Origin of the sequence: Pseudomonas sp. Root71 (genome assembly GCF_001429045.1) — a bacterium.
In the GTDB taxonomy this organism is placed as follows: domain Bacteria; phylum Pseudomonadota; class Gammaproteobacteria; order Pseudomonadales; family Pseudomonadaceae; genus Aquipseudomonas; species Aquipseudomonas monachiensis.
This window is the reverse complement of record NZ_LMHY01000022.1, coordinates 1-113,379: the sequence shown is the minus strand read 5'-3', so window position 1 is coordinate 113,379 and position 113,379 is coordinate 1. Positions and strand designations below refer to the sequence as shown.

Annotated in this window: 110 protein-coding genes, 1 tRNA gene and 3 pseudogenes (1 of these 114 only partly in view); 39 read left to right on the top strand and 75 right to left on the bottom strand. The window is 58.8% G+C overall.

Annotation, left to right across the window (positions count from 1 at the left end; all coding sequences use genetic code 11):
• Both ASD95_RS14355 and ASD95_RS14350 read left to right on the top strand, forming a co-directional pair.
• A protein-coding gene (locus ASD95_RS14355; protein ID WP_056724427.1) for a PAS domain-containing hybrid sensor histidine kinase/response regulator crosses the window boundary here: on the top strand, positions 1-1,386 show its 3' portion. It extends 1,152 nt beyond the left edge of the window; the window shows 1,386 of its 2,538 coding nt (coding positions 1,153-2,538); its start codon lies beyond the left edge, outside the window; its stop codon occupies positions 1,384-1,386.
• A 65-nt stretch (positions 1,387-1,451) separates the two neighbouring features.
• The gene (locus tag ASD95_RS14350; RefSeq protein WP_007898282.1) at positions 1,452-1,727 is read left to right on the top strand and encodes a peptidylprolyl isomerase; all 276 of its coding nucleotides are present in this window, start codon (positions 1,452-1,454) and stop codon (positions 1,725-1,727) included.
• A 142-nt stretch (positions 1,728-1,869) separates the two neighbouring features.
• Here the strand turns inward: ASD95_RS14350 and ASD95_RS14345 are convergent, their stop codons facing one another.
• The 4 genes from ASD95_RS14345 to ASD95_RS14330 all read right to left on the bottom strand — a co-directional run bounded on the left by ASD95_RS14345 (position 1,870) and on the right by ASD95_RS14330 (position 5,476).
• Positions 1,870-2,802: a sugar kinase gene (locus ASD95_RS14345; protein ID WP_056724425.1), complete on the bottom strand. Its 933-nt coding sequence runs from the start codon at positions 2,800-2,802 to the stop codon at positions 1,870-1,872.
• A gap of 127 nt (positions 2,803-2,929) precedes the next feature.
• Positions 2,930-4,147, bottom strand: coding sequence for an amino acid deaminase (locus tag ASD95_RS14340; RefSeq protein WP_056724423.1), 1,218 nt, complete (start codon positions 4,145-4,147; stop codon positions 2,930-2,932).
• Positions 4,148-4,186: 39 nt separating this feature from the next.
• Positions 4,187-4,951, bottom strand: a complete 765-nt coding sequence (locus tag ASD95_RS14335; RefSeq protein ID WP_056724421.1) for an IclR family transcriptional regulator — start codon at positions 4,949-4,951, stop codon at positions 4,187-4,189.
• 135 nt (positions 4,952-5,086) lie between these two features.
• Positions 5,087-5,476: a RidA family protein gene (locus tag ASD95_RS14330; protein ID WP_056724419.1), complete on the bottom strand. Its 390-nt coding sequence runs from the start codon at positions 5,474-5,476 to the stop codon at positions 5,087-5,089.
• Between the two features lie 307 nt (positions 5,477-5,783).
• On the opposite strand from ASD95_RS14330, the gene wecB reads away from it, so the two are divergent.
• The 5 genes and pseudogenes from wecB (at position 5,784) to cobM (ending at position 9,200) form a co-directional block, all read left to right on the top strand.
• Complete coding sequence (gene wecB / locus ASD95_RS14325; protein WP_056724417.1) at positions 5,784-6,935, top strand: non-hydrolyzing UDP-N-acetylglucosamine 2-epimerase; 1,152 nt, start codon at positions 5,784-5,786, stop codon at positions 6,933-6,935.
• Positions 6,932-7,360 (top strand): annotated as a pseudogene (locus ASD95_RS14320) (glycosyltransferase); the annotation flags it as partial. The gene wecB and the pseudogene ASD95_RS14320, both read left to right, overlap by 4 nt.
• Positions 7,311-7,958, top strand: coding sequence for a CbtA family protein (locus ASD95_RS14315; RefSeq protein ID WP_330219623.1), 648 nt, complete (start codon positions 7,311-7,313; stop codon positions 7,956-7,958). The pseudogene ASD95_RS14320 and the gene ASD95_RS14315, both read left to right, overlap by 50 nt.
• Positions 7,955-8,368: a cobalamin biosynthesis protein gene (locus ASD95_RS14310; protein WP_056724410.1), complete on the top strand. Its 414-nt coding sequence runs from the start codon at positions 7,955-7,957 to the stop codon at positions 8,366-8,368. Before ASD95_RS14315 ends, ASD95_RS14310 begins: the two co-directional genes overlap by 4 nt.
• An 85-nt stretch (positions 8,369-8,453) precedes the next feature.
• Positions 8,454-9,200 carry a precorrin-4 C(11)-methyltransferase gene (cobM, locus tag ASD95_RS14305; protein WP_056724408.1) on the top strand — a complete coding sequence of 249 codons (747 nt, stop codon included), beginning with the start codon at positions 8,454-8,456 and terminating at the stop codon, positions 9,198-9,200.
• A gap of 101 nt (positions 9,201-9,301) precedes the next feature.
• Here cobM and nfuA read toward each other — a convergent pair whose 3' ends face one another.
• Together nfuA and ASD95_RS14295 are read right to left on the bottom strand one after the other, a co-directional pair.
• The gene (nfuA, locus tag ASD95_RS14300; RefSeq protein WP_007912592.1) at positions 9,302-9,886 is read right to left on the bottom strand and encodes a Fe-S biogenesis protein NfuA; all 585 of its coding nucleotides are present in this window, start codon (positions 9,884-9,886) and stop codon (positions 9,302-9,304) included.
• A gap of 189 nt (positions 9,887-10,075) precedes the next feature.
• Positions 10,076-12,385 carry a fatty acid cis/trans isomerase gene (locus tag ASD95_RS14295; RefSeq protein WP_056724406.1) on the bottom strand — a complete coding sequence of 770 codons (2,310 nt, stop codon included), beginning with the start codon at positions 12,383-12,385 and terminating at the stop codon, positions 10,076-10,078.
• Positions 12,386-12,541: 156 nt separating this feature from the next.
• Between ASD95_RS14295 and metH the strand changes: the two genes are divergently transcribed.
• On the top strand, positions 12,542-16,252 hold the full coding sequence (metH, locus tag ASD95_RS14290) for a methionine synthase (RefSeq protein WP_056724404.1): 3,711 nt from the start codon (positions 12,542-12,544) through the stop codon (positions 16,250-16,252).
• A 53-nt stretch (positions 16,253-16,305) separates the two neighbouring features.
• On the opposite strand, the gene ASD95_RS14285 is transcribed toward metH, so the two are convergent.
• A complete protein-coding gene (locus ASD95_RS14285) occupies positions 16,306-22,902 on the bottom strand; it encodes an NEL-type E3 ubiquitin ligase domain-containing protein (RefSeq protein ID WP_056724403.1) in 6,597 nt (2,198 codons plus the stop codon).
• A gap of 179 nt (positions 22,903-23,081) precedes the next feature.
• Here ASD95_RS14285 and ASD95_RS14280 point away from each other — a divergent pair, with 179 nt between their 5' ends.
• Positions 23,082-23,300, top strand: coding sequence for a DUF2970 domain-containing protein (locus ASD95_RS14280; RefSeq protein ID WP_056724401.1), 219 nt, complete (start codon positions 23,082-23,084; stop codon positions 23,298-23,300).
• 6 nt (positions 23,301-23,306) lie between these two features.
• On the opposite strand, the gene ASD95_RS14275 is transcribed toward ASD95_RS14280, so the two are convergent.
• The gene (locus ASD95_RS14275) at positions 23,307-24,392 is read right to left on the bottom strand and encodes an ABC transporter substrate-binding protein (protein WP_056724399.1); all 1,086 of its coding nucleotides are present in this window, start codon (positions 24,390-24,392) and stop codon (positions 23,307-23,309) included.
• A gap of 524 nt (positions 24,393-24,916) precedes the next feature.
• Here ASD95_RS14275 and ASD95_RS14270 point away from each other — a divergent pair.
• Positions 24,917-26,575, top strand: coding sequence for a nitrite/sulfite reductase (locus ASD95_RS14270; protein WP_056724397.1), 1,659 nt, complete (start codon positions 24,917-24,919; stop codon positions 26,573-26,575).
• Positions 26,559-27,053: a DUF934 domain-containing protein gene (locus ASD95_RS14265; protein ID WP_056724395.1), complete on the top strand. Its 495-nt coding sequence runs from the start codon at positions 26,559-26,561 to the stop codon at positions 27,051-27,053. The genes ASD95_RS14270 and ASD95_RS14265 overlap by 17 nt, the downstream gene beginning before the upstream one ends.
• A gap of 51 nt (positions 27,054-27,104) precedes the next feature.
• On the opposite strand, the gene ASD95_RS14260 is transcribed toward ASD95_RS14265, so the two are convergent.
• Complete coding sequence (locus tag ASD95_RS14260) at positions 27,105-30,992, bottom strand: dermonecrotic toxin domain-containing protein (protein WP_056724393.1); 3,888 nt, start codon at positions 30,990-30,992, stop codon at positions 27,105-27,107.
• A gap of 285 nt (positions 30,993-31,277) precedes the next feature.
• On the opposite strand from ASD95_RS14260, the gene ASD95_RS14255 reads away from it, so the two are divergent.
• On the top strand, positions 31,278-31,865 hold the full coding sequence (locus ASD95_RS14255) for a hypothetical protein (protein ID WP_056724392.1): 588 nt from the start codon (positions 31,278-31,280) through the stop codon (positions 31,863-31,865).
• A 142-nt stretch (positions 31,866-32,007) separates the two neighbouring features.
• On the opposite strand, the gene sohB is transcribed toward ASD95_RS14255, so the two are convergent.
• Entirely contained in the window at positions 32,008-33,030 is a 1,023-nt protein-coding gene (sohB, locus tag ASD95_RS14250; protein ID WP_056724390.1) for a protease SohB, read from the bottom strand.
• Between the two features lie 201 nt (positions 33,031-33,231).
• Here sohB and ASD95_RS14245 point away from each other — a divergent pair, with 201 nt between their 5' ends.
• From ASD95_RS14245 to ASD95_RS14225, 5 genes are all read left to right on the top strand, one after another.
• Complete coding sequence (locus ASD95_RS14245) at positions 33,232-33,942, top strand: histidine phosphatase family protein (RefSeq protein WP_056724388.1); 711 nt, start codon at positions 33,232-33,234, stop codon at positions 33,940-33,942.
• A 64-nt stretch (positions 33,943-34,006) separates the two neighbouring features.
• On the top strand, positions 34,007-34,321 hold the full coding sequence (locus ASD95_RS14240; RefSeq protein ID WP_007946492.1) for an SCP2 sterol-binding domain-containing protein: 315 nt from the start codon (positions 34,007-34,009) through the stop codon (positions 34,319-34,321).
• Between the two features lie 144 nt (positions 34,322-34,465).
• On the top strand, positions 34,466-35,329 hold the full coding sequence (locus ASD95_RS14235; protein WP_056724386.1) for a LysR family transcriptional regulator: 864 nt from the start codon (positions 34,466-34,468) through the stop codon (positions 35,327-35,329).
• 106 nt (positions 35,330-35,435) lie between these two features.
• The gene (locus ASD95_RS14230; protein WP_056725091.1) at positions 35,436-36,581 is read left to right on the top strand and encodes a sterol desaturase/SRPBCC family protein; all 1,146 of its coding nucleotides are present in this window, start codon (positions 35,436-35,438) and stop codon (positions 36,579-36,581) included.
• Positions 36,578-37,657, top strand: coding sequence for an SMP-30/gluconolactonase/LRE family protein (locus ASD95_RS14225; RefSeq protein ID WP_056724384.1), 1,080 nt, complete (start codon positions 36,578-36,580; stop codon positions 37,655-37,657). The genes ASD95_RS14230 and ASD95_RS14225 overlap by 4 nt, the downstream gene beginning before the upstream one ends.
• Before the next feature lie 275 nt (positions 37,658-37,932).
• On the opposite strand, the gene ASD95_RS14220 is transcribed toward ASD95_RS14225, so the two are convergent.
• The 7 genes from ASD95_RS14220 to ASD95_RS29175 all read right to left on the bottom strand — a co-directional run bounded on the left by ASD95_RS14220 (position 37,933) and on the right by ASD95_RS29175 (position 46,998).
• Complete coding sequence (locus ASD95_RS14220; protein WP_008050666.1) at positions 37,933-38,166, bottom strand: DUF465 domain-containing protein; 234 nt, start codon at positions 38,164-38,166, stop codon at positions 37,933-37,935.
• 164 nt (positions 38,167-38,330) lie between these two features.
• On the bottom strand, positions 38,331-40,442 hold the full coding sequence (locus ASD95_RS14215) for a hybrid sensor histidine kinase/response regulator (RefSeq protein ID WP_082562953.1): 2,112 nt from the start codon (positions 40,440-40,442) through the stop codon (positions 38,331-38,333).
• Positions 40,443-40,601: 159 nt separating this feature from the next.
• Positions 40,602-43,700 carry an error-prone DNA polymerase gene (locus ASD95_RS14210; protein WP_162252417.1) on the bottom strand — a complete coding sequence of 1,033 codons (3,099 nt, stop codon included), beginning with the start codon at positions 43,698-43,700 and terminating at the stop codon, positions 40,602-40,604.
• Positions 43,676-45,091, bottom strand: a complete 1,416-nt coding sequence (locus tag ASD95_RS14205) for a Y-family DNA polymerase (protein WP_056724378.1) — start codon at positions 45,089-45,091, stop codon at positions 43,676-43,678. Before ASD95_RS14205 ends, ASD95_RS14210 begins: the two co-directional genes overlap by 25 nt.
• A gap of 7 nt (positions 45,092-45,098) precedes the next feature.
• Positions 45,099-45,716, bottom strand: coding sequence for a translesion DNA synthesis-associated protein ImuA (imuA, locus tag ASD95_RS14200; RefSeq protein WP_056724376.1), 618 nt, complete (start codon positions 45,714-45,716; stop codon positions 45,099-45,101).
• Positions 45,716-46,333: a transcriptional repressor LexA gene (gene lexA, locus ASD95_RS14195; RefSeq protein ID WP_007987463.1), complete on the bottom strand. Its 618-nt coding sequence runs from the start codon at positions 46,331-46,333 to the stop codon at positions 45,716-45,718. The genes imuA and lexA overlap by 1 nt, the downstream gene beginning before the upstream one ends.
• Positions 46,334-46,839: 506 nt before the next feature.
• Positions 46,840-46,998 (bottom strand): hypothetical protein, encoded by a 159-nt coding sequence (locus ASD95_RS29175; RefSeq protein ID WP_156385767.1) that lies wholly within the window; start codon positions 46,996-46,998, stop codon positions 46,840-46,842.
• A 651-nt stretch (positions 46,999-47,649) separates the two neighbouring features.
• On the opposite strand from ASD95_RS29175, the gene ASD95_RS14185 reads away from it, so the two are divergent.
• Positions 47,650-48,369 carry an AAA family ATPase gene (locus ASD95_RS14185; RefSeq protein WP_056724373.1) on the top strand — a complete coding sequence of 240 codons (720 nt, stop codon included), beginning with the start codon at positions 47,650-47,652 and terminating at the stop codon, positions 48,367-48,369.
• Between the two features lie 69 nt (positions 48,370-48,438).
• Here ASD95_RS14185 and ASD95_RS14180 read toward each other — a convergent pair whose 3' ends face one another.
• The 11 genes from ASD95_RS14180 to ASD95_RS14130 form a co-directional block, all read right to left on the bottom strand.
• The gene (locus ASD95_RS14180) at positions 48,439-48,717 is read right to left on the bottom strand and encodes a DUF971 domain-containing protein (protein WP_056724370.1); all 279 of its coding nucleotides are present in this window, start codon (positions 48,715-48,717) and stop codon (positions 48,439-48,441) included.
• Entirely contained in the window at positions 48,714-49,676 is a 963-nt protein-coding gene (locus ASD95_RS14175) for a HEAT repeat domain-containing protein (protein WP_056724368.1), read from the bottom strand. The genes ASD95_RS14180 and ASD95_RS14175 overlap by 4 nt, the downstream gene beginning before the upstream one ends.
• The gene (locus ASD95_RS14170; protein WP_056724366.1) at positions 49,673-50,521 is read right to left on the bottom strand and encodes an ABC transporter ATP-binding protein; all 849 of its coding nucleotides are present in this window, start codon (positions 50,519-50,521) and stop codon (positions 49,673-49,675) included. The genes ASD95_RS14175 and ASD95_RS14170 overlap by 4 nt, the downstream gene beginning before the upstream one ends.
• Positions 50,521-51,303 (bottom strand): ABC transporter permease, encoded by a 783-nt coding sequence (locus ASD95_RS14165; protein ID WP_056724364.1) that lies wholly within the window; start codon positions 51,301-51,303, stop codon positions 50,521-50,523. The genes ASD95_RS14170 and ASD95_RS14165 overlap by 1 nt, the downstream gene beginning before the upstream one ends.
• A gap of 141 nt (positions 51,304-51,444) precedes the next feature.
• Positions 51,445-52,851, bottom strand: coding sequence for an ABC transporter substrate-binding protein (locus ASD95_RS14160; RefSeq protein WP_162252416.1), 1,407 nt, complete (start codon positions 52,849-52,851; stop codon positions 51,445-51,447).
• 299 nt (positions 52,852-53,150) lie between these two features.
• Entirely contained in the window at positions 53,151-53,396 is a 246-nt protein-coding gene (locus tag ASD95_RS14155) for a 4Fe-4S dicluster domain-containing protein (RefSeq protein ID WP_056724362.1), read from the bottom strand.
• A gap of 26 nt (positions 53,397-53,422) precedes the next feature.
• A complete protein-coding gene (locus tag ASD95_RS14150; protein ID WP_056724360.1) occupies positions 53,423-55,153 on the bottom strand; it encodes a fumarate reductase/succinate dehydrogenase flavoprotein subunit in 1,731 nt (576 codons plus the stop codon).
• Complete coding sequence (locus ASD95_RS14145) at positions 55,150-55,902, bottom strand: GntR family transcriptional regulator (protein ID WP_056724359.1); 753 nt, start codon at positions 55,900-55,902, stop codon at positions 55,150-55,152. Before ASD95_RS14145 ends, ASD95_RS14150 begins: the two co-directional genes overlap by 4 nt.
• A gap of 215 nt (positions 55,903-56,117) precedes the next feature.
• On the bottom strand, positions 56,118-57,086 hold the full coding sequence (locus ASD95_RS14140; protein WP_056724357.1) for a Gfo/Idh/MocA family protein: 969 nt from the start codon (positions 57,084-57,086) through the stop codon (positions 56,118-56,120).
• A gap of 16 nt (positions 57,087-57,102) precedes the next feature.
• Entirely contained in the window at positions 57,103-57,990 is an 888-nt protein-coding gene (locus ASD95_RS14135) for a Dyp-type peroxidase (RefSeq protein WP_056724356.1), read from the bottom strand.
• A 90-nt stretch (positions 57,991-58,080) separates the two neighbouring features.
• Positions 58,081-59,121: an AraC family transcriptional regulator gene (locus ASD95_RS14130; RefSeq protein WP_056724354.1), complete on the bottom strand. Its 1,041-nt coding sequence runs from the start codon at positions 59,119-59,121 to the stop codon at positions 58,081-58,083.
• A 208-nt stretch (positions 59,122-59,329) separates the two neighbouring features.
• On the opposite strand from ASD95_RS14130, the gene ASD95_RS14125 reads away from it, so the two are divergent.
• The gene (locus ASD95_RS14125) at positions 59,330-60,274 is read left to right on the top strand and encodes a SphA family protein (protein ID WP_056724352.1); all 945 of its coding nucleotides are present in this window, start codon (positions 59,330-59,332) and stop codon (positions 60,272-60,274) included.
• A gap of 119 nt (positions 60,275-60,393) precedes the next feature.
• Here the strand turns inward: ASD95_RS14125 and ASD95_RS14120 are convergent, their stop codons facing one another.
• From ASD95_RS14120 to ASD95_RS14110, 3 genes are all read right to left on the bottom strand, one after another.
• Positions 60,394-61,602 carry a DSD1 family PLP-dependent enzyme gene (locus ASD95_RS14120; RefSeq protein ID WP_162252420.1) on the bottom strand — a complete coding sequence of 403 codons (1,209 nt, stop codon included), beginning with the start codon at positions 61,600-61,602 and terminating at the stop codon, positions 60,394-60,396.
• A gap of 74 nt (positions 61,603-61,676) precedes the next feature.
• A complete protein-coding gene (locus ASD95_RS14115) occupies positions 61,677-63,071 on the bottom strand; it encodes a D-arabinono-1,4-lactone oxidase (protein WP_056725086.1) in 1,395 nt (464 codons plus the stop codon).
• A gap of 22 nt (positions 63,072-63,093) precedes the next feature.
• Positions 63,094-63,480: a c-type cytochrome gene (locus tag ASD95_RS14110; RefSeq protein WP_056724348.1), complete on the bottom strand. Its 387-nt coding sequence runs from the start codon at positions 63,478-63,480 to the stop codon at positions 63,094-63,096.
• A 265-nt stretch (positions 63,481-63,745) separates the two neighbouring features.
• Here ASD95_RS14110 and ASD95_RS14105 point away from each other — a divergent pair, with 265 nt between their 5' ends.
• On the top strand, positions 63,746-65,371 hold the full coding sequence (locus tag ASD95_RS14105; RefSeq protein WP_056724346.1) for an NADP-dependent glyceraldehyde-3-phosphate dehydrogenase: 1,626 nt from the start codon (positions 63,746-63,748) through the stop codon (positions 65,369-65,371).
• Positions 65,372-65,415: 44 nt separating this feature from the next.
• The gene (locus ASD95_RS14100; protein WP_056724344.1) at positions 65,416-66,456 is read left to right on the top strand and encodes an FUSC family protein; all 1,041 of its coding nucleotides are present in this window, start codon (positions 65,416-65,418) and stop codon (positions 66,454-66,456) included.
• 15 nt (positions 66,457-66,471) lie between these two features.
• Here ASD95_RS14100 and ASD95_RS14095 read toward each other — a convergent pair whose 3' ends face one another.
• Positions 66,472-67,365, bottom strand: coding sequence for a DMT family transporter (locus ASD95_RS14095; RefSeq protein WP_056724342.1), 894 nt, complete (start codon positions 67,363-67,365; stop codon positions 66,472-66,474).
• Positions 67,366-67,501: 136 nt separating this feature from the next.
• Between ASD95_RS14095 and ASD95_RS14090 the strand changes: the two genes are divergently transcribed.
• Positions 67,502-67,939: an Lrp/AsnC family transcriptional regulator gene (locus ASD95_RS14090; protein ID WP_007987480.1), complete on the top strand. Its 438-nt coding sequence runs from the start codon at positions 67,502-67,504 to the stop codon at positions 67,937-67,939.
• A gap of 56 nt (positions 67,940-67,995) precedes the next feature.
• A complete protein-coding gene (locus tag ASD95_RS14085; protein ID WP_056724340.1) occupies positions 67,996-68,325 on the top strand; it encodes a YceK/YidQ family lipoprotein in 330 nt (109 codons plus the stop codon).
• 60 nt (positions 68,326-68,385) lie between these two features.
• Here the strand turns inward: ASD95_RS14085 and ASD95_RS14080 are convergent, their stop codons facing one another.
• Positions 68,386-69,057: a Bax inhibitor-1/YccA family protein gene (locus tag ASD95_RS14080; RefSeq protein WP_056724337.1), complete on the bottom strand. Its 672-nt coding sequence runs from the start codon at positions 69,055-69,057 to the stop codon at positions 68,386-68,388.
• 123 nt (positions 69,058-69,180) lie between these two features.
• Between ASD95_RS14080 and ASD95_RS14075 the strand changes: the two genes are divergently transcribed.
• From ASD95_RS14075 to ASD95_RS14065, 3 genes are all read left to right on the top strand, one after another.
• Positions 69,181-69,268 (top strand) — tRNA-Ser (locus ASD95_RS14075).
• A gap of 206 nt (positions 69,269-69,474) precedes the next feature.
• A complete protein-coding gene (locus tag ASD95_RS14070; protein WP_056724335.1) occupies positions 69,475-69,684 on the top strand; it encodes a hypothetical protein in 210 nt (69 codons plus the stop codon).
• 796 nt (positions 69,685-70,480) lie between these two features.
• On the top strand, positions 70,481-71,419 hold the full coding sequence (locus tag ASD95_RS14065) for a DUF6414 family protein (RefSeq protein WP_156385765.1): 939 nt from the start codon (positions 70,481-70,483) through the stop codon (positions 71,417-71,419).
• 282 nt (positions 71,420-71,701) lie between these two features.
• Here the strand turns inward: ASD95_RS14065 and ASD95_RS14060 are convergent, their stop codons facing one another.
• The 28 genes from ASD95_RS14060 to ASD95_RS13925 all read right to left on the bottom strand — a co-directional run bounded on the left by ASD95_RS14060 (position 71,702) and on the right by ASD95_RS13925 (position 96,650).
• On the bottom strand, positions 71,702-72,631 hold the full coding sequence (locus tag ASD95_RS14060; RefSeq protein ID WP_056724331.1) for a hypothetical protein: 930 nt from the start codon (positions 72,629-72,631) through the stop codon (positions 71,702-71,704).
• Positions 72,631-73,605, bottom strand: coding sequence for a DGQHR domain-containing protein (locus ASD95_RS14055; protein WP_082562952.1), 975 nt, complete (start codon positions 73,603-73,605; stop codon positions 72,631-72,633). The genes ASD95_RS14060 and ASD95_RS14055 overlap by 1 nt, the downstream gene beginning before the upstream one ends.
• 234 nt (positions 73,606-73,839) lie before the next feature.
• Complete coding sequence (locus ASD95_RS14050) at positions 73,840-74,139, bottom strand: hypothetical protein (protein WP_056724328.1); 300 nt, start codon at positions 74,137-74,139, stop codon at positions 73,840-73,842.
• Positions 74,139-74,522 (bottom strand): hypothetical protein, encoded by a 384-nt coding sequence (locus ASD95_RS14045; protein ID WP_056724327.1) that lies wholly within the window; start codon positions 74,520-74,522, stop codon positions 74,139-74,141. Before ASD95_RS14045 ends, ASD95_RS14050 begins: the two co-directional genes overlap by 1 nt.
• Before the next feature lie 318 nt (positions 74,523-74,840).
• Positions 74,841-75,635 (bottom strand): DNA adenine methylase, encoded by a 795-nt coding sequence (locus ASD95_RS14040; RefSeq protein WP_056724325.1) that lies wholly within the window; start codon positions 75,633-75,635, stop codon positions 74,841-74,843.
• A 200-nt stretch (positions 75,636-75,835) separates the two neighbouring features.
• Complete coding sequence (locus ASD95_RS14035) at positions 75,836-76,870, bottom strand: phage late control D family protein (RefSeq protein WP_056724322.1); 1,035 nt, start codon at positions 76,868-76,870, stop codon at positions 75,836-75,838.
• A gap of 52 nt (positions 76,871-76,922) precedes the next feature.
• Entirely contained in the window at positions 76,923-77,129 is a 207-nt protein-coding gene (locus ASD95_RS14030; protein ID WP_056724320.1) for a tail protein X, read from the bottom strand.
• Positions 77,104-77,961, bottom strand: a complete 858-nt coding sequence (locus ASD95_RS14025) for a phage tail protein (protein WP_056724317.1) — start codon at positions 77,959-77,961, stop codon at positions 77,104-77,106. Before ASD95_RS14025 ends, ASD95_RS14030 begins: the two co-directional genes overlap by 26 nt.
• 9 nt (positions 77,962-77,970) lie before the next feature.
• Positions 77,971-80,313 carry a phage tail tape measure protein gene (locus ASD95_RS14020; protein ID WP_056724315.1) on the bottom strand — a complete coding sequence of 781 codons (2,343 nt, stop codon included), beginning with the start codon at positions 80,311-80,313 and terminating at the stop codon, positions 77,971-77,973.
• 142 nt (positions 80,314-80,455) lie between these two features.
• Positions 80,456-80,764 carry a phage tail assembly protein gene (locus ASD95_RS14015; protein WP_056724312.1) on the bottom strand — a complete coding sequence of 103 codons (309 nt, stop codon included), beginning with the start codon at positions 80,762-80,764 and terminating at the stop codon, positions 80,456-80,458.
• Positions 80,765-80,775: 11 nt separating this feature from the next.
• The gene (locus ASD95_RS14010; protein ID WP_056724310.1) at positions 80,776-81,279 is read right to left on the bottom strand and encodes a phage major tail tube protein; all 504 of its coding nucleotides are present in this window, start codon (positions 81,277-81,279) and stop codon (positions 80,776-80,778) included.
• A 12-nt stretch (positions 81,280-81,291) separates the two neighbouring features.
• On the bottom strand, positions 81,292-82,455 hold the full coding sequence (locus tag ASD95_RS14005) for a phage tail sheath subtilisin-like domain-containing protein (RefSeq protein ID WP_056724308.1): 1,164 nt from the start codon (positions 82,453-82,455) through the stop codon (positions 81,292-81,294).
• Between the two features lie 102 nt (positions 82,456-82,557).
• A complete protein-coding gene (locus ASD95_RS14000; protein WP_056724307.1) occupies positions 82,558-83,145 on the bottom strand; it encodes a hypothetical protein in 588 nt (195 codons plus the stop codon).
• Positions 83,145-85,454, bottom strand: coding sequence for a phage tail protein (locus ASD95_RS30310; RefSeq protein ID WP_056724304.1), 2,310 nt, complete (start codon positions 85,452-85,454; stop codon positions 83,145-83,147). Before ASD95_RS30310 ends, ASD95_RS14000 begins: the two co-directional genes overlap by 1 nt.
• Positions 85,447-86,058 carry a phage tail protein I gene (locus ASD95_RS13990; RefSeq protein ID WP_056724302.1) on the bottom strand — a complete coding sequence of 204 codons (612 nt, stop codon included), beginning with the start codon at positions 86,056-86,058 and terminating at the stop codon, positions 85,447-85,449. The genes ASD95_RS30310 and ASD95_RS13990 overlap by 8 nt, the downstream gene beginning before the upstream one ends.
• Before the next feature lies 1 nt (position 86,059).
• Positions 86,060-86,938 carry a baseplate assembly protein gene (locus tag ASD95_RS13985; RefSeq protein WP_056724300.1) on the bottom strand — a complete coding sequence of 293 codons (879 nt, stop codon included), beginning with the start codon at positions 86,936-86,938 and terminating at the stop codon, positions 86,060-86,062.
• Complete coding sequence (locus tag ASD95_RS13980; protein WP_043302559.1) at positions 86,935-87,261, bottom strand: GPW/gp25 family protein; 327 nt, start codon at positions 87,259-87,261, stop codon at positions 86,935-86,937. The genes ASD95_RS13985 and ASD95_RS13980 overlap by 4 nt, the downstream gene beginning before the upstream one ends.
• Positions 87,262-87,274: 13 nt before the next feature.
• On the bottom strand, positions 87,275-87,496 hold the full coding sequence (locus ASD95_RS13975; protein WP_056724299.1) for a hypothetical protein: 222 nt from the start codon (positions 87,494-87,496) through the stop codon (positions 87,275-87,277).
• 58 nt (positions 87,497-87,554) lie between these two features.
• A complete protein-coding gene (locus tag ASD95_RS13970) occupies positions 87,555-88,115 on the bottom strand; it encodes a phage baseplate assembly protein V (RefSeq protein WP_056725084.1) in 561 nt (186 codons plus the stop codon).
• A complete protein-coding gene (locus tag ASD95_RS13965; protein WP_056724297.1) occupies positions 88,082-88,633 on the bottom strand; it encodes a hypothetical protein in 552 nt (183 codons plus the stop codon). Before ASD95_RS13965 ends, ASD95_RS13970 begins: the two co-directional genes overlap by 34 nt.
• Positions 88,626-88,991, bottom strand: a complete 366-nt coding sequence (locus tag ASD95_RS13960) for a head-tail joining protein (RefSeq protein ID WP_056724295.1) — start codon at positions 88,989-88,991, stop codon at positions 88,626-88,628. Before ASD95_RS13960 ends, ASD95_RS13965 begins: the two co-directional genes overlap by 8 nt.
• Positions 88,988-89,308, bottom strand: coding sequence for a capsid cement protein (locus ASD95_RS13955; protein ID WP_056724293.1), 321 nt, complete (start codon positions 89,306-89,308; stop codon positions 88,988-88,990). The genes ASD95_RS13960 and ASD95_RS13955 overlap by 4 nt, the downstream gene beginning before the upstream one ends.
• A 68-nt stretch (positions 89,309-89,376) precedes the next feature.
• The gene (locus ASD95_RS13950) at positions 89,377-91,467 is read right to left on the bottom strand and encodes a ClpP-like prohead protease/major capsid protein fusion protein (protein ID WP_056725083.1); all 2,091 of its coding nucleotides are present in this window, start codon (positions 91,465-91,467) and stop codon (positions 89,377-89,379) included.
• Positions 91,406-92,950, bottom strand: a complete 1,545-nt coding sequence (locus ASD95_RS13945) for a phage portal protein (RefSeq protein ID WP_056724290.1) — start codon at positions 92,948-92,950, stop codon at positions 91,406-91,408. Before ASD95_RS13945 ends, ASD95_RS13950 begins: the two co-directional genes overlap by 62 nt.
• Entirely contained in the window at positions 92,947-93,159 is a 213-nt protein-coding gene (locus ASD95_RS13940) for a hypothetical protein (protein WP_056724288.1), read from the bottom strand. The genes ASD95_RS13945 and ASD95_RS13940 overlap by 4 nt, the downstream gene beginning before the upstream one ends.
• Positions 93,150-95,231, bottom strand: coding sequence for a phage terminase large subunit family protein (locus tag ASD95_RS13935; protein ID WP_056724287.1), 2,082 nt, complete (start codon positions 95,229-95,231; stop codon positions 93,150-93,152). The genes ASD95_RS13940 and ASD95_RS13935 overlap by 10 nt, the downstream gene beginning before the upstream one ends.
• Complete coding sequence (locus ASD95_RS13930; RefSeq protein ID WP_008015854.1) at positions 95,194-95,748, bottom strand: terminase small subunit; 555 nt, start codon at positions 95,746-95,748, stop codon at positions 95,194-95,196. The genes ASD95_RS13935 and ASD95_RS13930 overlap by 38 nt, the downstream gene beginning before the upstream one ends.
• Positions 95,749-95,909: 161 nt before the next feature.
• On the bottom strand, positions 95,910-96,650 hold the full coding sequence (locus ASD95_RS13925) for a hypothetical protein (protein WP_056724285.1): 741 nt from the start codon (positions 96,648-96,650) through the stop codon (positions 95,910-95,912).
• Positions 96,651-96,744: 94 nt separating this feature from the next.
• Here ASD95_RS13925 and ASD95_RS13920 point away from each other — a divergent pair, with 94 nt between their 5' ends.
• Entirely contained in the window at positions 96,745-97,167 is a 423-nt protein-coding gene (locus ASD95_RS13920) for a hypothetical protein (protein ID WP_156385763.1), read from the top strand.
• Between the two features lie 8 nt (positions 97,168-97,175).
• On the opposite strand, the gene ASD95_RS13915 is transcribed toward ASD95_RS13920, so the two are convergent.
• The 11 genes from ASD95_RS13915 to ASD95_RS13865 all read right to left on the bottom strand — a co-directional run bounded on the left by ASD95_RS13915 (position 97,176) and on the right by ASD95_RS13865 (position 103,992).
• Positions 97,176-97,502, bottom strand: coding sequence for a phage holin family protein (locus ASD95_RS13915; protein ID WP_056724281.1), 327 nt, complete (start codon positions 97,500-97,502; stop codon positions 97,176-97,178).
• A gap of 682 nt (positions 97,503-98,184) precedes the next feature.
• Positions 98,185-98,631 (bottom strand): hypothetical protein, encoded by a 447-nt coding sequence (locus ASD95_RS13910; RefSeq protein ID WP_156385761.1) that lies wholly within the window; start codon positions 98,629-98,631, stop codon positions 98,185-98,187.
• 221 nt (positions 98,632-98,852) lie between these two features.
• On the bottom strand, positions 98,853-99,242 hold the full coding sequence (locus tag ASD95_RS13905; protein ID WP_177336469.1) for an antiterminator Q family protein: 390 nt from the start codon (positions 99,240-99,242) through the stop codon (positions 98,853-98,855).
• A gap of 4 nt (positions 99,243-99,246) precedes the next feature.
• Positions 99,247-99,567 (bottom strand): hypothetical protein, encoded by a 321-nt coding sequence (locus ASD95_RS13900; protein ID WP_056724276.1) that lies wholly within the window; start codon positions 99,565-99,567, stop codon positions 99,247-99,249.
• A gap of 39 nt (positions 99,568-99,606) precedes the next feature.
• Entirely contained in the window at positions 99,607-100,884 is a 1,278-nt protein-coding gene (locus ASD95_RS13895) for a tyrosine-type recombinase/integrase (protein WP_056724274.1), read from the bottom strand.
• On the bottom strand, positions 100,881-101,120 hold the full coding sequence (locus tag ASD95_RS13890; RefSeq protein ID WP_442965739.1) for a hypothetical protein: 240 nt from the start codon (positions 101,118-101,120) through the stop codon (positions 100,881-100,883). The genes ASD95_RS13895 and ASD95_RS13890 overlap by 4 nt, the downstream gene beginning before the upstream one ends.
• Positions 101,120-101,620: a hypothetical protein gene (locus tag ASD95_RS13885; RefSeq protein ID WP_056724272.1), complete on the bottom strand. Its 501-nt coding sequence runs from the start codon at positions 101,618-101,620 to the stop codon at positions 101,120-101,122. The genes ASD95_RS13890 and ASD95_RS13885 overlap by 1 nt, the downstream gene beginning before the upstream one ends.
• A complete protein-coding gene (locus tag ASD95_RS13880; RefSeq protein ID WP_056724270.1) occupies positions 101,620-102,402 on the bottom strand; it encodes an ATP-binding protein in 783 nt (260 codons plus the stop codon). Before ASD95_RS13880 ends, ASD95_RS13885 begins: the two co-directional genes overlap by 1 nt.
• Positions 102,383-103,234 (bottom strand): hypothetical protein, encoded by an 852-nt coding sequence (locus ASD95_RS29860; protein WP_236709743.1) that lies wholly within the window; start codon positions 103,232-103,234, stop codon positions 102,383-102,385. Before ASD95_RS29860 ends, ASD95_RS13880 begins: the two co-directional genes overlap by 20 nt.
• A gap of 1 nt (position 103,235) precedes the next feature.
• The gene (locus ASD95_RS13870; protein WP_056724268.1) at positions 103,236-103,730 is read right to left on the bottom strand and encodes a YmfL family putative regulatory protein; all 495 of its coding nucleotides are present in this window, start codon (positions 103,728-103,730) and stop codon (positions 103,236-103,238) included.
• 40 nt (positions 103,731-103,770) lie between these two features.
• Positions 103,771-103,992: a Cro/CI family transcriptional regulator gene (locus ASD95_RS13865; protein WP_056724266.1), complete on the bottom strand. Its 222-nt coding sequence runs from the start codon at positions 103,990-103,992 to the stop codon at positions 103,771-103,773.
• A gap of 106 nt (positions 103,993-104,098) precedes the next feature.
• On the opposite strand from ASD95_RS13865, the gene ASD95_RS13860 reads away from it, so the two are divergent.
• The 8 genes from ASD95_RS13860 to ASD95_RS13830 all read left to right on the top strand — a co-directional run bounded on the left by ASD95_RS13860 (position 104,099) and on the right by ASD95_RS13830 (position 107,756).
• Complete coding sequence (locus ASD95_RS13860) at positions 104,099-104,821, top strand: LexA family transcriptional regulator (RefSeq protein ID WP_056724264.1); 723 nt, start codon at positions 104,099-104,101, stop codon at positions 104,819-104,821.
• A 163-nt stretch (positions 104,822-104,984) separates the two neighbouring features.
• Positions 104,985-105,233 carry a DUF1654 domain-containing protein gene (locus tag ASD95_RS28710; RefSeq protein ID WP_082562951.1) on the top strand — a complete coding sequence of 83 codons (249 nt, stop codon included), beginning with the start codon at positions 104,985-104,987 and terminating at the stop codon, positions 105,231-105,233.
• A gap of 319 nt (positions 105,234-105,552) precedes the next feature.
• On the top strand, positions 105,553-106,002 hold the full coding sequence (locus ASD95_RS13855; RefSeq protein ID WP_056724262.1) for a tellurite resistance TerB family protein: 450 nt from the start codon (positions 105,553-105,555) through the stop codon (positions 106,000-106,002).
• Positions 105,999-106,202 (top strand): hypothetical protein, encoded by a 204-nt coding sequence (locus ASD95_RS13850; RefSeq protein ID WP_056724261.1) that lies wholly within the window; start codon positions 105,999-106,001, stop codon positions 106,200-106,202. Before ASD95_RS13855 ends, ASD95_RS13850 begins: the two co-directional genes overlap by 4 nt.
• 65 nt (positions 106,203-106,267) lie before the next feature.
• Complete coding sequence (gene csrA, locus ASD95_RS13845; protein ID WP_056724259.1) at positions 106,268-106,468, top strand: carbon storage regulator CsrA; 201 nt, start codon at positions 106,268-106,270, stop codon at positions 106,466-106,468.
• A 149-nt stretch (positions 106,469-106,617) separates the two neighbouring features.
• A complete protein-coding gene (locus ASD95_RS13840) occupies positions 106,618-106,890 on the top strand; it encodes a hypothetical protein (protein ID WP_056724257.1) in 273 nt (90 codons plus the stop codon).
• Complete coding sequence (locus tag ASD95_RS13835; protein WP_056724255.1) at positions 106,887-107,348, top strand: hypothetical protein; 462 nt, start codon at positions 106,887-106,889, stop codon at positions 107,346-107,348. Before ASD95_RS13840 ends, ASD95_RS13835 begins: the two co-directional genes overlap by 4 nt.
• An 81-nt stretch (positions 107,349-107,429) precedes the next feature.
• Positions 107,430-107,756, top strand: a complete 327-nt coding sequence (locus ASD95_RS13830) for a hypothetical protein (RefSeq protein ID WP_056724253.1) — start codon at positions 107,430-107,432, stop codon at positions 107,754-107,756.
• A gap of 20 nt (positions 107,757-107,776) precedes the next feature.
• On the opposite strand, the gene ASD95_RS13825 is transcribed toward ASD95_RS13830, so the two are convergent.
• The 3 genes from ASD95_RS13825 to ASD95_RS13815 all read right to left on the bottom strand — a co-directional run bounded on the left by ASD95_RS13825 (position 107,777) and on the right by ASD95_RS13815 (position 110,112).
• Entirely contained in the window at positions 107,777-108,652 is an 876-nt protein-coding gene (locus ASD95_RS13825; protein ID WP_056724252.1) for a DUF2971 domain-containing protein, read from the bottom strand.
• Positions 108,653-108,683: 31 nt separating this feature from the next.
• Positions 108,684-109,259: a hypothetical protein gene (locus ASD95_RS13820; RefSeq protein WP_056724250.1), complete on the bottom strand. Its 576-nt coding sequence runs from the start codon at positions 109,257-109,259 to the stop codon at positions 108,684-108,686.
• Positions 109,260-109,368: 109 nt separating this feature from the next.
• Positions 109,369-110,112, bottom strand: coding sequence for a DUF2971 domain-containing protein (locus ASD95_RS13815; RefSeq protein ID WP_056848060.1), 744 nt, complete (start codon positions 110,110-110,112; stop codon positions 109,369-109,371).
• A gap of 149 nt (positions 110,113-110,261) precedes the next feature.
• On the opposite strand from ASD95_RS13815, the gene ASD95_RS13810 reads away from it, so the two are divergent.
• The 4 genes and pseudogenes from ASD95_RS13810 to ASD95_RS28705 form a co-directional block, all read left to right on the top strand.
• Complete coding sequence (locus ASD95_RS13810) at positions 110,262-110,504, top strand: DUF4224 domain-containing protein (protein ID WP_056724246.1); 243 nt, start codon at positions 110,262-110,264, stop codon at positions 110,502-110,504.
• Position 110,505: 1 nt separating this feature from the next.
• Complete coding sequence (locus ASD95_RS13805) at positions 110,506-111,555, top strand: tyrosine-type recombinase/integrase (RefSeq protein ID WP_056724244.1); 1,050 nt, start codon at positions 110,506-110,508, stop codon at positions 111,553-111,555.
• A 753-nt stretch (positions 111,556-112,308) separates the two neighbouring features.
• Positions 112,309-112,628 (top strand): annotated as a pseudogene (locus ASD95_RS29855) (copper oxidase); the annotation flags it as partial.
• 1 nt (position 112,629) lies between these two features.
• Positions 112,630-113,379: pseudogene (locus ASD95_RS28705) on the top strand (copper oxidase); the annotation flags it as partial.

Below are 113,379 nucleotides of genomic sequence, written 5' to 3'. Positions count from 1 at the left end.
GGCAGCATCCGCCAGGCCTTGATGAATTACCTGCCACGCCACGGCGCGGATGGCGCGGTGAACGGTTTCTACATCTTCGTGATCGACGAAACCGAACGCAAAAAGACCGAAGAAGCCCTGCGCAACCTCAACGAAACCCTTGAAGAACGGGTTGCCGCCCGCACCCGCCAATTGGCCGAGGCCAACGAGCGTTTGCAGAGCGAGATGTTCGAGCGCGAGCGTGCCGAAGAGGCCTTGCGCCATGCGCAGAAAATGGAAGCGGTCGGCCAGCTTACCGGCGGCATCGCCCATGACTTCAACAACATGCTCACCGGCATCATCGGCAGCCTCGACCTGATGCAACGCTACATTGCCGACGGCCGCACCAGCGAGATCGGCCGATTCACCGAAGCGGCCGTGTCCTCGGCCAACCGTGCCGCCGCCCTCACCCATCGCCTGCTGGCGTTTTCCCGACGTCAGTCGCTCAACCGCAAGCCGCTGAACCCCAACGACTTGATTCACTCGCTCGTAGACTTGTTCAGTCGTACCAAGGGCGACCACATCGAGCTCAACCTGCAACTGGCCGAGAACATCTGGCGGGTCAGCACCGATGTCAGCCAGCTGGAAAACGCCTTGCTCAACCTGGTGATCAATGCCCGGGACGCCATGCCCGATGGCGGCCAGTTGCAGATTGAAACCGCCAATGTGTACCTCGACGGCAGCGACATCACGACCCTGGAACCGGTCAAGGCCGGCGACTACGTGATGATTGCCGTCAGCGACAACGGCACCGGCATGACGCCCTCGGTGCTGGCCAAGGCATTCGACCCGTTCTTCACCACCAAGCCCATCGGCCAGGGCACCGGTCTGGGCTTGTCGATGATTTACGGTTTTGCCCAGCAAACGGGGGGCCACGTCAACCTGTTCAGCCTGCCCGGACGGGGCACCAGCGTGCGCTTGTACCTGCCGCGCCTGCATTCAACCGAACCGGAACAGGTTTTGTCGCCTGTCATCAGCGAGGCACCGGCGGCGATTGCCGGCGAAACCGTGATGCTGGTCGAGGACGATGCGGCGGTGCGCATGCTGGTGCTGGACCTGCTCAAGGAGCTCGGTTACCGCGCCCATGAAGCCGAAGATGCCAAGGGCGCCCTGCCGCTGCTGGAGTCGGACCTGCGGGTGGACCTGCTGGTGACCGACGTTGGCTTACCGGGCATGAACGGCCGCCAACTGGCGGAAATCGCCCGCCAGCATCGTCCTGAACTGAAAGTGCTGTTCATGACCGGTTACGCCGAGATCGCCGCCGAGCGCCAGGGTTTCCTCGAAGAAGGCATGGACATGGTGGCCAAGCCGTTTTCCATCGACCTGCTGGCCAACAAGATTCGCACGATGATCAGTCAACCGGACTGAGTTGAGGCATAATCGCGCGCGCCCGCTGCCACCCACATAGCCACCACCGTTGCAAGGTACCGCCAATGAAAGCTCAAGCCCGCCATATTCTGGTGAAAACCTCGGAAGAAGCCGAGCAGCTCAAACAACGTATCGCCAAGGGTGAAGCGTTCGATGTGCTGGCCAAGAAGTATTCGACCTGCCCATCGGGCAAGCGCGGCGGCGATCTCGGTGAGGTGCGGCCGGGGCAGATGGTCGGCGTGATCGATGCGGTGATCTTCAAGAAGCCCCTGCGGGTGGTGCATGGGCCGATCAAGAGCAAGTTCGGGTATCACCTGGTGCAGGTGTTTTACCGGGATTGAGTGGTTGGCTTTCGGCCCCCATCGCGAGCAAGCTCGCTCCCACAGAGGTAGTCGGTGTGGCTGCTATCTATTGCAACTCACTAATCCCTGTGGGAGCGAGCTTGCTCGCGATCCGTTGGCGCAGCCAGCGGCCATTCACCTCTTACTTCGGAATCAGCGCCCCCGGCACCTGAATCACCCGGCTCGCCAGCCGATGCCCGGCCTCGGCGGCGTCCGCAGGACTCCCGCCCTTGAGCCGCGAAGCCAGATACGCCGCGCTGAACGAATCCCCCGCCGCCGTGGTGTCCACCACCCGCTCGACCTTCTGCGCCGGCACCTCGAATGACTCACCATCACAACGAATCAGGCACGCCTGGGCACCGCGCTTGAGCACGACTTCCGGCGTACCGATCTGCGCATACGCGGCAAACACCGCGTCACAATCGGCATAACCGAACAACGCCTGTTCGTCCTCCACCGTCAGCAACGCCAGGTCGACATGTGACAGCACGCAGCGATACGCCGCTTGTGCATCCTCGACCGATGCCCACAGCCGTGGCCGGTAGTTGTTGTCGAACACGATCCGCGCATCGCGCTGGCGGGCTTCGATCAGGGTTTCCAGCAGTTTTTCCCGACCTTGCGCGCCGAGTACCGCCAGGGTGATGCCGCTGAAATACAGCACGTCGTAATCCGGCAGCGCCGCGAGGATCGGCGCGGCGGCCGGGGTGGTGAAGCAATCGCGGACGGCCGCTTCATTGCGCCAGTACAGAAAACGTCGCTCACCGGCGGCGTCAGTCTGGATGCAATACAAGCCCGGCAGGCGTCCGGGCAGGCGCTGAACCATGGTGAGGCCGATGTTTTCCGCCGCCCAGCCCTGGCACATCGCGTCGCTGAAACTGTCATCGCCCAGGGCGGTGACGTAGTCCACGCAGCCGTCCTCTGCCAGTTCCCGGGACAGGTACACCGCCGTATTCAAGGTGTCGCCGCCGAAACTTTGTTGCAGGCTGCCGTCGGCGCGATGCTGCAACTCGATCATGCATTCGCCGATCAGGGCGATGCGTGGAGTATGGGGGCCCAGGGTGTTGATGGTGTTCATACGCGGATTTCTCTTTTGTCTGGTAGAGCCTCTTCGCGAGCAAGCCCGCTCCCACATTGGATCTTCGGTGTACACAAACCCTGTAGGAGCGGGATTGCTCGTGAAAGCCGCGCCGCGGGTTTCAGTCTTAGAAACAGGTTTCCATGGTCTCGATAACGTTCAGTTGCTCATCCACCAGGCAGCCAACACGCCATTTATCGAACGTCAGGCACGGGTGCGAGGTACCAAACGAAATGATGTCGCCCACCCGCAGATCAACCCCCGGCGCCACGGTCATGAACGCATGCTGGTCCATCACCGCGGTCACTTTGCAGGCGCCCACATCATCGCCCTTGGCCGGCACGGTGCCTGCCTTGTAACGCAGCAATGGCACCGGCAAACCGGCGTCGTAGGCCACGTCGCGCTTGCCCAGGGCAATCACCGCAAACCCCGGCTCCGGCAGCGACTGCACATGCGCCCACACTTCCAGCGCCGGACGCAGGCCCTCGTGCAGGTCGCTGCGACGGTCGAGCACGCAACACTGCGCTTCCTTGTAGATGCCATGGTCATGAGCCACGTAGCTGCCGGGACGCAGTACGCTGAGGAAGCGCCCGGCGGCGTTCTGTGCTTCAAAGGACTCGGCAATCAGGTCATACCAGGCCGAACCCGATGCAGTGATGATCGGCTTGGCAATGGCGAAGGCTGCGCTGTCCTGCAATTGCACCGCCAGACGCACCAGTGACTCGGCGAAATCACGAATGCCGGTCACCGCGTGATCGCCATGGATCACGCCTTCGTAGCCTTCGATCCCGGTCAGGGCCAGCGCCGGTTGTGCGCCGATGGCCTTGGCCAGATCCAGCACTTGCTGCTCGCTGCGGCAACCGCAACGTCCACCCACCACACCGTATTCGATCATGACGTTCAGGCGCACACCACGGGAGGCGAAATAAGCGCCGAGGTCGGCGACGTTGTCCGGGTGATCGACCATGCAATAGAAGTCGAACGTCGGGTCGGCCAGCAGGTCGGCGATCAATGCCATGTTCGGCGTGCCGACCAACTGGTTGGCCATCAGCACCCGGCGTACCCCATGGGCGTAGGCCGCCCGGGTTTGCGTGGCGCTTGCCAGGGTGATACCCCAGGCACCGGCGTCCAGTTGGCGACGGAACAACGCCGGGGTCATGCTGGTTTTGCCATGGGGCGCCAGTTCCGCGCCGCTGTCGCTGACGAACGCCTGCATCCAGCGAATGTTGTGTTCCAGCGCATCGCGGTGCAGTACCAGCGCAGGCAAGCTGACGTCACGCACCAGGCTGGCGCCCTTGGGCGCGGTGCCTTTTTCCACGGCGGCAGTATTGGGGACAGAAGACATGGTCGAACTCCTCGTTCACGCGGCCGCAGGTAGCCGCTGTTATTCGTTGATGCGACGGGCCAGGCTGTTGGCGCTTGCGATCAGCACCCGGCGGTAGTCGTTGTAGTTGTTCTTGGCATCGGCCCGTGGGGCGACGATGCACAGGGTCGCGATGGCCACGCCGTCGGGGTCTTTGACCGGGGCGGCGAAGCAATGGGTAAAAGTATCGGCCACGCTATCGAAGGAAAAGAAACCATCGATACCGGCCTGACGGATTTCCTTGAGAAACTGCGCAAGTTCCAGGCGATCGCCATTGGGCAGGATGAAGTCGTCGTGGTCGATCAGGTCGACGATAGCCTGGTCGCTCAGGTGCGCCAGCAACAGGCGCCCGGATGCGGTCCAGGGGATGGGCGCGTTTTCGCCGATGTCCGAGGAAATGCGGAAATGCCGCTCCCCCTCCTTCATCAGCGCGACGGTGTACTTGCGCCCGTTGAGCAGGCACATCTGCGCCGTTTCACCGGTCTGGCTGACGATGTCCTGCAAGGCGTGATCGGCCTCGCGGGTCAGGTCGAAATGCCGCAGGTGTGCCTGCCCGAGAAAGTACAACTGGCGACCGAGGTAGACATGACCGTCCTTGCCCACCGGTTCCAGGATCCGTCGCTCCAGCAGCGAGGCCACCAGTTCGTAGACCGTGGATTTGGGGCTGCCGATGCCGTTGGCGATGTCATTCGGACGCAGGGGCTGGCCGATCTCCTTGAGGAAATCGAGGATATCGAACGCCCGGTCCAGCCCGCGTGCCCGGCGCTTGATGGTGTCTTCGGTCATTTCAGTGGTTCCCATTCATAGTCGCCCGTAGGAGCTGCCGCAGGCTGCGATCTTTTGATCCTGTCTTGGCTGCACCCATCAAAAAACGCCAGAAGATCGCAGCCTTCGGCAGCTCCTACAAGAGCAACCGCGGACTCAAGCCTTCTTCTTGTACGCAATGCAGTCAATCTCGACCTTGCAGTCGACCATCATGTTCGCCTGCACGCAGGCCCGCGCTGGTGCGTGTTCGGGCTTGAAGTACTCGGAGAAGACCTTGTTGAAACTCGTGAAATCCCGTGGATCCTCCAGCCACACGCCGGCACGCACCACGTCTTCCAGGCCGAAACCTGCCTCTTCGAGAATCGCGATCAGGTTCTTCATGGCCTGGTGGGTCTGCTCGACGATGCCACCGACAATGATCTCGCCATCCAGCGCCGGCACCTGGCCAGACACGTGCAGCCAGCCATCGGCTTCGACAGCGCGGGCGAATGGACGAGGCTGACCGCCAGCGGCGGTGCTGCCGGTGCCGTAACGAGTAATGCTCATGAGTGTTTCTCCTGACTGGAAGTGTTTATTCCGCTATACCGGAACTAGGTGTGCAACAACGGAATAGAGAGCAGAAAGTTTGCCACAGGATGTGGAGGGAATGTGAGGGAGATTGGAATTTGTTTTCAATCAGAGCAATGGGTATCAGGTTCTCAATTGGCTGCTCATGAACCCATTCGAAGCAAAACCCGCGACTCAGAGCAGCTTCATTGGACAACCGCCCATCCGGCTGCTTTATTCTATGTCCAGGAAATAACCGGTTTTAGCAGCCGCGACGTAATCGGCGTGCGCGGTCCCAGGAGGGTTGATGTCTTTTAAAGTCATGATGGTTTTCGGTACGCGTCCGGAGGCCATCAAGATGGCCCCATTGGCACGGGTTCTGCGCAATTGGCCGGGTATCACCCTGAACATCTGCTCCACGGGCCAGCACCGGGAAATGCTCAAGCAGGTCCTCGACTCGTTCGAGCTGACAGTCGATGAGGACTTGCAGGTGATGACCCAGGGCCAGACCCTCAACGGTCTCTCCGAACAATTGCTGGGACATCTCGACAAAGCCTACGAGCGGGTGCATCCGGATATCGTGCTGGTGCACGGCGATACCACCACCAGCTTCATTGCCGCCCTCGCCGCCTTCAATCGCCAGATACCCATCGGCCACGTCGAGGCGGGGTTGCGTACCGGCAACTTGCGCGCACCCTGGCCGGAGGAAGCCAACCGACACCTGACCGGCGTCATCGCCGACCTGCATTTCGCACCAACCCTCATCAACCAGGACAACCTGCTGCGCGAAGGTGTGTCCAAGGCCAACATCGAAGTCACCGGTAACACGGTGATCGACGCGCTGGTATGGATGCGCAAACACCAACAGGAAGTCCACTGGCACCCGGCCGCCGATTCGCCGCTGGCCGTGCTCGACGACAACCGACGCATGGTGCTGATCACCGGGCATCGCCGGGAGAACTTCGGCGGCGGTTTTCGCAACATCTGCCAGGCCCTGGCCATCCTCGCCGAACGTTATCCCGACGTGCAATTCGTCTACCCGGTGCACCTCAATCCGCAGGTGCAAAAGGCGGTCTACAGCGTCCTCTCGGACAAACCCAATATCTATCTGGTGGCGCCGCAGGATTACCAGCACTTCGTCTGGCTGATGGACCGCGCTTATTTCATTCTCACCGACTCCGGCGGCATCCAGGAGGAAGCCCCGGCCATTGGCAAGCCGTTGTTGGTGCTGCGCGATGTCACGGAGCGGCCAACGGCGCTCGAAGGCGGAACGGTGGTGCTGGTGGGCACCGATACCGACCGCATCGTCAATGAGTCGAGCCTGTTGTTCGATGATGAGGCCACTTTCGAGCGCATGAGCCGGGTCCACAGCCCTTATGGCGACGGGCACGCCAGTGAGCGCATCGCCAATCGACTCGGCGTATGGCTCAAACACCGTACAGCGGGTAAAGCCGTATGAGCCTGGTGTTTGTCGACCTCTTTGCCTATGTGTTGTTCGGACTCAAATACCTCGCGATTACCCTGGCCCTGCTGATGTTCCTGCTCGGGCTCGATGACCTGTTCATCGACCTGGTGTACTGGACCCGCAAACTGATCCGGCGCTGGCGAATCTATGAAAAATTCGACCGCGCCGATGAGCAACGGCTGTACTCCATCGGCGAAAAACCCCTGGCGATCATGGTGCCGGCGTGGAACGAAGTCGGTGTGGTCGGTGAAATGGCGCGCCTGGCCGCCTCGACCATCGACTACGAGAACTATCAGATTTTCGTCGGCACCTACCCCAACGACGCCGAGACCCAGGCCGACGTCGATGCAGTGTGCCGGCATTATCCCAATGTGCACAAAGTGGTGTGCGCACGCCCCGCTGATTTTGCAGGCCGAGACCTACGAAAAATCCGAACCGGCCGCTGTTGAAGTGCATGAACACGCCGACGGTGCGATGGCTGCCCACACCCACGATGCACAAGCCTGGGAGCCGGAAGATGGCTGGCAGCGCGTGCTGTCGACCACCGGTGGCAACCTGGTGGTGGCCGTCGGTTTCGCCCTGATGCTGGCCGGTCTGTACACCTTGCGTGCGCCGACCAAAACCTCGCAGGGCCTGCTCTGGGGCCTGGCCGGTTACGCGACCTTCGTGCTCGCGCCGACCCTCGGCCTGCCGCCTGAATTGCCAGGCACTGCCGCGGCCGACCTGGCACAACGGCAACTGTGGTGGATCGGTACCGCCGCCTCCACCGCCGTCGGTATCGCGCTGATCGTGTTCAGCCGTCACTGGCTGATGAAAGTCCTCGGTGCGGCGATCCTCGCCGTTCCCCATGTGATTGGCGCACCGCAACCGCAAGTGCATTCGATGCTCGCTCCAGAGGCGCTGGAAACCCAGTTCAAAATCGCTTCGCAACTGACCAACGTGGCGTTCTGGCTGGCCCTGGGCCTGATCAGCGCCTGGTTGTTCCGTCGCAAAAGCGATGGTCAATACCACGCATGACGGATATCAGCACAGCGCCGACCCTGGTGGTCGGCCTGGGCTGCCAGCGAGGCTGCCCTGTCAGCACGTTGCGAGCGCTGCTCGACCAGGCGTTGGCCGCGCATCAAATTCCCCTGCATGCAATCAAGGCACTGGCCAGCATCGATTTGAAGCGCGACGAACCTGCGCTGATCGAACTGGCTCAGCAGCTTGGCCTGGAACTGATGTATTTCAGCAGTGAACAACTGGCCGCTTATGAACCGCAACTCAGTCATCAATCGCAAATAGCCTTTGAACGCACCGGTTGCTACGGCGTGGCGGAAAGCGCCGCCCTGGCGCTGGCGGAACAATTGGCCCAGGCCCCGGCAAAGCTGCTGATTCCACGACAAAAATATGCCCAGGCAACCCTGGCATTGGCTGGCGCTGCGTAAAAAACCGATAATCCCCGCCTTTGATCATGAACATTCTTCATCTGAAGCCCTGTTCAGCCCCTTTTTTTCCCCACAGGAACCGACGATGACCGTCTACTTCATTGGCGCAGGTCCCGGCGACCCCGAACTGATTACCGTCAAGGGCCAGCGGCTGATTCGCAGCTGTCCGGTGATCATTTATGCCGGCTCCCTGGTGCCTGCCGCCGTGCTGGAAGGTCACTGTGCCGAACAGGTGGTCAACAGCGCCGAACTGCACCTGGAACAGATCATCGACCTGATCAAGAGCGCCCACGCCAAGGGCCAGGATGTGGCCCGGGTGCACTCCGGCGATCCGAGCCTGTATGGCGCCATTGGCGAGCAGATTCGCTATCTGCGTGAGCTGGGCATTGCGTTCGAAATCGTCCCTGGCGTGACGGCCACAGCCGCTTGCGCTGCGCTCTTGGGCGCGGAACTGACGCTGCCGGACATTTCGCAAAGCGTGATCCTGACGCGTTACGCCGACAAAACCGCCATGCCTCCCGGAGAGGAATTCTCCAGCCTGGCGCAGCACGGCGCGACCATGGCGATTCACTTGGGGGTCAATCACCTGGCGAAGATCGTTGAGGAACTGCTGCCCCATTACGGCGCCGATTGCCCGATTGCAGTGGTTCACCGCGCGAGCTGGCCGGATCAGGATTGGGTGGTGGGCACGCTTGAGGATATTGCCGGGAAAGTTGAAGCCAAGGGCTTTCGCCGTACGGCGTTGATTCTGGTGGGACGGGTGCTGGGCAGTGACCACTTCAGCGAGTCGTCGCTGTATCGCGCGGGGCATGCGCATCTCTACCGCCCTTAAAATCAAAAGATCGCAGCCTTCGGCAGCTCCTACAACAGAATGCGTACACCTGTAGGAGCTGCCGAAGGCTGCGGTCTTTTATGCCGCAGCGAACACCTTACTTAGTAGTAGGCGTTTTCTTTCTGCGTGTGGTCGGTCACGTCGCGAACACCCTTGAGCTCAGGGATGCGCTCGAGCAAAGTGCGCTCGATGCCTTCCTTCAGCGTCACATCGGCCTGGCCGCAGCCCTGGCAACCACCGCCGAACTGCAGGACGGCGATGCCGTCTTCGACCACGTCGATCAGGCTGACCTGACCGCCGTGGCTGGCGAGCCCGGGGTTGATCTCGGTTTGCAGGTAGTAGTTGATGCGCTCGTTGACCGGGCTGTCGGCGTTGACCATCGGTACCTTGGCGTTTGGCGCCTTGATGGTCAGCTGGCCGCCCATGCGGTCGGTGGCGTAGTCGACAACGGCATCGTCCAGGAAAGCTTCGCTGAAGTGGTCGATGTACGCGGTGAAGCTTTTGAGCCCCAGCGCGGTGTCTTCGGGTTTTTCTTCGCCCGGCTTGCAGTAGGCAATGCAGGTTTCGGCGTACTGGGTGCCAGGCTGGGTGATGAAGACGCGAATGCCGATGCCCGGGGTGTTCTGCTTGGAGAGCAGATCAGCCAGGTAATCGTGGGCGGCGTCAGTGATGGTAATAGCGGTCATGGAAACTCCTCGCAGGCTTGGGCGCAGTTTACGCCAATCAACGCGCCGGACAAAGTCCTAGTATTTTTGTCGGGAAAAGATCCCGATGATCTCTCCCTGTAGGAGCTGCCGCAGGCTGCGATCTCTTGATTTGTTTTTTTGATCAAAAGATCGCAGCCTGCGGCAGCTCCTACAGGAGGGCCCAGTGGTTCAAAGGTTCTCGTAGCGGTTCATGTCCAGCACGCCCTCTTCCACCGGATCGTTTTCCTGGATGTAGCGGCTCAGATCATGGAAATAGAACCAGAATTGCGGATGACTGCGACGTACTCCCCAACGTTCGACGATTTTCTCGAAGCTGTCGGTGTCCTTGGCGCTTTCCATCGCATCCACAAACGCCGGCACTTGCCCGGCCGGGATGTTGAACATGAAGTTCGGGTAGCTGCTGAGCACACCCGGGAAAATCGTCAGGGTGTCGAGCCCCGGTTGGTAACGCAGTGATTCACCGAGCAAAAACGCCACGTTGCTATGGGCACGGTTACGCAGCAGGCTGTAGACCTCACGCTTGCCGCTGCTGGTTTCGATACGTAGCATAGTGGCTTCCGGCAACAGGTCGATGACCTTCAGCCCCGCAGCCGGACGCGAAGTCAGGCGACTGAGCGCCTGCTCGGCACTTTGCAGGTCCGGGTCGATGTTCGGCCGTGAACAATAGGCGCCGTCGCAGCGATTGATCGGGTCAGGCCTGGCGTTAAGGTCGCCGTATCGGGCCAGCAGCTGATTGGCAAAGTCACGCTTGGGATCAGCCGGGTTCAGCTTCAGCGCGGTCGGCTTGTCGTCATCGATGGTCTCGTAGTCGAGCCACATCTTGAATTTGCCACTGTTTTGATACCAGTCGTCCAGGTAGTCATCCCGGGAATCGGCGGGCATCAGGCGCAGGAAATTCTGCTCGGCGCCGTTGCGGATCAGGTCGAAATACAAGCGCGTCTGGGCTTGGTGGGACAGGTTGCCGAACACATCGAAGTTCACCGCCAATTGATAGTAGGTGCGCTCCAGCAGCGGATAGTCGAACAGCCATACGGTTTGCGGCACCTCGCCGATCAGACCCTTGGTCACTGAAGCACTGTCGAAATGGCGGAAGATACTCAGCAACGCATTGTCGTTGCCGGCCCAGAGGGTCGACCAGCTTGGCGCGGGCTCATCGGCGTAGCTGTCCCGGCGCAAGGCTTCGTATTCATTTCGCTTGTCACGGTAGTCGTGCCACAGGCTGAGGACGCTGCCGACATCATCGTTCTGCCCCGGCATGGCCAGCAACGGCGTGGCTTGCCCGCGATAATTCGGATCGGTGACATACAGGTCGTGCTCGGGCGCCTGGAACAGCGCCCAGAAATTATCGCGGATCACGTCCGTGGCGATCTGACCGCGACACACTGGCCCACGGATAAAGGTGCGCACGAAGTACTCGGCGTTATCGAGCATGAACTGATAGCGCGCCTGGGCCGGAATCGCTTCGAAGGTGGCAAACGGGTTGGCCCGGCTCTGCGGTCCATAGCCCGGCAATGCGTCGACCTGCCAGTTGCCGCTGTAGAACAGGCTCTTGACCCGCGCCAGTTTCGCCGGACTCAGCGCATAGGTGATGTGGGTCTTGTGCACGATCACGCCCTGCACCGGCCACAAGCGATAGTAGAACTGCGTGCCCGGATCATCGTTCGGGCGACGGGTGTTGATCAGGTCAATCGGCTGGCCGGTCGGGGTGCGCGAACGCACCCACTGGAAGAAATGCCCAGGCTCACCGTCCTTGAAGTAGAGATGGGCGAGGAACCAGTGCTCGAACAGCCAGCGCCCCACCAGGCTTTCCCGGGCGCCCGGCGCATTGAGCAGGTTTTCCCATTGCACCACCTGCAAGGCTTCCCTGGCGCTGGGCGCCAGCGCCAGCTGATCGATCGGCGCGCCTGCCGCCAGCCAGCGCTGCAGCGTCTGGTACTGCTGGTCGGTCAGGCCGGTCACTGCCAGCGGCATGCCCTCTTTTGGATGCCTGGCGGCGTAGCCGTCGAACTCCCCGGGCATGGCACACATGTTTTCCCGATTCAGGCCCAGGACGATGTCTTCCGGCAACTTCGCGTTGGGTTGCAACGGAGTCTTGTGGCCAAGCTCCAGCATCCGCGCCATCAGTGCAGCCTGGCTGCCCTGGGTATCGAGTACCGAATAAAAGCCCTTTTGCTGCCAGGCCTGTTTGCCGGAAGCGTCATAGAACAGTCGGGTCGGTGCAACCGCCTGACGACGGTCACCGTCGTAGACCGGGACTTTGGTTGCGCCACGTGCCGCGCCCTCACCGCTGCCCAGGTTGAGCTGACAGGCGGCGTCGTAGCAGGCGTGGCAGGCCACGCACTTTTCAGTGAAGATCGGTTGAATGTCACGGCTATAGGAAATAGCAGGTGAAATGGCAGTGGGAATCACCGGGCCTTGCGCCAGAGCGCCCCAGCTTAAACACAACAACAATGTGCCGATGACGAAGCGATACGACATGTCCCTGGTCCTGAATCCTGAAAAAACGCCGCGATTCTACCGGTCTGTCATCCTTACCAACATGAACGATATTCATGCAAATTCGAGTCATGCTCCAAAAGCGCACAGGTTTGCTATCATCCCGGCCCTTCGTCATGGCCTTACCGAGTAGTCCAAATGTCCGATCGCAGCGTTCGCCTTCAAGCTCTCAAGCACGCCCTCAAAGAGCGCATCCTGATTCTCGATGGCGGTATGGGCACGATGATCCAGAGCTACAAGCTCGAAGAGCAGGATTACCGTGGCAAACGCTTCGCTGACTGGCCAAGCGACGTCAAAGGCAACAACGACCTGTTGGTACTGACTCGCCCGGATGTGATTGGCGGCATTGAAAAAGCCTACCTGGACGCCGGCGCCGACATTCTCGAAACCAACACCTTCAACGCCACCCAGATCTCCCTCGCCGACTACGGCATGCAAGGCCTGGCGTATGAATTAAACGTAGAAGGCGCGCGCCTGGCGCGCAAGGTCGCCGACGCCAAGACCCTGGAAACCCCGGACAAGCCGCGCTTCGTTGCCGGCGTGCTCGGTCCTACAAGTCGCACCTGCTCGTTGTCCCCGGACGTGAACAACCCCGGCTACCGCAACGTGACCTTCGATGAACTGGTGGAAAACTACACCGAGTCCACCAAGGGCCTGATCGAAGGCGGCGCCGACCTGATCCTGATCGAAACCATTTTCGACACCCTCAACGCCAAGGCGGCGATCTTCGCCGTACAAGGCGTGTTCGAGGAGTTGGGCATTGAATTGCCGATCATGATCTCCGGCACCATCACCGACGCCTCGGGCCGTACCCTGTCGGGCCAGACCACCGAAGCGTTCTGGAACTCCGTGGCCCACGCCAAGCCGATTTCCGTCGGCCTGAACTGCGCCCTCGGCGCCCGAGAATTGCGCCCGTACCTCGAAGAGCTGTCGAACAAGGCCAACACCCACGTTTCCGCGCACCCGAACGCCGGCCTGCCGAACGAATTCGGTGAGTACGACGAACTGCCGTCGGAAACCGCCAAGGTCATCGAAGAGTTCGCCCAGAGCGGCTTCTTGAACATCGTCGGCGGCTGCTGCGGCACTACGCCGGGGCACATCGAAGCCATCGCCAAGGCCGTGGCCGGTTATGCCCCGCGCCAGATTCCGGACATCCCGAAGGCCTGCCGCCTCTCGGGCCTTGAACCGTTCACCATCGATCGCAACTCGCTGTTCGTCAACGTCGGCGAGCGCACCAACATCACCGGTTCCGCCAAGTTCGCCCGCCTGATCCGCGAAGACAACTACACCGAAGCCCTGGAAGTCGCCCTGCAGCAGGTCGAAGCCGGCGCCCAGGTGATCGACATCAACATGGACGAAGGGATGCTCGATTCGAAGAAGGCCATGGTGACCTTCCTCAATCTGATTGCCGGCGAACCGGACATCTCCCGCGTACCGATCATGATCGACTCCTCCAAGTGGGAAGTGATCGAAGCCGGTCTCAAGTGCATCCAGGGCAAGGGCATCGTCAACTCGATCAGCATGAAAGAAGGCGTCGAGCAGTTCATCCATCACGCCAAGCTGTGCAAGCGCTACGGCGCCGCCGTGGTGGTGATGGCCTTCGACGAAGCCGGCCAGGCCGACACCGAAGCGCGCAAGAAGGAAATCTGCAAACGTTCCTACGACATTCTGGTCAACGAAGTGGACTTCCCGCCGGAAGACATCATCTTCGACCCGAACATCTTTGCCGTCGCCACCGGTATCGAAGAACACAACAACTACGCCGTCGATTTCATCAATGCGTGTGCCTACATCCGTGACGAACTGCCGTATGCGCTGACCTCGGGCGGCGTGTCCAACGTGTCGTTCTCGTTCCGTGGCAACAACCCGGTGCGCGAGGCGATCCACTCGGTGTTCCTGCTGTACGCGATCCGCTCCGGGCTGACCATGGGTATCGTCAACGCCGGGCAACTGGAGATCTACGACCAGATCCCGGCGGAACTGCGTGATGCCGTGGAAGACGTGATCCTCAACCGCACCCCGGAAGGCACCGACGCCCTCCTCGCCATCGCCGACAAGTACAAGGGCGACGGCAGCGTCAAGGAAGCCGAGACCGAAGAGTGGCGCAACTGGGACGTCAACAAGCGCCTGGAGCACGCCCTGGTCAAGGGCATCACCACTCACATCGTCGAAGACACCGAAGAATCGCGCCAGTCCTTCGCCCGCCCGATCGAAGTGATCGAAGGCCCGCTGATGGCCGGCATGAACATCGTCGGCGACCTGTTCGGCGCCGGCAAAATGTTCCTGCCGCAAGTGGTGAAATCCGCCCGCGTGATGAAGCAGGCCGTGGCCCACCTGATCCCGTTCATCGAACTGGAAAAAGGCGACAAGCCTGAAGCCAAGGGCAAGATCCTCATGGCCACGGTGAAAGGCGACGTGCACGACATCGGCAAGAACATCGTTGGCGTGGTGCTGGGCTGCAACGGCTATGACATCGTCGACCTCGGCGTGATGGTGCCGGCGGAGAAAATCCTGCAAGTGGCCAAGGAACAGAAGTGCGACATCATCGGCCTGTCCGGCCTGATCACCCCGTCGCTGGACGAGATGGTCCACGTCGCCCGCGAAATGCAGCGCCAGGACTTCCACCTGCCGTTGATGATCGGTGGCGCCACCACCTCCAAGGCGCACACGGCGGTGAAAATCGAGCCCAAGTACAGCAACGATGCGGTGATCTACGTCACTGACGCTTCCCGCGCCGTGGGCGTGGCGACGCAGTTGCTGTCCAAGGAGCTCAAGGCCGGTTTCGTCGAGAAGACCCGCCAGGACTACATCGAGGTTCGCGAGCGCACCGCCAACCGCAGCGCCCGCACCGAGCGTCTGAGCTATGGTGCGGCCATCGCCAAGAAGCCGCAATTCGACTGGGCGAGCTACACGCCAGTCAAACCGACCTTCACCGGTACCCGGGTGCTGGACAACATCGACCTCAACGTCCTGGCCGAATACATCGACTGGACGCCGTTCTTCATTTCCTGGGACCTGGCCGGCAAGTTCCCGCGCATCCTCCAGGACGAAGTGGTCGGTGAAGCCGCCACCTCGCTGTACAAGGATGCCCGGGAAATGCTGACCAAACTGATCGACGAGAAGCTGATCAGCGCCCGCGCGGTGTTCGGTTTCTGGCCGGCCAACCAGGTGCATGACGACGACATCGAGCTCTATGGCGATGACGGCAAGCCGATGGCCAAGCTGCATCACTTGCGCCAGCAGATCATCAAGACCGACGGCAAGCCGAACTTCTCCCTGGCCGACTTCGTCGCGCCCAAGGACAGTGAAGTGACTGACTACGTGGGTGGTTTCATCACCACTGCGGGGATCGGCGCCGAAGAAGTGGCCAAGGCCTATCAGGACGCCGGCGACGATTATAACTCGATCATGGTCAAGGCCCTGGCCGACCGCCTGGCCGAGGCCTGCGCCGAGTGGCTGCACCAGCAGGTGCGTAAAGACTATTGGGGTTATGCCAAGGATGAAGTGCTGGATAACGAAGCGCTGATCAAGGAGCAGTACAGCGGCATCCGTCCGGCACCAGGGTACCCGGCCTGCCCGGACCACACCGAGAAAGCCCAGCTGTTCGCCTTGCTCGACCCAGAGGCCCAGGAAATGCGCGCAGGTCGCAGCGGCGTGTTCCTCACCGAACACTACGCGATGTTCCCGGCGGCAGCGGTCAGCGGCTGGTACTTCGCTCACCCGCAGGCGCAATACTTTGCCGTGGGCAAGATCGACAAGGACCAGGTGCAGAGCTACACCTCGCGTAAAGGCCAGGAGTTGAGCGTGACCGAACGCTGGCTGGCGCCGAACCTGGGTTACGACAACTGAGTGACCCACTGTGGGAGCGAGCTTGCTCCCACAGTGGTTGTCCAGCGGCTGATTCAGCTGTTCCCGGCCGATGTCCCTGGTTGCGGTTCTTTACCCGCAACCTCCTTGCGGGACAACTCGATCATCTTCGCGTTGCGCGCCGCCGTCTGTTCGAACATCTGAGTCAAAAGGGCAGCGTCATCGACGTCATCCTCCTCCCCCGCCTGATTCTCCGCTTCATCAAGTGCCGTGAACTCTTCAGGGTATTTCTCCTTCAGATAGCTCACCCAATAGTCGCGCTGGATCAAGTCTTCGTAAAACCCGTCGGACTGCTCCGCATTGACGACCTCCGCGCGCGCGTCCGCCAGTTGTTGCCGCGTGACGCCCGACGCATACGTCATGTGTTTCGGCTGACCCGGCAGGATCAGGCCGTCATCCCAGCCCTCCGTCAGGCCGATTCGATAACCCAGGCGCACCTCGGCCTCATCCCCACCGGATCGAACCGCGGCCTTGGTCGCCAGATCATCGATCTTGTCCAGTCGAAACAGTTGCCTGGACAGCTTCAGCAGTGCCTGACCCTTCACACTCAGGCCTCCAGGCGCAATGTCGAGCAAGGCATTGTGGGTGAACACTTTGCTTTCCAGCCCGCTGAACGTGAGGATTCGCCCGTCGACACAGGTGCCATGAGTACTCGAACTGGCGAACAGAACCTCCCGCAGTTCGCTGTTGCTGGCCGCGGCTTCCATCACTGTCCAGACCCGTCGTGTCAAATCGGCATTGGCCACCCGAAACTCCCGGGTGTCTTGCAGTCGCTCGAGCAAATGAAAGAACGCAGCACTGTCCGGCTCGGCCGCCAGTTGATTCCAGATTTCGCTTTTACCGGCCAGTTCCTCCGGGGGCGCATTGGCCAGCCAAGGGGCCTGTTGCGCGGAATCAGGCTCAACGTCAGGGAGTTCTTCATCCGACTCAATGCTGTCACTGTCGCCTTGGTCTTGAGCATCATCGAGTAACTCGTCGAGTTCATCGCGCGACAGGCCCAGCACGGTGTCCCGTGCTCCCGAGTCACGGTAGTCCCTCAAGCGCTCGAGACTCTCAAGCACCAGGTTGTTATCACTCAGGTCGATGCCGATCATCAGGACGTTGTGATTGCCATCCAGCGCCTGCGCCGGAACCGAAGTGATGCCGTTACCACTCAGGTTCAGGACCCGGAGGTGGGCGGCATCCAGCACACCGCCAGGCCATTGCGTCAGATTGTTATTGCGCAGATCGAGTGTCACCAGCGCTTCGAAAACGTCGAGGTCGAAGGACTCCAGTTCGTTGTAGCTCAGGTCAAGCTGGTTCAGACGTTCCAGATTGCTTAACGAGTCGTACAGGTGTTCGGCATCGTCCAGCCGGTTCGAAGACAGCTCCAGGCGCTCGAGCCTATCCATGTGCTGGACAGGCTCGGGTACTGCCTCCAGCCCATTGCCATTGAGTTCCAGGGTCTTGAGCCGGGTAAAGGCGGCGAGGAACCCGTCGGAGCCTGTTCGGGTCAGTTTTACTCCGGTCAGGTCCAGCCTGCCAACGTGGCCGAATGTTCCCGGCAACGTAGGGAAATCGCCCAGTTGCAGGCCGCTCAGATCCAAAACGGCATTGGCAACCCCCTCCACGCCGGCCAGGCCCTGGCGCCAGCATTCGAGGATGCGCAAGGCGCCCAACCGGCGAATGCTTGAAGATATTATCCAGCCTGTGTCGCGTACTCCCCGTGTGAAGATCCAGCCGTTCAACTGACGCGTAAGCGCTTCGAAGGTCTGTTCCCAACCGGCAAGGCGCTCGCTGATTTGCACCTCGGTCACCCCGCGCTCGCGCATCTGTTCCAGCGCATGCAAGGCCTCATCATCCGCCAGTGCCGGCTTTAAACGTTGCAGACGCCTTGTGAAAACCTCGGCCCCTTCTCCCGCCGGTACCTCAGGCAGCGTCAGCAAATGCTGCGCAATGGAAAACCCACTCTCGGACGGCGGAAAACCGAGCGGTATCGGCTCCAGGGCGAACCGCTGCAGGGTGCCCTCTGGAAGTACTCTGGCCGCTTCTATTCGCTGCCAGGCGGTCCGGAGCATTGCGTCAGCCTGAGGGGTCAAGGGCGAACCGCCGAGATTGGTTTTGAGCAACACCTCATTTTCCAGCACCGCCCCCGGCAGCTCGGAAATTTTGCTGTCGCGTAAATCCAGCCAGGTCAGATCCGGCAAGTCCTGGGCACCTGCCGGCCACTCCCCCAGCTCTGTCGCGCGCAGGTTCAAGGCCTTGAGGTGAGTCATTGCGCTGACGTCCAGGGTGTTCAGGGGGTTGCTGCCAAGGTCCAGATATTCGAGCATCTTCAACCCATCGAGACCTTGCTGAACCCCGGAATCGACAACAATCGCGTTACTGGAGAGATCCAGTTGAGTCAATTTTCCGAGATCTTTGGGTCCGATGGGGATTTCGGTCAGGCCGCAACCACGCAATTCGAGTGTTTGAAGTTCGGAAAAACCGCTGATGAAACCGCGAATCTGTGCTGCGGGCGCTTGATTGCTTCGCAAATACAGCGTTTGCACTTCCGGGAAAGCACCGGCCGGCAACTCGGGAAAACTACTCAGCCCCAGATTAGGCAAGTCGAGCACCGAGGCATCGGCTCTAGCGCCGTAGCGCTTGAATACGCCTTTGCGCCAGCAGGCTCTCAGGGAGCTTGTCGCTAATATCCGGCCTGTCATTTCATTGACCGCTATCGGCATTTCACCCCAATCATTGAGGTTGCGGTTGAGTACAGTGTTTTGCTCACTCAAGGCTTCGATCGCTCCGTACCTCGCCTCGGCGTCCGGCCACTGCTCGACAAACCGATTGAACAAGGTCTCGTGATTCTCGTTGAGGCCTTCGCCAAGGCGTCTCAACTCACCCTTGCTGTAGTCCCTGACCATTTCCTCGAGATCGACAAGGTGCGGGGGTAGGCTTTTGGCGTACTCATACGCCGGCCTGAAGTTTTCACGAAGGAAATTCGACCAGTCCAGCGACAGTCCGGACCAGAGTGTTTCATGTCCGTTGAAAATGCCGTCCGGCAATGTCCTGATCCCGGTGCCCTTGAGATTCAATCGCTCAAGTCGCGGCAGTTCGAGCACCCCGGCGGGCCATTCGAACAATGAAGGTGCCAGCACTTCCAGCAGGCGCAGATTGCGCAACTGGCTGACATCCAGCGCAATCGGCGTAAACGCCGAACAATAGACATTGAGGTACTCAAGCCTGGTCAACGCGCCCAGCCTCGTCGGCATGTCGGCGGCGTAGGGAGCGGATGAGTACAGGCTCAGATCGGTGAGCTCCGGCATCGTACCGATGATTTCGGGCACATTGCTGAACTGATTGCCCGTGGCGTTGATCCGCAGTTTTCTCAACTTGGGGAAATTGCCCAGCAGTGCATCGGCATTGGCATCGGTGATGCAGCGGCCCCGGACGTACAGATCACGCACATGGGAGAAATCGGCAGGCAACGAAGGAAGCGCTTGGTCACAGGTCAGCTCAAGCAATGTGAAGCGCGCCTGCTCTGCAGCCAACGGCGAGTTGCGCCAGCTTTGCTTGAGGCTCTGCGCGACCGAGGCCTTGCCACCCAACATGAGTTCCAGGGCAGCGTTCGGCGATGGCTCGCCCACCCAATGATCGAGCGTAGCCTCAAGCGTCTCCCACTCGCGCAGGCGGGTCTGCAACAAACCGTAAATCTGCCCGTCGGTTTTCCCCGCACGCAGCTGCGCCAGGACAAATCCGTTGGCCTGCTGTTCGGTCAGCGCCGGATAGACATCCCGAACCCGACTCGCCAGCGAAGGATTGATCCCATGCCCGCGCCCGCTGGCGTAGTACCCCACCAACCGTTCGTTGATCCGGACCGGAGGCTTGAAGTTCGCGTGCTTGCCAGTGCGTGTCTCCAGGCTTTGTGCCAGCTCGCTACGATGGGCAACGGCATGGTCGATGATTGCCTTGCGCAACTGGCTGCCCTGAGCCACATGGGGAACACCCAGCGCCTGTCGCGCTGAGTCGGGCAAGGCGTGCATGATCGACGAGTAAAAATTGTCTTCATTTCGAGGAATGCCGTTGAGCTCCTCGCCGCGCTCATCAAACGCCTGGTAAGCCGGTCCCTTCTTGACCACATATTTGCGCGTGACGGCAGTCTGACTGCCAATGCCATCGATCAGCGGCCCCTCGACGTGACCGTCGCGCACTTCCAGGCGCACGCTGTCGGACCAGCCCGGCAGTTTTTCCAGGGAATGCAGGGCGAGCCATCGGCTGTCCGCCGACGCCATACGCTCCAGATGCAACCCGGCAAAGGCCTGGTTGACGCGCCCTTGGCGTGCGTACCAGCGGCCCTCTTCAAGCATGTTCAAGGGGATCCGCCGCGTCGTTTGCCACCGCGCCAGCTCCTCGGCATTGGCATCCTGCAACACCCTGTTGGCTGCGGATTCACTCAGCCCCGGGCAAGCTCGCCGCAACGTCGCCACCGGCCCCTTGCCCGCCTCGGAGCTACCGGGGGCAGCCTCGAACGCCGACAACAACTCAACCAGCCCCGGAGGCGGAGGCAGGTGATCGAGGTGCATCTTGCGCAAGGCATTGTCAGTGGCACCGCTGGCATCGGCGAGGGTGAGCAGTTGTTCGTCCGTCAGGGCCTCGGTCGCATGGCCCATGCGCCGCAACAGGGTCAAACGGTCCCACTCCAGAGGACGCTCCAGCGTATGGCGCCAGGCACCGTGGCCGTTGTGTTCGAGAATCGGCCGCCAGGCCCCGGTATCGGACGGATGCTTGATGCGCCATTTTTTCACTGATGAATCAAAGGTGATCTCATACACCTTGCCCGCCTGGCGGATGTAAGTCCTGCGGTTCGCGCGAAACTGTCCCAAGGAATTGGGGACAGTGTCATCGCCCAGCTCAACGTTGCGCTCATAGGCCTTCAGGTCGGGTTTCCACAGCCGAGTCGTGCCATCGGCACGCTTGATGGCGTCCAGCCCTTCGATCACGGGCTCCGGTGCGAGTGGCACTAGCTTGCCCAGCGCCTTGCCGGCCCCGGCCATCGCCGCGATCAGCGCCAGGTTTTCCGCCACATCGATCAGGTGCGCCTTGGCCGCGGTGCGATCCCCCTCACTCCACTCGATCGCGCCCTCGAACGACTCGTACAGCAATTGCCCGGCCATCACCGTCAGCATGATCTCGCCCAGCACCGGTACGAACATCGACACCATGTTCAAGCCCAGCATGCCGATTTCCAGCAGGTGATTGAGCTTTTTCGCCCGCACCGTTGCATCGACGTCAGCCGTGGGCACAGCATGACTGCGTGCATCGGCGATCACCTTGGCGCGGTTTTGCTCGTAGAGATAAGTCCACAGATCGGTGTTGGCGGACCAGATTCCGGCCGCGCCTTTGCGAGTGACGTCAACAGGATCGAGGTAGGGATCTTCGACCCGCTCACGTTTGACCGAATGCTCAGGTGGCAACTCCTTGATGCGGGCGACGGGAGAAAGCACGGGAATGTACTGCGCGACTTTCACCCAAATGGAGTGCAATGGATCGGCGGGAGCATCCGCGGCTTTACGGGTGAATTGACTGAAATAGTAAGGCCGGTCGGCGTAAGCGACGAATTGGCTGAAATACCGCTGGTGCTCCGTCGGGCCATCACTCGACGGCGATGCGCCAAGGGCTGTGAATTGCCGCTTGAATTCCGCCCTCATCCGCTCAGGGGTATAGCGTTTGAGCGGATGTTCCGGATCATGGGGAATGTAAACGATGAAATCGCTGCTATAGCGATATTGTTCACAGATGCCGAACACGACGCAGCCTGTCATCCTGCGTTTCATCAAACTCAGGTCGCGAAACCAGACAGGCCTGTTGCCAAGACGGGGATGAACTTCGCCGTTAACCACCGAAAGAATCATTTCGTAATCGTCGGGCTCGATGTCCTTTTTCAGCAGCGCCAGTTCGGCTGCTGCCTTCAATGCCGCTTTCTGGCTGGCAACGAACTGCTCGCGCAATGCCGTTTCCTTCTGCGCATCCGCTGGCTGGAAAAACGCCTTCAGTCGGGTTTGATACTGCGCGCCGATATCCAGCTTGCGACAGAGTGAGAGGAACTGCCTGACCGACATGCTGAAGGTAGCGACCTCGAACGTGCCTGGCGTCGATGTCTCGATCACAAACCCGGACCCGCGATGAAAAGCGCCCTCCTCACACTCGGACGCTTCGAAGTTGTGCAATGCCGCTTGCAACAACGAAAGTTTCATCACCTCGAACGAGGCGATCTCTATTTCAAGGGCGCTGACTTCCAGCGCCCGCCTGAGGCACACCAGGGTTTTGTTGACGTCGACCTCAACACCAAATTGCTCCTTCAAGGCCTTGCGCAGTATCGGCTCGGCAAAGCTTTCGGCGTCCGGCAGCGACGACATCGTCTTGTCGAGCCGGGCCTGGGACACAAAACTGTCGTTGAAAAGGTCTTTCAGTGCCTGCTTTTGCTCGCGGGATGCTCGCTGGTACCACTGCGGCGGGAGCGAACCGCTCGCTTTTATGGCAGCTCGCCGCTGCGGCGTGGCATCGATCAACCAATCAGGCGTCTGTTGTTCAAGCAGTTCGCGATGAATGCTGTTTCGGCCCGGAACCAAATGTTGACGGGGCACGGATGGAGGATGGGTAGACATAGTGTCGCTCCTGAAAAATGGAACGACAGGACACCATTTCAGCGAACCGCATCTGCGGTAGATAGTTATCGCACCGCTCAAGACTGATTTCAAAATACGTCGATCCGCGGACCGGCCGAGCCCACCACCGGCCGCTGGATTGTCTATGCTCTGAGGACCTACTGACAGGCGAGGGACTTATGGCCGATCCAGCCGACAACAAGCCGCCGACCTTCTGGCAAATGCTGCACAGCGTCATGGCGGCGGCATTCGGGGTGCAGAGCGGGAAGAACCGGGCCCGAGATTTCACTCACGGCAAGCCGAGTCATTTCGTGATTCTGGGGATAATGTTCACGGCGGTGTTTGCATTGACGCTGTTTGGCATCGTCAAGCTGGTGCTGCTTCTGGCCGGGGTTTGATCAGACTCAGTGCATCAGGGTTTGCAGGGTGAACGGGTAACGCCAGGACGCGGGACGTCCCTTGGCCGAGAGTTTGTGGAAATCCACGCCAAAGTCCTGCGCGGTGTCCATCGCCAGCAACCGCCTGGCCTGCGTCCGATCGATCAGCTGCAACAACGGAATCTGCCGGTCACGGCCGCCGTACTGGCTGATGTCCACACCTTCATCGTAGTCATGCAATTGCACCAGCGCCCAGCCACCGAGGGTGAAGTGCCCGCCCAGCAAGACACTCAGGCGATGGTCCAGCAGCGCTTGCAACGCAGCGGGTGAATTGTTTATCGCGCCGAACAGCACGCCCTTGCCCGGCACACCTCCCGCTTCGACATACGCCTGCATCACGCCGAACACCATTTCGTCATTTGCAGCCCAGACCAGCGACGTCTGCGGGTAGCGCTTGAACAGCAACCGGGCCTGCTCGCAGGCACGTTGCCGGGTCCAGCCGCCGTACACCAATTGCCGCAAACGCACTTCGGGGTGCTCGGCCAAGGCACGCCGCATGCCCTTCTCGCGAAATTGCGCGGACGGGGTGATCTTCAATCCGGAAAAAGCCAGCAACTCAATGGTCTGGCCGGGGGCTACCGGGCCGTGCTGTCGGATCAACTCCTTGAGCATCAGGTAGCCACCCTCCTCGTCGTTGGGCACCAGGCTGCCGAGCAAATCGGGATACTTGTCAGGCCGGGCTTCGACCAGCTTCATCTGATCCGGGGTCAGGGCATTGTTGACCATGAACAGCTTTACCCCACTGCCCTTGGCCAGCCGCAGGATTTCGGGGGCGATGTATTGCTCGTTGACGAACACCAGGTAGTCGGGACGATGGTGGCCCTGAAGGGCTTCGCGAGCCTGGCGGAGAGTGTTTTCGGAGACACGGTCGGAATACTGGATGCGCAAGTCCATCCCCAGGTCAGTCGCCGCGGCGTGCATGAACTGCGAATAACTCACCCAAAAAGCCTCGGTGGGGGTTCCCGGATTCAGGAACAGCACTGACGCCGCCTGGGCACAAGGTCCCAAGACCATGCCCAGCGTCAGTAATACGCCACACAGAAACTTCAGCATTGGTCGTCCGAGCCCCCGGAAATTCGCCGCGCATTATAGCCAGCGAACGTCCGTAAAACGGCGATTTTTCCGGTTTTTGTCAGACAATCGTCGGAACCGGGCCCGGACGGTGTCGCTTATTGATGACTGACCCAGAATACCGCCGTCCCCACGACCAGAATGATCAGGAACAAAATTGCCCATGCATCAACGGTGCTATCGCTTTTCCGTGCTTTGGTTGGGTTGCTCATTGCATCGCCTCTTGTCGGTTTTATCGGTGATTGCATAAAGACTCGAGCAGAGTAAAGACGACGATTGCCCGCATCACAAACAGGGTCTTTGCATCAACGTTTATCATTAGGCGATTTGGTTCTTTACATATGCTCAAACATCACTTTTACGCATAACTGCAAACTGGTATCGTGCCCCGGCTCCGTAGGGAGTGCGCGGCCGTGCGCGCAGAATTGCCGAGGTTTTATCGGACGCCAGCAAGCCAAAAAAACGCCGCTGTTTCCGACCGGCCCAAGCCTGAGAACAGGACTTATATGTACGTATACGACGAATACGATCAGCGGATCATCGAGGACCGCGTCAAGCAGTTCCGTGATCAGACCCGACGCTATCTGGCAGGCGAGCTGAGCGAAGAAGAATTCCGCCCCCTGCGCCTGCAAAATGGCCTTTATATCCAGCGTTTCGCGCCTATGTTGCGAGTCGCCGTGCCATACGGCCAGCTGACTTCGCGCCAGATGCGAATGATGGCCAAAATTGCCCGTGACTACGACAAGGGCTACGCCCACATCAGTACCCGGCAGAACGTGCAGTTCAACTGGCCGGCCGTGGAAGACATTCCGGACATTCTCGCTGAACTGGCCACCGTGCAGATGCACGCGATCCAGACCAGCGGCAACTGCCTGCGCAACGTCACCACCGACCAGTTTGCCGGTGTCGCCGCCGACGAACTGATCGATCCGCGCCCATGGTGCGAGATCGTGCGCCAGTGGACCACGTTCCACCCGGAATTCGCCTATCTGCCGCGTAAATTCAAGATCGCCGTCAACGGTTCGACTTCCGACCGTGCCGCCATCGAAGTCCATGACATCGGCCTTGAGCCGGTGCACAACGCCGCTGGCGAACTGGGCTTCCGTGTGCTGGTCGGCGGTGGCCTGGGCCGTACGCCGGTGGTGGGCGCATTCATCAATGAATTCCTGCCGTGGCAAGATCTGTTGAGCTACCTCGACGCCATCCTGCGGGTCTACAACCGCTATGGCCGTCGCGACAACAAGTACAAGGCGCGGATCAAGATCCTGGTCAAGGCGCTGACGCCTGAAGTCTTCGCACAGAAAGTCGATGCGGAAATGGAGCACCTGCGCGGTGGCCAGACCACGCTGACCGAAGCCGAAGTGCAGCGCGTCGCCAAGCACTTCGTCGACCCGGACTACAAGGCACTGGACAACCAGAGCGCCGCCCTGGCCGAACTCGACCAGCAGCACCCGGGCTTCGCCCGCTGGCGCGTGCGCAACACCCTGGCCCACAAGAAGCCGGGCTATGTGGCCGTGACCTTGTCCCTGAAACCGACCGGCGTTGCACCGGGCGACATCACCGACAAACAGCTCGACGCCGTGGCCGACCTGGCCGACCGCTACAGCTTCGGCCAACTGCGAACCTCCCACGAGCAGAACATCATCCTGGCCGACGTCGAGCAGGACAAGCTGTTCGCCATGTGGGGCGAGTTGCGCGAGCAAGGCTTCGCCACGCCGAACATCGGCCTGCTGACCGACATCATCTGCTGCCCGGGCGGCGATTTCTGCTCCCTGGCCAACGCCAAGTCGATCCCGATCGCCGAATCGATCCAGCGTCGTTTCGACGATCTGGACTACCTGTTCGACATCGGCGAACTGGATCTGAACATCTCCGGCTGCATGAACGCCTGTGGTCACCACCACGTCGGCCACATCGGCATCCTGGGGGTGGACAAGAAAGGCGAAGAGTTCTATCAGGTTTCCCTCGGCGGCAGCGCCAGCCGTGACGCCAGCCTGGGCAAGATCCTCGGCCCGTCCTTTGCCCAGGAAGCCATGCCTGACGTGATCGAAAAGCTGATCGACGTGTACATCGAACAACGTACCGAAGACGAACGCTTCATCGACACCTATCAGCGTATTGGTATCGACCTCTTCAAGGAGCGTGTCTATGCAGCGAATCATTAAGAACAACGAGGTCGTCGACGAGACCTGGCACCTGCTGCCCAAGGACTTCAACATCGACGAAATCACCAACTGCGACGACTACATCGTTCCGTTGCAACTGTGGCGCGAACACAGCCGCATGCTCCTGGCCCGCGACGGCGGCCTGGGCATCTGGCTGGACGCCGATGAAGAAGCCGAGGAAATCGGCGAAGACGTGGCTCAGTTCCAGGTCATTGCCCTGAACTTCCCGGCATTCACCGACGGCCGCAACTACTCCAATGCCCGCCTGCTGCGTGACCGTTACGGTTTCAAGGGCGAATTGCGGGCCATTGGCGACGTGCTGCGTGACCAGTTGTTCTACATGCATCGCTGTGGTTTCGACGCGTTCGCCATTCGCGCCGACAAAGACCCGCACGAAGCCCTTGAAGGCCTCAAGGACTTCTCGGTGTCCTATCAGGCCGCTACCGACGAACCGCTACCGCTGTTCCGTCGTCGCTGACCGTCACSCCTTGAACCCCGGCCCGGGGTTCAAGGCGTTTCACCTTCCCGGCTAAAACGGTGGATAGTCGGCCAGCGGCATCGGCCGCCCCATGGCGACCCAATCGCGGTACAGCCGGACTCGATCCTCCAGCACCACGAACAACCGGAACGGATTCTGCGCATCGCCCATCCGCGTTTCGACACACTGTCGCAACCAACCCCACAGCTCTTCTGACGCATCCGCTTCCTGCAGCAAACGCCACACCCGCGCCTGCAGCGACCGATAGCCGACCTGGAAATCCGCGGTCAAACTCAATCCATCCATGACCCGGAGCAACGTACTGCCCGATGGCTTGACGGCCAATCGTTGCCAGATCTGTTGCCGGGCTTCGCGCACGCCTTCATCACCCTCCTGCAACCAGGGTGTCGCACTGCCGTAATCGGTACCCGGCTCGCTCAGCCACAGGTTGATACCGGTGCGTTCGCGATGATCCACCAGGCGCAACAACGTCTCTTCATCCGTCAGCGGATTGCCCCACAGTTTCACCCGGTCCCGGGAGATCGCCTGAATCATTATTGCGTAGGGAACCCGACTGATCCGGTTGCCTCGCAAGTCGAGCGAGGTGAGATACGGCTGATCGGCGACGCCAATCGGGCAATGACTGATCCCGGTGTTTCTCAGGTTCAACACACGCAACTCATTCAGCCCCAATACCACGGGCGGGACAGTCAACGGGTTGTCACTCAGGTCCAGCGTTTGCAAGCTCGGCAGATCACGAAACTGCGAAGCCGTGTTCTCCTGAAGCTGAAGAAAGGCGGAACTCAGGTTGAGCGTTGTGAGTCGAGTCATTTGCCGAACCGGTGCAGGCAATATCCCCTCCAGCACATTGCCTGCATTAAGCCGGCGCAGATCGACTCGTTTCAGGTTCAGGGTGTGCAGATTGGGAAAGCTTTCGAGAAAAGCGCTCAGACTCTCGCGTTCGACAAGGTGCAAGCCCTGCATCGTTAGCTCGACGACGTCATTGAAGCGAACGTTCATTGTCGGCAAGCGATGGAAATCCTCGTACCCCAGGTCCAGCCTGTATCCGCTGCACACCTCGCCGGACATGACTCGATTGATCCCGGGCGGGCATTTTTGCCAAATGCTCATCAACTCCTCGACCAGTTCATTTCGCACCTCACGCTCGGAATCGATCACGGTTTGCAGCAGTTCGGCATTGTGCGCCGCCACCTGCCGGGGATTCATGCCCGCGGCGGCGTCATCGCCCACAACCAGAAACTCCACATCCATGTCATCGACATCCAGCACGGTCTGGTCGACCCAGTCGCGCAGATCGGCATGCAACTGCCGCACCTCGAGCGTCAGGCGATCCACCAGCGCTTGCGCCCGGGCACCTGCCGTCAGAAGCAACTCGTCCACCTGGGCATCGGTGAACTCCGGATACAGATCCTTGACCTGCATGCGCATGATTTCGTGAGCCAGCGCAGCGCCCTGTGGCGTGTTTGGAAAGCCGCCGCCGCGCAACCCCCTGGCGTCGAAGGGCAACCGCGAATCCATTCGATTCAAGCCGAGTATCAGCTCGGAACGAGACAAGGCGTGCCCGCCAATGCGCAGGCGTAACTGGCTGGCCACGTCGGGCGCGTTTAGCGCCATCGCCGCGCGTTCCTCCCCGGACAATAGTTCGACCAGCGCCGCAAACAGATCCGTACCTTCACCGTCGGCTGCCGCCACCGTGGCACACCGATAGCGATCACCGGCCTTGATCAAGCGCCGGCAATCCGCCGAATCGAGCGGGCCGCAACGGTCCAGGACCCGGCCACTGATCGACCCGTCGAGCACTTCGATGCGCAATCCTTCCGGCCAACCGGGCAGGCGTTCCAGGGAGTGCAACGCCAGGACATCGGAATCGGGGTGGCTGACCGAACGCAAGTACAACCCCTCATAGGCCCGGTTGAGTCGTACATGCTGCTGATACTCGCGTGCCTTGCTGTCCAGGCGCTTGAACAGTTGCAGCACCTCGTCAGCATCGACGGGCCGATTGATGTCGACCCCTGAACGGTCGAGGATCTGCTCCACCGCACTTTTCGGCAAACCCTTGTATTCGCGCTGAAACAGGCGAATCCAATCCTGGTCCGAGTGCTGGAGCGCCTGATAGCGGGCGTTGAACAATCCGGCCCGCGCTTGCGGATCGGCGACGGCTTCAAGTTCCTGATCGAGCTTGAAGCGAGTGATGGTGTCGGCAAGCGTCGGCGTCAGCGGGCGACCGGTCTGCATCAGGCGCAACATATCGTCGTCGACCGTGCTGATCCGGGCGATCCGTGCCAATACCTCATCACTGAAGGCAGCAAGCGGTGCGCAAACGCCACGCATCAGTTCCACACGTGTCGGCACGGGCACCTCAGACGTATCGGGCATGGGCTCGTCCGGCGCTGCGGGAAGTGGCTCGCTCCCCGGCTCCCCCGACTCGTGCAACGTCCCGGCGATTTTCTCTTCGCCCTTGAGTGCTGCCACCGCCCCGGCCAGCGGGAGCGCATTGAGCAGGCCGAACACTGTACGCGTCACCCCCTCGGAGCGCTGCCCGGGTGTTTTACCGTTGATGGCCTGATCGAGGCCGTAACCGGCGTCGATCAGCCCCGCCAGCACCAGGACGCCCTCTCCTCCCGGAATGAACAATGCCAAAGGTCCCAGCCGGTTGATCCACTGCACAAGCGGCTCCACCACCGCGCTCAGGTTGTCGCGATTGACCTGGGCATCGTTGCGGATGGTTTTGACACTGGCCATGGAAGCCTGCTTCATGGTCAGCACCAGTTGCGCGAACGGATCGGTACCGGTCGGCGCACGCTCAAGGTCGATGTAGTCCTGCGGGTCCCAGAAACCGTCATTGTTGAAGAATCCGGCGTTCTTTGTCAGCCAGTGCTCCTTCGGGTAAACCGCCATGCCCTCCAACGCCGTCGATACGCCCGCATGGAAAGTGCCATCTTCACGATCGTCCTCGGCAAAATGCGCGACCAGCGCTTGCCGTGTGGCGGCAACCCGGCCTTGGGCCACGATCCATTGGCGCAGATGCGGCAAGTCGGCGAATTCATGCAGGGGTGAGGAGTTGCCGGGAATGTTCAACAAGACCCGACCGCTGCGACGATGGCGGTAACACCAGATATCGTCCGATGTGTAGCGATAGATCGTCAGCCGACCGACTTCGATCGGCGCGCTGATGCGGGTGGGCGCCTGCATCTGATCGATAGTCAACGTACTCCAGGCCTGCTCCGCTGGCAAACCGGCGGCCTGCATGGCCAAGGCCAGGCCCTCCTGACTCAAGCTGCCCTCCTGATGTTGCAGGCAGGCGCTCATGATAAAGGCGGCCCTGGTCGAGGTTCTCAGGTCGAAAGGCGCCGCCTGGAGGATTCGCTTATCGGAGGGCCAGGCACTATCAAGGTAAGCCTGATAGCGGGTTTGCAAATCCAGATCCCATACCCACTGTTTGAACGCCGCCGGCCTCAGGGTAATTTGCGTTGCCGGCCCATACGCCTGAGGCGTGGTCCGGCGATAGATACCTTCGTAGGTGTGGTGGTTGCCATTGCCGTGGTCGGCGAATTCATCGACATGCTCCACGATACGAATGGACGGACCGACATCGGGCGGTGTGAACAAGTCCAACAGACCTTCGGCAATACGCCCGTCCGCGACGCTCTGGTAGTTCGCCAGCAGCGCCTGCACCAGGGTTTGCGAGTTTGCCACCTGGCCTTGCTCGATACCGTCCTGCGGCGGATGCCCCCGGTAGCGATAATCCAGGGTGACCAACAGGGCGCTTTGCGGGTCGATGTCTTGTCCCCACCTTTCCTGGATCAACTGCGCACCGAACTGCTCGGGAGACTGCGGCAAAGCCGCGCTCACCACAGACTCCAGTGTTTCGCGCAGCGGCAGATGTTCGGCATGAAGCGGTGTCCGATGGTCATTCATGTGCGTTCCATGGCAATTATTCTGGAGCATCAACATAACCAGCAGCCGCGCTGCCGAAAGCAGGAACGGTCGCCTGCTGCCTACAGAGATTTCGCCGGGCCGTGGAGGACATCGGGCAGACATTCGCAGGCTAAAAAAGCGGGACCCAACTCAAACGAACTGACCGGCCAGACAACCAGCGTCGCAATATTGCTTTGAAAATCCTGGTAATATATTCCGCGCAAAGTTGTTTATTTTTCGCGATAGAGTATGAAAACTCAACTACCGCAAAAAGGATTTTGCACGATGTATATCACCGACGAAGCTCGCAACTCCGCTTTCAAAATACTTTGGAATGAAAGAAACTTTAGTTATCTCGCCATTTTATACTGCGATGCCAGCGGTAATATTGTCTATGTCCCCATCAAGACTGACAGCACTCTCATCTATATTGAACACGAAGAATGGCCAAACATTGATCATGTTCGTTTCAAGAGTCTCGAGACTCTGCTTGATGCCCTTAAGTCAAATGGACTTAAACAGGTTCCAGGTAAAATGGACAGTATCGAACTGCCATGGTCTTCATACCCTGATCTACCGACTACATTAAAAGAGCAACTCAATGAACCCGGGATTTTTATACTCGACCACATGTATAGATTCCAGTTTCAGTATGAACCTTTTGGGCCAGGACCAGTGGCATTTCCAATACGGGTTGAATACGATAGTGTTTATCCGGTAAATGAAAGCATCGGCACCATGTATAAAACTCGCTTTGCCGACATTGAATCTCTGCTCCAGGCGCTGGCCACTTATGGCGATAATTGCAGGATCCTGGATTGGTATATCAATCGCGGACTAGTCCGGATTCCAAATATAACATGGCAGCTCTGAGCACCGGATAAACACTTTCGCCCTTAAGTTTTTAGTCTCCATAAAAAAGACCTTGAACATTGCCTGCATGGCATCGTTCAAGGTCCTTTAATCGTACATGGTACCAAAGCGGACAATTGCTATTAGCCCATTGAACGCAGAATTACCAGAAGCGTTGCTGGGTCAAACGGCTCCACCAGCTCAGCAGCACGCGATCGACCGAGCCGCTGGCGGCGATGCCGATGCGCTCCTGCAGGCTTTTGCGTTCGGCGTAATGCAAGTGATAGAGCTCGGACTTGCTGGCGCGTTCGGCGAGGTATTCATCGCTGGTCTTGAGTTCGTCGACCAGTTGTTTGTCCAGCGCCGCGACACCGAGCCAGATTTCGCCGGTGGCCACTTCATCGATCGCCAGTTGCGGGCGATAGCGCGACACGAAGTTCTTGAACAGTTGATGGGTGATGTCCAGGTCCTGCTGGAACTTCTCCCGGCCCTTCTCGGTGTTTTCGCCAAACACGGTCAGGGTGCGCTTGTATTCACCGGCGGTCAGCACTTCGAAGTCGATGTCGTGCTTTTTCAGCAAGCGGTTGACGTTGGGCAACTGCGCCACCACGCCAATCGAGCCGAGGATCGCGAACGGTGCACTGATGATCTTCTGGCCGATGCACGCCATCATGTAGCCACCACTGGCCGCGACCTTGTCGATGCACACGGTCAAGGGCACGCCAGCCTCACGGATACGCGCCAGTTGCGAGGAGGCCAGGCCGTAGCTGTGAACCATGCCACCGCCACTTTCCAGGCGCAGCACCACTTCGTCCTTCGGTGTGGCCAGGGTCAGCAAGGCAGTGATTTCGTGGCGCAGGCTTTCGGTGGCCGAAGCCTTGATATCGCCATTGAAATCCAGCACGAACACCCGGGGCTTGGCCTCGGGCTTTTTCTTCTGTTTCTTGTCGGTTTTAGCCTGGGTCTTGCGCAGGGCCTTGAGCTGGTCCTTGTCGAGCAAGGTCTGCTCCAGGCGCTCGCGCAGCCCTTTGTAGAAGTCATTGAGCTTGCTGACCTGCAACTGGCCCGACGACTTGCGCCGCCCCTTGCTGCGCAAGGCCGCGAAACTGGCCAGGACCACCAGAATGGCGATCACCAGGGTCACGGTCTTGGCCAGAAAAATGGCGTACTCGGAAAAAAACTCCACAGGGACTCCTCAAACGATGCGCGGCTTGAACGCGCGCGGGATACCTCCAGCATACCCATGCGCCGACCTTGCGACCAGTCGTGAAACCTCTGGCAACAGGCGTGTAACGAGCATTTCAAACAAGCGTATGTTTTTTCATTGACAGCACACCGCCATCCTCATAACCTCGCCAAACCTTCAACGTACCGGGAAGACGCGGACGTGGGCAGCATCTATTTGATTCGACATGGCCAGGCCTCCTTCGGTGCGGACGACTACGACGTGCTGTCGCTGACCGGCATTCGTCAGGCTGAAATCCTTGGCCGCCACCTGGCCGAACTGGGGATCAGCTTCGACCGCTGCCTGGCGGGCGACCTGCGCCGCCAGCAGCACACGGCCAACAGCGCGCTGGAGCAATTCACCGCGGCGGGCCTGTCGGTGCCGCTGCTGGAAACCGACTCCGCCTTCAACGAGTTCGACGCCGATGCGGTGATCCGCGCGCTGTTGCCGGCCATGCTGCCGGACGAACCCGAAGCCCTGGACATCCTGCGCAACGCTGCGCAAAACCGCGCTGAGTTCCAGCGTATCTTCGCCCTGATCATCGAGCGCTGGCTGGCCGGCACCTACGACACACCGGGCCTGGAAAGCTGGCTGGGGTTTGTCGAACGGGTGCAGGCCGGCTTGCATCGCATCCTCGACCAGGCCGACAACACCCAGAAAATCGCCGTGTTCACCTCCGGCGGCACCATCACTGCCCTGCTCCACCTGATTACGCAAATGCCTGCCCGGCAGGCCTTTGAGTTGAACTGGCAAATCGTCAACACCTCGCTCAACCAGCTTAAGTTTCGTGGTCGCGAGGTGTCCCTGGCTTCCTTCAACAGTCATGCGCACCTGCAACTGTTGAAGGCCCCGGAACTCATCACGTTTCGCTGAGTCCGGACTATTGTGACCCTGGCTGTAATCACCCAGCTCTTATTACCCAAGAAAGGATCGAACCATGACCTCCGTAGCTGATGCCGTACAAGCAATGAAAGCCAAGTTCAACCCAGCCGCTGCTGCCGGTCTGGACCTGGTCTTCGGTTTCCGCATCGACGACACCAAGAACTTCTCGCTGATCGTCAAGGACAGCACCTGCGAACTGCAGGAAGGCGAGAACCCGGACGCACAAGTTACCCTGGTGATGGACGGCGAAACCCTGCAAGGCATCGTCGACGGTTCGACTGACGGCATGCAAGCGTTCATGGGCGGCAAACTGCGCGCTGAAGGCGACATGATGCTGGCGATGAAACTGTCCGAACTGTTCCCGTCGTAAGCACCTGGCTCCCGAACTTCGGGAGTGTGCCTGCTGCAAACGAATCCCGCCCTTAGTGGCGGGATTCGTCGTTTTTGCCTGCCCGCCGCTGAACCTTGTGGCAAGGGGGCATACAATGCCTGAACTTCCCACACCGGCCACCCCATGGACATCGACCTCGCCCGCACCTTCCTCGAAATCGTCCGCCATGGCAGCCTGGCTGCCGCCGCGGAAAAACTCCATGTCACCCAGACCGCGATCACCGCGCGGGTGCAAAAACTCGAGAGCCAGTTGGGCAGCACCCTGTTCGTGCGTAACCGTGCCGGCGCCCGCCTGACGCCCAACGGCGAAGCGTTCGTGGTGTATGCCAATCAACTGGTGCAAACCTGGGAAGCCGCGCGGCGTGATTTGCCGTTGCCCGAGGGTTTTCACGATGTGCTGCACATCGGTGGCGAGGTGAGCCTGTGCAATCCGCTGATGCTCGGCTGGGCCGGTGAAATCCGCAAGAACATCCCCAGCCATGCCCTGCGCATGGAAATCCGTGACGGCGAAAACCTGCTGCGGCAACTGGAGTTGGGCGTTCTGGATGCCGCGCTGGTGTATCAGCCCGAGTATTGGCCGCGTTTGCAGGTCGAGCAGGTTCTCGAAGAAAAACTGATTCTCGTGCGCCAGGTCGACAAGCCCGATCCTTATGTGTACATCGATTGGGGCGCTGATTTCCGGCGCCAGCACGACGCCGCGCTGCCGGAAAAAGCCAAGGCCGCGCTGAGTTTCAATCTCGGCCCGCTGGGCTTGCAGTACCTTCTCGAAAACGGCGGCAGTGGCTACTTCCGCACCCGCGTCGTGCAGAGCTATCTGCAAAGCGGCGCCCTGGAACGGGTGCCCAAGGCACCGGAATTCAACTACCCGACCTATCTGGTCTACTCGCGCGATCGTGACTCGCCGACGCTGCAACGCGCCTTCGACCTGCTGCGCAAGGTCATCGATTCCGACGAAGACTGGTCGCAGCGCTGGGATCCGCTGACCTGAGACCGGTTTGCACCGGATCATGGCCGTTGTGTCATCAAGGTTCGCTCCGTCAAATCACCGGGATCGGCTAATCTGAAAGAGATAACAAAAACGACTGGTGATTGCAGTGAGGCAGACCACCGAAGGATTCCGCAGCCGTTACCGCGCCGACATTCATCCGCTCTACAATCCCTGGCTGCACGGCGCGTTTGTCCTGGTGTTCGGGGCAGTAGCGATCAGCGCTTTCTGGAGCAACGTACATCAGGTGCGGCCAGCGGAATGGCTGGCGGTACCCGTCACGCTACTGTTGTTCAACCTCGGCGTGTACATGGTGCATCGCCACCTGGGGCATCATAAAAAGAGCTTCGCCCGGCTGTTTTATGCCCGTCACGCAGTCGACCACCACAGCTTTTTCACCCCCGGCCACATGACCTACGACAGCGCCCGCGACTGGCGAGTGATCCTGTTTCCGGCGTGGCTGATCGTGCTGCACACCCTCGCCTTCGCCCTGCCCCTCTGGTGGCTGCTCAAGCACATCAACACCAACGTCGCCGGATTGGTCGGCGGCCTTCTTGTCCTCGGTTACCTGGTTTACGAAGTGTTCCATGCCTGCGAGCACCTGCCGTCGCGCAACCTGGTCACACGATTGCCGTGGATCCGCCAGATGCGCCGGTTGCACGAACTGCATCACCGCCGCGAATTGATGCAGGAGCGTAATTTCAACATCGTTTTCCCGCTGATGGACTACCTGTTCGGCACCCTCTATTGGGAGCCGGAACCTGAGCCGCTCAACCCGACGAGAACGCCCATGACCCGCATGCAACATCAGATTGTCATTGCCGGAACCCCGGTCCAGGTACTTGCCTACGCCAGTACCGTGACCCTTTGGCCGCAATGGCATCCGTCGTCGCTGCGCATCGATGGGCCACAAGGTCCGTTGCACGCCGGTGCACGTTTCGAGGAAGACATCCGTGCCGGCGGGCGCGACGGACACTTGCGCTGGGAGGTAGCGGAATACCTGCCCGGGCGGCGCTGGAGCGCCGAGGCCCGGGGTGATCACGGCCTGTCGCTGGTGGTGACCTATGAATGCGATGCCACAGGCGAGGACACCCGCTTCGTCCGCACCCTGGAGTATCAGTTCAGCGGCCTGGCGATGCGCATTGCCAACCGGTTGCTGCTCAAGCGACGCATCGATGGGGAATCGGCGGCGTCGATGCTGGCATTGCGCGACATGGCGCAGAAGTATCTGGCGGCGACGGGGGTCGGCGCGTGAGCAGAACCTTCAAATGCCTGCTGCTTGCCATCATCGTCATCGGCGCCTTCCTGCTGCTGATGCCGACCAAGGTGCGACCAGTGGCCTGGACGCCACAACCTGCACCGTCTCTCACCAGCGGAATCTACGCCGACAACCAGCGGCTCAAGGACGTGGAACGCGTGGGTGCCGCCAACATCGATGGACCGGAAGCCTTGTTGCTGGAAAACGACGCGCTCATCACCGGCCTGCACGACGGTCGCCTGATCCGCACGAGCCTGGACGGCAACAACACCAAGATCCTGGCCGATACCGGTGGCCGACCACTGGGCCTGGCCCGGCATCCCAATGGTCTGCTGGTGATCGCCGACGCCGTCAAAGGTCTGTTGTCCCTCGACGCCCAGGGACGCCTGGTGGCCTTGACCACAGAAGCCGACGGCGTTCCCTTCAGTTTTATCGACGATGTGGCCATCGACAAACCCGGTCACTATGCTTACTTCAGCGATGCTTCGAGCCACTTCGGCTATGGCCACGACGGTGAGGCCGTGATCGAACACGGCGGCGACGGTCGACTGCTGCGCTACGATTTCCAGACCGGCAAGACGGCGGTTGTGCTGGATAAGCTGGAATTTGCCAACGGCGTGACCCTGGGTCCGGACGATGCCTATGTACTGGTCAATGAAACCGGTGCCTACCGCATCAGCCGTTATTGGCTCACCGGTCCGAAAGCCGGCACCCATGACCTGTTCATCGACAATCTGCCGGGGCTGCCGGACAACCTGTCGTTCAATGGCCGCGACCGCTTCTGGGTAGCCCTGTATGCCCCCCGAAACCCCTTGCTCGACGCCACGGCACCGCATCCGTTGGTACGCAAGATGATCGTGCGAGCCATGACCGTATTGCCCAAGCCCGTGGAAAAACGCGGATTTGCCCTGGGCCTGGACCTTGAGGGCAAAGTGATCGCCAACCTGCAGGATGGCAGCAAAAACAACTACTCCCCCATCACCACGGTGCGCGAATATGGGGACTGGTTGTATTTCGGTTCGCTGAAAGCCCGGAACATGGTGCGATTGCCGTTAAGCAAGGCATTGCAATGAGCAAGCGCCCTGTCTGAACTCACCCAGGACCCATTGTGGGAGCGAGCTTGCTCGCGATGGCGGACGGGCAGTCACCAGTGGTGTTGACTGTGCTGACGTCTTCGCGAGCAAGCCCGCTCCCACATGGGACAGCGTTCAGTTCATCGGGATATTCGGGCTGGGTCATGAGGCACCTCGTTGAGAGCCGTAACATCGGTCTCTGGGCATTCGAGGTGCCATTTTTTTTGTGCCATTTCAACTGTTCAGCCACCGGTCGTCGGTGGCAGGCTGGTGGGTCAGGACGACGCGCCAAGTTGCTTGACGATCTTGTCCTTGACCAGCAGACGTGTCTCCTTGAGCTTCCTTACGGTGTCATCGTTGGACTTGGCCTCCTCTGCTTTCACCACTTCGGCATCCGCCTGGGAATACTTGTTAAGCAGTGAATCCAGTAACGGATCCTTGGTGCGTTTCTGCTGGATTTCTTCCTTTGAGCGTTTCAGATCCTGATAAAGGTCATGGGGCACCGGCATGGAACACCTCCGTTAGTTGATCGGCAGCGAAACGCGATCAATTGCGTTCACCAACTATCAGAATGGCCTCGGTTTGCCCGTTCTGTCGACCACCTGTCAGACCAGCGGTGTCCGTTCGTCGTCCGGTCCCACAGGCGCTAAAACCTTTGTCTGCTCAAGTGGTTTCAGCCGTTGAGCACCATGCGCACCATTTGCCTGAGCGCTTCAGGATTGTAGGGTTTGCTCAACAGGTGGGTGTCGGGGCTGAGCTGGTGGTTGCGCGAGATGATGTCGCGGGTATGCCCTGAGGTGAACAACACGGCCACCGGTGGTTCCTGCACTTTCGCCCAGGCCGCCAGATCCGAACTCTTGATCAGGCCGGGCATGACCACGTCGGTAAATATCAGGTCCACCGCCAGCCCTTCCAGCAACATTTGCATGGCGACGTCACCGTTGGTGGCCGTAAGGACCTGATAGCCCTCTTCTCGCAACAACTCCACCGCCGCTACCCGCACGGCCTCATTGTCCTCCACCACCAGGATGCGCTCGTGCCCGCCCCGTTGCGGCACATCAGCGCCCGGCGTTTCGCTGGGTGCCGCGCGCAAGGTGCGCGGGAAGTACAACTGCACCCGGGTCCCCCGCCCCACTTCACTGGCGATTTCGATATGACCGCCACTCTGCTTGACGAAGCCAAACACCATGCTCAGGCCCAGGCCGGTACCCTGCCCGTCGGCCTTTGTGGTGAAGAACGGCTCGAACGCCTGGGCCAGTACCTGTGGCGGCATGCCGACACCGGTATCCGTCACGGACACCCGCACATAGTCCCCGGGGGCAATGCCCTTTGCGGCACAAAACTTGCGATCGAGGACGATGTTTTCCGCGCACAGGTCAATCCTGCCCTCGCCTTGAAGGGCGTCACGGGCATTGATCGCCAGATTGAGAATGGCGTTTTCCAGTTGATTGCGATCGACGAACACATTCCACGAGTCTTCGGGTGCCGTCATGTGAACCTGAAGGGTTTCACCCAGGGCACGCAGCAGCAGCTCCGCCAGGCCATCGAAAATCTGCCGCAATGTGAAGACCGCGGGCGACAACGGTTGGCGACGGGCGAATGCTAGCAATTGCGAGGACAGCTTGGCACCGCGCTCGACGGCAGCGATCGACGCCGAGACCCGGCGTTGCACATTGGCGTTACCCGGCTCATGGCGTGCCAGCAGGTGCAGGTTGCCGGCGATCACTTGCAACAGGTTGTTGAAGTCATGGGCCACACCGCCGGTGAGGCCACCGATGGCTTCGAGTTTCTGTGACTGGCGCAGTTGTTCCTCCGCCGCCAGCCGCGCCTCGACCTCATCGGCCACCCGCTGCTCCAGGTTGCGGGTGAACTTGAGCAGGGACTCTTCGGCATTCTTGCGTTCGTGGATATCGATCAGCACGCCGGGGAAGCGAAACGCCTCGCCCTGCTCATTGAACTCGCAACAACCACTGGCGAGTACCCAAAGGTAGCTGCCATCCGGGCGCTGGATCCGGTATTCGACGTTATAGGGTTCGCCCGTCTCAACCGATAGTGTGACTCGTTCCTGGACCCAACTGCGGTCGTCCGGATGGATCCGGCTTTCAGCGATTTCCCGGGACAGGTTTTGCAGGTCTTGCCCGGGCGGATAAGAGAACGCGCGAGCGAAGCGCTCATCACCCGTCAGTACGTTGGCCTTGATGTCCCAGACAAAGGAACCGAGCAAGGCGCCAGCGTTGAGCGCCAGGCGTACCCGTTCGTTGTCGGCGCGGTAGGCGTCTTCAGCCACTTGTCGCCGTTGCTCGGAGATCACCCGCTCCGTGGTTTCCACCACCATGGACATGACCCCGGCCGGGCGCCCGTCATCGTCAGCCACCGGGCTGTAGTAGAGGTCCATCCAGACATCTTCCGGAACCCCGTCACGCAGCAGCACCAGTTCTTTGTTGCGATAGGACAAGGTGCCGCCCGCCAGGCAGGTGTCGACCACGTGGCGATTGAATTCGGCGACTTCCGGCCAACCCAGCTCTACAGCGGAACCGAGCAGATACGGATGACGCCCACCGGCAAACTTGGAGTAAGCGTCGTTATAGATCATGTAGCCGGACTGGCCCCAGAGCATCACCATCGGCAGCGGGGACGCGAGCATCAACTGCACCGCGCTGCTCAGGCTCCTGGACCATGAATCGAGCGGGCCAAGTTCGGTCGGGCTCCAGTCGAACGCACGAATGCGCCCGGCCATTTCGCCATTCCACCCGGAGCACCCGTGGCTTTCCTCTAGAAACTGCATCGGCTGGCTCTATCCCGGTAAGTTGCACCCGTTTGTTTCGAGCATCCTGCGCGCTATTCGTTTCATAGAGGTATAGCTGATTCTCGCGGGCCACTGGAGATCCCACTATTTGGTCCTCAGTAACCGCGAGCAGGCTCGCTCCTACAGGGAAATGCGGGGTTAGTGAAAATCCCGGCTGCGCACGCTGATGCCATCGAGCAACGGGCTCAGGTCACTCAAGCGTCCGGCAATCAGATGCCGGACCTCACCCTCCTTCTCCCAGCGCCCATCGACCTTGAGCAACTGCGAGCCGACCAACACTTGGCGCTGGCGCTCTGCCAGGTCGCGCCACACCACCACGTTGACGTTGCCGAACTCGTCCTCGAGGGTAACGAACGTCACGCCGCTGGCGGTGGCCGGGCGTTGTCGGCCGGTAACCAGTCCGGCAACGCTGACGGGCCGACCGTGCTCGACGTCCAGCAACTCCTTCGAACTGCGGCAGCGCCGCGCCTTCAACTCACCGCGCAACAGGGCCAACGGATGCGGCCCGAGGGTGGTGCCGACACTGGCGTAATCGGCTTGCAGGTCCTCGCCCACGGTGGGTCTGGGCAACGACACCGCGTTCTCTTCCTGGCTCGGCAGGCCGGCAAACAGACCCAGCTGTTTTTGTACCCCGGCCACTTCCCAGCGTGCCCGATGCCGGTCGCCGGCCAGCCCACGCAACGCGCCGGCATCGGCCAGTTGCTCCTGGGCGCGGGCATCGAGTCGCGCCCGTTCGCCCAGGTCGGCGATGTCGGCAAACGCGCCTTTGGAGCGTGCCGTCTCGATGCGCCGGGCATCGTCCTCGCGAAAACCCTTGATCATGCGTAGCCCCAAGCGAATCGCCGGTTGCGCACCGGCGATCGGCTCCAGGCTGCAATCCCAGTCACTGGCGCGCACGTCCACCGGACGAACCTGCAAATGATGACGCCGTACGTCCTGCAGAATCTGGTCCGGGCTGTAGAACCCCATCGGCCAACTGTTGATCAGCGCACAGGCGAAGGCCGCCGGCTCGTGGCATTTCAACCAGCAACTGGCGTAGGTCAGCAAGGCAAAACTGGCCGCGTGGGACTCGGGAAAACCGTAGCTGCCAAAGCCCTTGATCTGCTCGAAGATCTGCGCGGCGAACTCGGCGGTGTAGCCGTTTTTCTTCATCCCGGCGGCCAGCCGTTCCTTGTGTGGCTCGAGCCCGCCATGGCGTTTCCACGCGGCCATGGAACGGCGTAGCTGGTCGGCCTCGCCGGGGCTGTAGTCGGCGGCGACGATGGCGATCTGCATCACCTGTTCCTGAAACAGAGGAACGCCGAGGGTGCGCTTGAGCACCACCTCCAGCTCCGGTGACGGATAGGCCTCCGGTTCTTCCTTGTTCCGTCGCCGAAGGTACGGATGCACCATGCCGCCCTGGATCGGACCCGGCCGAACGATGGCGACCTCGATCACCAGGTCGTAAAACGTCTTCGGCCTGAGCCTCGGCAGCATCGACATCTGCGCCCGGGATTCGATCTGGAACACGCCGATGGTGTCGGCCCGACCGATCATTTCGTAGGTGGCCGTATCTTCGGACGGGATGGTCGCCAGACTCAGGTCCAGCCCCCGGTGCCGGCGCAGCAGATCGAAACATCGGCGAATCGCGCTGAGCATGCCCAGCGCCAGGATATCGACCTTGAGCAAACCGACCGCATCGAGATCATCCTTGTCCCACTGGATGATGGTGCGCTCGGCCATGGCGGCATTTTCCACCGGCACCAGACTGTCCAGCGGCTGCTCGGAAATCACGAAACCGCCGGGGTGCTGGGACAAATGCCGGGGGAAGCCGATCAACTGCCCCGTCAGGCTCAGCACCCGGTGCAACACTGGGCTTTCGGGGTCAAACCCGCCCTCGCGCAGACGTTCCACGGGAGGCGTTTCATCGCTCCAGTGCCCGCAACAATCGGCCAGGGCGTTGATCTGGTCCGGCGGCAAGCCCAAGGCCTTGGCCACATCGCGCACCGCTCCGGCGGCGTGGTAAGTGCTGACCACCGCCGTCAATGCGGCCCGGGCCCGGCCATAACGCTGGAACACGTACTGCAAGACTTCCTCGCGGCGTTCATGCTCGAAATCGACGTCTATGTCCGGCGGCTCGTTACGTTCCTTGGACAGAAAGCGCTCGAACAACAACGTGGTGCGATCCGGATCGATTTCGGTGATGCCCAGGGCGAAGCACACTGCCGAGTTGGCGGCAGAACCGCGCCCCTGACAAAGAATCTGTTGCTGGCGGGCAAAGCGGACGATGTCGTGGACTGTCAGGAAGTAGCTTTCATAGCCCAGCTCCGCGATCAGTTGCAGCTCCTTGTCGATCTGCACCAGCACTTCGCTTTTCGGCCCTTTTGGCCAGCGCCACTCGATGCCTTCCTCGGTCAAATGACGCAGCCACGAGGTAGCCGAGTGTCCTTGCGGCACCAGTTCGCGGGGGTACTGGTAACGCAACTGGCCAAGATCAAAGGTGCAGCGCCGGGCGATGTTCAGCGTTTCGGCCAGCAAGTCGGGCGGATAAAGCGCTTGCAGCACGTCGAGGCTGCGCAGATGGCGCTCGCCGTTGGGGTGCAGGCGCAACCCGGCATCGGCCACCGGCAGGTGATGACGGATCGCGGTCATGGTGTCCTGCAAGGCGCGCCGGCCGCGCGCGTGCATGTGCACATCGCCACTGGCCACGGCCGCGATGCACAACTCCCTGGCCAGGGTCAGCAGATCGCCCAGGCGCCGGGCATCGTCCTGGCCGCGATGCAACTGCACCGCCAGCCACAGGCGCTCGGCGAAGACCTGTTTGAGCCAGCGCCCCTGTTCAAAGGCATCGACAGCGTCCGGCACCCACAACGCCAACAATCCCGGCAAGGGCTCGCTGAAGTCTTCATGCAGCACCTGATACTGGCCTTTCTGCGTGCGGCGCCGGGCGCGGGTGATCAATCGGCACAGCGCCTGATAGCCCTCGAGGCTCTCCACCAGCAGCACCAGTTTCGGACCGTTCTCGATGCGTATTTCACTGCCGATGATCAGCGGCAACTCCACGGACTTCGCCGCTTGCCAGGCCCGAACGATGCCCGCCAGGGTGCATTCGTCGGTGATCGCCAGGGCTTGATAACCCTGCTTTTTCGCGCGCTGGAACAGCTCGAGGGCACTGGAGGCACCGCGCTGGAAGCTGAAGTTCGACAGGCAGTGCAGTTCGGCATAGTCGCTGCTCATGCGAACCAGCCCTGCAACCACAGCGGGCCGTCCTCACCGACCGCCCGGTAGGCCCAGCCCTGTTGGCCGGCACGGGTTTCGATCAGGTAATAGTCACGGCGTACGTCGTCGCCGTCCCACCAGCCGGACTCGATACGCTCCGGCCCCATGAGGATGCGCGCCGAGCCCTGATGCACGGCCAGCGGCTCAGTCAGCAGCCAGCCCGGCCGTTTCACCGCGGCCGGCACCGCGCAAGGCTGGCTGTCGGCACGGGCCTGCCACGCGCACTCGGGGCGGTGATCGGCCTGGAAGCGCAAGCCATGCACCGCGTCATCCCCCAGCCGTGCACGCAGGCGTTCGCGCAGTTGCTCCCAGGGCAAGGACTGTTGCGGGCGATCGTCGAACAGTTCCTGATGCTGGGGCACGAAGGTCGGCAAATCCTCGGCGCGCAGGCGAAAGCCGCGCACCGGCGCCTCGACCTGGACTTGCTCCAGCCGCCCCCGGGCCAGTTCGAAGAGCATCGCCGGATCGCGCTCGGCACTGAGCAGGCCGACCTTGATGAGCGTGTCCGGCAACCCGGCGTGCTCCAGATGCAGGTCGAAACGCTGTACGCCGCTATCGCGACCGCAGAGGAACGCCGACAGGTCTCCCGTCAACCGGCGCAACGGAAACAGCAAGGCTTGATGGGACTGCACATCGAAATTGAGCTCGATACGCACATCGAAGCGGTCCGGCGGCAGGTAGAACGCCAGCGCCAACCGCCGCAAACCCAAGAGGGCATCCAGGTGCTTGAGCACCTGGGCCTCGAAGCGCCGGGCCAGGCTATGCCGGGGCAGCGCCTGCACCTGGCTCAAGGTGCGCAGGCCCATGCGCGACAAGGCCGTGGCGACCGAGGCTTCGAGGCCGACCCGGTCGACGGGCATTTGCCCCAGGTGATGCTGCAAGGCTTGATCGTCCGGCACCACCAGTCCGTCATAGGCGTTGGCCAGCACCCGCGCCGCCACCGGGTTGGGCGCGGCCACGATGCGGTGGCGAAACCCCAGTTCACCGAGTTCACGGCGCAGAAGCGCTTCGAATTGCGGCCAGGCGCCGAACAGGCCGAGGCTGGATTCGATCTCGAACACCAGGGCCCGGGGGTAATGCACGCTGACCTGGGAACTGAAGCGATAGGCCCAGGCGGCGAGAAACCGCTGCCAGTGTTCGATTTCAGCAGCGTCATATTCAGCCGTGACAAAACCTTTGCTCAAGGCCTGTGCCGCGCTCATGGACTGGCCTGGACGCAAACCCAGCGCCCGCGCCGCGCCGTTGACGGCCTGCAGCACCCGGCGCTGGGCCGGGCCGGTCAGCAGCGCCAGGGGTTCATCGGGATCGGCGCGCTGACGCAGTACCGCGTCCAGCGCCAATTGCGGGAAAACAATGCAGACCCAGCGCATGGCAACCTCAATGCCCCACGGCGAAGGCAATCGGCGCCGAACGGGCCAGGCCGCCGCGGCACTTGAGCACCCGCAGTTGTGCCGGACGGGCATCGATGGCAATGCGCAGGGCCGCCGGCGAAGGGTTGATCGCTTCACCGAGGGGACGATAGGCGAAGGCCAGGGTCTGGCCGGTTTCCGCCGCCACCTGCAAGCGGCGCAAGGCGCGGTCATCGGCCTTGTGCGGCCAGCACAGCACCGCGCCGCAACTGCCCGAACGCAGGCATTGCTCCGCGGCCCACAGTGCATCGCGCTCGCTGGCCTGGATGATCGACAACTGCCGCAGATCGACCCCGGCGCCCTGCCACGCCTGGGGGTACGGCACATAAGGCGGCGCCACCAGCACGATGCGCTCGCCCGCCGCAGACAGCCGTGCCAGGGTCGGCCACACCAGTTGCAGCTCGCCCACGCCCTGCCCGGCCAACAGGATTTCCGTCAGCGCCGCCTCCGGCCAGCCACCGCTGGGCAACGCGGCGTCCAGCGCGGCATGCCCGGTGGGTTGCGGGCTGGCGGCCGGTGGCGCAGGCCGGCCCTTCCAGACCTGGCCGCCATTGAACAGCGTATCCAGCGCAACGACGGCGCCCATCAGCCTTGCCTCACCAGGCCACAGAACACGCCTTCGATGGCCAGGTCCCGGTCGGCCTCGACAATGATCGGCTGGTAGGCCGGGTTGCGTGGCAGCAGGCGAACCACATCGCCGACCCGCTCGAAGCGCTTGATGGTGACTTCGCCGTCGAGCCGCGCCACGACGATCTGGCCGTTGAGCGCCTCGGGGTTGCGGTGCACGCCCACCAGATCGCCGTCGAGAATGCCGTCCTCGATCATCGAATCACCGCGCACCCGCAACATGTAGTCCGGCACCCGCGAGAAGATCGACGGATCGAGCAGCAAGCGGCTGTGCACCTCGGCATCAGCCCCGATCGGCGCACCGGCCGCCACCCGGCCAAGCACCGGGATGTCCAGCAACTCGGGCCGCGGCGGCTGCCCGAGCAGGCGAATGCCCCGGGCCTGATGCGGGTTGACCTCGATAAACCCGGCTTCGGTCAGCGCCAGCACATGCTTGCGCGCCACACTGCGAGAGGCAAAACCGAACGCCTCGCTGATTTCAGCGAGGCTCGGAGGCTGACCGTGCTCGGCGATGCGATCGCGGATAAAGGTCAGGATGGCGGTACGGCGGGGAGTCAGAGTCGTCATGGAGTACATTTGTACTCTTTTGGCTTTTTCCTGGCAAGGACCGTGTAGGAGCTGTCGAGTGAAACGAGGCTGCGATCTCTTGAGACCAGAGCGAAAAGATCGCAGCCTGCGGCAGCTCCTACAGGAGGCCGGTTCAAACGTAACGTCCAGCACTCCTTACTCGAACAAAACGGACGATCAAAAAATAGGGCCTACCGTTCGTCGCCTTTCTAAAATAATTAGCATCTGAAGAAAATAAAAATCCATAAAAAAAGTACGAAACGCACATTTACTCCTACAGAAATATTCTACTTAACATAGCAAGATCATTTCTGCTTGCCTAAAACTAAAACACAGTTTCAAAAAGGAATTTCACAGTTCCACGCTAGAAACTATCCACACCAAAACAAAACCAAGCCACTAAGGTTCCTAACATCATGCAGGACGCATCTTAAAAGCATGCAGGAATCCCCCTACAACACAAAACCCTCTCGCTTGCGTCCAACAGTAAAATCAACTAATCCTTGCAGCACCACTTAATACCAAGCGCCCCCACAAATAAAAGAAAAATAAAAAACAACAAGCCTGAAAAAGTGACGCTCAATGACTAAAAATATTCTGCCCAGAGCTTTCTCCCTAACATCCATATTCATAAAAGAACAATTAAAAGAACCCATCGCTTTTTTCTGGATCATGATATCACCTTGTGCGATGTTCTATTTTCTTGCAACAACCAGGCAAGACCCCAACTATTTTTCCAGCAATTACATTACGATTTCGGCATGGTTTTATGCCTACATCTCTTCAAGTGTCGCATTATTCGGATTCGCCTTTTACATTATCGGAAGAAGGGAAAGTGGATTCACCCGATCATTCATTTACTCCAAGGAATCGAAACTGATTTTTCTTTTATCGCACTTCATTGCCTACTCGTTAATATCGATATCCTATTGCGCAACCTTTTACTTAACGACCAAACTCCCATTTGGAAACTATGCCCTCAATGAATTACTGAATATCGCACTACGCTTTTACATCTGCTTTATCATGTTTTGCACTTTCGGGGCTGCATTTTCATTGTTACCGATCAACTTTCAGAACTCGAACACTTTGCTTTCCATTTTTTCGTTCTGCATGCTGATTCTCGGCGTAATGAGTGCCAGCAGATCAAACCCCATCACCGACACTTTGAACCTCGCAAATCCACTGACACTTGCAAGCCAGATAATGGAACAAGGTCTTGAATCCAACAAACTCATCACGACAGCAATAATTCTTTTATTTATTTCAGTACTGCACAGAACGTTCAAGCACCTAAGAATCAATCCCGTATGGAGCCGATACTGATGAAAAAATTCACGGCGCAGAGCATTGACTTCTCCTATACAGACAACCCCCTCTTGACCCAGGCATCTCTTGAGGTTACTCAAGGCGACATTGTCGGCATTCTGGGGCCCAACGGATCTGGAAAAACAACTTTCTTCGATATCGTCTGTGACCTTAAAAAAGCAAAGTCCGGCTTCATAAAAAACGACTTCAGTCACTGTTTATACCTTTCTCAAATCATCTCCACTCCCCCACCGTTGCGCATGCGTGACATCTTTAAAATGGTGACTGCGCTGTCGTCAAGCGAGCCCATGACACAAGATAAAACCCTGAAAAAACTAAGTGCGTGGAGCCCTGCGATAGTTGACCGATATCAAGACATATGGAACAAAAAATCATCGCTATGCAGCTACGGAGAGACACGCTGGTTCTTTACTCTCTCTCTTCTTTCAATTTCTGCAGACTTCGTGATTCTCGACGAACCTACCGCCGGTGTAGATCCGGAATTTCGTCGCTATATTTGGCAATGCCTACGCGGCGCCGCCAGGGAGGGCACCGCTATTCTGGTTTCCTCGCATAATGTTGATGAGGTAATTAACCACTGTGATTATTTTTACATGATTAGCCAGCAACGCTTCAATCGCTTTGCCAATGGTAGTGAGTTCATGCATCGGTATGGCGTAAAGACTGTGGACGATGCGTTTATCCGAGCCGTTACTGAACCGGTATTCGCAACATAAGCAACTGTAAACGCACACGGGGGAGCTGCCTTAGACTGCGACAGCTCCCGATGAGGAATGGAATTCGATTCATTCGGTAAGTTCAGCAAGATAGGCCCACGGATAAATCCCCTGCTCATGCCCATCGCTGAACACCAGTTGCAGGCCATACCCTTGCGGATTCAGTTCGATCACCTGAACCCGCCCGTCCACCATCGGCGCCATCCCCCGCAAACGAAACGCCCGGCATTGCGAGCACGGACACTGGCGGCGTAGTTCGGCATGCTCCAGCAGTTGCTCGCGGCCACCCGGCCAGTTCAGGCGCAACTGCTGTTTGCTGCGGGAGTTGCCAATCGCCAACGGGTTCATTGCAGTTGACTCAAGGCAATGCGCACGGCCTTGCGCACTTCCGGGTCGCCGTCGTCCTGTGCGGCCTGCAACGGCGCAATGGCCCGTGGGTCGTTCAATTCGCCCAGGGCCAGCGCGGCTTCCTTGCGCAGGTTGCTGATGCGGTGGCCGAGGGTGTCGATCAGCGCTTCGAGCGCCGGTACAAAACGCAAGCGACCGAGGCTGCGGGTGGCGCGCAGGCGCACTTGCCAGTAATCGTCGTCCAGGGCGTCGATCAGGGCCGGGCCGGCGTCGAGGTGGCCGACCTTACCCAGGGTGGTGGCGGCTTCTTCGCGGACTTGCCAGGCAGCGTCGCGCAAGGCCTGGCGCAGGGCCGGCAGCACCTGTGCGTCAGACGCCAGGCCCAGCGCCCCGGTGGCGGCGCGCCGAACTTCAGTGTCCGGGTCAGCGCTGGCCAACCGCGCCAAGGCCGGCAAGGCATCGAGTTGCTTGAGCCAGCCGAGCACGCCCACCGCCTCACGGCGCACGCTGGCGCTTTCATCAATCAGTGCCCGGGCCGCCGCATCGGCGGCATCGGGGCAACGCAACTCGCGCAACGCCCTGAATGCGGCGATGCGTACGCCGCTGTCGGCGTGCCCGGTCCACGGCAGGATGACCCGGCCCGCCGCTTCACTCTTGAGCAGGCTGAGGCTTTGCGCTGCGGCCACCTGCACCGCCGGGGATGGGTCCGTCAGGGCCTGGCACAGCGCTTCGACCACCGGTTCGTCCTCCCAGGCTTCCAGCAGGCGTGCGGCTTCGGCGCGAACGTCCGCAATCGGGTCTTCGGCCAGTCGATCGATCAGCCACAGCAGGCCGTCCGGCTCCTCGAGATCGGCCAGTTCGATCAGCGCGATCCGGCGTACACCGGGGTCGTCATCGGTCAGGCGCGGCTGCAGGGCAAGAATGTCGTCGTTATCGGTTACATCGAATAGTGAGGTCATAGGGCAAATCGCGGCAGTTTGGTTTCAGGGGGAAGTCCGAGCGGGTTCAGGCGCGGCAGTTGCCGGCCGTCTTCGTGCCGCAGGAGTTCGAGGCAATGGCGCTTGAGGTGCGAGAATTCGGGGCTTGTCACCAGTTGCGTGCTGCGTGGCCGGGGGAAGTCCAGGCGCAAGTCTTCGATGATCCGGCCGGGCCGTGTACTCATGACCAGCAGGCGATCGGCGAGGAACAGCGCTTCGTCGATGTCATGGGTGACAAACACCACGGTGGTGCGGATGCGCGTCCAGATGTCCAGCAGCAGTTCCTGCATGTTCAATCGGGTCAGGGCATCGAGGGCGCCGAAGGGTTCGTCCATCAGCAACAGGCGCGGACGGTTGACCAACACCCGGGCGATTTCCACCCGTTGCTGCATGCCGCCGGAGAGCTGATCGGGCCAGCGCCCGGCAAAGCCTTCGAGGCCCACCAGGGCGAGGATTTCATCCGCTGCCTTGTGCCGTTCGGCCTTGCCGATGCCTTGCATTTTCAAACCGAACGCCACGTTGTCACGCACCGTGCGCCACGGAAACAGCGTGTGCTGCTGGAACACCATGCCGCGCTGGGGCGATGGGCCCGCCACCGCTGCGCCATCCACGTTCAAGGTGCCGGTGCGCGGTTGCAGGTGGCCGGCCAGTGCGCCGAGCAAGGTGGACTTGCCGCAACCCGACGGCCCGAGAATGCACACGAACTGCCCCGGCTCGATCTGGCAATCGAGGCCCTGCACTGCTTCGAAAGCCGTGTCGCCCTCGCCCAGGCTGATCGACAGCCCGCGAATGTCGATACGCCCTTCCAGGTGTTGAAAAACGCTCATCAGGCTTTTCCTCGTGGTCGATGCCAGGGCGTGAACAGCCCGCCCAGACGCTTGATCAACAGGCTGCTGCCCATCCCGAGCACGCCGATCAGCAACATGCCGACCACGATGTCGGCGTAGTTCTGGATGGTGTAGGACTCCCAGGTGTAATAGCCAATGCCGAACTGGCCGGAGATCATTTCCGCCGTCACCAGGCAGAACCACGAAGTGCCCATGCCGATGGCCAGGCCGGTGATGATGCTGGGCGCAGCGCCCGGCAGAACGACCTCCAGCAGGATGGCCCGGTGCCCCGCCCCGAGGCTTTTCGCCGAGGCGATCAGCCGTGGGTCGACGCCTTCGACGCCGTGCACGGTGTTGAGCAGGATCGGGAACAGTGCGCCGGTGAAGGTGATGAACACCATCGACAGCTCCGAGGAGGGAAACATCAGGATCGCCAGGGGAATCCACGCCACCGCCGGGATCGGGCGCAGCACTTCCAGGGGCGGCAACAACAGATCTTCGGCCCATTTCGAGCGGCCGATGGCCAGGCCCAGGGCCACGCCAATGATCAGCGCCGCGAGGTAACCGGCGAACACCCGGCCGAGGCTGCTGCCCAGGTGTTGACCGAGTTTGCCCGAGTCGCCGAGGCCGAGGGCAGCTTCAATGACCGCCACGGGTGTCGGGACGTTGGCGAAGGTCACCAGGCCGAGGTTCCAGTGGTGGCTGGCGGCGAGTTGCCAGAACAGCAGGCAGAGCAGCAGTGAAGCGACCCTTGGAATCCAACGTAAAAATGATCCAGACATACACATTTCCCGATGGCAATCACAACCCCTGTAGGAGCTGCCGAAGGCTGCGATCTTTGACGGCTTCACGATTGCCGAAGAGCACGATCAAAAGATCGCAGCCTTCGGCAGCTCCTACAGGGAACCGTGGTGTTTGGGGGGTTAGCGAACCGCCACGGCCTGGGCAGTGGCATCGGTAAAGTCAAAGACCTTGCCGCCCTGGGCCGTGGCGAACTGTTGGGCCTGACCTTTGAGCAGGAACGCGCTCAGCCGTCCTTTCCCGTCGGTGGCAAACCACGCCTGATCCGCCAGCAACTTGATCCCGCTGTCGCTGGCCTGGGCGTACACCGCGCGGATGTTCTTGCCTTCCTGTTTCAGCGCTGTCAGCGCGGTAAATGCCGACTCCGCCGAGGCGTATTGACGAACTTTCGGCTCGCCGCGCACCCAGATTTCCACCACATGACTGAAGTCGGTGATGGATTTGCCGCTGGCGGCATCGACGGCTTTGAGCGGCGTCTGCTTGTAGTTCGCAAGCTGCGCGCTGTAGTCCAGGTTCGAGGCCTTGAAGGCGGCGCGGATGTATTGGTCGTCGATGAAGGTGTTGAGATCGAGCCCGCGATCGGCCTTCTTCAACAACTTGAGGGTATCGATGGCGGTGCCCACGGCCTGACGGTATTCCGGCTTCCAGCTCAGGTCGCGGGTCTGCACACCGAGGGGGCCATGGAACAGGTAATTGACCTCGGCATCGACCCCGGTGACCCTGGCGATCAACTCGCTGTATTTCTCCGGTTCAGCCGCCAGCAACTGGTTGGCTTCGATGCTCGCCCGCAGGTAAGCGACGACGATTTCCGGGTACTTCTTCGCATAGGCCTGATCGACCAGCGCACCGTGGAAGGTCGGCGCGTTGGCCTGGGCACCGTCATAAATCTTGCGTGCGAAACCGCGGCTGGGGAACAGTTCGGCGAAGGGCACGAAGTCAGCATGGGCATCGATCTTGCCGGCCTGCAACGCGGAGCCGGCGACTTCCGGCGGCTGGGCGATGATGTTCACGTCCTTGAGCGGGTCCCAGCCCTGGGCCGCGACGGCCCGCAGCAACATGCCATGGGCGGTGGAAGCGAACGGCACGGAAATGGTCTTGCCCTTGAGCTCTGCGAGCGACTGCACGCCCGATGCGCTCGGCACCACGATGCCGTTGCCACTGCCCTTGATGCTGCCCGACAGCACGCTGATGAACAGGCTGTGCTTGCCCGCCGTTTCGAACGCCACGCCGTTGAACGCGCCGGGGAAGTCGGCCATGGCGCCGAAGTCGAGCTTGCCGGCCACCATCTCATTGGTCAGGGGGGCGCCGCTGGTGAAGTTTTTCCACTGCACCTCGTATTGGGCGTCTTTGTAGGGGCCATCGTGGGGCAGGTATTTGTCCAGCAGACCGAGTTCGCGAATCAACAATCCGCCGGCGGCGCAGTTGATGGTGGTGTCCTGGGTGCCGATGGCAATGCGGATGGTTTCGGCCGAGGCCGACAGGGTGAATGAAGCCAGTACCAGACCGGCTAAAGCTGCACGCAACATCATGAGTGTTTCCCCTCGAATCATTTATTGGATGTTCGTCTCCGCCACGATCAGGGCGCGGTGGGAAACGAGGGGTGTCTTGAATCAGGCGTCCGGTGGTGCCGGATGGCGTTTTGTTGTCTGGGCTGGCCTCTTCGCGAGCAAGCCCGCTCCCACAGGGTGTTGCGGTGTACACGGACTTGCGTCTGGCCTCGATCCATTGTGGGAGCGGGCTTGCTCGCGAAGGCGTCCGGTCAGTCAATGGGGATGCCAGCTGTGCCGGCCTCTTCGCGGGCAAGCCCGCTCCCACAGTTGATAGTGTTTCAGCGCAGCAGGTACGGGATCTCTACTTTCACAGCCCCTGTCGGGCAGTCCTTTTCACAGGGCATGCAGTACCAGCATTCATCGAACGCCATGTAGGCCTTTTGCGTGGCCGGGTTGATCGCCAGCAGGTCCATCGGGCAGACGTCGACGCACACGGTGCAGCCTTTGTGGGCGATGCATTTGTCCTCGTCGATGGTGACGGGGGCGTTGGAACGGAAGAAGATTTCCTGGGCTTGATAGGCCATTTCACGGTCTCTCTCTTGGGTGATGCTCAGGCGGCATCCGCGCCGACCCGCAGCCGGTCGTAGGCCTGCAACTCGACGGCATCGAGCGGGATGATGTAAGGCTCGACGGCTTTCTTGAAACTGCTCATCAAACCGTTTTCGTCTTTCTTCAGGTGGCAATGGCAGAACCAGTCGCGGTCGTTGCGTTGCGGGTGATCGACGCGGTGGTGGTAAAGCCCCCAGCGGCTCTCGGCGCGGAACAATGAAGCGCGGGCGGCCATTTCGGCGCAGTCGCGGATCATGCTGACTTCCATGGCGCGCATCAGTTCGTGGGCGTTGTGGGCCTTGATCTGGTCGAGATCACGCTGGATGTCGCTGAAGCGTTGCAGGCCGATCTGCATCTTCCTGGTCACTTTCGGCGGTTGCAGGTAGTCATTGACGAAGCGCCGCAGCTTGTACTCGACCTGGGCCGGTGGCAGGCCGTGCTCACGATCCAGCGGTGCGTAGACCCGTTGCTTTTCGGTTTCGATCTGCCGCGCATCCAGCGCCGAAAACTCGCGCCCGGCGACAAAATCCGCCGCGTTGTGGCCAGCGAACCAGCCGTAGGTGAACGCGCCAAGCATGTAGTTGTGCGGCACGGCGGCCATGTCCCCCGCCGAGTACAAGCCCTTGACCGAGGTCTCGGCCTTCTCGTTGACCCACACCCCCGACGCCGAATGCCCGCTGCAAAAACCGATCTCGGAGATGTGCATCTCGATCATCTGCGTGCGGTAGTCGGTGCCGCGATTGGCGTGGAACTGGCCGCGACTCGGACGCTCGTTGCTGTGCAGGATCTCTTCGATGTTCTGGATGGTTTCCTCGGCCAGGTGATCGAGCTTGAGGAATACCGGACCATTGCCGCTTTCCAGCTCCTGATGGAATTCCCACATCATCTGCCCGCTCCAGTAGTCGCACTCGATGAAGCGTTCGCCCTTGTTGTTGGCGGTGTAGCCGCCCAAGGGGCCGGTGACGTAGGCGCAGGCCGGGCCGTTGTAATCCTTGATCAGCGGGTTGATCTGGAAGCATTCCAGGTTCGCCAGTTCGGCCCCGGCGTGGTAGGCCATCGAGTAGCCGTCGCCGGCATTGGTCGGGTTTTCGTAGGTGCCCATCAGGTAGCCCGAGGACGGTAATCCCAGGCGTCCGGCGGCACCGCAGGCGAGGATCACCGCCTTGGCCTTGATCACATGGAAGTCCGCCGTGCGGCAATCAAAGCCCATCACCCCGTTGACCGCGCCCTCTTCGTCCGTCAGCAATCGGGTGCAGACCAGGCGATTGGTGATGCTCACCCGCGCGCGCTTCAACTGCCGATAGAGGACTTTCTTGATGTCGTGCCCTTCCGGCATCGGCAACACATAAGCGCCCATGTGGTGAACCTTCTTCACCGCGTAGTCGCCGGTTTCGTCCTTCTCGAATTTCACGCCCCAGCGGTCCAGTTGCGAGAGGGTTTCAAAGCTGTGGGTGGCATAGGCGTACACCGCGGCCTGATTGACGATGCCGTCGTTGGCGATGGTGATTTCCTTGGTGTATTGCTCAGGCGTCGAGTGACCGGGAATGATCGCGTTGTTCAGGCCGTCCATGCCCATGCTGATCGCGCCGCTGCGCTTGACGTTGGCCTTGTCGATCAACAACACCCGCAGGTCGCGGTTGCGTTCCTTGGCCTTGATCGCCGCCATGGGGCCGGCGGTGCCGCCGCCTATGACAACGATGTCGTATTCCTGCTCCAACGTGCTGCGCGTCATGCCTGCTCCCCTTTTTGCCGGTCGATCCGCAGGCGGTACTGGAAAGCATCGCCACGGTAGTAAAGGTGTTCGAAGTCCAGCGGCCGACCCTCGACATCATGGGTCAGGCGCTCGATGCGCATGATCGGCGAGCCGGGTTCAACGTTCAGCGCCTGGGTCAGGTCGCTGTCGGCCAGCACCGCATCGATGGCCAGGTCGGCGTGCCCCAGGGCCAGGCCGCAGTCGTTTTCCAGGATCAGGAAAATGTCGCGGGTGACCAGGTCGGCTTTTTCCAGGCGCTCACCAACGGCCTTGGGCAGGTAGGTGATTTCCAGGGAAACCGGCTCGCGATTGATCAGGCGCACACGCTTGATCTGCGCCACGACCTCGCCTTCGGCCACCTGCAAACGCTCGGCGACGAGCTTGTCGGCGGCAATGAACTTGAAGCTGCGCAGGCGGTTGATCACCTCATAGCCGCGACCGGTCATCGACTCGGCCAGGCCTTGCAGGGTGCTGACGTTCTGGAAGGTTTTCGGCTTGGCGACGAAGGTGCCCTTGCCGTGGATCTTGAAGATCAGCCCCTCCTTTTGCAGGTCGCCCAAGGCCTGGCGCACGGTGATGCGACTGACCTTGAACAACGCGCCAAGCTCGCTTTCGGAAGGCATCTGGCTGTCTTGCGGGTATTCGCCGTCGAGGATGCGTGCGCGCAGCACGTCTCGCAGCTGGGTGTGCAACGGGACGCTGCTCAGGGATAGAACGTTATCGGTCATGGCAGATCACTTGTTATAACGAGTTATGACGTGATCTTAGAGAGGTTATGACAGGCTTGAGAAATACCGAATGCGCATAAGGTTAGAAGTGCAACACAACCAAAAACTGTAGGAGCTGCCGCAGGCTGCGATCTGTTGATTTTGTTTTTTAAGCCAGGATCAAAAGATCGCAGCCTCCGGCAGCTCCTACAGGGGATTGTGTGTGGTCTGAAGGATCAGTGGCGCTTGAGGATCTGGTCCATCACCCAATCGGTCTTCAGCGCCTGCTCGGCCACGGCCGGGTGCTGGGCCTCGCCACGAATATGCGCATTCATGCCCATTACGTGGTGCCACTGAATGTGGGCGTGATGCTCGATGGTCAGGCTGAGGTATTCATCGGCGTGCAGCTCGACCGGGTGTTCATCGAACACTGAAAAGGTGATCCGGCCTTTGCTGCCAATCACTTCGACCCGGTCTTCGCGACGGTCCGCAACGAAATTCCAGCAGCCCATGCCCAGTGCTCCGCTGGCAAACCGCCAGGTGGCGCTGACGGCATCTTCGGCCGCATACATACCGGCCTGGCGTGCGGTGAACCCGGCGACTTCGACGATATCGCCCAGCAGGTACTGAAACAGGTCCAGGCCATGGCTGGCCAGATCCGCAAAGTAACCACCACCGGCAATCGCCGGGTCGGTACGCCAGTTTTCACTGCCATTGCGATCCGCTGCCGACGGGGCTTTGGTGAGGGTCCAGCTCAGGTGCCGGACCTCGCCGATCCGCCCTTCCTCCAGCCATTGCCGCACTTGCCGGAAGCGTGGCAACGAACGTCGGTAATAGGACACGAACAAGTGCAGCCCGGCATCGGCAAACACCTGCTGCATCTCGCGGCTTTGCCCGGCATTCAGCGCCATCGGTTTTTCCACGCAGCAATGCTTGCCGGCGGCGGCCACCTGCAAGGCATAGGCGTGATGGCTGTCGGGCGGCGTGGCGATGTACACCGCGTCGACCTCGGGATCGTTGATCAGCGCCTGCGCATCGGTGTAGACCCGCGCGATACCGTGGCGCGCGGCGTAGTCGGTAACGGCTTCCAGGCGCCGGCCCATCACCGCCACCAACGCCGATCCGGGTGCCTTGTAGAAGGCTGGCGCGCTTTTGCGTTCAGCGACACTGCCACAGCCGATCATGCCCCAGCGCACCAGGTTCATAGGCTCTCCTTGCTTATCAGCCGACGCGCAATGCGCGCAGGTCCAGTCGACCGTCCTTGAGCGGCGGGCACCAGTAGTAGCCGCCGGTGATCGGACGGCTGATGCGGTACAGACCGTCGGTGATGCCGTCTTCCAGGCCACTCATGCGGCGCAGTTGGGCTTCGAAGGCATCGAGGGAAAAGCCGAAGGCCAGGAACATCAGGCCGGCGCGGTCGCCTTCGATCCACGGCATCGAGCGACGCACCACGAAGGCCTCGGGCGCAAAGCTTTCCTGGGCGGTGCGTTTGACGTGGGCGGAAACCGGCGCGTCGTCGAGCTCTTCGTTATCGCTCAAGCGGCGACCCATGATGTTGTCTTTTTCATCCGCCGACAGCCCATGGAAACCTTTCAGGTCATGCTGCCACTGCTGGATCGCGGCGAAGCTGCCACCCACCGTACCGTCCGCGCCCTCACCCACCAGGGCGGCGGCCACGGCGGCGGCGGCGTGGGGGTTCTCGGTGCCATCTTCGTAGCCGGTCAGGTCATGGCCATTCATGTGGCGGAAAGTTTCGTTCATCTGCACCAGGCGCAACGCCGGGGCCAGTGCCGCTTCGATGGCGTTGCTGCGGTTGAGCAACTCGCCACGGTCTTCACCGTGCAGCCAGCACCAGAGCGCATGTTGAGTCGACGGATTGTCGACGCCGACACCCGCCAAAGCCGGGAAAGTACGCAGGCCTTCGATCTGCCCCTCCAGTGCCTTGACCAGGGATTCGCCGAAGCCGACGACAGCCGATTTCCCGTCCACCAGATGCATCAAGTTGTCGAGCGCAGCCGGCAGTGCCGCGGCGGATTCGAGGGCGAAGAACATATGGCGGGCTTGAGGCGGAACAGGGGTGGCGAGAATGCCCGGCTGGTAATGGCTCATATGAACTCCTTGAAAAAGAGCACAGAGTTTAACCGGAGTACGAGGGTTTGTGTGCCGTGAGAGGCCACAGAAGCCACTCGCCACAAAAGATCAAACCACGCTGGGGATTTCGTTGCGGAACGCACTCGGGCTCATGCCGGTCCAGCGCTTGAACGCCCGGCGAAAGCTGCGCACGTCGCTGTAGCCGACTTCTTCGGTGATGCGTTCAATGGACATGTCCGGGTTGGCCAGCAGGCTCATGGTGCGGGCCTGACGCACTTGTTCCAGCAGCGCTTCAAAGGTCAATGCGTGTTCGGTGAGGCGGCGGCGCAAGGTGCGGCTGCTCATGTTCAGGTCGCCGGCGATTTTCTCGATGTGGCTGCCTTCGGTCAGGTCCCGGGCAATCGCCCGTTCCACGGCCTGGATCAGGTCCATTTTCTGGTGCACCTGCGCGGCTTCCAGCTCGAGCAGTTTCACGGCCTGACGCAGGGCCAGGGAATGGTGATTGGGCAAGTGAACGCCCAGCCAGTGTGCCTCGATCACCATGCGGTTTTGCAGGCAGCCGAAACGCACGTCCGGCCCCAGCAGGCGCGAATATTCGCCGAGATACTCCGGCGCGGCATGCATGAACTCCACGGCCATCGGCTTGAAATCCGCCCCGACCAGCGCCCGGCCGTACACCAGCAGGCTGGCGAAAAACTCCTCGACCGCGAACAACTGCACGTCGGCGAACGGCAAGCGGCATTCAACGTCGATAAACACCCGATCCCCCGCCTCCTCCACACTCGACACGACAATGCCGCCAGAGGTGTGTTGATGGCGAATGCCCAGTTCAAAGGCATCGCGCAGGGTCTTGCACAGCGACAACACATGCCCCAACAACCCCAGCGTACCGAGCACATTCTGCGCGCCGACCCACAGGCCCAGCCCCTGATTGGGCAAGGCCTTGAGCGCGCGCTGAATCATGGCCACGGCCTGGCGATAGGAAATTCGCTGCGCCGGGTCCTGCAGGTCTTCAAAGGTAAAACCCAAGCCTCGGCACAGGCTTTCGGGGTGGATGCCTTTTTGCTCGGCGACTTCGGCCAGGGTCTGCAGGAGAAACGGCGACACCAGCGCCAGTTCAAAGGTGGGATCGGTCACTTTCATTTGCATGGGGCTATACGTTCCGGGTCGAGCTGCATTCTTATTTTTGTAACCGGCTATGTCGAAGGAAGTTAGCACAGGGTGCAAAGGCTGTCCGCAGAAGTCCCCCTAAATGGCCGCCAATACCCTGCCTTGCAGGGCGCAGACAGCTTATTTCTATGTTGCGGCCCTCGTATGGATGCCGGACAGCCCGCTAACAATAATAATGAGAACACCCATGATCCCGACCCGCACGACACTTCCCCTACTGGTCATTGGCCTGGCCGGCGTCTGCGCCCTGCAACCGGCACTGGCCACCGAGGCTGGCGTGGACAACATCGGCACCGGCACCGACGGCTTTTTCATGTTGCCGCTTTCGCCCGACAGCCTTCCGGACAACATGGTTGCCTTCAACCTCTACTACAACCACTACAAAGCCACGAAGCTCAATATCAGCTCCCTCGGCGGCAAGGTGCCGAACGTCGAGATCGAGTCCACGGCGGTCATTCCGCGCCTGGATTACCTCAGCCCGGTGCGGGTGTTTGGCGGCCGGCTGGGTGGCTACATCGCGCAGCCCTGGCTCAAGCAGGAAGTCTCGGTGTTCGGCTTGCAGGACACCCGCGAAGGCATGGGCGACACCACAGTCGCACCGATCATTCTCTGGGACATGGGCCCAGACCTGACCCTCGGCGCCGCCATCGAAATCACCGTGCCGACCGGCGAATACAGCGTTGATCGCCTGGCCAACACCAGCAACAATTTCTACACCTACAAACCTTTGTTCTCCTTCACCTGGCTGCCGACGGACAGAACCGAGGTGTCGATGAAGACCACCTACAGTTTCAACGAGAAAAACAAGGACACCGACTACAAGTCAGGGCAGATTTTCCACTTCGACTATTCCGCCAGTTTCAAGATCACCGACAATCTGATGCTCGGGTTGAACGGCTACTACCTCAAGCAGACCACCGACGACAAACAGTTCGGCCACACCGTGCAGTTCAATGGCCAGGACGTGAACGACGGGGTGCGCGGCCAGGTGTTTGCCATTGGCCCGGCGCTGCACTGGACCTTTCTCGAATACGCCAGCGCGGAGATTCGCTGGGCCAAGGAGTTCGACGTGGAAAACCGGCCTGAAGGGGAAATGCTTTGGGCCAAAGTCAGTATTCCGTATGCGTTCTGACTGAAATGACGCCTTCGTCGGAACGCCGCCCGGAGCAAGCCCGCTCCCACAGGGGAATGCATTCCAAATGTGGGAGCGGGCTTGCTCGCGAAGGCGTCGGAACAGTCACCTAACAAATTTCAGGAATACACCGGCCAAGTAACCACAATCTTCCCACCCCGAACCGCCAGCAAATCCCCGAACTGCAATAACACCGACTCCGTCTGGGTCGGGCGCAAGAACACCTGGTCCTCCACCGTCAGCCCCACCGCCGCCGACCCATTGACCATTTCCTGGTTCGAACTACGGCCATACACACCATTGCTCTGCAACCCCGCGGGCGACTCGAACTGCGCCATCCAGTTACCGCCATAGATGAAATACGTTTCGCGCTGATTGGTGTCCCACCAGGAAAACAGCCTGGACTTGTCATCCAGCGCCGGAATATTCACAGCCCCGGTGCTTTTCAACACGGGCGTGGCGATGTAGGCGGCCGGCACATGCTCGGCCAGTGACGGCAAATCATAGTGAGTGGGCTTGAGCATCGCCGTCCCCACCGACACTTCGCTGCTGAGCTGTTCGTGTTCATGCATGCGATAGCTCGGGCTGCCGGCCGTATTGAGGGTCAACCCTTCGCGCCACAAACCGGGGTATTGCCGACGGGTGAAATCGACGCAGCGGTGGTAAATCACCATCACCTTGGCGAACAGCTCCTCGGGCGAGCCCAGAATCCCCGGCACGCCCATGCCCACGAACGGGTCGTAGCCCATGAACCCGGCGAATTCCAGGTGCTGCGGGTGCTGGCTGATCAGCGTCAGCATCTGCCCGAGTACGCCAAGGTCGCTGACGCCACCGCGATGCAGCCCGACATCCAGTTCGATGTTGACCCGCATTCGCGTGCCCAGCCCTTGGGCCAGGGCGAGGTATTGCTGCAGGCGCTGCGGTGTATCGAGCAACCATTGCAATTGCGTCGAAGGGTCGAAAGGCCCCTTGTGCGACTGATAGAACAACTCGGCCGAACGCACCGGCAGCGGCTTGCCCAACAGAATGTCGGCCTCGGCAAACTGCACCGCGTCATGGTTGAGAAACGGCTGGTGAAACGACATCAGGCGTTGGGTGCCGGCGCGCCGGGCGATGTAGGCCAGGAGCCCCGGCGCCGGCAGTGATTTTTCCACCAGGCGCAGGTGCTTGCCGGCGCGCTTGACCGATTGCATCACCACATCGATGTTGTGATCCAGCCGATCAAGGTCGATCAGCATCACTGGTCGCATCGGCCCGTGGTCCTTGAGTTCGCGGTTCAGCGTACGGAAGTAATCGCTGTACGGCGCGCCTCGGTCACTCGGCCGCAGCCACGCCCCGACACCCACCAGCAAGGCGCCGACGCCTGCGCTGCCAAGCAAGAAATTGCGGCGATTGACGGCCATCAGCTCACCCCCAGAATGGAAGACAGATGCGCATTGAGAAATTTGCCACCGGGGTCGAGTGCCTGCCGCACCTGGATGAATTCCTGCCAGCGCGGGTACAGCGGCTGCAGGTTTTTCGCGTTCAGCGTGTGCAACTTGCCCCAGTGCGGCCGGCCGTTGTACTTCCAGAAAATCGGCTCGATGGCGGCGAACAAGTTGTGATGATCCATCTGGTAATGCTGATGGACCGAGATCGAACAGCTGTCGCGGCCTTCGAACATGCTCAGTGGAATGTCGTCGGCCTTGACGTACCGGTACTCGATCGGAAACCAGGTGCGCAGGTCTTTGTCCTGTATCAGTTTGAGAATCTCGCGCAAACAGGCCGGGCCGTATTCGGCCGGCACGGAATATTCCATTTCATTGAAACGCACCGTGCGCACGTTGGCGTAGATATCGAACGAGTCCCCCACCCGGTCATCGAAACTGGCCAGGTGGCGCAGGTTGTTGAGCAGGGTGCGGCGCAGGTCCGGGAAGTCGCTGGCGTATTTGTCGATCTTCTCGATCAGCGTGACAAACTCGTTGCCGCCCTCCTCATCCGCCGGCACGGGCGGTGTGGCCGGGTCGGTGGTTTCGTTCAGGGCGATCGACAAGGCGTAGTCCGAATGGGTCACCACGAGCATTTCCCAGTGCTGGTTTTCCCGGGTGTTCTTGTCCAGGTCCTCCAGCAGTTCTTCAGTCTTGGCGATCCATTGGCGCTCCCGCAAGCGGTACGCCGGGCGGTTTTGCAGGCGCACCCTGGTGGCCACGCCCAACGCCCCCAGGGACACCCGGGCTGCGCTGTACACTTCAGGATGGCGACTGGCGTCGCAGTCCAGCACCTCGCCACTGGCAGCCACCAACTGCATGCCGCAGACATGCGCCGAATAGGATTGAAAGTTTTTGCCGGTACCGTGGGTCGAGGTCGAGATCGCGCCCGCCAGGGTCTGGTAATCGATGTCAGCCATGTTTTGCAGGGCCTGGCCGATGTCCTTGAGCGGCGTGCCCATGCGTGACATCGGGGTGCCGGCGGCGAACTCGGCCTGCAGCGTTTTCCCATCGTGATCGAGCAGACCGGTGAAATAGCTCAGCGAAAGCAAGGTGCCATCAGTGGGCACCAGCGCGCTGAAGGAGTGCGCCGAGCCCACCGGCCGAATCCTGCCGGGGGCCTGGCGCACCACCTGCGTCAACTCATCCAGATTCTTGGGCGCCAGCCGCGCCGCCGGCAGGCAACTCTGGCCGCCCGACCAGTTGCGCCAGGGAATCAGGCGTGGCGCGCGCAACAGCTCGGCCAGTGCCGGCGTTGAGCCGAGCGCGGTAAAGGCGCCAATGACGCTCGCCCGTTGCAACAACTGACGCCGTGTCAGGTCCATCGTCATGAATTGCACCCTGCCGTTCTTGTTATTGGATTTGCTGGCCGGACATAAAGGCAATCAGCGCCAGGAACTGTTCTTGCGAACACTGCATGCACAGGCCCATCGGCGGCATGCCGTTGTAACCGTTGATCGCGTGATCGAGCAGCGTGTCGGCACCCTGCAATACCCGTGGTTGCCAGGCCTTGATGTCACCGGTCAGCGGCGCCCCGGCCGCCGGATTGGCGTGGCACAGCCTGCAGCTGTTGTCGTAGACCTGCGCCAGCTCGGCGTCGGCGGGTCTCGCGGCGCCTGCTTCGCTGCGGGTCGGCGGGTTGTCCGGCGCTTCGCCGCACCCTGCCAGCAACGCCGCAAAGACACACCCCGCCAAGGCCAAACAAAGGCTAGGCTTTTCAGTTAATCGGCTTGCCCGCATGGCTGTCCTCTCATTGGCTGCCCGGCCAGCCGGGTGCAGCCTTTTTTGTTGTGATCAAGGAGAGTCAACCTTAAGGCACCCCGCGCGGGCGCATTGAGGGCATTGGGGGCCAACAAGGGGCGCTTCTGAGGCCATGACGGAAAGCACCGACAAATCCCCAGACATCACGCCGTGCGGAAAAACGCTGAGATGAGTCATGACAAGCGTTGCTGAGGTCTGCTAAAACGATTCATCAGTGCATCAGCCAATCCAGAGGGGTAGCGACATGACCACAGCCAATATTCTCCAGAATCTGTTCCCAAGCCCCGCCGACATCCCGGAAAAGTACCGCCTTGACGGCCAGACCGAGCAGCGCGAGTACCTGGTCGATGGCCAACTCAGAACCTGGAACGGGCCGCTGGCCCAGGTCCGCAGCCCGGTGTACCTGGCAGGCCCGAATGGCGACGAACAAGTGATCCTCGGCAGCACGCCACTGCTCGATGCCGACACCGCCTTGACCGCCCTGGACGCCGCCGTCCGCGCCTACGACCGCGGCCAGGGCCTGTGGCCGACCATGCGCGTGGCCGAACGCATCCAGCACGTCGAAACCTTCCTCGGGCGCATGCGCGAGCAGCGCGACGCCGTGGTCAAGTTGCTGATGTGGGAAATCGGCAAGAACCTCAAGGACTCGGAAAAGGAGTTCGACCGTACCTGCGACTACATCGTCGACACCATCAACGCGCTGAAGGAACTCGACCGCCGCTCCAGCCGTTTCGAACTGGAACAGGACACCCTCGGCCAGATCCGTCGCGTGCCGATGGGCGTGGCCCTGTGCATGGGGCCTTACAACTATCCGTTGAACGAAACCTTCACCACGCTGATCCCGGCGCTGATCATGGGCAACACCGTGGTGTTCAAGCCGGCCAAGCTCGGCGTGCTGCTGATTCGCCCGCTGCTGGAGGCCTTCCGCGACAGCTTCCCGACCGGGGTGATCAACGTCATCTACGGCAGCGGCCGCGAGACGGTCAGTGCGCTGATGGCCAGCGGCAAGATCGACATCTTTGCCTTCATTGGCACCAACAAGGCCGCCAGTGACTTGAAAAAACTCCATCCGAGACCCCACCGCTTGCGCGCGGCGCTGGGCCTGGATGCGAAAAACCCGGGCATCGTCCTGCCGGAAGTGGATCTGGACAACGCGGTCAGTGAAGCGCTGACCGGTTCACTATCGTTCAATGGCCAGCGCTGCACCGCCCTGAAAATCCTGTTTGTCCATGAAGACGTGGTCGAGTCCTTCATCGACAAATTCAATGCCAGGCTCGCCAACCTCAAGCCCGGCATGCCCTGGGAAAGTGGCGTAGCCCTGACACCGCTGCCGGAATCGGGCAAGGTCGACTATCTGCATGCACTGGTGGCGGACGCCGAGAGCAAAGGCGCCAAGGTGGTCAACCCCAACGGCGGCGAGGCTCGTGCTTCGTTCTTCTACCCGGCGGTGCTGTACCCGGTCACGCCGCAGATGCGGGTGTATCAGGAAGAACAGTTCGGCCCCGTCGTCCCCATCGTGCCGTACCGTCATCTGGATACCGTGATCGACTACGTGCTGGAGTCGGATTTCGGCCAGCAATTGAGCATCTTCGGCACCAATCCGGTGGCGGTCGGCCGGCTGGTGGACACCTTCGCCAATCAGGTCGGGCGCATCAACCTCAATGCCCAGTGCCAGCGCGGCCCGGACACCTATCCTTTCAATGGTCGCAAGAACTCGGCCGAAGGCACCTTGTCGGTCCATGACGCGCTGCGGGTGTTTTCGATCCGTACCCTGGTGGCCACCAAGTTCCAGGAAACCAACAAGGACCTGATCAGCGAGATCATCAGCGGCCGCAGTTCGAGCTTCCTGACCACCGACTACATCTTCTGAGGAGAGCCGGCCTGAGTACATCCAGAGCCCATCGACTGCCACCCTTGCTGCGCCGACTGCTGCGTCCGTTGCTGGACCCGTACCGGCGCTACCGCCATGCCCGGGTGATCCATGCGGTGCGAGTGTCGCTCGGGTTGCTGGCGACGATCCTGCTGACCACCGGGATCAACCTGCCCCACGGTGAGTGGGCGTCGGTGACCATGCTGGTGGTGATCGGCGGCCTGCAGCACCACGGCAACATCGGCAAGAAAGCCGCCGAGCGCGCCATCGGCACCTTGATCGGCGCCGGTGTCGGCCTGGTACTGGTGGCACAACAGGCCTGGCTCGGGATGCCCTGGCTGACCTATTTCGCCATGTCGGTGGTCTGCGGGTTTTTCTCGTATCACGCCATCGGCAAGGGTGGCTACACCGCACTGCTATCGGCGATTACCGTGTTCATCGTCGCGGGGCACGGCGACAACCCGGTTACCGATGGCTTGTGGCGCGGGGTGGACATCCTGATCGGCATTGCCCTGGCCTTGGCGTTTTCCTTCGCCCTGCCGTTGTATGCGGTTTATTCCTGGCGCTACAACCTGGCCGATGCGCTGCGTGATTGCGCGAAAATCCATGGGCGCATCATAGACGGCCAGGCTATCACCGCCGACGAACACCTCAAGCTCATGACCCGCCTGAACGCGGCGATGGTGCAACTTCGCTCACTGATGCCCTCGGTGTCCAAGGAAGTGAAGATCTCCATGACCGACCTCGATGCTCTCCAGCGCAACCTGCGCATGTGCGTCAGCACCCTGGAGATCCTCGGCAATACCCGACCGGATACCAATGACCCCGAGGCGATGTTGCTGATGCAAACGGCCTTGAAAGCCGAACATCGGCAGATTCGCGTGCAATTGATCGGCATGGCCCGGGCGTTGAAATCAGGCGCCGCCCAGCGGCTCAATCGCCCCGTGGATGCCCCTCTCGTCAGCCTCGATGCACCGGTCTATAACACGCTGGACGGGTACCGCTTGCTGACTCAACAACTGGCCGCCAACGTCGGCGAGATGCGCCAGCGCCTGGCCAAGAGCGCCCCGCGCTGGAACATCTGACGCCTGGGGCGCGGGTTACGGCGTCACCGTGCGCCGAAACTTCAGCGACCAGCCTTGTTGCATGCCGGCAGCAGCCAGCAAAATCGCCGCGACGCCGATCCATTGCAGCGGCTCCAGGCGATGACCGAAGGCAAACCAGTCGACGAAAATCGCCGCGATCGGGTAGATGAAGGACAACGCACCCGTCAGCGCGGTCGGCAGTTTTTGAATCGCGCCGTACAGCAACACGTACATCACACCGGTGTGCACCATGCCCAGCGTCACCAGGCTGGCCCACGCGCTCGGTGCCTGCGGCAATACCGAAAGATTCGCGAATGGCGCGAGCAACAGCACGCCGGTGCTGACCTGGATCAGCGCGATCAAATGCGGCGGCGTACCCGTCAAACGCTTGATGATCAACGCGGCAATTGCATAGAGAAACGCCGCGCCCAACGCCAGGGCAATGCCCATCAGGTAGTCGCTGCCGCTCTCGCCCTGGCTGCCATGGGCGCTGACAATCGCCAGCATCCCGAGAAACGAAACGCCCAGCCAGGTCAGTTTCTGCGCGGTGATCTTTTCGTTGAGAAACAAAGCCGCCAGCCCGACCAGCATGAACGGCTGGACGTTATAGACGGCGGTGCCGATGGCAATTGATGCCCGGGAATAGGACGCGAACAACAGCACCCAGTTGCCGACAATCGCCACACCGCTGAGCACCGCCAGCAGGAACGTAGTGCGGGTCAGAATGCCGGGACGCAGAAAGCCGAAAGCTGCGCAAATCAGCAGCAAGGTGCCGGCACCGAACAGGCAGCGCCAGAACACCACGTCCAGCACCGGTTGCCCGGACACCAGCACGAACCAGCCGATGGTACCGGAGATCAGCATGGCGGCCGTCATTTCGAACGAACCGCGGCGTAGGGTTTTGTCCATCATCAGACTCCTCTGTTTGTGGCCAAAGTATGCCAATGCACCCAGGGACTACTCCAGAGCAAAAAGCAGGCTAAACTCGGAATCTGCCTTTTTTATAAAGGCCATTTTGAAAAAATGCCTAACAGAGGATTTTGCCATGACCGATGACATCGACCAGGTGCTGATCACGGCACTGATGGAAGACTCGCGACGCTCGCTCAAGGCCTTGGCGCAAATCAGCGGCCTGTCCTCCCCCAGCGTCGCCGAGCGTCTGCGCCGCCTGGAAGAGCGCGGCGTGCTCAAGGGCTACACCGTTGAAATCGACCCGAAATGCTTTGGCTATCAACTCCAGGCCATCGTGCGTATTCGCCCGTTACCGGGGCAATTGCAGGAAGTGGAACGGCAAATCATGGCCATTCCCGAATTCACCGAGTGCGACAAAGTCACCGGCGACGACTGTTTCATTGCGCGCCTGCATGTGCGCTCGATGGAACAACTGGACACCCTGCTCGACCGTCTCAATACCCACGCTGAAACCAATACGGCAATCGTCAAGAAAACCCCGGTCAAGCGCCGTTTGCCGCCCATGGCGTGAGTGATATTTGTTTCAGACTGAAATAGATTGATGCTTTCCGGCGAAGGATTGACGGCATGAAAACTCAGGCAATGCTATTGGTGGCAATGGTGCTAGCGGGTTGCGGCACGATTCAGACGGTTGTGCGCAGTGACGAAGCGGCCGCAAAAAGCCTCAAGGACCACAAGAGTTATTGCGGCGCGGTGCCACGAATCTACAGCGGCGTGACCTACGACTTCTGCTACCTGAACGCGGCCCTCGAAGACGGTCGGGATGCGCAGGTACATGGTCCCGCCCCCGCTATAGTACTGCTCGACGTGGTCGTGTCCGGGGCGATGGACACACTGCTGCTGCCCTACACCATCTACCGCCAGCAAGCCGATGGCAGCATCGTCATTGTGGAGTGACCTTGAATTTCAGGTAAAAAAAACCCGCCGAAGCGGGTTTTTTTACTTCAAGACCGACGATCAGTCATCGCGGCCCATGATGCCGAACAGCTGCAACAGGCTGACGAACAGGTTGTAGATCGATACATACAGGCTGATGGTGGCCATGATGTAGTTACGCTCGCCGCCATGAATGATGGCGCTGGTCTGGAACAGAATGCAGACCGAGGAGAACAGCACGAAACCTGCGCTGATCGCCAGTTGCAGGCCGCTGATCTGGAAGAACAGGCTCGCCAGCGTCGCACCCAGCAGCACGAAGAAGCCTGCCGTGATGAAACCGCCGAGGAAGCTCATGTCCTTGCGGGTGATCAGCACATAGGCCGACAGACCGCCGAACACCAGCGCCGTCATCGCGAACGCCGAGCTGACCACTTCAGCGCCGCCCTGCATTCCCAGGTAACGGTTGAGGATCGGGCCCAGCAGGAAACCCATGAAACCGGTCAGGGCAAATGCCGACACCAGGCCCCAGGCCGAATCACGGAGTTTGTTGGTGAGGAAGAAAAGACCGTAGAAGCCGATCAGCACCACGAAAATGTTCGGGTAGCCAACATGCATCTGCTGGGCAACGTAGGCTGTCACACCGCTGAATGCCAGGGTCAGGGCGAGCAAGCCGTATGTGTTGCGCAGGACGCGGCTAACCTCTAGCTGCTCAGCCTGCACGCTGTTATTAACTGCGTAATCCTGTTCGCGCATGGCGACACTCCTGTTGGTTTGAAACGTTCAGTCGCAAAGATCATAACAGACGCTCTGTAACAAGCTATGCAGAGAGTTTGACAGTGTGTTTCATTCAGGTATTATGGCGCCCGCAACGCAAACGGAGGTGTGGCCGAGTGGTTTAAGGCAACGGTCTTGAAAACCGTCGACTGTAACAGGTCCATGAGTTCGAATCCCATCGCCTCCGCCATCTTTATACGACAAAGCCCTGATTTTTCAGGGCTTTGTCGTTTCTGGGGTTTGGAAAAAGTCCCTTCGCCCCCGAAGCGTTACAAAACTTTTAGGTAGGCGTTACAAAACTATTCCGATTTTCCCCTACTTCAGGCGTCCTGCCAGCTCCGCTGCTAACCAGCCAGAATTCTGCTGCTACGCTGAAATCTCCACGGAGAATTCACGATGCCAAGCACAGATCTACTCCCATCCCTGCTTTTCAAGATCAATGAAAACCAGCTCGCTCTTGAAGCTGCCATCATGGAACTGACGACCTGGGTCGAGCAGCGGGGAGCCACAGATGTCGCCGAAAACGTGCGTAGCGCCCTGGATGTGATCGACCGCAACGAGGAATTCATCAAGATGACTCTTGCAGTAATGATGACGCCTGAGTGACTGCTATCGATTGCCGCTGGTCACGATCTCAGATCCTCGGCTTTTTCTGTGATGGATTGGAGCTACTAAACTCCAGAACCTTTGAAACCAAGACCTCCAGCTGCCTTTATTTTCGCTCGTACCATTTATGTACCACTAACTGGTTATTTTTTGTAGATCAGCCTAGCTTTACGTCTTAAAAAGGATCTATATTCAGAATCCAATTTTCAGCAACTGCAAGCTCTGACACGATCAAAAGACGGGAGGTGCATATAAAAAATATAAGTGAGTACAAGTGGCGCTGGCTAGTATTTACAGTTTTATTTGGACTAATACCGATATTACTGAGATTATTAGTATCCGCATTGATAAGCGGAGAAGAACACGTAGCCGCACTTGCGCCCGCTGACTTCATCGCTTTCGGAATAGTCCTTCAAGTATCCATTTTCAATGAAATGAAATATCACGACTTAAATGACGTCCTCTGGAAACAGTTAATGAGTGGATTCTCAACACTGTTAATACTTATCTACGGAACCCTGTATGTATTAGCTTTATTAGCGGAAATATTTCATTCAATCAATTTAACCGCCATACTTTGCATATCAACCACACTATCACTGGTCTCTTTTTTGCTATGCCTTACTGTATATGATAGAATGACAATTGCTAAAAGTCTTGGAGAGTAAGGAGATGAACAGCATAATTATTATTCTTGGAGTCATTGTTGCACTAGCAGGCTTGGGATTAGTTGGCTGGTCATTTGTTGACACCCGAAAAAAATACTATCATGAGTTTATGAAACGGAAGTCCGCGCGTGAGAAATTTCCTTTATCTTGATGAATATAAAATGTACTCACTGTCATCCCAGCTTTTTGAGGGCGTGACAGATTACATTCTTAACGAGTCTAAAACTCAACGCTCCGATAGTGAAACCCAAAAGGGACCTGTTGCAAGCGGTCGCTTAATGGCTGAAATTATAGAAACAACATCTGCAAGTATTGAAAAAAAATTCTTGCACGATTATGCATACTCAATTTTTGAAGAAAAATTATCTTCCGAGAATAAACTTACTAACGTTGATAGCAACTGCACATTCGAAGAACTCAACCCTGAAAAAGGTAGCAAGAGGTTCGTTCGTATTACTGCAAAGGCCCAATTCCTTGATTCTTTGGATGTCGTGAAAACTCTCGACAACCTAGTTGACATGCAGGACGCTGTATCGATTATCTCTAACAACGAAATACGTCAACTACTGATAGAGAAACTGGGCGAGCTAGGTGAGAATAAAGCTGCGAAACTATCTTCCGCACCATTAAGAGCAGAGCTCAGCAGACTTTCAAAATCGCAAAGGCCTGTCGACGAGGTAGCAAACGACAGACTTCAATACAAACACCTGTCGACAATATTGGCACATGGCTTCAAAGGCCGACTCGACATAAGCATGCAGCTTCACGACTGTATAGTCTCCGCCGACTTAAAACGGAAATGTCTAAAAGATGACGAAGACTTTACCTTTAAGACATATTCGCGCATCTCAAATATTGAGTTTGTTATTTTGGGCATAATAACTCAATACAGGCCGTCAGGGTCAACTGAGGAACCTGGAGAAGCATCAAGTGACGACGACAGTGCAAACATGAGAGATGTACTTCGCAAATCTGCTAATGCGATCCACGGATTAGAGCGACAATTCACATCCGGAGAGGGAAATGAAATCGTTCTAGACCCAATTGCAGTTTATATTGAGCTCTAAGAAGAAAGCCACGCACACCTATAAAAAATGAGATCATTCAGAGAACATCTTTTATAGGTCCCCCACTACAAAAAAGCGGAACAAATTAGCGTTGTTCTAAATAATATCATCCTGCACTCTAATATCCTGTTTGGCATATCTTCGAATAACAGCCACCTAGATCGCTAGAGCAGTGTAAGCGTTTTTCCATATCTAATGACGATAGATAATGCGACTCTGCACAAGCAAAAAGCCACGATGTGATATCGGAAAATTGGAAACAGCAATATACATTTTAATACACTAAATCAAATAATCTGCATATTGGTTTGCCAGAGAGTGACCAATCCCGCTTGGATAGCTCTTAGATGAGTGGATAAATACAAGCTTAGCGAACTCAATAATGAAATTATTGTGCGAAACCAATCCTTCTGGTGTCGCGGTATTCGTTGGTGCAGATACCTGCATGCTTGATATTGCGCGCTGCAATCTTCCTACCACATTTTTTGCATTATCCTCAAACTTCCAAGAACCACCTTTGAACTGATAGTTTATTTCCCCTCTTATGTCGGGCGGATTGTATTTGGCTGTCGACTTCACGAGAAAACTTTTGTGTACCGCAAGCGCAACAGAAACACTAGTATATTCAACAGGGTCTTGGTTTGTGCCGGCGTCCAACTTTTCCACCAGCCTCTCCCACAATGTCCAAAGCTGCTGATGCGATCCACCGCCTGCTTTTTTTAGTTCTTTTTTCAAAGTCAATATCTTTGAGCTCTTATCATAACTCATCAAATAAAGACCCGCAGGAACCGTGTTCGGTGCAATGGCACCCAAACTGCTAGACTCAATGATTCGTGCGCCGCCGTCATCTAAGTTGGTTACGCTTACACCAGTGATTCGCAACAAATAATGCACAGCATAATAAGCGGCATAATAGTGCTCAACCGTTTGCCAAGAAGCATTTGCTACTTGGTCCTGGGCAGAGCGGCTGTATGTCAGTCTTGAGGCCAGAAGAAATTTGTTTGCCTCACCTGCAAGCAATCTATACAGCAACGCCTCGTCTAAAATTTGCAGCTCTACAGTTAATATTTTATCTGTTTTGATAAGACTTCTTGACACAAACTCTAGATCATTCAGTCTTTCGACCAAGCGTTCGTGCGAGTTACGCTTGACGGCCCATACCCCCTCCACTGCCAAGGGCGTAAATAAGCGAATTAATTTGTTAATCTCCATCAGATAGTAATATTGCGGCGTAGAAGTTTCCTATCAAGGACTTCAACAGACTTCAGATAAGTCTTTGAGTCGGAGATTTCTTGAAAGGAACCAGGTAAGGACCTTCTGAGGTATTTTTTGTGCTCGCTAATTTTGTCTATGTCTTCTGGATTATTGTCCGAGATCATTGTTATCACAGCTCTCGAATGAGCAACCAAAATTTTAAACAATGTAGCTTTTGTAATTATATCGGAAAGGTTAAATTGGTCGGCCTCTGCCACATCGTTAGCTGCCATAAAAAAAGAGTTTATAATTTTATATAGTCGATCGGTATTCGAAATATTAAACTCTTTAAGCAGCGGCTTCATCGAGTCGTAAAATGTGACCTTGGATAGCTTCCCTTTTTTCTTGTCAATTCGACTCAACTTGTTGAATAGGTAGCTATCTGGTTCGATCTCAAAATTAGTGAAAAGCTCATCAAGCATACGTTCATCGGTGGATTCACGCTGAGCCAAACGCTTAATATCCAAAAGAAGCTCTTTCGGCACTGGTCGCTGAAGCGTATTTATATCAATGAATATCCTGGCCTCTTGCGTGGGGGAGAGATCGTTATAAATAATTACCGGAACTCGGTACTTGACACCTTCATTCATTAGTTTTCTAAAGCCGTAGACGCGATGCTGTCCGTCCAGTATCAAAAAAGAACCATGAGTATCATTAAAAGAAATAGTTTTGTTCTTGGAATTGTAAGTCAAATTTGAATCAGGCTGTGCTGAGAGGATTATACTCGACGGTATTGTTCCGCCAACTTTAATATACTCAGCAATTGACAGAGCTCGCTTTTCGTCAAGGGTTCTTTGAAAGCCTTTTTGCGGATCCTCTTCACGAGGATTAGTCGAGCAAGTGGCGGCGACTATATCAATCTCCATAGTGCCTGAATAAAATTTATGCTCCCCTTGCGTGATCAAAGTCACAGATATATTTTGAGTGGTCAATTGGAACCTACTATTAAATTGAGTTGTTTAAGTGCGCAAATACGAGTACAAAACCATATTAAAATCGAGGTGCAGCATCAAGTAAAACAGCGATTGGCACGTTTTCAGGCCAGTTAGTGTGAAAAACCACCGCCGCTTAGGGCCGCCTATGTCCCGCGTAGGCTTCTCCATTGAAATTTACTAACGCTCATCCGATTGCTCTAGGCTTCTCATTATGAATGTCGAAAAGCGATTTCATTCCCAATTTTTTCTTAGCCAACCGAACATATCCTTGGGCTCTTTATTTGGGCCAAATCCTGACCAGGTACCTTCGCCTTCATTAAGCTCAAACACTAGACTATTTGCGTCGGGGAATAATTCGCAAAGTTTGTCCCTGATCACTCCAGACGTCCAGTTTTCTGAGTGTGAGGCCAAAAGCCAAGAATTTTGAAACCAGTGCCACCAGCCTAGTTTATTTTCTTTAACCCATTCAATTAGAGCTTTGTTTTGTGCGTCCTCGGTTGAATCGAGGAGGATGATGAAACGCTTTTTCATTATCCTTCCGCCTTTGCTTTTGGAACTTCGGAACCTATTAAATCCTGGTGCTGATATGTGCTTTGCTTCAAAGGTATGTAGCCAGTTTGGTCGTCGCCAATAAAGCCGTTTTTGATTGCCAGTTTTTGGATCGAATATTTTTCGCTGCGCAGGGCGTCTTTGTCAGTTATTGCGAAGTAAATATAAGCAACAATGTAAAGTATAATCGAAAGTACGCACATCCCCCCAAGTACGTTAGAGAACCAAATTGTGGGGTTAAGCGAAAATGCTGAGATTGCTCCGGCGAGTGTGAGGGCTACTAGCCAACCCAAAGGCTTGAGTACAGTTGAGCGAGATCCGCTTGCTAGCGCCTGTTGCAGGACACTCCAGATTGGGTCTGCCATGACTTACGTAGTTCCAATGTCGGATCAAGGTGCCAGCAAGCATAATCGAGATAACAAGAAAAAACACGCTTACGTCCTTGTCTCCGAGGTTTAACACGGTTTTTAGGTCCGATTAACGCTGTGGCTGGGTCGACCCTGATCTCCTCGGTGCAACCGAAAGCTCTACGCACAACATTCCGCCATATTTTGTTCGATGCGCTGATGGCTACTTTTCACTGTGATCCGCTTTTGGCTGATGATCGCTCTGGGCTGAGCGGCGGCTGGCCGAGCTCTGCCGTTGCTGACTGGCAGCTTCACGCCCTGAGGAAATCAGTCACCTCAAAATAGCCCGCCAAGTGCTGCTGGTTCCCAGTTCATGATCACCAGTTCACCGCTGACTTCGGCCTTGCCTTGGCGCTGATTGGTCGTGGTGTAGCGGATATCCAGCGTCTCAAAGTGAAAGCCCTCGAACACTCGGCGAATGTCGGGGTGGTCGTTGATGCTGACCATTACCCTACCCTTGCAGCGGCGCATGAAGTTGGCCATGCGCTCGTAATTCTCAAACGGGAAATCGACGCCATAACCGGCGGTCTGCCAATAAGGCGGGTCCATGTAGTGGAAGGTATGGACACGGTCGTAGCGTTCGGCGCATTCAAGCCACGGAAGGTTCTCGACGTAGGTGCCGGACAAACGCTGCCAGGCGGCCGAGAGATTTTCCTCGATACGGAGCAGATTGATGGCCGGGCCAGTGGTCGCGGTGCCGAACGTCTGCCCGGACACCTTGCCGGCGAAGGCATGATGCTGCAGGTAGAAAAATCGCGCGGCACGCTGGATGTCGGTGAGGGTTTCCGGGCGGGTCATCTTCTGCCACTCGAACACCTGCCGCGAACTGAGCGCCCACTTGAACTGACGCACGAACTCCTCGAGGTGATTCTGCACCACGCGGTACAGCGTCACCAGGTCGCCGTTTATGTCGTTGAGCACTTCGACGGGCGCCGCCTGAGGTCGCATGAAATACAACGCGGCGCCGCCGGCAAAGACTTCGACGTAGCATTCGTGAGGTGGAAACAGCGGAATAAGGCGATCGGCCAGGCGGCGTTTGCCGCCCATCCAAGGGATGATGGGTGAAGACATGGATAGCAAGACCTTTACTGTATAAATAAACAGGTGCTAGGCTCGCTGTGCTTTGTGCACAGAGCAGGAGCCTTGGCGGGACTTGCAGGGACAATCTGCGGGGACGGTGGCCAGGCTGGGTGTTGACGCACCCAGCCTCGCCGCTCCTTTTACTTTGATTTTGAGACTTCTAACTCAGGCCGATTTACGCGCCCGGGCACTCAACCAGCCACTTCGAGCACGACCTTCTCTGCCTTGCCGGAGGCCTTGGCCTTGCCCTCCTTGCCGCCATTGCACTCCACCGACACCGTCCAGCCGGACGGGGTGAAGGTGTGATCTACCGACTCCACCAGGTACTCGCCATCGAGGCCGTGCTTGAAGCCTTGGGCCTGGATCATGACTTCGGCAAACAGGTCGGTCCGACCCGGCAGGTCGAGACGTACCGAGGCGGTCGAACGATTGAACGCCGCCAGACGGGCCTTGGCCGCCTCATCGGCCGCCGTGCGGTCCGGATAGAGATGGCGATCGGTATGCACCGGCGGCAGCCCTTCGGGCACGTTCGGGTTGTCCAGGTGCGAGATCAGCAGCTCGCCGCTAGCCGGGTCCTGGTACTGGGTGCTGACCCCTTGATGGGCACTGCGGTCGCTCAAGCGAAACTGCCATCGGGTCACATCATTGCGTTGCAAGGTGATCACCGCCAAGGCCTTGCCACTGGCGCTCTGCCCGCCCTGTCGCGGCAAGACCAGCAGCTTGCCGTTGGCCACCTTGGCGGTGCAGTCGTGCTTCTTGGCCACCCGGGTGATGAAATTGAAGTCCGACTCATTGAGCTGATCAATACGTGGCACCCGGGTATCGACCGGACACGACGGCTGCCAGCCATTGCGGGCGGCGACGTCACCCACAATTTGCGCCAGGCTGACATCCTCCCAACTGCCGCTGCGCGTGGTCTTGCCGCTGCCGCGCATGTCGCTGGCCTTGCCGCTGATCACCAGCGTGTCCGGCGGACCGGAAACGGCCACTTCGTCCACGGTGTAGCGGCCCATGCGCGTCAGTTCGGCGCCGGCATAACCCAGGTAGACTTCGATGCTCGCGCCACGCACAGGCAGCGACACCGCGCCGTCACGGTCATCAATGCGCAGCTCAAATGAATCCGAGGCCATGCCGGGCCGATCGGACAACTGCAGAGAGACCAGCCGATCATTGATCAAGGTGGTGATGTCGGCGCCGTCGGCGACGATGCGAAAAAGCGGTTGCATATCGGCACTCCAGACAAGAAAAAGCCCGCACTCGGCGGGCTGGGTAATGGGATCAATCCCACAACGAAATGACGCTGTCAGTCTCCACCACCAGGTCCGGCAGCGTGATAAGCACGCCGGCCCGGAATGGCTGTGGCTCATCGGCCAGGCCCTGATTGGCTGCCAGTACCGACTCGACGCTGCGGTTCAGGTGGCCATAATAGTGGTGGCACAGGGTGTCGAGCAGATCTCCGTCAGCTGTTCTGCAGATCATCGCCATAACGGACGAACTCCAATGAAAAGCCCTGCTTGCGCGGGATAGCCCCGGGCAGCAAAGCGCTTTGCTCTTCTTCGATATTGGTCAAAACCCAGTTGCCCAGCACCTCGCCATAACCCGTGGTCAGGTTCAGCGGCAGCAACTTGGCACCGATGCTGCGCAACCTATCCAGCTGCTTCAGCCCGCCTTTGAAGCTCGGGTAGATCGCGCCCTTGATGGTGATTTTCTCCTCACCCAGCCCCACCGCCTGCTGCGCCGGACGCCGCGTCAGGCGTTCCTGCGCGGCCCAGCGAAACGCCGTCTGCCGGCGCAGTTCATCGAAGGCTGCCGTGTCCAGGTTGAAGTAGTACGGCCGCTCATTGGCTTTCAGCGGGTAGAGGATCAGCAGGTGCGGAAACGGCTTCACCGCGTCGGGAATCGGTGACATGTCGCCGGCAAACCATTCCGTGGGAAAGATGTTGCCCAACGCGGCATTGGCCTTGCCGGCCACCTTGTTGAACGCCGCGCCGAAGCGGCCGATCTGTTCGGTCAGGGCGGAAAAGTGCTCATCAAACTGGGCCAGCGCGCGCTGGGTCTGGTTATAGAAGCTGGCGACCTTGCCAATCTTGGCCTGCGCCGAGTTGATCGCATCCTGCAGACGCCGGGTCTTGTCGCTCAGGTCCTCGCTGATAAAGGGCAGACCTTCCAGCGCATCGGCCGCCCCACTAATCTCATTGAGCGCGCCATTCATGGGTCCAGTCATGGACTCCAGGTCAGTGCGCCCGGCCTCCCCCGCGTCGACCATGTACTTCAGCCCGCCCTGCAGGTGCTGCAGGTAAGTTTTTTCATCCGCCATTTCACGTCCTCAACCCACGTGGGGTGCATCAAACAACTGCCGGGCGCGCGCCTCCCGGGCGAAGTCTTCAAACTGACGGCGCAGATACGGCATCAATTCCTGGACCAGTTGCGCCGGGTCTTTCACATCACCGTGCACCTGAAACACCGGGGCCGGGGCGAAGGTGAATTGCTGATCGACCTTCGGCCATTCGGGTGTCTTGGCTGCGGTGCTCGACATCAATGCCGCCGCTGTGACCGGCGCGGCGGGGGCACTGTCCATCGCGCGCACGACCGCGCCAACCCCCTGACCGGCGGGCATAGGAAAGAGGCCGAGCGGTGCGTTGGGTACGACCGGGATGTCCGGCCCGCCAAACAACGTCTTGCCCATGGTCGCGCCCACGTCACCGCCGCCCATCGCCCCGAGCCAGGCACCGATCATCCCACCCACCGCGGTACCGAGCAGCGGGATGACCGAGCCGATGGCGGCACCCGCTGCTGCACCGGCCAAACCACCGGCCAGACCACCCGCCGCCTCGCCGTAGCCTTCGGCCTTTTCATCACGGGTGATGGCGTTCTGGTAAGTGTCCAGCATCTGAACGCCGGCACCGACCACCGCCAGCGCCCCGCCCACTTTCATGCCACGGGACGGCCGACGTGCAGGGCCTTTTCTCTTTCGACCTGAATCGTGATCCACCCCGTCGTCATCGCCGTCATTCGCGTTGGTCACGAATACCCGCTGCACGATGTTGGACCGGTCGCCGGCCGAGCCGCGCGCGATGTTGACCAGCCCCCGGCCGATCTTCAGCGCGGCCCAGGCCTTGCCCGCCAGCAAGGCTCCGGCACTGAGCGCCGCCAGGCCCAGCACCACCTTGGGCGTCTCCTCAGACAAGGCGGTCAAGCCACGCGCTGCTGCACCGATACCGCTGGCCAGCGCATCCGTCGCCGGCCGCAGGGCATCACCGATCGCACGCAGCGAATCGTTGAACGCCTGACCGGTTTCGGCCCAACGTTGCGACGAGCTCTCGCGACGTTCGTTCAGGTTTTTGTCGAGAATGTCTTTGCGCTGGCCGTTGGGGTTCGCGGCATCCCTTTTCAGATCCGCATAGAGTTTCTTGTTCTGGGTGTACGCCATCAGCGCGGTTTTGACCTGCATATCGGCAAACACATCGCCGGTGCGCAGGGTCGCGGCCAGGGCATCGGCCATCGCTTGTGCCTTGGCCGGATCCGTCTCCTGGCTGATTTTGGTCAGACCCTGATCCAGCTGTTTGGCCTTCTTCGGGTCGGTCTTTTCCACGTAGCGGCGAGCCAGTTCAAAACTGGCTTCAAAGGTCGACAGGCCCTTGGCAATGGCGGCGTTCATCGAGCCCTGATAATCGATCCCGGCATCGGCATAACCTTTGACAGTTTCCCCCGAGCCGATTTTCGCGATCCAGTTTTTCAGGTTGTTCGCCGCCTCATCGGCGCTGCCGGCGCTCTTGATCTGCACCTGCAGCATGGCCCCCAGTTGCGTCACCGCCTCCTGGCCGGTGATGCCGCTGCCGGCCATCTGCGCCAGCAGTTCCGGAAACCACTTGGCCATGTCGGCCGCCTCGAAGCTGCCTTGCTGGCCCAGCAACGCGACCGACGCCAAGGCCTGTTCCATTTTCTTCGGGTCGGTGATCTTGGCGTTGTTCTGCATCGCCAGAATCATTTTCGCCGTGTCGGTGCCTGACGCGCCCTGCCCGACCGCAAACTTGGCGGCCACCGGGGCGTACTTCAGCGCCTCGGCCAACTCCATGCCGCCGCCGACCAACTGGTTCACCAGGTCGGCCACTTGGGTGTTGGCCATGCCGCTGTCTTTTGAGGTCTGGACGATGTCGCGGGCGGTGTCCACTTCCTGTTGGGTGTTGGCGGTACCGGACTTGATCGCGATGTCCCGGATGATCGCCTGAAAATCCGCGCTGACCTTGGTCGGCACCGCAGCCAGGGTGGTACCGGCCACTGCCGTGCCAAATCCGCTGCGCAGGCTCTCCCGCCCCTCTTCGACCTGCCCCATGCCTTTGGCTTTGAACTCGGCACTGCGCACCACCTTGCCCAACGCCAGGTACTCCTGACGTAGGCGCCCGACTTCGACACCCTGCTTGCGCAAGCTGCTGGTGTTGGTTTCCAGTTTGCGCAGCAAGGCGTCGGCATTGGCCGCGCCACTGTCGTGAGCCTTTTTCCATTCATCGCGCAGACGTATGGTTTCGCCGATGACTTTCTGCAAACCTTTGGCGCGGGTGGTTTGCGCCTCAAGCTTTTTCATTTCGCCGCTGACATTCTTGAAGGCGGCGCCCAGGGATGAATCGACGGCGCCGCCAATCACCAGCCCGAGCGAGAGTTTGTTCGCCATGCAGGTTACCTGTGTGCGACGGGATTAGGCTCAGTCCGTGAGCCACCAGACCATCTCGGAAAACGACAGACCCTGGATCTCGGCCGCCGAAAAATTCAGCTCGACCGCCAAGCGTTTGGCCAAGGCCTTTTGCAGCCGGGGGTTAAACCCCGTCGTCTGCTCCCAGACGAAAATAGGCGGTCTGCAAACGACGGTAATCACGCATCAGCAGCCCCTCCAGATCCGCACGGCCGATGCTCGCCAGGCTGCAGAACAAGACCATTTCCTGTTCTTCTTCGTTGCTGCCGCCCTGCAAGGTGGCGGCGCGCATCTCGCGCACCGTCGGTTCGCGCAGAGTCAGTTTGTCGACCTGAATGCCATTCGCCTGGCTCGCCCGGGACAGGGTCACGGTGGCAATGCCGTCGCCCAGTTGCAGCCATTTCGGCAGGACGTTGTCTTTTGAATTGCTCATGGTGTTATTCCTTACATGCCCAGGGCAGACCGCACAGCGGCCAATTGGTCGACACCGTCAATAACGCGGATCGAGTTGAGGGGATCGAGTTCAAACATCACGCTGCCGTCGATTTCCAGCTTGTAATAGGTCGCCGCGACGGCGTACTTGAACTCGCCTTTTTCGCCCGGTTTCCAGTCCCCCGGATCGACTTCCTTGAGGCTGCCGCGCAGGGTGGCGACCACCGCCTTGACCGAACCTTTCTGGCCCTTGAAGGCACCACGGAACGAGGCGTTAAATGCCGTCAGATCGGCTTGGCCGAAGAACTTCAGCACCTCACGGCGCACACCATTGGTGAGGAAGCTGGCTTCCAGTTTCTCCATACCCATGTCGAGTTCCACCGCCGCGTCCATGCCGCCGGCGCGGTATTCGTCAGTCTTGAGGGTCAACTTGGGCAGAGTCAGGCTCGGTACATCGCCTTGAAGGCTGATGCCGTCGACAAACAGGTTGGTGTTGTAGAGCACTTCCGGAATCATTAAGCGGCCTCCTTAGGCGGCGGTATCGAGTACTTCAGTGATCCACTGATCGGTCACTTCCACGCGGAAGTTCGGGTTTTCAGCCGGCGGCACGTCGGTGAAACGAATGTTCCAGTACACCTTGCCGTCGCTGAGTTCGCTGGAGGTGTTCAGCTCTTCGTCGGCATACACCTCGAAGTTGATGATCGCGCCCTGATTCTTCAGATCGCGCATGAACGCCTGCAGGCCTTCGGTCACATCCTTGACGTAGGTCGCGGTGATTGAGCGGTCGACCGCCCACTTGTGCGCGTAGAGGATCGCGTCCATCACAATGTCCAGCGTGCGCACGCGAGTGACGAACTTCCATTTCGGATCGCTGGACAGCGTGCGGTTGCCCCACAGGCGGTAACCGTCGTCACGAATGATCGTGGTGATATTGGCGTTGTTCAGCAGGTTGGCCCGGCAGGAGGCATCTCCGTCGAGAAACTCGATCGGCCGCGTGGTGCCGGTGATGCCGACAAACTCCTTGTTCGACGGCGAGGCCCAGAAACCGTAGGTGGCATCGGTCCAGGCAAACAGGCCAGCGGTCCAGGCCGAAGCCGGCGCGTTGACCGTGGCACTGGTTCCGGTATCCCAGAACTGCACGCCCGGGTCGACCATGTAGGCGTGTTTGCTGCCGAAATTTTCGGCATAGGCGATCGCGGCTTCGTCGGTGGTGTTCGGCCCGTCGAGGATGGCCATGGCGCGCATCTTGTCACCCAGCGCCACCAGCTCGGTGGCGACCGCCAGCGTCGCCGAGTGTCCCGGCGTCACCAGCAAGCGCGGCTGGGCGTTGAACTTGCTTTTGCCGTTGAGCAACGCCTGCATGCCGGTACGGCTACCGTCGGCCCAGACCCCGCCGATGATCGCCGACAGCTGCTCGGTCGGGTCGTCCAGCAGCGGCACACCAACGGCGACAATCACCGCCTTCGATCGTTTGAAAATGGCCTTGCAGTCCTGGGTGATTGCGGCGTCTGGGCCCCAGGCCGTCACCGCTTCGCTTTCGCGGGTGATCAGCAGCAATTCGTTGGCCGCCGCGTTCGCCGGCGGCGCAACGGTGAAGGTGTTGCACAGGCCGATGATCGATGCGGACGGGGTGGCGATGTGGCGGGCGCCGGTATCCACCAGGGTCACGGTGACGCCGTGAAAGAAACTCATAGAGTGATGCTCCAGAAACGAAAAAGCCCCGCGTAAGCGAGGCCGTGGGAATGTGCGGTGACGTGCAGAATGGAAAAGAAAACGCCCCGGCAATGCGGGGCGTCAGGACGCGGTGTTGGTCGATCCGTCCGGCTTTACCGGCCGTTTATCACTGGCCGGAAAGTCCGACGATCCAGGCCAGGCCCGTAACTCGTTGCGATAGGTGCGCCAAGCCAGCTCCGTGCTGATCGCGCCCGGGTCCGCATCCAGATGCTTGTCGACCTCTCTGCCCGCCCAATGCAGTTCATTTTCGATCCATGCCCGTTCGCGTTGGTTTTGAAGCGCCAGATCGCGCGCGGCATCGAGTGTCCAAACAAGACTATTCCAGACATAGGCCGCACTCGGTCGCGGCATGGTCGTCAGCTCGGCCGGTAACTCGCCAGGCATCGAATGCATCACCTGACTACCATCGGTGGTGCGGTACGCCACACCCCGGAAGTCGGGCACTACCAGCCATTTTCCATCCCTCCAGACCACCACCTCTCCGTCCCCGGCTTCGGGCGGTACTTCCAAGGTGGCGCCCGCTGGCAGACCGCAGCCACAGCTGACATAGGTTTCGTGTTGGCCAAGGTATTCGGTGGTGGTTTCACTGAATGTGTACACCTCGATCCAACCGCTCTCTTCAAAAAAACCATTCACTAAAGTCGGCATCAGTACATCCTGCAAATGTAGTTGTACGCCACGTTACGCATACGGGTTTCCGTACTCACACGGACGACGGCTGAAGGATTGAAAACGACGGAGCGGTAGCCCGTTGTGGTGACTTGCGGTGCAGCCGGCGTAATGGCCGTGCTGGAATTGCCAACCGAAAATGCACCCGTCGCAGTGTTCACCAGTAACGTCGAGTCGTCGTCTTGCAGAATGAACTCGCCGGTCATGTTTTGTAGCGTATCGAGCTGAGCGCTCAACACGGTGCGTCCCGAATCGGGGTCAACGCCACGTCCGCCATCCAGGCCACGAATCGACTCACCACGCAGATCTGGCAGCATTCCAATGGGATACACGGCTGCCAATGCCGGGTACCACTCGACATTGAACGGCTGGCCCCCCATCAAAACGCATTTGTCGGGCGGCGTAGCGGTTGGCCATGGAAACGGTACGCCGACAGGGATGGAGAATATGGAAGCAGGATCAAAATTGCTTTCGGTCCAGATCTTCCCGAAGTCGGTTGCATCAACCTGTAAACCCACGTCGCTTGAGGTGGGTCGATAACCAATGTAGACCTTGTTCGACTCTTGACCCGCACCACCGCCTTGCTGCACGGGAGTGAAACCCAGTGCCGTCTGGTACGCACCAGGGTTGAAGTTACTCGTGTTCCAACCCGTTACCCACTCACTGAATTCATATCCCTCTGGGGTCTGAACTGCGCCTCGGGTATAGGTTGTACCGGAGTTATAGCTGGTGATTTGTTGCCAGAGGGTGTCTTGACTGACTGCAACCAGCATGGGGGAGAATTGACCGCCGGCAGGCATGTTCAGGCTGGTGTTCACCCGGTAAATGCCCACGGTGGTGATTGTGTTTAGATCAGTACCGTCGGGAAGGACAATCCCCCCGTGACCGATGCCATAAGCACCCGTGAGCAATACATGACCTGGGGTGTCATCTTGGGGAGAGGTTTGTTTAACCAGATTGGTTGAGTCCCAGATGCTTTCCCATTCACCCCACACACCGGCCGTCAAGGCCCGGCGGTTGAGGGTGTGATCGGCATTCCCATAAATCTCCTGGAAGGCGTATTGACCTGGTGTAATCGCCGAGACGCGAACCCACCCCTCATAGATCCCGCCTCCTGGCCCTCCTATACCATTGCTGATGAAATAGAGAGCCGTCTCCGCGTTCAAGCCACCGATGTCAACATCACTGACCGCATAGGCGGGCCCGCCCCAGCCGAACGCTCCGACCTTCATCAGCGCATCAGCTGTTTCGTCGTGCAGATCGACCTGCACAGCAGCGGTCGCGGCGGTGCCCAGCCCGAGGTTATTCCGAGTCTCGACCACATCTGCGACATCGGCCAAGTTTTCACTGGCCGCCAAGGCATCGGTGATGCCGTAGCCGGCCAGGGTGGTCGGGTTGGTACCGGCGACCACACGCCCGAGGGCATCGACGGTGACACTGCGAAACGTGCCGACACCGCCCCCACTGCCGCCCGCAATCATTTCAAACTGCAAACCGGTGGTGCCGAGCGAAATCGGCGCGTCGGTGACCAGTTGCCAGAGGCTGTCGCCGTTGGTCGTGCCTTGCTCGACGTGAATGAACAACCCCGGGGTCACTTCCAGGCTGTTATCGGCATCGGCGGCCCGCGTCCAGCCTTCGGCATTGACGACATACAGGCCGTTGTCCTGAGCTTCTGCCTGCGCAGTCACCAGCACACGGTCACCGACGACCACAGCCACGTCATCGATGGTCTGTACGTTGCTCAGGGCAATGGCGGCGGTCGCCGCCACGCGCGCTGACTGTTTGTGATCCAGCTTGGCCAGCGCTTCGCTGATCGCGAGGTCGACGTATTCGCGGGTGGCCAGCACCACCGCCGGATCGATCTTCAGCACGATGTTCGCCGAGCTGCTGACGATGAAGTTCATCCGCACGACCTGGGTCTTGCCACTGCCTTGGTCCAGCAACGGTTTGTAGCTCGGTGCGCAGTTGGCCACCGCCACCAGGTCGCCGTCGACATCGTACAGCCCGATCTCGCGAATCCACTCACCGCCCACTTCCGGCGGAATGATCTGTTCGGTGATGACGGTGTTGGGATTGGCCGGATCGACGCGGATCTGGTTGATCGGCGCCCGGCGCCATTCATTGATCAACTGGGTCTGCAGGCGATCGGGAATCGGGTCGGTGCCGTTGGCATCGCCCAGGCCCATCTCGGTGAACATCCAGTCCAGGCCCATGGCGATGGCATTGGCATGTTTGGCTTCACCGACCGCCGTGAGAATGGCAAAAAACTGACTGGTCTTATCAATCATAGGGATAAACGTCCAAAGTATCGGTTTCATCGACGCAAAGCGCCGGGCCAAAGCTGCCGGTCACGTCGATGTCTTGTGGGGCCGGTGGGTACACGTCGATCTCTTCGCCCTCGTAGACACACACGGCAATCCCCAGCACCCCCTCGGTCTGCAAACTGAGCGCCAGGTTGGTCATGTGTCGGCTGACCGGACGGGCGTCGTCGATCAACCACGCCAGTTCCTCGTACAGTTCCTCGGTGATGCCGGCGTCATTCAGCCCCACCTCCAGGGCGAACGTGCCGGGTACGCCTTCCGGCATGGTGTCGAACCATTCCACGACGTCGATCAGGTAGCCCAAGGGCTCGACCACCCGCCGCAACGCACCGATGGTGCCTTTGCGCGCGTGCACGTCGTAAGCCGAACGGATCGCCGTGCGCTTGGCCTCCTGGGTCCAGGTGTTGTTCCAGCGGTCCACCGACCAGGCCGAGGCCAGGTACGGCAACAGGTGTTCGGGGCAGGTGTCGGCGTTGTACAAACTGCGCAGCGGAATCAACGTGTTTTCGTAGTTGGCCGCTTCCACGGCCAATTCCAGCGGGGTGCTGTTGAGCGGCAACAAACTGCTCATGTCAGGCCCCCAGTGTCACGGTATAGCCGGTGCAGTACGCGGCCTCGGCCTTGCTCGGTTTGATGTCGGTCCAGTCCAGCAGCTCGACCCGGGCGATGCCGGGAACGTGCAGCTGCGCATCGACGCCTGAACGCGCCACTTCCAGCCCCAGACGGCGGCGCGGGTTGATCCACTCGCTCAGGCGTTTCTGGCTTTCGGCCAGATAGGCTTCGTTTTCCGGCCCCGGTGCCTGCGGGTACAGCACCGCTTCAATGTGGTAATCGATGACCACGGCGCTCTGCACCGTGAGCCGATCGGCCACCGGCCGCACGTCCTCGTCATTGAGGTGCAGCCGGACCTCTTCCAGCAATTCCGGCGAGGCGGCGCCGCTACCTTCCAGGCTGAGCACGGTGACCACCACCACGGCCGGTGACGGGCTTTCTGCCGTAGCATCGGCCACCAACCCGGAAGCGTTGCGTGCATGCAAGATGTAGCTGTTGCGCGGCCCCGCCGTGGTCAACCCCTCATACGACAGCTGCACCCGCTCGCGCAGGGCATCGTCCTCTTCGAGCACCTGCGGCGTCGGCGGCACCGTGCTCGGATCTCCGGCCTGAATCACCAGGCGTTGCAGGTTGACGTTGGCGGCCAGGTGATCGAGGTCGGCCCGCTCGGCATGGGCCAACAGCAAGGCCTTGCCCGCGTCGTTGACCCGCGCCCGGTTCTGCAAGGCGCCATATGCGGCCTGCTCGATCAGCTTGAGTACCGGATCACTCTCCAGCTCTGCGCTCCAGTTGTCGCCCATGCTCAGGCGGAAGGCTTCCAGCTTCTCCTGGTACACCACTTCAAAGTCGAGGTCTTCCAGCACTTGCGGCGGCGGCAGGGCCGCCAGTTCCATGGTCATGCGGACACCTCCAAAGTCACGTCGCTGCCCAGGTACTGCCCGGTCAGTTCAAAGGTGATACGCCCGTCGAGGATGGCCACGGCGCGCACCCGGCCCAGTTTCAGGCGAGGCTCCCAGCGCCCGAGCGTGCTGGCCACTTCCGCCTGCACGGCACTTTTCCAGCCGTCATTGACCGGCAGGTCGACAAAGCGCCGCAGCTTGCTGCCGTACTCCGGGCGCATGCGCCGGCTGCCCAAGGGCGTCGACAAGATGTCCTCGATGGACTGGCGCAGGTGATCGAGGCCGGAAATCAGCTGGCCGGTGCGGCGATCCAGTCCGATCATCCCGATCATGGGATCAGCCCTCGGCCGCGACAAAATCCTTGCGACCATGCAAATACTCGAGCGCCACCATGTCATCCGAGGCCACCGCAACCTGTCCTTTTTCCACTTTCAAGGTGCGCTCGGCCTCCAGCAGAATCAGCACCCGCGAGGTATACAGCGTGTCGCGAAAGAGGCTCAGCGTGGCCGGCGCGGGCGCCTCACTGGCGGCTGATACTTCCTTGGTTTTGCTTGTCATGGATTTACTCCAGGTATAAAAAAACCCGCACGCGGCGGGCTGAAGGTGAATGTTTCACTCAATGCGAGTGGTTGCTGCTGTTGCCCCCGGCGTCCATGATCGTGCCGGCGCCGGTGATGTCGCCGGACACACTCAACGCACCGTCGATGCTCACCTCACCCACCAGGGTGATCTGGCTGGCCGTCACCCGGATTTGCTCCGGCGTCACTTCAAACTGCGACCCCCCGACCGTGATCGTCGCGCGGCTGCCGTCGGGTAACGCAATGCTGTAGCTGCCGGCTTGCCAGTCGTAGACCAGCGAGCCGCCATCGTCGAAGTACCAGGCCTCGACATGATCTCGGTTGTCCGGCGGGGCCCCGGCGTTGCCATACAGCCCCGGGATAAAAGTGCCCATGGCCGGATCACCGCTGGGGCTGAACAATGCGCCCTGCTCCCCCGGACTCGGCGCCCGCCAGTGACGGGCTTTGCCCGCCGCCAGGCTGTGCCAGCGCACCCAGGCGCTGACCCAGTTGCCGGCCTTGACTCGCACCCGCCCGGCGCTCAGATCGATGCCAACCACCACGCAGGGCATCAGCATCGCCGCGATCATCCGGTCATGTTCGGCGCTGGCGTATCCCATGCCAGATCCTCCGGCTGAAAGTAGTGATCTTCATTGCCGGTACCGGTGCAGCCATCGACGTTCAAGTACAGGGAACCCGGCGGTTCGACTGGCCATAACCATTCGGTTTCGCCAATCTGGAACACCTGTTTCCACTCCACGATCCACACCACAAATTGCGCCAGCTCCGGCATCGAGTCGTCCGGAAATGCACGCACCTCCTGCACCTCTTCGACAAAGTCCAGCCCCCAATACTGCCCGCGCAAAATCTTGCTGATCTCGGCGGCCAGAATGGCGGCCTGCAAGGCCGCTTTGCTGATGGTGGAATCGACCATGATGCACACCTGAAAGCGGCCACTCAGGGAGGTTTTTCCGCTGCCGTTGTCGGGTGCTTCGCCGATTTCCGTCAGGGCGAACAACACCGCCGGCAGACCGACTTCAGCATTCAGTTCGGGGAACGCCTCGACGCTCACCACCGACGGCAACCCGGCGCGGAACGTCGCCTCGATCGCATTGTGTAAGGTCGTCAGCTCATCCATTGTTCAAACTCAGTATGAAAGTGACCATGCCGGCACCGTCAGGCTCGCGCTTGCTGACCTTGTAACGACCACCACCCTGCTCCACCGGTAGATCGATGGTGAGAAAGGTGTCTTTCTCGATGCCCGTTGCCTCCACCACTCGCGCCGTGAAAGTCGGCGCCAAAACGTTATCCGTCACGATGGCATTGCCCAGGCGCACGCTCTTCGATTTGCCACCGACATCCGCACCGACAAAGGGCGAGAAGAACGCACCGGACAGCGGCAGGCCATCCGGCTTGATGGCGCGATCGCCGAGGCGATTGACCAACACTGCATCCATTCGGGCCGTGACGTCACGAAAGCGACCCAGCGTGGTCATTGGATCAACAGCGCTTCGGCAATACCGCCGACGGGAGCACTCATCAGCTTCCCGAATGGCACCAAATCACCGGTGGCCGTGAGCGGATCGACCAGCACGCCGGCTTGCAAGGCCACCTTTTGCCCCTGCAGCAGCGCTGCATCGGCAGGCAGACGCCAGACACCGTCGAGATGGCCGACCAGTACATCACCCGCCACGCCACTGGCGATCGGGATGACCACCGTATCCACCAGCACCAACGGCACCCCCGCCGTCGCGCCACCGTCTGGCGCCACAAAAGTCAACGTGCTGCCGGGACCCGAATAATTCTTGGACATGCGAATTTCTCCTGTACAGAAACAACAAACCCCGCTCGCGGCGGGGTGTTTAGGCGACTCTTCAACCGTTAACGGCTGGCCTTCGCAGGCGGCACCACACCGACTGACTTGTGCAGACCGCGATAATCCAGCGCCGCGACGCCGGCATCGATCCGCACCTTGCTGGTCACGCCATCAATGGTGAAACCCTGTTGCTGCTCCATGTAGGGCTGTTCAACGCCGTCCAGGTAAGCAACTTCGATGGTGTCAGCGCCTTGGCGGGCAGCTTCATACCAAGTAACCGGCGAATCATCGTCCAGGCGTGGCTCGGCGATCACCGTGGCGAAATTGCGGATCGGGTTGTCGATGCCGGCATTGGTATCGACGCCAGGCACCGACGCCGAGCGGATCAGCTGGTTGGTCTTGTCTTCCAGCGCTACCGGCACCAGAACAAACGCCGGGCGAATGTTCAGGGTTCGGGCCTTGCCTCCCTCGACTTGAGTTTTCTGCAAAGCCATGGCGGTCTTGGCTTTGCTCAGCGCCTCGATAGACATATTGGCGCCGGTACCGGAGAACAGGTTGTTGCGCTCGGCATCGAACAGCGCTTTGCCGTCGCTCATCACCGGCGAATGGATCAGCGTGTCATAGACCAGATCGCCGATGGTGCCGCGCGCGGCCAGGCCCATGTTGTAAGGCACGGTGCTCAACTGGTCGAGGTCATCGTTGATGATCGCCTGACGGGTGATGCTGAACATTTCACCGTAGGTGGCCAGGCGGATTTTTTCGCCACGGTCATTAGTGGTGATGTACTTGTATTCAGCCCCTGGGCGAACTTCACGCAGGCTCGGAAACGCCCCCATGCCGACCCGGGACGCCACCTTGAAGTCACTCAAGCGGCCCTTTTTGGTCCACAAGTGATAAGTCTCCGGCGCCTCGTCCCAGCCGAGCAGAACCGACTTGGCGGCGCTGTCCACCAGGATGTTGCCGAAATCGCTGGAGTCATGGGTGAACGCTAGGCCGACCATGGCCATCGGATCAAGGGTGGCCACCAGGATGCCGCGATCATGCAGCGAAGCGCGGGCCAGCTCGCGCAGGCTCATGTGGTTATAGGCATTGTCTTTCTGGTTTTCCGCCTGCCCCAAACGACCCGCCAGCGAGGCGCGCACCGAATCGCCGACCAGGTTGCCGTTGCCGATGTGGCCGTGGTGGCTAGGTCCACCCGTGGGGGTGGTGGCCGAGCCCAGCGTGACCAGCAATTTTTCCCGCGCCATCTCGGCCGTACAGCTCAGGTCATTGAGGCAGGTATTGAGCAGCTCGGTGTGGCTAGTGACCAGCGAGCCACAGAACGCAGCATTGATCGCCGTGCGGCGAGCGCCGTCCGCCGCCATGACTTGGGCACGCATCTGATCCAGGGTCAGCGCGACCGGCGCCGGATCGACCGCCGGGGCTGGGGCAGGAGCTGGGGTTGGGGCCGGTGCTGGGGTTGGAGCGGAAGCGCGCGGATCGAACAGATTTTTTGCCGAGGTAGGCATATTGGTGAACTCCTGCATTCGTTTTGAAGTGAGTTGAGCGGCCGCCTTGAACGGATCAAGTACCTTGTCAGCGAAACCGGCCGCCACCGCTTCGTTGCCATCCATCCAGGTTTCAGCCTTGAGCAAAACCTGAATGTCCTCGATCGATTTGCCTGATTTGCGCGTATACGCCTGAATCAGCGTGCTCTCGACTTTGTCGAGTAAATCGGCGTACTCGCGCATGGCATCGGCATCACCGACCTGACCACCCCACGGCTTGTGAATCATCATCATTGCGTTGGCCGGCATGTTGATTTCATCGCCGGCCATGGCGACCACGCTGGCCATCGAAGCGGCGAGACCGTCGATGTACACCACGACCCGGGCCGAATGGCCGCGCAGCAGGTTGTACATGGTGGTCCCTTCAAACACATCACCACCCGGCGAGTGGATGTGCAGGTTGATCTGAGACACATCGCCCATGGCGGCCAGATCGCGGGCGAACTGTTTGGCCGTAATGCCCCACGCGCCAATTTCGTCATACAGCATCACCTCGACCACCCCGCGTTGCAGCGCGGCGCTCAGTGAGTACCAGCTTTCGCCGGGTTTATTCGTCGGGGTTATCGAGGCTCTCGGCCTCATCAACGACAGGTTTTTTTGGCTGTTCATCGGTTTGCGTTTGTCCATAAATCTCGTGATAGAAGTCCGAACTGAAGACCAGTCCCTGTTCCCGGTTGGTTTTGATTTCCGAAGCCCGGGAACGCTTGAGTTCCTGCGGATTGCGCTGCCGCGCCCGCGCCACTTCCGATTCATCGGAAAAGCCGGCCTCGACCAGAATTTTCCAGGCATTGGCCTCATGGATCGGGTTGATCCAAGGCATCACCGGCCCTTGGTAGATCGCGCCAAACACTGTTTCCGGATCAACGTCGACCGGCACCTTGATTACCCCGCTGGCAATCGCCATGTGCAGCCATTCGCGATAGACCGGGCGGCTCCAGTAGTCGATAAATTCGTGCTGCAGCAGGTCATAGCCCGCCTGCCCCTCGACCAATTCCTGACGCTGTGCGGAATAGGTGCCGTCGTAACTGCGCGCCACACTGGAGTAGGTGCCACGGGTGCCGGCGGCCACGGCCTTGAGCTGACCGTTGCGGAAGCCTTCGAGAAAAGGGTTGGGCCGATTGCTTTCGATCATGCCGACGTCTTCGCCGGGCAGCAGGCCGTCGAACACCATGCCCGGACCGATGGGAATGCTGCGGGCGCTGACGCTCTGACCATTCACGGCAGACGGGGCGGTGTAGTCGTCCGGTGTGCCTTTTTTGATGTACATCGCCAGTGCCGCGCTGATACGGGCGGCGACCCGTTCGCTTTCCTCGTAATCCTTGATGTCCGCCAAGCGAATCAGCACCGCATGTAGCAGAGGTTGGCCACGGTTTTGACCGATGCGCTTACGGTGCGCGATGTGAATCATCTGTTCGACCGGCACGCGCTTGGTGGTCAAAGTCAGCTGGAAACCGGCGGCATGCCCCGGGTGATGCTTGACCAAGTGATAGGCCCGGACTCGCCGCCACTGATTGCGCTCGATCCCCTGCACAATGCCCTTGGCTTCATCGTTGTATTCCCACGGCAGGTAATCCGGCTCCAGCAACTCCAAAGCGAAGGGCACCACGCCCAAATGCTCATAGCTGGGCACTCGCCCCTTGAGCTTCTGCGCCAAGGCTTCGCCATCGCGCAGCCAGGTTCGGCACACCTGCCGCTCCATCTGCGGGCGGGACAGCTCACCGGATGTTTCCGGGCACAACGACCATTCGGCCCAGCGAGCCTTGATCTGCGCCGCAAACTCCAGATGCACTTCCCCGGCGTAGCTCAAGGGAAACGGCTCGACCGCGATGCCCATGCCACCCACCACGCGCTCTTCCAGGCGATCGAACAAACCAGTAACAATGTCGTGGTCTTCGTCCAGCTTGCGGCATTGCTCGCGCAAGGACCGCGCCGAACGTTGTAGCGAGCGGTCCGCGCTGGCGGATTGTTTCTTGGCCTGGTGCGTGCGAGTCATCTGCGCGGCTTCAAAGGCCATGATCTTGTGACGGGCATGCAGACGTTCAGCCACCAGCCCCGGAAACACCGGGGCCAGCACGCGATCCAGCAGGTTCATCGGAATGTCGCCAGGGCGTACGGCGGCTGCCCCGCCGCCGCTGACTGTTGCGCTCGCACCCGGCGCTCCCATTCCAGTCGGCCGGCGCGGATTTCTTCCAGGTCATCCATGATCAGCTTGCGACCGTTAAAGAGGATCTCCTTGCCCTGCAGGATGGCCAGCTCGGCCTCCAGATAGCGGTCCACCATGTCTTGAGCGGTTATAGCCATGCGCCTTGTCCTGTATTAAGCCAGCCGCCCGACTCGGCGGGCTGGTCGGGTGAATGTTGAGGCTCTACCTCGGGTACCGACACCGTGGCCGGTGTCAGAGCGGCAACGGTGGCCGGTTTGCTTTTCTGCTCGTGACTCATCGGCACAGCCCAGGTGCCTGACGGCAACTGCTGCGCGAGCAGGTCGAGATTCATGCCAAAGCGCTGCTGCGTTATGCGTAACGCCGCCAAGGCGTACACCAGGCAATCGAGCGCTTCGTTTCGTCGCCCGCCGGCGTCCCAGCGCTGGACGCGCTGGTGTTTGACGATCACCCACTTGCGGCGCTCGGCGGTCAGTTGCCGCAACTCATCCTCGCCGCAAATCATCTCGTTAGCAGGCAGGTGGATACAGCCAGGCACAGGTGCACCCGAACCATCCGGCTGCATCTTGAGGCGGCCATAAATCAGCTCTTTGGCATTGTCGGTACCCACTTCGACCAGATACGCACGTCCGCCTTTGACCTTGGTTTTCTTACGCGGCCAGGTCGCTATTGGCTTACCGTAGGTCGAGGCACCGAACACAGGGATTACCCACTGGGTGCCGTGCTTGATGCATTCCTCTCGCACTTCATCGCAGTAGTGACCACCTTGGTCCCAACACCAACGCTCGACGCCCATCACCGTGCCATCCGCCCGGGTGAAGGTCTTGTGGATCTCGATGCCGACCTTGGCCCGTAGCTCGATGCTGCCCGGGTCACCTTGGAGCACGAACTTATGGACCAGCCACGCTTCCTCACCTGCGCCAAACGCCCAGACCCGGCCTTCATAGCGGTCATCCTGGGTATCAATACCGCCGAACAGGGCAACTGCTTTGGCGGGCACTTGCGGGTACATCTCCCGGCGCGCGTGCAACTGTTGCCATTCCAACTGCTCGCCTTGGTCCTCTTCCCACGCTTCGCCCAGGGTGGTGTTGACGAAGGTTTTGAGCTTGCCCCGATCCTTCTTGATCTTGAGCCATTCCGTGACAACTTCGGCCCAGGTCACAAACTCCGAGTACACCGTCCAGATATGGAAAGTCACCGAACGAGGTGAAGGCATTGAAGTGTCCACATCGGTGAACCAGTCCATGCCGTCACACGTCCAGATACCGGTCCGCTCGCAGATATAGCGACCGTTGACGGATGCCGCGACCATTTCGTGGTATTCGAAGGTACAGCCATGGCCGGACTCGCACAGGTACCAGGCCTTGGTCACCTGCCCTAGTTCATCCACGGCCCACTTGATACCGAACGGCGTAGCTGGGTCGCCCCACTTCAGGTATTGCTCAGTCCCGCAGCACGGGCACTTGATGTTGAAACGCAAAAAGTGCGGAGAATCATTGGCCGCCCGCGTGATCTGGCAGCCCTCCCCCGAGGTTTCCTCATTCTCGTCAGCGACAACCACTGTTGTCGGGGTCGATCCGCGTATGGACTTTTTGAACGTGGCACCTTCCAAGCGTTTGTCGCCAAGAATGGTCGGGGCCCCCTCGCCCTCGATGTCCGCGTTGAACTTCGATAGCTCGTCATAAATCACTTCATCCGGGCTCTTCTCCCGGTAGTTTTTCGCCGCCGTGCCACCCAGGCACCACAGCATTTTGGCGTTATCGAAGCGCTTTTCATCCAGCGTGTTATCACGATGCTTCACGCCATACCAAGGCGCCAAGGCACGCACCACAGGGCTATCACGAATCATCGTTTCGATGTGCCGCTTCATCATGCCGTCAGCGTCACCATCGGTTGGGCACCAGACAATGACGTTGCGTTTCTTGTGCTGGACCTTGTAGCCCATGTTGGCCACCAGCATTTTGGTGTAGCCAACCCGCGCCGATTTCAGCACGTTGACTTCACGGATCAGGTCGTTGCCCATTGCATTAAGAATCGCGATCTGAAAAGGCGCTGTCGTCCAATCGCCTTCCTGATAGGACGACTCGGACGACAGATAGAAATGTTCATCGGCCCATTCAACCGCTGTTCTCGGCGGCTCTTTGTAGAGACCGGCGAGTCCCTTGCGGACACCCTCAACCAGCGCCCTCATCCAAGGTGTCGACAAACTCATCAAGCAACTCCGGCAAAAGATCAGCCAAGCCGACCGCATCGTTACGCGTCACGGCGACTTCGCGCTGGATCGCCTCAAGGTGACGCACCTCGATGTCGGGGCACTTGCGCTTAACCTTCAAGTGCACGGTGTCGAGGGTTGACCCGAGCTTTGCGCTCAGGCGAGACAATGCGAACAAGCAAAAATCAACCGGTACCAGCTTCTTGGCCTTCACCTTGTTGCGCATTTCCTGAGCGTCCGCCTGCTCAGTTGTCAGTCGCAATTTTTGCTGCGCCTGTTTGTATTCAATGAGCGGATCGATCGGATCACCGTTGTCATCGACAGGTTGGTCTTTTGTCACCTGATGCTTGAGCCGGTTATCCAGCACAGAACGGACGTCGTAGAAGACGTCGCGGCCGATCTTCGCAACAGGCTGAACGCCCCATTTATCAAAGGCCTGAGTCGTGATGCCGAGGCTGGTAGCCATGCGCGATTTGTTCAGCCAATGAGGCTCGCGAGAGATGGTCGGATTGGCCATGGACTAAACAACAACCTCGATTCAAAAATGGGTCATATATAGCGAAGCAGCGGGGCCCGAATTACCCCCCGCCCCCCACCTCGTCGGGAGGACCCGTTAAATTCGCGCCAGGGCAAACAAGGCAAGCATTACCGGCCAATAAGCGGCCTTTTTGCCCATGTTCACGGCTTGGCAGTGGCCATCGCATCGGCAAACGCACCGTGGAACTCAGCGCTGTAATTGGCCTTGCAGATGTTGTTCGCGATTTTGAAGAACGGGAAGATCGTGCGGTACATCGGCGCGCTCCGGCTGAAGACAAACATCGGCCTGACCGCATCACCAAACGCCGTCTCTTTGCGCTCCCACACGCCAGCCGTTCCCCCGACCATGCCGGAGAAATAGTTCTTGGCGTTGCCTTTGCGCTGACTACGTTTGCTGTTGGAGGCATTGGCCTGATAGCCACGTGAGGTTTCTGCAGCCCCCAAGCCTGACAAGATCCGGGTCATCGTCCCTCGGGAAACGTTGCCATGCTTGTCGAGCACGTTGGGATTGGGGATCGCAAACTGACTGGACTTCATAAAGCCGCCCGCAATCAGCGCTTTTTCAAATCGCTTATGCGATCGTGGCCCGCCTCTGACAGTCTGCTGAAGGTACGTATCAGCGGGAATGCCCGAGGTCCAAGAGTCCTTGAAAAAGACTTCAGCCGGCTTACTTTTGGTGGCCATTCTGACAAACAGGCTGTTCATCGTAGTCCGCGTTGGCCGGTCAAGACGCTGCGCCATGACGGCCAGTTCGCCCTTCTTGACCCGCCAGGCCAAGCGGGTCGCTGTCAGGGCCAGCACATGCGGAATGTGCTTTTTCTCCAGTTCCATCAGCGCCTCTGACACAGGCAGCATGTCGGGCGTGATCTTGATTTTGACCATTTAGCGAACTACTACGTCAGTGTTGTAGCTGTCCGGCGGCCCATTTAGCGGGTCATAGCAGGCCATGATCACACCATCTTCGTTGAAGTAAAGATTGATCAGCCGTTCTGGATTTTCTGGGCTACCATCGCCCCGCATTGCGCTGACCCATATCAGCGATATCCGTTTAGCTTGTGGAGGAATGTGGCGTTCTATGGACATAGAAAATACTCAACGATTGCTTGAGATACTGAAAAAGCTGGAAGAGGCATTTCGTCGTCATAACTTGCCCGGCAAGGACCAATCTGCTTTGCGAGCGATACAGCAGCTTTGTATTGGACTAAAGGGTGAGAACGACTACATCACCGAAAAGGCAAGTCGTATTGCAACGCTCGCTGGCATCTACTACAGCGCTAGGTACGAGAGGCATCCCGGTGGTGAAAAAGACCTAATGTCAGAAATGAGTCATCAATTACCGGGTGTAATTCGAAGTCAGATCAGTTATCTCGAGCGACGACAGCGAGACGCTGAGATTTAAAACACAACTTAAGATTCAGTCTGGTCGGAAACTCCCGCTTTCTTGGCCAGGAATTGGGTATATAGGCCGCCGGCAACATCTGCACCGATAACGGCAATGACGATGCCCAAACCGGCGGCAAGATAGAAACTGCTCCACAGCGCCATCGCGAGCAGCAGCGTGGCCATACCCAACAGACCAGATGCAAGAAAGCGCAGGGCTACACGCTGGAGAATCTGCTGAAGACCGAGGTCAGTGCCCGACGCTCTCAACATCTCCCCGGACAAACCCGCCAGGCTCAACAACACCAACAGCCAAAGGGGCACATCAGTGAGAGCCTGATGCTCAGTGTTCATCTGTCGTCCTCGAATAGGTTCGACCTCCATGTCACTGTCATCCGCTCAGAGCAAAGAGCCAGGCATGGGGCCGAAAAACGAAAAAGCCCCACTCGATGGCAGGGCTTGTAAATGGGCACAAAAAAACCGACTCAATGGTCGGGTTCTTGGAAGGCGTTTCGCTGCGTTCACAGCAATACACGCTGCTATAAAAGCAGGTCTATTCCGCGCGGAAAAGGTTTTTCGCAGTGTATGCGAAATTGCACCCAACTTGACCACACGATTACATTCGATCTAACCATCAGATGCATGGAATTTGCCCATCATGCTTTAACCATGATGGACAGAAAACAACGCACGTTGGTCCTGCGCGACAGGCGGCAACCAGCCGATTCGGTCAGTAAGGGTCAGTCTGAAAGCACCGACTTTTTCAACAGAATCGGCCAGTAGCGGACGGCGGGCAGAGTTCCGGCAAATCGGTTGTGGGAGGATCAGAGTTACAAAACGCAAAGCGAGCATAGCCACGCGTTGCACCCCTTCATTGCCCTCGATACCAACGAAGGCAGCAATGCACTGAGGTAGAACGATGTATGGAGTGTGACTAAAATCATTTTTTTTTAACGGTTGTGGTTCGACGCTCTACCAAGTGTAGAACTTGGTCAGGGTTTTCGCGTCGCACGGGGTGTGCCAGCGGGTGTAAATCTCACTGACCGCGCTCTTTGGGCTCCGAGGCTAGCTTGGTCTCCAACTCAAGAATCTGCCTATCAATTTCTGCCAGCAGAGCACGTAGCAATTTCTGTTGTCCTCTGCAGAAGTCCAAGCGATAGTGATTTTCAGACTTCCGTCGCTCAGTAAGAAACGTTTTGAAGTCGTCTTCAAGGGCAGCTACAGAGTTAACGTAATATGTACTGGCTTCTTTGGTATTTGCTGCACGAGTCCTGGAGGTGCCAGAAGAATGGATAGCGTACTTATCAATCCAACTATTGAGGCTGGTAATGTTGGTTTCGTATGGTTCGCCTTTTGAGTCCATAACAAACTTTCGCTTATTAGGTTTCTCGCCAGCAGCTTTAGCTTGAGCAACATGCTCTGCCCACTTTTCAAGTACCAGTCTCCTCTTCGCTTCCCGCACCACCTTCACCGACCAAGACATATTGCCTCCCCTGCTCTGCGTTGGACCGCTCTCAACCTCCGTGAGCACAGCCCTTAAAGCGTAGCTCAAGGAGCTAGCCATACTGAATGCCCGACTTCCTAGACAGCAGGTGTTTTTTCACAAATATGGGGAATGTGAGTCGTCCCCCATTCTGTAGACACTAATGACTGGCAGCTATTGATTTTGCTGCCTTTCGCGAAAGGCAGCAATCGGCTAGTAGATTAAGCAGCTTGCCGCATTGCATCGACAGCACAATCGATCCACGCAATGCCTGCTCTCGCCAATTCCCGCGCCTTCCCTTCACTTATGCCGTAGTGCTTACCAACCCGAACCATGGGCCATTTAGCACCGTAGTAAAGCCAAATAATGTCACCCATTTGTCGATCTCGGTGTGAGAGCCGGGCAACTGCGCTATCAATAGCTCCGGCCCACTCATCAGTAATGCAATAGCTCTTGCTCGCCGACACTTGCGGCATTGCCTGACGCATTAGAGCCAGAGTCGGTGAAATGTAGACGGGGACGTCAGCCCCATCCATCCGCCACCAACCCCACTGCTCCAGCAGGTATTCGGTATCGCCCAAAGGTCGGCCTGCCGGCTTTCGAATCATCATGTTCTCAATCCCCTGTGTAGTTCGTTCCGCCGGCACCGCGACGGTTGTTCTTTTGGTAGTACGCGGCCGGGCCAGATATCGATGAGCCCTGCTGGAGCACTTCAATTTCGCGCTGCGCCTGCTGCAATTTGAAGCTCAGCTGGGTAACTAATTCGTCGGAAGAAAGCACCAACCTACTACCAAGAACAACCCAACCTGAGCCGTTGCAAGCAGTACAAATCCGCTCATAACACACCCCTTCTACTACCGCTTTGCCCTTGCAGATTGAGCAAGGCTCCAGCTCGATCCGCTCCCTCTTAATGCCAAGCCCCAGCCCTTTCTGCATGTTTAAATCCTCTTGTAAGATTAATTTCTGTTTTCGGCTTCAGGCCAACCAGCCCGAGGGGTCCAGAGCAACCGGCTTACTCGCGCGTCTTGCTCCTGTCTTATCCTGCAATGCATCAAAACCCTGTGCGTCGAGCCAGCCGTGCCACCGCTCCAGGGCGTTGCGCTTTACCACCTCGCCCATCGCCTGAAAGTAGGTGCGCTCCAGTTCGGTCAGGGCGTGGTTGAGTAGTAGTTTTCCCACCAGTGAATCGACACCGAGGTTGGCCCAGATGGAAGGCGCCAGTTTGCGCAGGTCGTGACTGGTCCACTCGCCCGCCCCCAATCGGGCAAAAATGGCAAAGGCTTGGCTGCGTGACATCGGGCGCCCCGCACGTGAAGTCGCTGGAAACAGGTACGCCCCGTCGTAACCCTGGGCCCGCTGTTGCGCACGGTAACGTTCCAGAAAAGCCACGGCCTGCGTGGTCAACGGCAACAGGTGGTCGCGCTTGGATTTAGTGTCATCGGCCGGGATGAACCACTCCCCCGCATCCAGGTGGATGTTTTTCCACTTGGCCAGACGGGTTTCGGTGATTCGCGTGGCATGGGTCAGCATCAACACCAGCAGCGTCACGGCCGTCGGTTCCGTGGTGAATGCTTCACTCCATTCAGCCAGCAGGTCCACCACGGCGACGTGTCGCAAGCGCGCACCCTTGGGCTTGATTTTGGCCTTGGTGAAGTGACTGAACGACACCCCGAGCAGTGGATTCGCGGTGATCTTTTTCAGCGTCAAGGCGGCGCCGAAGACCACCTTCAGAACGTCCAAAACCGACTTGACGTAGGACAGGCTGTACTCGGCCTGCATGTGCCAGACCAAGTGTCGATCCAAGGTATCGGCATTGAGTTTGCACAAGGGCAAATCCCCCAGAGCGGGAAACAACTGGCAGCGGATCGCCGACAACGACGATCCTCGGCGGCTTTTGGACAAACTGTTATCGGTGTTCAGGCGCGCGGCATACCACTCCAACACCTGCCCGACCCGCTCCCAACCATCCACCGTGGCAGCAGCCGACGGATCGGCCAACAACCGAGCCTGCACTACCGGCAAGCTGTCCAGCATTACCCGCGCTGGCACGTCGGGCCAGTTGGCAGCCTTTTTCCATTTGGCGCCCTTGTCGAAACGCACCAGGTGCCAACTGCCTTTGCTGCGGTCGTGACGGTAACGAAAGCGCAGCGGGTGCCGAGGATCCTTCAGCTCGGTAATGGTCGGGTCGATGGCATGCTGTTTGATGACGGCATCAGACAGTTTCACAGTCAGGGTTTTCAAGGGAGCAGTCATTGGTCATCGTCCCTTTTGCCAAGCAGGTCGACCACTTCAAATGTCGAGGGCCACATCCAGGCGCCGTAACGCTCGGCCATTGCCTGGTCAACGAACAGCGCCAATGCGTGATCGGGGGTGCTGCCCAAGTCCACCTTGTACGAACAGCAAAACACGGCAAACCGATAGTTTGCCGAATCCGGAATAGCCAGGCGGCAATCAGGCATCTCCGAGCTGATCCCCATGCGCTTGCCCATTAGCCCCCCTTCAGCAGAGATTGCAGGAGCTTGAATTTATCGAGTGCTTCAGCATTGACCTCGCGCTCTGCCTCAACGGACAACGCGACTTCCTCGATACGCGCGGCGAGCTTTTTCATCTGCTGACCGACCTCCTCGGCAAAGCTGATTACCTCGCCAGACAGCACCGCCAATGTATCCAGAGCGCTACCCTCGGGTTTCTTGGTGGTAACCATGGCCAGCTTGGTTTCTTGCGACATGCTCTGTTCTCTCTGGGGCGTGATGGTGATGGCGGTGCGCTGGAAGTGTCCGTTAACGGGTTCGCGAATGAGACCAGCGTCCTTCAACTCGCCCAGGCCACGACGAACGGCCGGAAACTGGGCGCCCGTGGTTTCGGCAACCATCAACGAATTGAAAATATCGTGAGCACTCCAGCGCTCCTGGATTGGCACGACTTGAAATACTTTGCGGGCGAGCGACGATTGCCCGGCGAGCATGTTTTGTTGCTTGGCGGCGTTCATCAGAAGCCCTCCTTACCGCGTTGAGATTCCCACTCGAATGCCACGCCAATGCAGCCGTTTTCGCGGATGCGGTCGACACAGCGCGCACCAATGGCGTCGTTCAATTCGGCGGGCGACAGGTTGCTGACGATGATCGTCGAACGGCATTGCTCGTAACGACCGTTGATGATGCTGAACAGGGTGGCCAGCTCGAACTCGCTCTGCTTGGTCGCCCCGACTTCATCGAGCACCAACAGGTCCGCGCCGATCACCTCACGCAAAATGTGCGCCTCGGACTCGCCTGAGCGCTCATTGAACGTCGCCCGGATCTCGCCGATGAGCGTGCCCACCGTGCGGTAGATCGCCTTGACCATGCATTCATTGATCAGGTGATTGGCCGAGGCAATGGCCAGGTGGGTCTTGCCGGTGCCGACCTTCCCCAGCAGCAACATGCAGCGACCTTCCCGGCGATGCCTCGAAAAGTTGTCGACGTAGTCGGTACACGCATCCAGGGCGATCTGCTGGGCCGGATTCGACACGACGAAATCGGCAAATGTCTTTTCCGCGAAACGCTTCGGTATCCGGGCGCTTGATTGCTGAACTATCCGAAACTGACAGCGTTTGCGCTCGAGCTCTTGCATGTCGCGTTTGTTGCTCGCGCAGACGGGACAGCCAGACAGGTTGCCACCCTTGAGGATGACTGCCTCGTATTCGCCATGATCGAAGCAGCTCGCTGGCTGACGGCCGATGACGCCGAATTTGCGGTCCATGTGAGCGCCGAAGTTAGAGACGGAAGGTGCCATTGGCGTTCTCCTTGGTACCGGCCTTGTAATCGCGAGTGTCAAAGCCGGAATGGCGACTGGTCGGAGGTGGTGCGGGGATGACTGCTTTGTCGGGGAAGATCCCCGTCCATCCGTTGCTGATCGAAAGGGCCAGAACGGAATCGGGGGCTGGATGGTTCGCCAAGGCCTTGGCCTGTTGTTCACAGCTCTTGGCGGTGAGGGGTTTGTGGATTTCCTTGCGGTGCTGGCACCAGTCGGCCCAAACCTCGACGCTGACGTTTTCCGGTTTGGCGGTCAGCGGGTCGAACTTTGGCGATTTACCTGGCGCGTTAGCGCCCTGCTTCTCCTGATTACTGGTTACCTGATTGGTACCCTGATTACTGGTACCCTGATTTGTCGGAAATTTTTCCGACCCTCCTCGGATTTTTTTCCGACCCTGTTCGGATATTTTTCCGACCTTGCTCGGAGATTTTTCCGAGGTAGATCGGATTTTTTTCCGACCCTCACACGCCTCAGAGGTCGGATATTTTTCCGACCCATCCAACTTGCGATTCCACTCTTTGGCCTTTTCGGTTAAACGAAACAAACTGATGTTGGACGTGTGGGATAGCTCGATCAGCCCGGCGGTCTCAAGCCCTTTGAGAAGTCGGTACGCTGTATCTGGTTTGTCGGTTAGCAAGGGCAATTCCTCCACGATTTTTGCCTTGCTCAAGGCAAAGAAAATCCCGTTATCGGTCTTGATTGGCCTTGCCCAGCTAGGACACTCGTAGACAAACGAAAACAGCAGCGCCTGCTGGGAGTTCAACCCCCACTCCAGTGCTTTCACCTGGTTGATCGTGATCGTGAACTGCATATCAACCCTTCCCGCTTGGCGTTCGGGCTGAGCGTTTCGATTTGTGCAACTCAATCAGTGCGGTCACCTCCTCATGCCGGGCAGCCAAGTGCTTCGCGTGCAGGGCCAGAATCTCTGCGGCTTCCGCTGCTGTGATTTCGCCGTCCTCCAGCGCCAGGGCAAGAAACTGATCAACCCGACCGCGCTTCACAGAAGTACGTAACGAGCGCTGGTGCATATCTACATTGTCCAGATCGCCGACCTCAGGCAGGCGAACAAATACGCCGCCGTACATCGCGCAGATGTAGTCCGGTAGGTGCGTGGTGCCCTGCTCACTTTCGAGGACGTAAACCTCCTCATCGCTAAGAGGAACCACACCGCCGCTCTCATAAACCTGATTCTTAAAACGCTTCAGATCGAGACTGAGGCGAGCTGAAGCGCATACCTGGCCGCCTGGGTATTTTTTTGCAACCTCGATCACCACTGCGCGACGGGTTTCTAGTACTGGCGATTTCATTTTCTAGTTTTCTCTCGGCGCCGTTGCGCTCAAAGTTTGCTCATGAAATGGGCAGCATCCGGCGACGCGACCTTTTTGCGCTTTGGACCGGGAATGGTCTGAGCTCTTCAGCGGTGAAAGAGCCATCTGCGTGCTCAGTAACAAAAATGTCACGGCCAACCTGCAGAGCTTTGTTGAGCGACCCTTGGGACATCCCAAGCAGATTTGCTGCGTTGGTTTGCCCGCGTGCACGAGCAAACTCATCCAGACTTTTTCGGCTCATCTCGCCGATCTCCTTTATTAAACATCCGACAAGTATCTCCGGCGGAATTTATTTAATCAAGCCCGGCGGCATTTGATTAAATATCGCCGCTAGGAATAATCGTGGAATGAAAAAACGCGAACTCGAAGATTGGGAAAAAGAAGAGTGCTTGGCACTCAAAGCGGCTGTGGATGCCTTCAACACAGGCAAGTCGCGGCGTGACGCCCTAACTCAGGGAAAGATCGCAGATGCCCTAGGCATAAATCAGGGCTCCGTCAGTTCGTACCTGAACGGCTACAACGCACTGAATGCGAAAGTCGCTAGCGCAATTGCCGGATTGATATCCAAACCCGTGGAGTCATTCAGCCCTCGACTGGCTGATGAGATTGCGAAAATGGCGCAGTCCAGCTTCGAGTCCAATGTCGAGGCTGGCCCCCCCATCTATTCCTCACCTCGCAGAATCAATATCGAGGGCACCGCACAGCTCGGCAGTGAGGGATATTGGACAAGCCTTGACCAGGCAGCAGGCTGGGTTGAGACCTACTCCAGAGATGAGAACGCCTACGCACTCCGGCTCAAGGGTGACTCAATGGCACCAGCGATCCGTAGCGGGTGGGTCGCTGTCTGCGAACCCAATCACCGCCTAGTTCCGGGTGAGTATGTGATGGTCACCACCGTTGATGGACAAAGCATGGTTAAAGAACTTCTCTTCGAGACCGAAGAAGAAGTCAGCCTCATGTCGATTAACTCGGCTTACGGCGAGCGGCTAACAGTAGCTCGGGTTGATATCGAGAAAATCCATTACGTAGGGGCAATTCTTGCTCCCAGCAAGGTGCTGGGCAGAATCTAAATTTAAGCCCTTCGATCTGTCTCTAAATCCCCCTGGACACCTCCCTCCTTAAGCCCGCAAATTGCGGGCTTTTCTCTGCTAAATAATTGTTTTTAATCGTTAATCTTTAGCACTTAGGGTTCAAGCCATTCACTGTGTATCCATACAAAAAAGGAGCAGTGCTGTGGCAAAGCCAAAAAACAAACCAACGCCGTCAAATTCATTTGAACTTCTTGGACTCCGCATCCAAAAAGTAATCAGCGCCCCCGCTGCCCAAAAACGAAAAACGGCAGTGATTTACAAGGGAGCAGATGAATGCCTTGAGGACTGGAAGCGGCTCCTTGAAGAAATAGCAGAAACCGAGCACGTACTAGTGCGTCGAGAAGATGACTGCGCCGCGCGTATTTCTTGGGATCTCCCCGCAAATATCTAGCCCAAAGCATGCCCGTCAAGTACGGGCTTTTTTCATAGATCGAAAAAATATCTCCGGCGGCATTGACTTTAAATATCCCCGGCGGCAATATTTGTTCGTCGCAATGAATCGTAGCGGCAATACGGGGCCACCCGCCGCTCTTTAACAACCCAATCGACTCAAAGCTGTCAGCTGCAAAAAGACTAACGCACCAGGCGTGGGCGACTCCCACCTAAGTGCGCCGTATCTGAGTCCCGCTGACAGCCCAATCAGATTTCACTTCATTGCCTTGGCAGCAGGGCTATGTGGGAAATCCCCTCCCCTGCAATGAGGAAACACCATGTTCGGAATGAAAAAACTCTTCGGAAAACAAGTCGGCAACGCCCAGGCCGAAATGAAGAAGGTCGTTAACCGCGACTTGATGCAGGCCATTGTCGGTGGCGGCCTATTGGTCGCTGCGGCTGATGGTGAAATTGAAGCCAGCGAGGTTTCCAAGCTGGATGAGTTGATTCGCTCCAACCCGAATTTGACGCACTTCGGCAGCGAGATCACCGAAACCATCAATCGTTTTACAGGCCAGTTGAACGCCAACTTTCAAGTAGGACGATTGGCGATCAAGCGGGAACTGGCCGACATCAAAAACTTTCCGGCCGACGCGGAGGAAGCCTTCGTCAACATTCTTGCCGTTGCCCAGGCTGACGGCCAGATCGAGCCAGCAGAGTTGGTGGTGTTGAAGGAAATAGGCATGCACTTCGGTCTACGCTTGGCTGACTACGGTATCGAGGCGTGAAGTACGCGACAAAGGTTCTGCTGATCCTGCTGACACTGATCGTGGCCTGCATGTTGCTGAGTGGTATTGCCTCACGGGCCACTTGCTCTTACTACGGCTTCCAGACCGATCGAGAGACTCGCTACGCCGCCTTCGTTGGCTGCATGGTGAAGCTCGACGGTGCGTGGTTCCCCCGTAATGAAATCCGCGTAATGCAGTGATGATTCACTGATGCCGCTTCTTGCAAGGCGGCATTGGGAAACCCACTCACGCAAGGAAATGGACAATGCTGATTTTGACTCGCAAAGAAGGCGAAAGCATCAACATAGGCAACAACATCACGATCACCGTGCTGGGTGTGAGCGGCAAACAGGTACGTATCGGGACTAGCGCACCCAAGGATGTCCCGGTGCATCGAGAGGAAATCACGCAGCGCATTCAGGCGGGTTCGTCGAAGCCCGCAACGGCAACACCTGCGATCACTTAAGCAGGTCTTTTTGACACAAACAATGGCCCGGTTCCGATCGGGCTTTTTTACGCCTGCCTTTTATCAATCAGCCCCTTTCCTGCCCAATGGCCACCAGCAGGTGGTCGGAGTGCTGATGAATACACCTAACCTACTCCGAGGGATCAACCATGCATCCATCATTTCAAGAGCGCATCGATGAAGTCGGTGAACTGCTGCAACGAACAAAGGCCGCCCGCTCCGGGTTCTACAGCCGTATTGATCGACAAGCCCCGGCCAAACCGGTGCGCTACCAAGTCGCCGGCGGAAGCTTCGGCATGTATCAGATTAAAGACCTCACCACCGGCAAGACTCGCGCCTTCCGTGACGACTACAAGGCCGCTCACGACCTTGCCATCCAGTTTGAAGCCAAGGCCAATCGCCAGATTACGGTGGCGCTATGAAAAAGCGAAAGCCCAACAACATGCGTAGCCGGAGAGAGCGAGCGAGCCGGGCACTGCTCAATGCCAATCACGTCGCGGTGGTCCATATCGACCCCAGCGGACTCCAAGGGATGATGAACTGGAAGAACTACAAGAGCATCCCTCCAGGACAACGCATGGCCGAAGCAGTCTGCGACTTTGCCCATCGCTGGACGATCTATGTCAGCGTCCAGTGTCGAGATCAGCGCGGCCACCGCTACACCAAATCGGTAGAGGTTGCACCCCAAGGCAACTACCTGGCCGCCCACCTCGAAGGCGTGATCGAGGAAACCTACAAAGCACTAGTCGCCGAGAGCAATCCGAATCAACGGGTCGCGTCGGGCTGGATAGCCGTTCCTGCCGAAATCTCGCTTACTGAAGAACAGGCCGCCCGCATATTCGACGTCGTGGGTGTCTGGAACCAGCAGAGGGCAGCATGAGGTGCGTCAGCAACAAGGTGCGCCAGCGTCGACGTCAAAAATGGCTGGTTCTACCGGCCCACGGAATCGAAGAGGCAGGCCATGGCCAAGACTGGACAGGAGCGATCGACGAAGGCCGCCGAGAAGCGGTTGCAATACGACGAGAAGGAATTGCGGCACCGAGTCAGGCTCGGCACCCGGCAGAAGCTCTACGAGCTGATGGCCTGGAACGAGATTACGGAAATCAATGAGGCGGTGCAGAACCTAATTCTGAACGCTCACGCGCTCGGGCCAACATTGTCGTATCAGGCGATTGGCAGTCCGCGCCACAAAGTGCAGATAAGCGAAAACGTGGCGCGGATGTTTCAGGATCGTAGCCTGGCAGAGTTGAAACGCGATCCTGGAGAGGAGGTAGTCGTGCCCGCCTGAATTGACTCACCCATATTTTATTATCTTTCATCATTTTTGAATTTGAATTTTGGAATTTTAACCTTGTACGTTTTCTTGCAAAATTCTGCCTGAAAAACAGGAATCGTCTTGCCTAATTCATTACCTGCGGCCTGTGCCAGCTTCTTTATTTCGTCAGTTGTTTCATTCCTAGCTCCTAAAATTACGCTATTCAAAAGTTCTTGCTGAAAAGGAAAAACACCGTGCCCTCCTTCGTTTTTTATAACTCGACTTTCTTGCTCGTATTGCCAAATCTCCGACTTAGTCAGAAAAAGTTGATCCAAAATTAAATCTCTATCTGTAGTCGAGCCATCCATCACCACTATCGGACGATCCTTTTCATACCTCACGTCTAAAGGTATTAGATCTGCGTAAGAATACTCACCATTAAAAAAGCGCGGTGTATTAATGGGGATTTTAAATTCAACCACAGCGCCCTGATGATACTGTGCATAGTGAGACCACATTAGAACGCTGTCAGGCATTTTAGCTAATGATAGAACGGAGGCCTCTGCCAACAAGCCTTGCAAAAATTCACCGCTTTCAATGTTTGCTTTCATTCTATTTTGCATCTTAGCAAGCGCCATAATACGCTGCGTACCTTTTAGCAAATCAAGACCAAGCGCCTTATACACATAGGGATTTTTTGTTTTTAGATCAACAAAATCCTTATGTACGACAGCAGGAAAACAATCAAATGGATCGTTAAAATCCTTTGGATGAGTAAATTTAATGTCTCTATTCTTAAGCAGACTCCTCAAGCCCTTACCATTACTCAGGTACTTATATCTGTAAATATACTTAAGCATTTTGAGGCCCGATATTTGGATGTGACATTCCACCATTTCTAAACTAATCGCAGCAACAACCCTTTTCACCACTGTCGCATTCGGTCACGGAGAACTGCGTCTAGACTTTTGGAGGCTCACCATACATTTCTTCTGGGGATGGTCTCGGCGCGCCGGTCGAAGCAGCAGATTCACAGACATCTACCGCCAAATTCAAGTGATCTTTAATCTCAGAGAGCATGCCAAACCACCTTTTAAACTCGCCAGTTCTGTGAGCAAGCCCCACATCAATCCAAGATGGATGCGAAATCGTCGCATGAGCATCACTTACAAAAGCTTGGATCAGCCCCAAAGCTCTTGCTGACCTTTTTGCGGCATGATTTGGTAACTTAAGCAGTGGGTACAAATCTTCGATTGAGATTGCACTGGAAAGTACTTCAAGCTCTTCCAGAAACTTTAATACCTTAGCGTCTGACTCAACGTGCGCGTCTTCACTGAATGCAAACCATGCAAAAAGATATGATGCCTTCCTTTCGAGAACCGATAGCGGGCTGAGTACCTTCGCAGCAGCCAGTTCTGAGCGATCTTTCTCAGCCTTCCGATTTGCCCAAGCTGATTGACCGGATATCCCCAAGGCAACGACAACAGCTGCCACCGTACCTATGGCCGACAGCATATCCCACGGCGCATCCGCCATTTAAATCTCCTTGACCCGGCCCCATGCCAGGGCGAACACAAATACCCTATTTCAACAAATCACGCCAGCCAGCTAGCATCCATTCGAGCAGACTGCCCTGTTCATTGACTTAATGCCAGAGACTGTCGTCCTTATTTCTTACTATTGTGTAGGATTTAAATGCAGTGCGAACTTTAAAACATTCGACCATACCCTTGCGTGCACCCAAGCTTTTCTTTAAGTCCTGGGGAGTTATGGCCGAGTTACACCCAACAATTACTTGACTCAGCGTACCGACGCTATCAAAAGATCTAAAATACAGATCATTTTCAGGATCTGTTTCACTCAACAGAAAAACTCTACGAACCTCTCGCTCATATCGCCATTGAGAGTGCTTGATGCGGAGCTGCTTCTGCATCATCTCAAATCGCTCACGTTTGTCTAGTTTAGTATACTGCGCAACGTCAAAATTTATCCTTCCATATTTGTACTCGACAAAATGCATGTTGTGATCAGGCACATCAAACACTAAGCAAAGGCCCCTATGCTTATTAGCATAATGAGCCCACTGAACGGGACTTCGAAAAGACTGACTAAAACATAACATTCCAAATTTGGTTGCAATTGCTGTTTTAAACTCATTTAACTTCTTGCGAACTTCTTTATCGGGAGATGAGTAGCAAACCATTTCGAATGGATCATTAAGATCCATTATCGTTGCAACCTTCAATCTAGATTTTTCGATGTTCTGCAGTCCGTAAACTTCATCGCAGAAATGGTAAACCCGCATCATCCCCGAATCAGTCATATCTTCCATCACCTGACGAAAACTCAAAAGTCCAATATACCGGCTATGCGCCACTATTCCCATCATTTACGGAAGCGTATCCGCTTACCGATGATGCGCACCACCCCGCCGATATGTCCGAGACACAAACCGCAATCTAGATTGCAGACTTCGCAGTAATCAGAGTCCTCCAACCCCCCCCCCTTCTGTCGCTCCGCGTGGCATGGAGTATCAATATGGAATCCGAAATTCTTTCGGACGAAGAACTGGCGATTATCACCGGCTACAAGGCCAGGGCTTCCCAGCGACGCTGGTTGATCGACCACCAATGGGTCTTCATCGAAAGCCGAGGCAAGCGCCCGTTGGTTGGTCGGCACTATGTCCGAATGAAATTGGGAATGGCGTCACCTACCGCTCTCAACCCGCCCTCCACTCCCTCGGCGCCAGCATGGACGCCAGACTTCTCACGAGTGAACTGATATGCGTCCCCGCAATGCCGAAACACGCAACTTGCCACCAAGGATGTATCAGTGGACACGCCCCCGAAAAAGCGGAAAAACCTGGATTGCTTACTACTACTTGGATATTTCGGGAAAGGCGATACCGCTAGGCAAAGACCTAGACAAGGCCAGGATCAAATGGGCTGAACTCGAAGCCAAGGAGGCGCCTCTCGATCTGCGAACCATGAAGGGCATCTTCGATAGGTACATTCGCGATATTGTCCCCAAAAAAGCAGCACGCACCCAGAAGGACAACCTCTCAGAGATCAAACAACTACGACCAATGTTCGACAGTGCACCTATCGATGCCATAACACCTGCAGCAATTGCCGGTTACAGGGATGCACGCTCGGCAAAAGTACGGGCAAATCGCGAAATCGCCACCCTCTCCCACGTATTCAACATGGCACGAGAATGGGGTCTAACTTCAAAGGAAAACCCGTGCCAAGGAGTCCGTAAAAACAAGGAAACCCCACGCGATTACTACGCAAACGATGCGGTCTGGAATGCCGTGTACCTGAAGGCAGGTCAAGAGCTGAAAGATGCCATGGACTTGGCTTACCTGACCGGTCAACGGCCAGCGGACGTACTAGTAATGCGCAAGGATGACATCGAGGGAGGATTCCTGATGGTTCAGCAAAACAAAACCAGCAAAAAACTTCGAATACAGACGACCACTGACGGCTCTGCAAACAGCCTGGGCTTGCTGATCGCCCAGATCGCCAAGCGTAATGCGCAGCATCTGTCGAGCTATCTGATAGTTAGTCAAAGAGGAAAACGGATGACGGCTACGATGCTGCGTAAACGATGGGATGAGGCAAGAGAGAAGGCGAAGCAGGCGGCACTTGATAATAGTGATACGTCCTTGGCCAGCCGGATTACAGAGTTTCAATTCCGAGACATCCGTCCTAAAGCGGCATCAGAGATCACGGATATTGGTGAAGCCAGCTTGCTGCTAGGACATACCAAAGGCGACATTACCGAGCGAGTTTACCGTCGTGTCGGCGCCATTGCTAAGCCCTCAAAATAGCCAAAAAAGTGTTACAAAACCCTAATACCCCCCCTTGTAGAATGCGGCCTGTAGAGGTGGCAAAAAAAATTCGTATTAGAACGAAAATGAGCTGCACGCCGCAGAATAAAGGGACTTGCATATCGGACTTGAAAACCGTCGACTGTAACAGGTCCATGAGTTCGAATCCCATCGCCTCCGCCATCTTCATACGACAAAGCCCTGATTATTCAGGGCTTTGTCGTTTTCGGGGTTTGGCTTTCCCGGCCGTCACTCCCCTGATCGTTTCCGCATTTTTTCGACCAATAGCGCCCCGCCCTGAAATCTTCGACCCGACTATTACCGGGTCGTACTGCCGATCTGCAACACGCGTGCCTGCACGCAATCCAGTGTGTTGCATCGACCGGTTGAATCCATATCGCCTCAGATCAGCAGCCCCTGACAAAAAAGCGGTCGGTGAAACCGGGCCGTTACTCTCTCCATCAATGGGGCACTACACCCACCCAGCCAGGCGCTTGCCACCAAACCTGAGGAATATCCCCCACTCCCCCCTTCTCTGGCTTGAACCACTCAGAAACAGCCTGTTAATCGGATTGAATTTTTTCTTCGCCCCAGGCTAGTGGCTCATTAGTTGCGCACCCTTCTGGTACCCGCAACAGCTGTCGTCCCGGCTATTGAGACGACGGGGCATCACGCGAGGGGTGAACAATGAAAAGCACGACACCACCACGCAGCTCCATCGCCTTGCTGCGCAGGTCAAGCCTGCCCTGTGCGATGTTCCTGGCCATGACCACCGTCAACGCCGTCCCGCTGGATGATTTCGGCCCGCCACCACCGACGGACCCCTCGGCGTTTACCAATCCCCCGGCCGACCCCAAGGCGGCGCTGGAAGCCATAGAGGCCATGCCACCCGCCAACACGGGCGCCTTCGCCCTGCCCAATGGCGTTTTTGGTACCCGCACCACGCCAACGGTCGACAACGTGCTGCCGCCAAACCTGCAGACATCCTTCAAAATCCCCACCAATGGCAAGCCCAGCCCATTGTTCGGGGCCCAGCCGTACACTCAGCAACTGCTGCTGTTCGAAGAGTTCGGNCCTGCAGACATCCTTCAAAATCCCCACCAATGGCAAGCCCAGCCCATTGTTCGGGGCCCAGCCGTACACTCAGCAACTGCTGCTGTTCGAAGAGTTCGGCACGGAAAAACTCGACCCGACACTGCCGCCGCCCACCCTGACCTTCCCGGTCCCGATCGTCGGCCCGGCGCCCACCCAGGACCCGAACAACATCGCCCGCAGCGGCCCTTCGGCCGCGGCGCTGGAAGCCTTCATGCGCCAGCCGGGGCTGTATCCGTTTCCGTCGCAGTTTTCCAACGTGCTGGACCGCAACCCCTGGAAAGCGCAGATCGAAGCCTTCCTCAACCGCCATCCGGTCGGCTCGCCGGCCGAAGGTCGTCCGCCAGGAAAAGGCTGGTCGCACCAGCGCTGGAACGAGTTTTACCCGCAGGTCGCCTTCAAGACCGCTCAAGCGGGCGCCAAGCTCAACGGCGGCATGCGCGACCGCCGGCAATTGCACAACTACGCCGTCGGTGAGTTCGGGCCTGGCGGGTTGTACAACCAGACCTCGGACAATCCGATCATCGTGGGCACCACCAAAGGCATCGACACCCGCTTTCACCCCAACATGCCGATCCAGAACCACAAGGCGCTCTGGACCTTCGACGGCACCTTCCCGCCAAAACTGCTGATGGTGCGGTACGGCCAAGCGGTGCTGATGCGTCACTACAACGCCCTGCCGATCGATCCGTCGGCCAACATGGGTTTCGGCCTGCACACCCTCAGCACCCA

What these genes read in the sequence shown, in the direction of transcription:
- ASD95_RS14015 (WP_056724312.1), bottom strand. Translation starts at nt 80,764, where the DNA reads ATGAGCAATTCAAAAGACAACGTCCTGCCGAAATGGCTGCAACTGGGC.
- cobM (WP_056724408.1), top strand. Translation starts at nt 8,454, where the DNA reads ATGACCGTCTACTTCATTGGCGCAGGTCCCGGCGACCCCGAACTGATT.
- ASD95_RS13915 (WP_056724281.1), bottom strand. Translation starts at nt 97,502, where the DNA reads ATGAACACTGAGCATCAGGCTCTCACTGATGTGCCCCTTTGGCTGTTG.
- ASD95_RS14180 (WP_056724370.1), bottom strand. Translation starts at nt 48,717, where the DNA reads ATGAACCCGTTGGCGATTGGCAACTCCCGCAGCAAACAGCAGTTGCGC.
- ASD95_RS14000 (WP_056724307.1), bottom strand. Translation starts at nt 83,145, where the DNA reads ATGCCGACTTTAGTGAATGGTTTTTTTGAAGAGAGCGGTTGGATCGAG.
- ASD95_RS13935 (WP_056724287.1), bottom strand. Translation starts at nt 95,231, where the DNA reads ATGAGTTTGTCGACACCTTGGATGAGGGCGCTGGTTGAGGGTGTCCGC.
- ASD95_RS13840 (WP_056724257.1), top strand. Translation starts at nt 106,618, where the DNA reads ATGCATCCATCATTTCAAGAGCGCATCGATGAAGTCGGTGAACTGCTG.
- ASD95_RS13975 (WP_056724299.1), bottom strand. Translation starts at nt 87,496, where the DNA reads ATGACAAGCAAAACCAAGGAAGTATCAGCCGCCAGTGAGGCGCCCGCG.
- ASD95_RS14315 (WP_330219623.1), top strand. Translation starts at nt 7,311, where the DNA reads ATGTGCACAAAGTGGTGTGCGCACGCCCCGCTGATTTTGCAGGCCGAG.
- ASD95_RS13835 (WP_056724255.1), top strand. Translation starts at nt 106,887, where the DNA reads ATGAAAAAGCGAAAGCCCAACAACATGCGTAGCCGGAGAGAGCGAGCG.
- ASD95_RS13890 (WP_442965739.1), bottom strand. Translation starts at nt 101,120, where the DNA reads ATGGGCAAGCGCATGGGGATCAGCTCGGAGATGCCTGATTGCCGCCTG.
- ASD95_RS14040 (WP_056724325.1), bottom strand. Translation starts at nt 75,635, where the DNA reads ATGTCTTCACCCATCATCCCTTGGATGGGCGGCAAACGCCGCCTGGCC.
- ASD95_RS14150 (WP_056724360.1), bottom strand. Translation starts at nt 55,153, where the DNA reads ATGACGCGCAGCACGTTGGAGCAGGAATACGACATCGTTGTCATAGGC.
- ASD95_RS14110 (WP_056724348.1), bottom strand. Translation starts at nt 63,480, where the DNA reads ATGCGGGCAAGCCGATTAACTGAAAAGCCTAGCCTTTGTTTGGCCTTG.
- ASD95_RS13900 (WP_056724276.1), bottom strand. Translation starts at nt 99,567, where the DNA reads ATGCAGAAAGGGCTGGGGCTTGGCATTAAGAGGGAGCGGATCGAGCTG.
- ASD95_RS14115 (WP_056725086.1), bottom strand. Translation starts at nt 63,071, where the DNA reads ATGACGATGGACCTGACACGGCGTCAGTTGTTGCAACGGGCGAGCGTC.
- ASD95_RS13885 (WP_056724272.1), bottom strand. Translation starts at nt 101,620, where the DNA reads ATGAACGCCGCCAAGCAACAAAACATGCTCGCCGGGCAATCGTCGCTC.
- ASD95_RS14020 (WP_056724315.1), bottom strand. Translation starts at nt 80,313, where the DNA reads ATGGCGAACAAACTCTCGCTCGGGCTGGTGATTGGCGGCGCCGTCGAT.
- ASD95_RS14280 (WP_056724401.1), top strand. Translation starts at nt 23,082, where the DNA reads ATGGCCGATCCAGCCGACAACAAGCCGCCGACCTTCTGGCAAATGCTG.
- ASD95_RS14155 (WP_056724362.1), bottom strand. Translation starts at nt 53,396, where the DNA reads ATGGCCTATCAAGCCCAGGAAATCTTCTTCCGTTCCAACGCCCCCGTC.
- ASD95_RS13930 (WP_008015854.1), bottom strand. Translation starts at nt 95,748, where the DNA reads ATGGCCAATCCGACCATCTCTCGCGAGCCTCATTGGCTGAACAAATCG.
- ASD95_RS13810 (WP_056724246.1), top strand. Translation starts at nt 110,262, where the DNA reads ATGGAATCCGAAATTCTTTCGGACGAAGAACTGGCGATTATCACCGGC.
- ASD95_RS14285 (WP_056724403.1), bottom strand. Translation starts at nt 22,902, where the DNA reads ATGTCTACCCATCCTCCATCCGTGCCCCGTCAACATTTGGTTCCGGGC.
- ASD95_RS13945 (WP_056724290.1), bottom strand. Translation starts at nt 92,950, where the DNA reads ATGAACCTGCTGGATCGCGTGCTGGCCCCGGTGTTTCCGGGGCTGGTG.
- ASD95_RS14050 (WP_056724328.1), bottom strand. Translation starts at nt 74,139, where the DNA reads ATGAAAAAGCGTTTCATCATCCTCCTCGATTCAACCGAGGACGCACAA.
- ASD95_RS13955 (WP_056724293.1), bottom strand. Translation starts at nt 89,308, where the DNA reads ATGTCCAAGAATTATTCGGGTCCCGGCAGCACGTTGACTTTTGTGGCG.
- ASD95_RS14170 (WP_056724366.1), bottom strand. Translation starts at nt 50,521, where the DNA reads ATGAGCGTTTTTCAACACCTGGAAGGGCGTATCGACATTCGCGGGCTG.
- ASD95_RS14165 (WP_056724364.1), bottom strand. Translation starts at nt 51,303, where the DNA reads ATGTCTGGATCATTTTTACGTTGGATTCCAAGGGTCGCTTCACTGCTG.
- ASD95_RS13950 (WP_056725083.1), bottom strand. Translation starts at nt 91,467, where the DNA reads ATGAACAGCCAAAAAAACCTGTCGTTGATGAGGCCGAGAGCCTCGATA.
- ASD95_RS13985 (WP_056724300.1), bottom strand. Translation starts at nt 86,938, where the DNA reads ATGACCATGGAACTGGCGGCCCTGCCGCCGCCGCAAGTGCTGGAAGAC.
- ASD95_RS13910 (WP_156385761.1), bottom strand. Translation starts at nt 98,631, where the DNA reads ATGTCTTGGTCGGTGAAGGTGGTGCGGGAAGCGAAGAGGAGACTGGTA.
- csrA (WP_056724259.1), top strand. Translation starts at nt 106,268, where the DNA reads ATGCTGATTTTGACTCGCAAAGAAGGCGAAAGCATCAACATAGGCAAC.
- ASD95_RS13870 (WP_056724268.1), bottom strand. Translation starts at nt 103,730, where the DNA reads ATGAAATCGCCAGTACTAGAAACCCGTCGCGCAGTGGTGATCGAGGTT.
- ASD95_RS14045 (WP_056724327.1), bottom strand. Translation starts at nt 74,522, where the DNA reads ATGGCAGACCCAATCTGGAGTGTCCTGCAACAGGCGCTAGCAAGCGGA.
- ASD95_RS29175 (WP_156385767.1), bottom strand. Translation starts at nt 46,998, where the DNA reads ATGATCCAGAAAAAAGCGATGGGTTCTTTTAATTGTTCTTTTATGAAT.
- ASD95_RS14240 (WP_007946492.1), top strand. Translation starts at nt 34,007, where the DNA reads ATGACCTCCGTAGCTGATGCCGTACAAGCAATGAAAGCCAAGTTCAAC.
- ASD95_RS14220 (WP_008050666.1), bottom strand. Translation starts at nt 38,166, where the DNA reads ATGCCGGTGCCCCATGACCTTTATCAGGATCTGAAACGCTCAAAGGAA.
- ASD95_RS14060 (WP_056724331.1), bottom strand. Translation starts at nt 72,631, where the DNA reads ATGGAGATTAACAAATTAATTCGCTTATTTACGCCCTTGGCAGTGGAG.
- ASD95_RS14335 (WP_056724421.1), bottom strand. Translation starts at nt 4,951, where the DNA reads ATGACCGAAGACACCATCAAGCGCCGGGCACGCGGGCTGGACCGGGCG.
- ASD95_RS13940 (WP_056724288.1), bottom strand. Translation starts at nt 93,159, where the DNA reads ATGGCTATAACCGCTCAAGACATGGTGGACCGCTATCTGGAGGCCGAG.
- ASD95_RS14175 (WP_056724368.1), bottom strand. Translation starts at nt 49,676, where the DNA reads ATGACCTCACTATTCGATGTAACCGATAACGACGACATTCTTGCCCTG.
- ASD95_RS13925 (WP_056724285.1), bottom strand. Translation starts at nt 96,650, where the DNA reads ATGGTCAAAATCAAGATCACGCCCGACATGCTGCCTGTGTCAGAGGCG.
- ASD95_RS13820 (WP_056724250.1), bottom strand. Translation starts at nt 109,259, where the DNA reads ATGGCGGATGCGCCGTGGGATATGCTGTCGGCCATAGGTACGGTGGCA.
- ASD95_RS14080 (WP_056724337.1), bottom strand. Translation starts at nt 69,057, where the DNA reads ATGCGCGAACAGGATTACGCAGTTAATAACAGCGTGCAGGCTGAGCAG.
- ASD95_RS13895 (WP_056724274.1), bottom strand. Translation starts at nt 100,884, where the DNA reads ATGACTGCTCCCTTGAAAACCCTGACTGTGAAACTGTCTGATGCCGTC.
- ASD95_RS13815 (WP_056848060.1), bottom strand. Translation starts at nt 110,112, where the DNA reads ATGATGGGAATAGTGGCGCATAGCCGGTATATTGGACTTTTGAGTTTT.
- ASD95_RS13855 (WP_056724262.1), top strand. Translation starts at nt 105,553, where the DNA reads ATGTTCGGAATGAAAAAACTCTTCGGAAAACAAGTCGGCAACGCCCAG.
- ASD95_RS14345 (WP_056724425.1), bottom strand. Translation starts at nt 2,802, where the DNA reads ATGAACACCATCAACACCCTGGGCCCCCATACTCCACGCATCGCCCTG.
- ASD95_RS14030 (WP_056724320.1), bottom strand. Translation starts at nt 77,129, where the DNA reads ATGGCGATGATCTGCAGAACAGCTGACGGAGATCTGCTCGACACCCTG.
- ASD95_RS14140 (WP_056724357.1), bottom strand. Translation starts at nt 57,086, where the DNA reads ATGAACCTGGTGCGCTGGGGCATGATCGGCTGTGGCAGTGTCGCTGAA.
- ASD95_RS14260 (WP_056724393.1), bottom strand. Translation starts at nt 30,992, where the DNA reads ATGAATGACCATCGGACACCGCTTCATGCCGAACATCTGCCGCTGCGC.
- ASD95_RS14185 (WP_056724373.1), top strand. Translation starts at nt 47,650, where the DNA reads ATGAAAAAATTCACGGCGCAGAGCATTGACTTCTCCTATACAGACAAC.
- ASD95_RS13905 (WP_177336469.1), bottom strand. Translation starts at nt 99,242, where the DNA reads ATGATGATTCGAAAGCCGGCAGGCCGACCTTTGGGCGATACCGAATAC.
- lexA (WP_007987463.1), bottom strand. Translation starts at nt 46,333, where the DNA reads ATGTACTCCATGACGACTCTGACTCCCCGCCGTACCGCCATCCTGACC.
- wecB (WP_056724417.1), top strand. Translation starts at nt 5,784, where the DNA reads ATGTCTTTTAAAGTCATGATGGTTTTCGGTACGCGTCCGGAGGCCATC.
- nfuA (WP_007912592.1), bottom strand. Translation starts at nt 9,886, where the DNA reads ATGACCGCTATTACCATCACTGACGCCGCCCACGATTACCTGGCTGAT.
- ASD95_RS14010 (WP_056724310.1), bottom strand. Translation starts at nt 81,279, where the DNA reads ATGATTCCGGAAGTGCTCTACAACACCAACCTGTTTGTCGACGGCATC.
- ASD95_RS29860 (WP_236709743.1), bottom strand. Translation starts at nt 103,234, where the DNA reads ATGCAGTTCACGATCACGATCAACCAGGTGAAAGCACTGGAGTGGGGG.
- ASD95_RS14330 (WP_056724419.1), bottom strand. Translation starts at nt 5,476, where the DNA reads ATGAGCATTACTCGTTACGGCACCGGCAGCACCGCCGCTGGCGGTCAG.
- ASD95_RS30310 (WP_056724304.1), bottom strand. Translation starts at nt 85,454, where the DNA reads ATGATTGATAAGACCAGTCAGTTTTTTGCCATTCTCACGGCGGTCGGT.
- ASD95_RS14105 (WP_056724346.1), top strand. Translation starts at nt 63,746, where the DNA reads ATGACCACAGCCAATATTCTCCAGAATCTGTTCCCAAGCCCCGCCGAC.
- ASD95_RS14350 (WP_007898282.1), top strand. Translation starts at nt 1,452, where the DNA reads ATGAAAGCTCAAGCCCGCCATATTCTGGTGAAAACCTCGGAAGAAGCC.
- ASD95_RS13805 (WP_056724244.1), top strand. Translation starts at nt 110,506, where the DNA reads ATGCGTCCCCGCAATGCCGAAACACGCAACTTGCCACCAAGGATGTAT.
- ASD95_RS14160 (WP_162252416.1), bottom strand. Translation starts at nt 52,851, where the DNA reads ATGATGTTGCGTGCAGCTTTAGCCGGTCTGGTACTGGCTTCATTCACC.
- ASD95_RS14070 (WP_056724335.1), top strand. Translation starts at nt 69,475, where the DNA reads ATGCCAAGCACAGATCTACTCCCATCCCTGCTTTTCAAGATCAATGAA.
- ASD95_RS14205 (WP_056724378.1), bottom strand. Translation starts at nt 45,091, where the DNA reads ATGCGCTGGGTCTGCATTGTTTTCCCGCAATTGGCGCTGGACGCGGTA.
- ASD95_RS14145 (WP_056724359.1), bottom strand. Translation starts at nt 55,902, where the DNA reads ATGACCGATAACGTTCTATCCCTGAGCAGCGTCCCGTTGCACACCCAG.
- ASD95_RS13865 (WP_056724266.1), bottom strand. Translation starts at nt 103,992, where the DNA reads ATGAGCCGAAAAAGTCTGGATGAGTTTGCTCGTGCACGCGGGCAAACC.
- ASD95_RS14340 (WP_056724423.1), bottom strand. Translation starts at nt 4,147, where the DNA reads ATGTCTTCTGTCCCCAATACTGCCGCCGTGGAAAAAGGCACCGCGCCC.
- metH (WP_056724404.1), top strand. Translation starts at nt 12,542, where the DNA reads ATGTCCGATCGCAGCGTTCGCCTTCAAGCTCTCAAGCACGCCCTCAAA.
- ASD95_RS13880 (WP_056724270.1), bottom strand. Translation starts at nt 102,402, where the DNA reads ATGGCACCTTCCGTCTCTAACTTCGGCGCTCACATGGACCGCAAATTC.
- ASD95_RS14095 (WP_056724342.1), bottom strand. Translation starts at nt 67,365, where the DNA reads ATGGACAAAACCCTACGCCGCGGTTCGTTCGAAATGACGGCCGCCATG.
- ASD95_RS13990 (WP_056724302.1), bottom strand. Translation starts at nt 86,058, where the DNA reads ATGAGCAGTTTGTTGCCGCTCAACAGCACCCCGCTGGAATTGGCCGTG.
- ASD95_RS14295 (WP_056724406.1), bottom strand. Translation starts at nt 12,385, where the DNA reads ATGTCGTATCGCTTCGTCATCGGCACATTGTTGTTGTGTTTAAGCTGG.
- ASD95_RS14025 (WP_056724317.1), bottom strand. Translation starts at nt 77,961, where the DNA reads ATGGCGGATGAAAAAACTTACCTGCAGCACCTGCAGGGCGGGCTGAAG.
- ASD95_RS14135 (WP_056724356.1), bottom strand. Translation starts at nt 57,990, where the DNA reads ATGAGCCATTACCAGCCGGGCATTCTCGCCACCCCTGTTCCGCCTCAA.
- ASD95_RS13965 (WP_056724297.1), bottom strand. Translation starts at nt 88,633, where the DNA reads ATGGATGAGCTGACGACCTTACACAATGCGATCGAGGCGACGTTCCGC.
- ASD95_RS13980 (WP_043302559.1), bottom strand. Translation starts at nt 87,261, where the DNA reads ATGATCGGACTGGATCGCCGCACCGGCCAGCTGATTTCCGGCCTCGAT.
- ASD95_RS14255 (WP_056724392.1), top strand. Translation starts at nt 31,278, where the DNA reads ATGTATATCACCGACGAAGCTCGCAACTCCGCTTTCAAAATACTTTGG.
- ASD95_RS14265 (WP_056724395.1), top strand. Translation starts at nt 26,559, where the DNA reads ATGCAGCGAATCATTAAGAACAACGAGGTCGTCGACGAGACCTGGCAC.
- ASD95_RS14235 (WP_056724386.1), top strand. Translation starts at nt 34,466, where the DNA reads ATGGACATCGACCTCGCCCGCACCTTCCTCGAAATCGTCCGCCATGGC.
- ASD95_RS13830 (WP_056724253.1), top strand. Translation starts at nt 107,430, where the DNA reads ATGGCCAAGACTGGACAGGAGCGATCGACGAAGGCCGCCGAGAAGCGG.
- imuA (WP_056724376.1), bottom strand. Translation starts at nt 45,716, where the DNA reads ATGGGCGCCGTCGTTGCGCTGGATACGCTGTTCAATGGCGGCCAGGTC.
- ASD95_RS14090 (WP_007987480.1), top strand. Translation starts at nt 67,502, where the DNA reads ATGACCGATGACATCGACCAGGTGCTGATCACGGCACTGATGGAAGAC.
- ASD95_RS14215 (WP_082562953.1), bottom strand. Translation starts at nt 40,442, where the DNA reads ATGCAGTTTCTAGAGGAAAGCCACGGGTGCTCCGGGTGGAATGGCGAA.
- ASD95_RS13860 (WP_056724264.1), top strand. Translation starts at nt 104,099, where the DNA reads ATGAAAAAACGCGAACTCGAAGATTGGGAAAAAGAAGAGTGCTTGGCA.
- ASD95_RS13960 (WP_056724295.1), bottom strand. Translation starts at nt 88,991, where the DNA reads ATGACCACGCTGGGTCGCTTTCGTGACGTCACGGCCCGAATGGATGCA.
- ASD95_RS14275 (WP_056724399.1), bottom strand. Translation starts at nt 24,392, where the DNA reads ATGCTGAAGTTTCTGTGTGGCGTATTACTGACGCTGGGCATGGTCTTG.
- ASD95_RS14035 (WP_056724322.1), bottom strand. Translation starts at nt 76,870, where the DNA reads ATGCAACCGCTTTTTCGCATCGTCGCCGACGGCGCCGACATCACCACC.
- ASD95_RS13970 (WP_056725084.1), bottom strand. Translation starts at nt 88,115, where the DNA reads ATGGGATACGCCAGCGCCGAACATGACCGGATGATCGCGGCGATGCTG.
- ASD95_RS14085 (WP_056724340.1), top strand. Translation starts at nt 67,996, where the DNA reads ATGAAAACTCAGGCAATGCTATTGGTGGCAATGGTGCTAGCGGGTTGC.
- ASD95_RS14130 (WP_056724354.1), bottom strand. Translation starts at nt 59,121, where the DNA reads ATGCAAATGAAAGTGACCGATCCCACCTTTGAACTGGCGCTGGTGTCG.
- ASD95_RS14005 (WP_056724308.1), bottom strand. Translation starts at nt 82,455, where the DNA reads ATGAGTTTCTTTCACGGCGTCACCGTGACCCTGGTGGATACCGGCGCC.
- ASD95_RS14310 (WP_056724410.1), top strand. Translation starts at nt 7,955, where the DNA reads ATGACGGATATCAGCACAGCGCCGACCCTGGTGGTCGGCCTGGGCTGC.
- ASD95_RS14125 (WP_056724352.1), top strand. Translation starts at nt 59,330, where the DNA reads ATGATCCCGACCCGCACGACACTTCCCCTACTGGTCATTGGCCTGGCC.
- ASD95_RS14270 (WP_056724397.1), top strand. Translation starts at nt 24,917, where the DNA reads ATGTACGTATACGACGAATACGATCAGCGGATCATCGAGGACCGCGTC.